The following is a 115,343-nucleotide window of genomic DNA, read 5'->3' on the forward strand; positions in this document are numbered from 1 at the left end:
CGGTTGAGCGGCGTGGGCAGGTTCGGCGCATCGGGCGGCACGTCGCTGCTGGCGGGATCGACGAGACGCACGCGCGACGGCAGCGGCTGGTCGGGCTCGCGCCTCACGTGATCGCGCACGGCATCGACCAGGAACACCGCTTCTTCGACGGCATAACGTGTCTGCAACTGGTTGCGCTCGAAACGCACCAGCAGATACCACGCGAAATGCGACAGCAGCAGCACGCAGACGACCAGCAGCGCCAGCCTTCCGAACAGCGAATCAATTGGACGACGCATGTTGCTCGCCATCGGGGACGAACACATATCCGCGCCCGCGCACGGTCTGGATGAAGCGCGGCACGGACGGATCGGTTTCGAGGATGCGGCGCAAACGCCACACCTGCACGTCGATGCCGCGGTCGGTGCCGTCGTATTCGGGACCGTGCAGCAGTTCGAGCAGGCGCTCGCGGGTGAGCGTGCGCATCGGGTGATTGACGAAGATCTTCAGCAGCGCGAACTCGCTGCCGGACAGCGTGAGCGGCTTGCCTTCCTGATGCAGCGTGCGCGACTGGAAATCGAGCGTGAAGCGGCCGAACGAAAAAGGCTCGCGCTGCTCGGGCGCGGCCGCCGACGGCTGCGTCTTGCGGCGTCGCAACACCGCCTGCACGCGAGCGAGCAGCTCGCGCGGATTGAACGGCTTGCCGAGGTAATCGTCCGCGCCGAGTTCCAGGCCGACGATACGGTCCACGTCGTCGGCGCGCGCCGTGAGCATGATGACGGGGATATCGTCGCCCGATGCGCGCAGCTTGCGCAGCGCCGTCAGCCCGTCGACGCCGGGCATCATCAGGTCGAGCACGATCAGGTCGGGACGTTCGCGCTCTATGCGGCGTTCCAGCGAACTGGCGTCGTGCAGCACCGAAACCTCGATGCCTTGCCGGGCCAGGTAATCGCGCAGCAGGTCGCGCAGTTCGACGTCGTCATCGACGACAAGAATTTGAGTAGCCATGGCTTGAAGTGTAACGCGCGCCCCGACGGCTATTCGACCCACCTGGCCCCCTAAAGGGTTACGGGGTGTTACCGCGAAAGGCACACGTAATGTCGCGTAACTTCCGCAAGGATACGCGTAACACGCCCCTCGTTCGATCCCTCTACGCTGTGCCTTACCGGATGCACGCCCGTCCATCTTCGAGACAGGCGGCATCGTCGGCTAGTCATCAAGGAGCACTGTAATGTCCAAAAAAACATCACGCTTTCTCGCCGTTGCCGCTGCATCGCTCGCACTGAGTCTCGGGTCCGCGTTCGCCGCGCAGCCCCACGATGGCCCCGGCGGTCCCGGCGGCATGGGTCCTGGCGGTCCCGGCTGGCATCACGGCCACTTCATGAAGGAGCTGAACCAGCTGCACGGGCAGCTCAAGCTGAACGCGGATCAGGAAAAGCAATGGCAAGCCGCGCTCGACACGATGAAGCAAAGCCATGAAGCGGAACGCGCGAACCACGAGCAGATGCGTCAGCAGTTCAAGCAGATGCAGCAACAGCCGATCCTCGACCTGAACGCAATGCACGCCGCGCATCAGCAGATCGAGCAGAAGGACGCGCAACTGCGCGAGCAGACGGCGACGGCGTGGCTCAACTTCTACAACGGCCTGAACGACCAGCAGAAGACCACCGTCAGCACCACGCTCAAGCAGCACTTCGCGAAGATGGAGCAGCGTCACGAGAAGATGCGCGAGCGTTGGGAAAAGCATCGCGGCGACGCGGCGGCTTCGGCGGTGAAGCCGTAAGCGTCGATCGTTCGTGACGCGTCGTGCAGGGCGGCGCGGTCGGTCGCTCTTGTCTTACGCGGAGCACCGAGCGCTACACGTAAAAGAAAAACGCCATGGGAACCACATCCCGTGGCGTTTCTCATGGATGGTCCGGCGAAAGCGCGAATGACAGCTTCGACTGCTATCGGCTTAACGCAACTGGCCCAGATCGAAGAGCAGCACCTCCGCGCCCTCGCCGTTCTCGAGCGTGATCGCGGACGCATCGGTGATCATCGCAGCGTCGCCGGCCTTCAGCGTTTCGCCGTTCACCGTCAGCGTGCCGCGCGCGATGTGCACATACGCCTGGCGCCCCGCCGCGAGCGCATGCTCGGCGCGCTCCACGCCGTCGAAAAGACCCGCGTGGATCGACGCGTCGGCGTGAATCGTCACCGAACCGTCGCGCCCATCCGGCGACACGACGACGCGCAGACGGCCGCGCTTGTCAAGATCGCTAAAGCGCTTTTCCTCGTAGCCCGGTTGATCGCCCGCGCGCTTCGGGATGATCCAGATCTGCAGCAGATGCAGCAGCTCTTCCCGCGACGCGTTGAACTCGCTGTGCATCACGCCCGTGCCGGCGCTCATGCGCTGCACGTCGCCGGGACGGATCGTCGAGCCGTTGCCCATGCTGTCGCGATGCGACAGCGCACCGTCCAGCACATACGTGACGATTTCCATATCGCGATGCCCATGCGTGCCGAAGCCCTGCCCGCCCGCGATGCGATCCTCGTTGATCACGCGCAGCGGGCCGAAGTGCATATGCTCGGGATCGTGGTAATCGGCAAACGAGAAGCTGTGCTTCGAATCCAGCCAGCCGTGGTTGGCGTGGCCCCGTTCGTCGGAGCGGCGAATCGTGATCATGTGACTCTCCCGTGAAAAATGGCGATGACGGGAATGTATGGGCCGCGCGCGCCCGGAACAATCGCCGCCACTGCACCGGATCGTTCCGCAAATGACGGCAATGGCAACGGCCGCGCAATGCTCGCCGCATCGGCCGCGACGACGTCCGCAGACGTGCCGCGATATCGCGCCGCGCACGCATGTCTCTGGCGGCAAAGGGCTTTTCCCGCACGGCTGCCGCACGATTGCTACTGGCACCACGCCCGGCTTCGGGTAAAATACCGCGCTTTTTGGAAAGGGTCGACGCGCGTGCCGCGTCCGGACGGATCGCCGCTCAAAGCGCGCGCCGCCGGACAGTAACGGGAGCACGCCTCGCGGCCGCCCAGGTGGGGAAAAGGCCGGCAGGCAGCGGGCCTCTTGGGCCAATGGACCGGCGGCAAAGCCGGTCAATTCGCCCCGAATCCGGGCAGCATAATTTTGTCCGCCTAGAATGGCGACGGCCGGCCACCAGCGGGCGGTCGCCGGCGCGGGACGGCACCGCGGCGATCGGGAAGTCAGGAGAAACATGAAGAAGCTCGCACTGTGCGTAGCGCTCGCAGTCATGGCCACGGGGGCCATGGCAAAAGAATGGAAAACCGTGCGCATCGGGGTCGACGCCAGTTATCCGCCGTTCGAATCAATGGCGCCGAACGGCCAGATGGTCGGTTTCGACGTCGATCTGACGAAGGCGCTGTGCGCGAAGATGAACGTCAAGTGCGTGTGGATTCCGCAGGATTTCGACGGCATCATCCCCGCGCTGAAGGGCAAGAAGTTCGACATCATCGTGTCGTCGCTGACCGTCACCGACAAGCGCCGCGAGCAGATCGACTTCTCCGACAAGCTGTTCGACGCGCCCGCGCGCATGATCGCGAAGGCGGGCTCGCCGCTTCTGCCGACGGCCGATTCGCTGAAGGGCAAGCACGTCGGCGTCGAGCAGGGCACGACACAGGAAGCGTACGCGAAGGCGTACTGGGAGCCCAAGGGCGTGACGATCGTGCCGTACCAGAACCAGGATCAGGTGTACGCCGATCTCACGACGGGGCGTCTTGATGCCTCGCTTCAGGATGAACTGCAAGCCGATGCCGGCTTTCTGAAGACGCCGCGCGGCAAGGGCTTCGCTTGGGCCGGCCCGGAAGTGAAGGACCCGAAGACGATCGGCGAAGGCACGGCAATCGGCGTGCGCAAGGAAGACGGCGAGCTGAAGGCGAAGCTCAACAAGGCGCTCGCCGACATCCATCAGGACGGCACGTTCAAGCGGCTCGAGAAGCAGTACTTCGACGTCGATATTTATCAGAGCCACTAGGCTTCGATGGGCGGCCGGCTGCGCCGGCGTCGCGCAGCAAAGGCTCGGGACAGGCCCGGATGGGCCCGTCGCCGGGCTTCGTAATACAGTCGCACGCAAAGCAGCAAACAAGCAGCAGCAAACAGGCAGTAGCACACAAGCTGGAAAACGCGCTGCCGGCCGGCAACGGCCAGGCAGTCATGATTCGCACAGCGGCATGCTGTGCGCCGCACGGGAGACATCGAAGGCGATACCGCATCGGCCTTCGCGCGACCCGCCGCAGCGCACGCGTTCCGCGTCTTTCGCGGCGCGCGGGAGCGTCGTCAAGGACTCACTATGCTCTTTCAAGGCTACGGCCCGCTCATCTTTGCCGGCACGGTGCAGACCGTCAAGCTGGCGATCCTGTCGCTTGCGCTGGCGTTCCTGCTCGGTCTGCTCGGCGCGGCAGCGAAGCTGTCGAAGAACCGTCTGTCGTACGGCGTCGGCACTATCTACACAACACTCGTGCGCGGCGTCCCCGATCTCGTGCTGATGCTGCTGCTCTTCTACAGCATCCAGATCTGGCTGAACAATCTCACCGACATGCTCGGCTGGGACCAGATCGACATCGATCCGTTCGTCGCCGGCGTCGCCGTGCTCGGCTTCATCTACGGCGCGTATTTCACGGAGACCTTCCGCGGCGCGTTCCTCGCGGTGCCGCGCGGCCAGCTCGAAGCGGGCGCCGCGTACGGCATGACGGCCTGGCAGGTGTTCGCACGGATCATGTTCCCGCAGATGATGCGCTTCGCGCTGCCCGGCATCGGCAACAACTGGCAGGTGATGGTCAAGGCGACGGCGCTCGTATCGATCATCGGCCTCGCCGATGTCGTCAAGGCATCGCAGGATGCCGGCAAAGGCACGCTGCGTTTCTTCTTCTTCACGCTGATGGCGGGCGCGATCTATCTGGTGATCACGACGGTGTCCAACTTCGTGCTGATGTACCTCGAAAAACGCTACTCGACTGGCGTGCGCAAGGCGGAACTATGATCGAGCTGATCCAGGAATACTGGCGCAACTATCTTTTCACCGACGGCTACCGCTTCACGGGCGTCGTCATCACGTTGTGGCTCCTCGTCGTGTCGATCGGCCTGGGCTTCTGTCTGTCGATACCGCTCGCCGTCGCGCGCGTGTCGAAGAAGAAATGGCTCGCGGGCGCGGTGTGGCTGTATACGTATATCTTCCGCGGCACGCCGTTGTACGTGCAACTGCTGCTCTGCTATACGGGCCTCTACAGCCTCGAAATCATTCGCTCGAACGCGCTGACCAACGCGTTCTTTCGCGACGGCATGCATTGCACGCTGCTCGCATTTACGCTGAACACCTGCGCGTACACGACGGAGATTTTCGCGGGCGCGATCAAGGCGACGCCTTACGGCGAAATCGAAGCCGCGCGCGCCTATGGCATGTCGCAGTTCACACTGTATCGCCGCGTGATCCTGCCGTCGGCGCTGCGCCGCGCGTTGCCGTACTACAGCAACGAAGTGATCCTGATGCTGCACGCGACAACCGTCGCCTTCACCGCGACCGTGCCCGATATCCTGAAGATCGCGCGCGACGTCAACTCGGCGACCTACCGCTCGTTCGACGCCTTCGGCATCGCCGCCCTGCTCTATCTGATCATCTCTTTTGCGCTCGTCTGGCTCTTCCGCCGCGCGGAGCGCCGCTGGCTCGCTTATCTGCGCCCGCAAGGCAAGTAAGTACGGCGAATAAGCAAGTCAAGGAACCCGATGAACACTCAAGCCACACAGCAAATGCTTTTCGTCGACAACCTGCACAAGCAGTACGGCGACAATGAAGTTCTCAAGGGCGTCACGCTGCGCGCGAATCGCGGCGACGTGATCAGCGTGATCGGTTCGTCCGGCTCGGGCAAGAGCACGATGCTCCGCTGCATCAACTTCCTGGAGCAGCCGAACGCCGGGCGCATCTTCGTCGACGGCCAGGAGATCCGCACGCAGAAGGACAAGCACGGCGCACTGCGCGTGTCGGACCAGAAGCAGTTGCAACGGATGCGCACGAAACTGTCGATGGTGTTCCAGCACTTCAACCTGTGGACGCACATGACGGTGCTCGAAAACATCATCGAAGCGCCGCTGCATGTGCTGGGCATGTCGCGCAAGGATGCCGAGGAACGCGCTCGCACGTATCTGGAGAAAGTGGGCCTCGCGCCGCGCGTCGAGAAGCAGTATCCGTCGCATCTGTCGGGCGGCCAGCAGCAACGCGTGGCGATCGCCCGCGCGCTGACGATGAACCCCGACGTGATGCTGTTCGACGAGCCCACTTCCGCGCTCGATCCCGAGCTGGTCGGCGAAGTGCTGAAGGTCATGCAGACGCTCGCCGAGGAAGGCCGTACGATGATCGTCGTCACGCACGAGATGGCATTCGCGCGCAACGTGTCGAATCACGTGATGTTCCTGCATCAGGGACGCGTCGAAGAGGAAGGCCATCCCGACGAAGTGTTCAGGAACACGAAGAGTGACCGCCTCAAGCAGTTCCTGTCGGGCAGTCTGAAATAGTTCTGCGATGTAGTTTATGTAGTATTACAGGGCGCTTACCGGGCGCCCTTTTTATTGCCCCTCGCGACGCCTCCCATCCCTCCTGCGTCGCATCAAAGCTTCGGCATCCCAACATCTGCGCCGCCAACGGTCCAGAACGCCTCTACTCCGGACGATTTAACGCGTCAATAGTGGCAATCCTTGACACACCTCATTAACGACCTTGCTTCCCTTGTCGGACAAGGCTTGCAGCCCCATTCGAAGCCCTCCGCGCGCCACTTGTCCCACAGTGGTATTGCAATTTAGAGACATCTTTACCGAGCATCGCTAATTTATTCGCCAACCGAGGGGTATTTTGCTAAATTAGTAACGAAAGTAGCAAAACAAAGTTCAAGAAAAGTAGTTTCACTTCAAAACGAACGTACAGGAGATACCGGTCGCGAGAAAGATCGGCGTGACGATCAGACAGCCTCGAAGCTGCATCGACAGAACAACCGATCACCCGCCCATCTCCCTGAAAGGGATTCCTGCTCGGCGCCGCTGGCGTCCGGGCACCACTCGCAGTACTGGCTTTACTTTTTGACAGGGTATGGAGGAGAAGATGAAGAAAGCTTTGGCTGCCGCAGCGCTGCTGACTTTCGGCGTTGCAGCACACGCACAGAGCAGCGTGACGCTGTACGGGCGTCTGGACGCTGGTCTGGAGTACATGTCGGGTGTGCCGACGAACCCGAACGCAGCGGGTGTCGCGCAGAGCAGCACGCACCGTTTCCGCGCAGAGAGCGGCGACTGGGGTACCAGCCTGTGGGGCTTGAAGGGCGCTGAAGATCTGGGCGGCGGCACCAAGGCCGTGTTCCAGTTGGAAGGCTCGTTCAACACGATGACGGGCGCAGGCCCCGGCGGCGGCGGTCTCTTCAATCGCTGGGCGACGGTCGGCTTCGCTAACAACCAGTACGGTACGTTCACGATGGGCCGCATGCTGTTCATCTCGAACGGCGTGTGGGACTTCGATCCGTTCGGTCAGTCGAACTGGTCGTCGGCATCGCTGGTGCGTGGCCGCAACTGGCCGCAATCGAGCAACAACGTTGCTTACCAGTCGCCGAAGATCGCAGGCTTTGACTTCTACGGTCAATACGCGCTGTCGAATGCGACGAACTGGAACGGTAACGGCACGACGCCGCAAGGCCGTGAAGCCGGTGCGCAGATCACCTACACCTCGTCGCTGTTCCAGGTTCGCGGTCTGTACGACGAAATCCGCAACCCGGGCAACGGTCTGTTGTACGGCCCGCAAACGGGTCTGATCAACACGGCTAACGTAGCAGGCGGCGTGTTCTCGGCATCGCGCGAATATTCGGCCCTCGTGAACGTGTTCCTCGGCCAGTTCAAGGTTCAGGCTGCCTACCAGGCTATCCGCACGTCGGGTGCAACGGGCGTTCTGCCGGGCCAGCCCACCACGCTCGATCACGAATGGGGTGGCGTGACGTGGCAGGCAACGCCGGCAGCGGCACTGATAGCAGCCGTCTACCACGTGAACGGCAACAACGGTGCTGGCAACGCGACGATCTACACGATTGGCGGCTCGTACAACCTGTCGAAGCGCACGCTGCTGGACATCCAGATTGCAACGGTCCAGAACAGCAAAGCGGCTAACTACGGCCTGAACGCGAACAACGCGGGTACGGCAGTCGCAACCGACAACCCGCTGCCGGGTCACAGCCAGTCGGGCGTGTATGCAGGTATCCAGCACTCGTTCTAATCGAACGGTGCACACAGAAAAGCTTTAAGGAAACAGTTTTCACGCTGCTGCGAGAGGCGCGTATCGGTGCGATGTCCGAAAGGGTGTCGCACCTTTTTTTATTTTTGTGCGGACGGCGCATTTCAAAGCCGAAGCTAAAGCACTTCGCTCGTGCATCCAGGCACCGGCGCAGTGCAACGCCGGCGCGTGTTCCAACGCGATACGCGACCACACCGAAGCGTGACGCGCAAGAGACGGCTTACACGGCCGCTTCGTTCTCCTCACCCGTGCGAATGCGGATCACGCGCTCGACATCCGCGACAAAGATCTTGCCGTCGCCGATCTTGCCCGTGCGCGCCGCGCCGATGATCGCATCGATCACCTGATCGGTCTGGTTGTTCGCGACCACGACTTCGATCTTCACTTTCGGCAGAAAATCGACTACGTATTCGGCACCGCGATAGAGCTCGGTGTGTCCTTTCTGACGGCCGAAGCCTTTGACCTCGGTGACGGTCAGCCCCGTCAGGCCGACTTCGGCAAGCGCTTCGCGGACTTCGTCGAGCTTGAACGGTTTGATGATAGCGGTGATGCGTTTCATGGCAGGCCTCGTCTCGGTTCGAAAAAGGAAGGTTCAGATGCCTAGATTCTACGCCGCGCTGCACACGTTGCCAGCATGGGTACGACGCCGCGCGCAGCGGCCCGCACGCGGCGGCAGATAAGGACGGATTTCAGGCGGCTTTATCCGGAACCGTTGCAAGATCATCGGTCCAGACAGTCGCCTCCGAATCGCTCGGCGCGCGCCAGTCGCCGCGCGGTGACAGCGATCCGCCCGAGCCCACCTTCGGCGCGTTCGGCACGCAGCTCCGCTTGAACTGGCTCGTCTTGAAGAAACGCCACAAAAAGATGCCGAGATTGCGCTTGATCGCGGCGAGGTCGTACTCGTTGCGCGCAACGTGCGCGCCTTCCGGCCAGCCGCCCTTCTCCTTGTCGCGCCATGCGTGCAGCGCGAGGTACGCGACCTTCGAAGGCGCGAAGCCGTAGCGCAGGATGTAGTAGAGGTTGAAGTCCTGCAACTCGTAGGGCCCGATGAACGACTCGGTCTTCTGCTCGATCGCCCCCGCCGCCTTGCCGGGCACGAGTTCCGGGCTGATCTCGGTGGCGAGGATGTTGAGTAGCGTACCCGAGCCGCTCTTGCCGATCGCGCCCGTCTCCGCGACCCAGCGCACGAGATGCGTGATCAGCGTCTTCGGCACGCTCGCGTTCACGCTGTAGTGCGACATGTGATCGCCGACGCCATACGTGCACCAGCCGAGTGCCAGCTCGCTCAGATCGCCCGTGCCGATCACGATGCCGTTGTGGAAATTGGCGAGGCGGAACAGATGGTTCGTGCGCTCGCCCGCCTGCACGTTCTCGAATGTGATGTCGTACTTCGCCTCGCCCGCCGAATACGGATGGCCGAGGTCCTTCAGCATCTGCTCGCAGCTCGGCCGGATGTCGATTTCCATCGACGTGCAGCCGACCACTTCCATCAGCTCGCGCGCCTGCTTCAGCGTGCGCTCGCTGGTCGCAAAGCCCGGCATCGTCACGCCGATGATGTTCGTGCGCGGCAGCTTCAGACGATCCATTGCCTTCGCGCAGACGAGCAGCGCATGCGTCGAGTCGAGTCCGCCCGACACGCCGATCACGACCTTCTGGATGCGCGACGCCGACAGCCGCTGCACGAGCGCCTGTACCTGGATGTTATAGACCTCGTTGCAGCGTTCGTCGCGGCGGCGCGTATCGGCGGGCACGTACGGGAACCGCTCGACCTTGCGCTCGATCGGCAATGCGCGCGACGTATCGTGATCGATCGCGAAGCGCACGATCCGGAACTTCGCCACTTCTTCCTTGTGACGCTGCACCGACATGCCGAAGGTCGTCTGCCGCATGCGTTCGTGCGAAAGCCGTTCAAGATCGACGTCCGCGAAGATCAGGTGCGAGTCGTCGAGAAAACGCTCGGACTCGGCGAGCATCTCGCCGTTTTCGCAGACCAACGCCTGGCCGTCCCACGCCATGTCCGTCGACGATTCGCCGCGCCCCGCCGACGTGTACAGATACGCCGCGAGACAGCGCGCCGACTGCTGGCCGACGAGCTGATGCCGGTAGCCCGACTTGCCGACCACGATGTTCGACGCCGACAGGTTCACGAGCACCGTCGCGCCCGCGAGCGCCGCGAACGACGACGGCGGAATGGGCACCCACACGTCCTCGCAGATTTCGACGTGAAAGCGGAAGTCGGGCACATCCGTCAGTTCGAACAGCAGCGACGCGCCGAACGGCACGCGCTCGCCGAGCAGCTCGATCTCGCGCGCGACGGCGCTGTCGGCGGGCGTGTACTGGCGCGCTTCGTAAAACTCACCGTAGTTCGGCAGATAGCTCTTCGGCACCGCACCCAATACAGCGCCGCGCGCGACGACCACCGCGCAGTTGAACAGGCTGTGGTCAACCTGCAGCGGCATGCCGACGATCAGCGCGGCGGACAGCTTCTTCGACGCATCGACGATCTTTGCCAGCGCTGTCTTGCATGCATCGAGCAGCGCGCCCTGATGAAAGAGATCGTCGCAGGTGTAGGCAGGCAGGCCGAGTTCCGGAAACGCGACGAGCGCCGCGCCTTTCGCTGCGGCTTCGCGCGCGAGCTTGAGCGTCTCGTCGGCGTTGAAGGCGGGGTCGGCCACCCGGCAGCGCGGCACGCCGACCGCGACGCGCGCAAAGCGATGCGAATACAGGTTAAAGAAATTGCCTTTCATGTCAGAGATTCCTTCGGGCGCGTGGGTCGGCCAATTGAACGGTTCGAATGGATAGAACGGATCGGACCGATCGGACGACAAAGCGGTCACGCGACGGCTGCTATCGAACAGCGTAGATGATAAGCGGTAAGCGCATTCCAGGTCTCGATCCTGTACACGCGCAGGCCTTCACACAATCGCCGCGCCCGCCGCAGACGCCACGCTGCGCACTCCGCGCACGCATTTGCATTAACATGGCCGTTCGTCGCGCCGCGCTGGAGTTAGCGCCTTGCCATCGAATCGTCGTTGCATCGAGGTTGCATCGAGGCGAACGGGTCCCGCGCGCGCAGCACCCGCATATCGGCGTCCCCGAGTCCTGTCGGGTCGCGAGCCCACGCGAGCACGCCAACACAGTATCGCCAACGGTCGAACAGATTGAACCAGGAACGTTTTGATTACCGCGCGGGCATTCTCGCTTCGCCGCTCGAAGTGGATGCCGCCGAGTGGAACGCGCTGCTCAGCCAGCAGGCGCAACCGACGCCTTTCTTGCGCCACGAATTCCTCAGCGCGCTGCACGCGACGCAATGCGCCGTCGCCGATACGGGCTGGGCGCCGCAGTTCGTCACGCTGACCGATCCGCGCACGGGCAAGCTGGCCGCGGCCACGCCCGTCTACGCAAAAGGCCACTCGTACGGAGAGTATGTGTTCGACTGGGCATGGGCGGACGCGTACAAGCGCAACGGCCTGCCCTACTATCCGAAACTGCTGTGCGCGGTGCCCTTCACGCCCGTGCAGGGCACGCGCCTGATCGCCGCCGACGAACACGCGCTGCGCCATCTCGCCGCCACGCTGATCGCGTTCGCCGAGCAGGCCGACGTATCGTCGCTGCACGTGCTCTTCCCGACCGAGACGGAAGCGCAGGTGCTGACGGACCTCGGCATGATGCAGCGCGAAGGCGTGCAGTTCCACTGGATCAACGAAGGCTACCGCGATTTCGACGAGTTCCTGTCGACGCTCGAACAGAAGAAGCGCAAGAACATCCGCGCCGAACGCCGCAAGGTGCGCGACGCGGGCATCACGTTTCGCCGCGTGCCGGGCGAAGACATCAGCGATGCCGAATGGCGCTTCTTCAGCAAGTGCTATCGGCAGACGTACCGCGAGCACTTTTCGAGTCCGTATCTGAATCTCGACTTCTTCCGGATGATCGGCGCGTCGATGCCCGAGAACCTGATGCTGGTGATCGCCGAATACGAAGGCAAGCCGATTGCGAGCTCGCTCGTCGTCTATCAGCGCGACGGCGCGAACGCGGGCGGCACGCTCTACGGGCGCTACTGGGGCGCGCTCGAACACGTGCCCTGCCTGCACTTCGAGACCGCGTACTATCAGCCGCTCGAATTCTGCATCGAGCAGAAGCTCGGCGTGTTCGAAGGTGGCGCACAGGGCGAACACAAGATGGCGCGCGGCTTCATGCCGACCGTCACGCGCTCGGCGCACTGGCTCGCGCATCCGGCGTTCTCGGATGCCGTCGCGCGGTTTCTCGACAGCGAAAAGAATCACATCCACGCGTACGTCGACGAACTGCGCGAACACAACCCGTTCAAGGACTAGGCGCGCGCCATGCCGTGGTTTCTGTATCTGATCGAATGCTCGGACGGCAGCGTCTACACGGGCATCGCCACCGACGTCGCGGCGCGCTTCGACAAGCACTGCAACGGCACGGGCGCGCGCTACACGCGCTCGCGCAAGCCCGTGCGCCTGCTCGCGTCGTTCGAACTCGCCGACCGGTCGAGCGCATTGCGGGCCGAGTACCGCGTCAAGCAGCTCGCGCCCGCGCAGAAGCGGGAGCTGGCGTCGGGGGCGCGGACGCTCGAATCCGTGCTGCCCGCGCTGAGCGAAGCAGAGGCGCCGGACGTCGAGGAAGCCTGATCCGTATTCATGACGCGCCGCGCCGTTGTCCGCGCAGCAACAGTGTTTTCAACAATCGCGCCTCGACGCGCCTCTGGCCCGAAAGCATACTACCCCACACCGAATCAATACCGACGCAGTGCCTCTACCTGGCAGAAACCTCAAGGGAAAAGCAAATGGACGAGCGTAAGCGTGACAGCATGATTGCGTATCTGCGCCGCCGGATGGCGCAAGTCGGCATCAGGATCACCGATCTCGCGGCTGCACTGGCCGAAGAGCGCACGCGCCAGAAATCGGCGCGTTTTCGCAGCGCTTCCGGTGATACGTGGGACGGCAAAGGGAATCTGCCGCAGTGGCTGAGCCAGGCCGTCAGCGCCGGTCAGTCGATGGAGCACTTCGCCGTCGAGAAGCGCGCCACGCGGTCCAAACCGGCGGCTCGCCCGACCGTCGACTGGCGCCAGGACCCGTTCGCCGGCACGCGGCTCGCGACAATGCGCCCGCAGTAAGCGCACGCAACGCGCCGCCCAAAAACAAAAACGCTCCCGAAGGAGCGTTTTGCCAGCAGACCTTCAGCGTACCGATTACTTCTTGTAGTTCGCCACGCCTTCGCTGATTTCCTTGTGGGCGGCATCGACGCCCGCCCAGCCTTCGACCTTCACCCACTTGCCCTTCTCCAGCGCCTTGTATTGCTCGAAGAAGTGCTTGATCTGATCCTTCAGGTATTGCGGCACGTCGTCGATCGACTTCAGGTCCGCCGTCATCGGGCAGATCTTGTCGTGCGGCACGGCGATCAGCTTCGCGTCGACGCCCGATTCGTCCGTCATCTGCAGCATGCCCAGCGCGCGTGCGCGCACCACGGAACCGGCCAGCAGCGGGAACGGCGTGATCACCAGCACGTCGACGGGGTCGCCGTCGCCCGACAGCGTCTGCGGAATGAAGCCGTAGTTCGCCGGATAACGCATGCCCGTGCCGATGAAGCGGTCGACGACGAGCATGCCCAGTTCCTTGTCCGCCTCGTACTTCACCGGATCGCTTTGCGCCGGAATTTCGATGATGACGTTGAAGTCTTGCGGGAGGTCTTTACCAGGGGGGACGTGATTGAAGCTCATGGCGCTCTCTGATCAGGATGAAATGTGAAAGATGGCGCGCGGCGCGCGCTGCGTTCGCGATACGGAACGCGGCGCCGCAACCCGGACACTGCGGAATGCGCCATTATAGCCAATCGGCCAATGACACCCTCGTGGCGATCGGCGCGATAATCGTCGTACGACTGGCGGCATCCGTTCGCCGAGGCGCACGTTATGTCGGCATCCTTTCGCCGGCATCCGTCCCTGGTCGCCGCGCATCGCGCGCTGCCAGTCCTTATGGACGGTTCCGTTGTGCCCGTCATACGCGCAAGGCCATCGTCGTCCGCTGTCCCGTTTTTTCGTGGGTCGTCCTCTGTCGCCTCAGGCAAGGAGCATGTGTGGAAGAAGCGAAACACTTCATCGGCGGTGAATGGGCCGCATCATCGGGCGGGGAGACGATCCCCGTCGTCGATCCCTCCGACGGCCAGCCGTTCACGACGCTCGCGCGCGGCACCGCCGCCGACATCGATACCGCCGTCCAGTCCGCGCGGCGCGCGTACGACGGCGCATGGGGCGCCGCCAGCGCAGCCGAGCGCGGCCGTCTGCTGTACCGGCTGTCGATGCTCGTCGCCGCCTGCCACGAAGAGCTGGCGCAGATCGAAGCGCGCGACACGGGCAAGCCGCTCAAGCAGGCACGCGGCGACGCGGCCGCGCTCGCGCGCTACTTCGAGTTCTATGCGGGCGCCGCCGACAAGCTGCACGGCGAGACGCTGCCCTACCAGAACGGCTACACCGTCTTCACGATCCGCGAGCCGCACGGTGTCACGGGCCACATCGTGCCGTGGAACTATCCGATGCAGATCTTCGGGCGCAGCGTGGGCGCGGCGCTCGCGGCGGGGAACGCGTGCGTCGTGAAGCCTGCCGAGGACGCGTGCCTTTCCGTGCTGCGCGTCGCCGAACTCGCGGCCGAAGCGGGTCTGCCGGCGGGCGCGCTCAACGTCGTCACCGGCTACGGACACGAAGCAGGCGCGGCGCTCGCGCGCCATCCCGGCATCGATCACATTTCGTTCACCGGCTCGCCCGAAACGGGCAAGCTCGTCACGCAGATGGCGGCCGACAACCACGTGCCCGTCACGCTCGAACTGGGCGGCAAGTCGCCGCAAATCGTGTTCGGGGATGCCGACCTCGACGCCGCGCTGCCCACGCTGGTCAGCGCGATCGTGCAGAACGCCGGGCAGACCTGCTCGGCGGGCAGCCGCGTGCTGATCGAGCGGAGCATCTACGAGCCGCTGCTCGACAGGCTCGCGAGCGCGTTCAGTGCGCTGCGTGTAGGTCCGGCGCACGCGGATCTCGACTGCGGACCGCTGATCAGCGCGAAGCAGCAGCGCCGCGTATGGGACTTCCTGTCGGACGCGCAGCACGACAGCATCCCGATGGCGGCGCACGGCGAAGTGATCGCGGAAGCGCCGGACGACGGCTTCTATCAGGCGCCGACCCTGCTGCGCGACGTGCCGCCCACACACCGGCTCGCGCGCGAAGAAGTGTTCGGCCCGGTGCTCGCCGCGCTGCCGTTCGCCGACGAAGGCGAAGCGCTCGCATTGGCCAACGGCACGCAGTACGGCCTTGTCGCGGGCATCTGGACGCGCGACGGCGCACGCCAGTTGCGCATCGCGAGACGCGTGCGCTCGGGGCAGGTGTTCATCAACAACTATGGCGCGGGCGGCGGCGTCGAGCTGCCGTTCGGCGGTGTCAAGCATTCGGGCCACGGCCGCGAGAAAGGCTTCGAAGCGCTGTACGGCTTCACAGTGCTGAAGACCGTCGCGATCAAACACGGCTGATGCAGAGCGGCAAACAACGCCAAACGATTCGCACAACAACAGCAACCATCTTTCATGGAACGGGAGCAAGGGCCGCGGCTCTGACTCCCATCGACAGAGGAGACATCATGCGGCTGACAGGCAAAACGGCCATCGTCACAGGCGGCGGCTCGGGCTTTGGCGAAGGCATCGCGAAGACCTATGCGCGCGAAGGCGCAAACGTCGTCGTCAACGATCTGAACGGCCCGGCCGCCGAGCGTGTCGCGAGCGAGATCGCGCTGGCGGGCGGCAAGGCGATTGCCGTCGCGGGCGACGTCACGCGCGCGGATGACTGGAGCGCGTTGCGCGCCGCTGCCATCGAAGATTTCGGCAGCGTGCAGATCGTCGTCAACAACGCGGGCACCACGCATCGGAACAAGCCGGTGCTCGAAGTCACGGAAGCCGAGTTCGACCGCGTGTACGCCGTCAACGTGAAGAGCATCTATTGGAGCGTGCGCGAATTCGTCCCGTACTTCCGCGAGCAAGGCGGGGGCGTGTTCGTCAATATCGCGTCGACGGCGGGCGTGCGGCCGCGCCCTGGCCTCGTCTGGTACAACGGCAGCAAGGGCGCCGTGATTGTCGCGAGCAAGGCGCTTGCCGTCGAGCTCGGGCCGGACCGCATTCGCGTGAACTGCGTAAACCCGGTGATCGGCGAGACGGGACTGCTGACGGAGTTCATGGGCGTCGAAGATACGCCGGAGAACCGGCAGAAGTTTCTGGCGGGCATTCCGCTCGGCCGCTTCTCGAGGCCGCAGGACATCGCGAATGCCGCGCTTTATCTCGCGTCGGACGAAGCGGAGTTCATCACGGGCGTGTGTCTCGAAGTGGACGGCGGACGCTGCGTGTAGCGGCATGTGAGGTGCGCTTTGGGCCGGGCGTTCCTGCCACGCGCGGGCGCGGGCGCGCGTGCGCCGCACTGCATGTGCGCGTTAGCGATTGAAAAGTCAGTGTATTCCCCGACGTCAAGCGGCTTTTCAGCGCGCGTTGAACGTTTAGAATCGCGAACGGCGGTACGTCATTTCCACAATAACGAGCTTTGCATAGGACCGGCGTAAGGCGCTAAAGCGCCAACGCTGGTCGATAGGAGACACGCGTGTCCAGTCCTGCGAATCCGCTTCACCATCCCGGCGCAGGCGCGCCGCCTTCCACTTTCGAAGAGGCGACCTACAGGAAAGTCGCCTGGCGTCTGACGCCGCTTCTGATGCTCAGCTATGTCGTCGCGTATCTGGATCGCGTGAACGTCGGCTTTGCGAAGCTCGGCATGAGCGCCGACCTGGGCCTCTCCGATGCCGTCTACGGTTTCGGCGCGGGCATCTTCTTCATCGGCTATTTCATCTTCGAAGTGCCGAGCAACATCATCCTGCATCGCGTCGGCGCGCGGGTGTGGATCGCGCGGATCATGGTGTCGTGGGGCATCATCTCGATGCTGACGATGTTCGTCACCACGCCCACGATGTTCTACGCGATGCGCTTTCTGCTCGGTCTCGCGGAAGCGGGCTTCTTCCCCGGCATCATCCTGTACCTGACCTACTGGTATCCGGCGCACCGGCGCGGCCGCATGACCACGTGGTTCATGACGGCCATCGCGATTTCGGGCGTCGTCGGCGGGCCGATCTCGGGCTACATCCTGAAAGCGTTCAATGGCGCGAACGGCTGGCATGGCTGGCAATGGCTGTTCCTGCTCGAAGGCATCCCGTCCGTGATCGTCGGTATCCTGGTGTTCGTCGTGCTCGACGATCGCATCTCGAAGGCGAAATGGCTGACGGATCAGGAGCGGGAACTGCTCGAGCGCAATATCGCCGCGGAAGAAGCGACCAAAGAGGATCACTCGATCGGCAAGGTGATGATGAGCCCGCGCGTGCTGCTGATGAGCCTGATCTACTTCTCGTTCGTGATGGGCCTGTACGGCGTGAGCTTCTGGCTGCCGACCATCATCAAGTCGACGGGCGTCACCGATGCGTTCATGATCGGCCTGCTTTCGGCGATTCCGTTCGCTGCTGCCGTGATCGCGATGGTGCTCGTCGCGCGCAGCGCCGACCGCACACGCGAGCGTCGCTGGCACGTCGCGCTGCCGGGATTCGCGGGCGCGCTCGGCCTCGTGTTGTCTGTGGTCTGGGCGCACGATACGACGCTCGCGATGGCCGCGCTCACGCTCGCGACGATGGGCATCATCACGACGCTGCCGCTCTTCTGGAGTTTGCCGACGTCCTTCCTCGCGGGCACGGGCGCAGCGGCGGGCATCGCGATGATCAATTCGATCGGCAATCTCGCGGGCTTCCTGAGCCCGTACGCGGTGGGCTGGCTCAAGCAGCTCACGTCGACCACCGACTCGGGCATGTACATGCTCGCCGCATTCATGATCCTCGGCGGACTGCTCGCGATCAGCGTACCGGCGCGGCTCGTGAACAAATAATCGCGTACCGCTGTTGTGCGGTTTCGAGCAAGAAAAAACCCTCGATGACCAGAGAGTCACCGAGGGTTTTTCATCTGCGTTATCCGCGTCATCTGCGCTATCTGCGGCCAGAGCCGTTCAGCCCATCAGACGATGTTCATCGCGAGCGCGCTCTCACGATAGTGCTCGCTCGCCTTCGACGCATCGCCCAGTTGTTCGTGCAGCCGCGCAAGCGCACGGTGTGAGCGGATCTTGAGCGTCTCGTTGTCGGCTTGCTTGAGCGCCTGTTCGAGGAACGATTGCGCCTTGCCCCACAACTGCTGATGCAGACACAGACGGCCCAGCGTGAACAGCAGATCGGCGTCGTCAGGGCGCTCCTTGCGCCAGCCTTCGGCCTTCTGGATCAACGGCAGCGCGTCGCCGCCCGTCGTATCCGGATAGCGGCGCAAGAGGCGCGCGTCCCAGTTCTGCGCGAGCGCTTCCTCGACGATTTTGCGCGCCTCCTGCGGACGGTTCAGCGCGACCAGCAATTCGGCCGCGAGATCGGCGAGGCGCGGCGAATGGCGCTCGGTCGGCGTCAGCGAATGCCACAGTTCGAGCAGCGCGTCGGCATTGTGCCGGCGATCGCGCAACAGGTTTTCCGCCGCCAGCTGCCGCAGACGCACGGCCACGGCGGGATGAATCGCCTCGCGCTTTTCGAGCGTCTTCACGAGCTTGAGCACTTCGCCCCAGTTCTTCAATTGCTGCTGCGCGCGCAACGCAATCTGCTGCGCATGAATGCGGCGGCCGCCCTGCGACTGCATTTCGGTGAGCGCGAGCAGCGCGCCATCGGCATCGCGGCCATCGGCGCGCATGTCGGCCGTCGCCATCAGACGCGCATCCTGCCAGTCGGTTGCATCGATCTGCGCGAGATATTCGTCGCGGCGCGCGTACTCGTGCATCCGGTGCGCGGCGTTCGCCGCGATCAGGCCCGCCGCGCCCTTGTTGTCGGGATTCGCGAGCGAATCGCGTGCGGCCTTTTCGGCGCGCGAAAAGCGCCCGGCATACAGATTCGCGATCGCATCACGCAACGCCGAATGCGCCTTCGCGACGCGCTGACGCGCGCGGTACGCGGCCACGCGCCGCGGCATGCCCCAGATGTTGCGCACGATGCGCAGCAGCACATACATCACGATGAACGTGACGATCAGGCCGACGACGAACAGGTTCAACGAAATATCGACGCGATACGGCGGATAGACGAGCAGCACCTGGCCGGTGTCGAAGCGCCCGACGAGTGCGAGCGCGACGGCGATCGCGAACAGGAATGCGAGCCAGAGAAGTCCACGCAGCGCCATGATTAACCCCGGTTCCGGTATTGATGCACGGCCTGCAGGCTCGTATTCAGGTTCGGCACTTCGACGGCCCCCGAGCCCTGATCGACCTCCTTCACGAGATCACGCGCGGTTTGCACTTTTTTCGACGACGCGTCGAAGTAACGCGCGAGCGCCTCGTCCGCAGCGTTGAGATCCGACTTGAGCGTGGTCTGGTTGCGCGCGAGCAGCGCCAGTCGCGCCGACAGCAGACGCAGCTTCAGGTTCTCGCGCAGGAAGTAGCCCTGATCGGGCGACACGAGCATCGTATCGGCGTGATCGAGGCGGCGCACCTGCACGAGACTGGTCAGCTGCTGGCCGACCCCCGTCACGAACTGGTTCCACCACACCCTCCACTTCGGCTCGCCCGTCGCGGCCGCGACGCGCTCGACGTCCTTCGGCTCGGCCGCTCGCGGCGTCGCGTGTGCGATGGGCGCCTCGCCGGAAAGCGGCAGCTGGTCGACCTGGTCGATCGCGTCGTCGAGCTTGATCGCGAGGCCCGTCAGATCCGTCGAAGGCGCGGACTTCAGCTTGTCGATGTCCTGCGCGATCGCCTTGCGCACGGCCAGCATCTGCGCACCATCCGAGGCGGCGAGCCGCGTGTCGGCGCTTTGCAGCGCGAAGAGCGCGAGCTGCGTGTTGCCCGTCAGTTGCAGCTGCTCGCTGGCGCTCGACAGCATCTGGCCGACTTCGGCCATCGTCCAGTCGTCGCGGTTGCGCGCGAGATCCGCGTATTGCTGCTGCAGCGCCTGTTGCGAATTCTGCGCATCGGCGAGCTTGCCTTCGAGCTGCGCGATCTGCGCGTTCGCGGCCTGCACGGTCGCGACGGCCTGCTCCGTTTTGACGCGCAGCTCGGCCGTCGATGCGTCGATGGCCTGCTGGCGATGCGACAGCTGCTGGTCGAGCTTGATCACCCTGCGGTTCAGCGCGAGGCCGCCCGCGACGGCCACGATGAGCACCAGCACGATGACGACCCAGAGCAGCCCCGTGCCCTTGTCGCGTTTCGGTTGCTGCATTTCGTAAGGCGTAAAGGGCTGATTCGGCGGCAGCGTGGTGGCGGGCCGCGGCGCGGAGTTGGGCGTGGGATTCGTGGATGCGTTGGTATCAGTCATGCGTTCTTGTGCCGGGTTGGACTGGACCGGTTGAACTTCGGAAGGAACAGCGAGGGAAATCAGCGTGCGCGCGATACGTTCGTCGCCCGCACCGGACACCGTAATGCTATCAAAACCCAATCCCCGCGCGGTTTCCGCGATGCGCGGATGGGGCGCGACGAACATCGCGCGTTTCAGTTGCGCCTGCTCGCTGACGGTCAGATGGTCGGCCGCGAGTTCGCCGAGATTGCGTACGCCTTCGGAGCTCGTGACGAGCCACGCGTGCGGCGTCTTCGATTCGTCCGACAGCAGCGCATGGATGCGCGACCATGCGCCGATCGACGGCTCCGGCACGAGCCGCCGGTAGGCTGCGACCGTCTCGACTTCAGCGCCCGCTTCGCGCAGACGGTCGGCGAGCCATTCACGGCCGCCGTCGCCGCGCACGATCAGCACCCGCTTGCCTTCGAACGCGTTCTCGCCGAGCGACGCTTCGAGCGCCGCGTACAGCGCTTCCGAGTCGAAGCGCGCGCCGTCGTTGTCGTCGGCGCCGGCGTTCGGGCTGATCACCGTATATGCGGGCGCTTCGACGCCGTGCTTCGCGAGCGCCGCGACGCTGCCCGGACCGACGACGCCGACGGGCAGCGCATACGGCCAGATCGCGTCGTGGCGCGCGAACGCGTAGTCGACGGCGTTCGGCGACACGAACACGACGAGCGCGTACCGGTCGAGCGATGCGAGCGCCGCGCGCAGCGGGCCTTCGTCGTCGGCGGGCGCGATCTCGATCAGCGGAAATTCGACGGTCGCGACACCCGCGTCGTGCAGCATTTTGGCGAGCGCGTCGGACTGCCCCGCCGGCCTCGTCAGTACGACGCTCAGGTGCGCACCGCGCGACGGCCCTGCGCCGTCCGTCGACGGGAAATCAGCGGATGTCGGGTTCGAGCCGGCCGCCATCACGGGGCATTCGCCGGACCAGCCGCCGGCCCGCTCGCCGTGCTGAGCGCGCGGACGATGTCCATCGCGCCTTGCGCTTCGAGCTGGCTCGCGACTTCGCGGCCGAGTTCGAGCGCGGCGCCCGTGGTCGGCGCGGGCGACGAGGCCTGTGCGGAGAGCACGCGCTGCCCGTCGGGCGTCGCGACGATGCCGCGCAGATGCAACGCGCCGTCATGCCAGACCGCGTAGGCCGCGAGCGGCACTTCGCAACTGCCGCCGAGCGCGCGCGACACCATGCGCTCTGCTTCGACGGCGGTGGCCGTGTGCTCGTGATGCAGCGGCGCGAGCCATGCGGCGAGGTCCGCGCGGTCCGCGCGAATTTCGATGCCGAGCGCGCCTTGACCCGCGGCGGGCAGGCTGTCGGCGGGATCGAGCAGCGAACGGATGCGCGCGGCGAGACCCAGACGCTTCAGCCCGGCGGCGGCAAGAATGATGGCCGCGTAGTCCCCGCGATCGAGCTTGGCGAGGCGCGTATCGAGATTGCCGCGCAGCGGCTTCACGATGAGTTGCGGATAGCGCGCGCGCAGCATCGCTTCGCGGCGCAGGCTCGACGTGCCGATCACGCTGCCGGGCGGCAACGCGGCAAGCGTGTCGTACTGGTTCGAGACGAACGCATCGCGCGGGTCCTCGCGCTCCATGATGGTGGACAACGCGAAGCCTTCGGGCAGTTCCATCGGCACGTCTTTCAGCGAATGAACGGCGAGATCGGCACGGCCATCGGCGAGCGCGTTCTCCAGCTCCTTCACGAACAGACCCTTGCCACCGACCTTCGACAACGTGCGATCGAGAATCTGATCGCCGCGTGTCGTCATTCCGAGGATTTTTACGTCACAAGATGGATATAATTTGTGCAGCGCACACCGCACGTGCTCGGCCTGCCACATTGCCAGGCGGCTTTCCCGCGACGCGATGACAAGCGTAGTGGGCGGCGTGAGCGCAAGCGTCTCGGAATTCATTGTTTGAGTCATTGAACGACGGGATGTAATAACAAACAATGTTAGCACGCGCTTCGGCAACCTCTCGCTGGCCGCACGGCCACGCCGAAGCAGTTCGATGGAGGAGACGGGTTCGCGCACGGTGTCGGCGCGGACTGCTCGATGAGCCGTATCGATTCGTGACTTGCGTGGCCGCCGAAGCCCGAGCACGGTCGTTCGCGCGTCGATGCGCCGCATGCGCGATCATCTAATGCGGCGCAGCACGCGCAACGGGCCCTTCCTCCATCGCGCGCCGCATCGTTGACAGGCTTTTAGCGCAGTTCCCCGCAGTAACTGAAGTTGCAGTCCACATTCTTTAGACCCTGGCTTTCCTGAGGAAACATCGTGACGTCTTCCGGATCGGCGCGCCCTGCCCGCCGCAACACTGCCTCGCCCGACGCTGCAAACGCCGCATCGGCCGCTTCCGCCGTCAAGGCTGTCAAGGCCGCGAAGGCCCTGAAAGCAACGCAAGCCCTCGAATCCGGCAAAACCGGCAAATCCACGAAGACCAAGGCGGCCAAAGCGGCCGCCAACAGCCTGTCGAAACGAACCAAAGGCAACGGCGCCGGCAAGGAAGCCGCGCCGCTGAAAGACAACGCCCGCACGCGCGAGGACAAGGACCAGCCGCTCTTCGAGGACATCCGCTATCTGGGGCGGCTGCTCGGCGACGTGGTGCGCGAGCAGGAAGGCGACGAAGTGTTCGACGTAGTCGAGACGATTCGCCAGCACGCGGTGCGGTTTCGCCGCGAGGACGACAGCGTCGCCGCGCAGACGCTCGAAAAGAAATTGCGCGCGTTGTCGCCCGAGCAGACGGTGAGCGTCGTGCGCGCGTTCAGCTACTTCTCGCATCTCGCGAACATCGCCGAAGACCGCCATCGCAACCGGCGGCACCGCATCCACGATCTGGCTGGCTCGACGTCGCAGCCGGGCACGGTCGCGCACGCGCTCGACCGTCTCGTCGAAGCGAACGCGGCCGCGACGCCCGTTTTGCAGCAGTTTTTCAACGACGCGCTGATCGTCCCCGTGCTGACGGCACACCCGACGGAAGTGCAGCGCAAGAGCATTCTCGATGCGCAGCACGACATCGCCCGGCTGCTCGCCGAACGCGACCAGCCGCTGACGGCGCGCGAGCGCCTGCAAAACGACTTGCTGCTGCGTGCGCGCGTAACGTCGCTGTGGCAGACGCGCATGCTGCGCGATTCGCGCCTGACCGTCGCAGATGAAATCGAGAACGCGCTGTCGTACTACCGCGCGACGTTCCTGGAAGAAATCCCCGCGCTGTACGCCGATATCGAAGAAGCGCTGGTCGAGCACGGCCTCGACGCGCGGCTGCCGTCCTTCTTCCAGATGGGCAGCTGGATCGGCGGCGATCGCGACGGCAATCCGAACGTCACGGGCGAAACGCTCGAAAACGCGATCACGCGCCAGGCTGCGGTGATCTTCGAGCACTATCTGGAGCAGGTGCACAAGCTCGGTGCGGAACTGTCGGTGTCGAATCTGCTGGCGGGCGCAAGCGACGCGGTGAAGGCGCTCGCGGACGCCTCGCCTGATCACTCGCCGCATCGCACCGACGAGCCGTACCGGCGCGCGCTGATCGGCATCTACACGCGCCTTGCCGCGAGCGCGCGCGTGCGCCTCGGCGAAGGCGTCGTGCCCGTGCGCAGCGCGGGCCCCGGCGTGCCGAAGATTCGCGCGATTCCGTATGGCGACGCTTCCGAGTTCGTGCACGATCTGCATGTGCTGATCGAGTCGCTCGCGGAGCATCACGGCGCGTCGCTCGCGACGCCGCGTCTGTCGCCGTTGACGCGCGCGGCCGAAGTGTTCGGCTTCCACCTCGCGAGCATCGATCTGCGCCAAAGCTCGGACATTCACGAAGCGGTGATCGCCGAGCTGCTGCGCCGCGCGGGCGTCGAAAGCGATTACGCGGCGCTGCCCGAAGCGGACAAGCTGCGCGTGCTGCTCGCTGAGCTGTCGCAGCCGCGCCTGTTGCGCTCGCCGTATATCGAGTATTCGGATCTCGTGAAGAGCGAACTCGGCGTGCTCGAACAGGCGCGCGTGACGCGCGAGAAGTTCGGCGCGCGCGCCGTGCGCAACTACATCATTTCGCACACGGAGACGGTGAGCGATCTCGTCGAAGTGATGCTGCTGCAAAAGGAAGCGGGACTGCTGCAAGGCTCGCTCGGCAACCCGGTCGATCCGGCGCGTGCCGGCCTGATGGTGATCCCGCTCTTCGAGACGATTCCGGACTTGCGCAACGCGCCGCACATCATGCGCGACCTGCTCGCGCTGCCGGGCATCGATGCCATCATCGAGCACCAGGGCAAAGAGCAGGAAGTGATGCTCGGCTATTCGGACAGCAACAAGGACGGCGGCTTCCTCACGTCGAACTGGGAGCTGTATCGCGCGGAGCTCGCGCTCGTGTCGCTCTTCAACGAGCGCAACATCACGATGCGTCTGTTCCATGGCCGCGGCGGCACGGTCGGACGCGGCGGCGGCCCGACGTATCAGGCGATCCTGTCGCAGCCGCCGGGCACCGTCGACGGCCAGATCCGCTTGACGGAACAGGGCGAAGTGATCGCGAGCAAGTTCGGCAACCCGGAGATCGGCCGGCGCAATCTGGAGACGGTCGTCGCCGCGACGCTCGAAGCCTCGCTGCTGCCGCACGGCAATGCGCCCGCGCAGCTGCCCGACTTCGAGGAGACGATGCAGACGCTCTCCGACGCCGCGATGGCGTCGTACCGCGCGCTCGTCTATGAAACGCCGGGCTTCACCGATTACTTCTTCTCGTCGACGCCGATCTCGGAGATCGCCGAGCTGAATATCGGCAGCCGGCCGGCGTCGCGCAAGCTGCAGGACCCGAAGCAACGCAAGATCGAAGACCTGCGCGCGATTCCGTGGGGCTTTTCATGGGGCCAGTGCCGGTTGCTGCTGACGGGTTGGTATGGCTTCGGCAGCGCGGTGGCGGGCTGGCTCGACGCGTCGGATTCGAATGTCGAGCGTGAGCGTCGGCTGAACCTGCTGCGCAAGATGCACAAGACGTGGCCGTTCTTCTCGACCCTGCTGTCCAACATGGACATGGTGCTTGCGAAGACGGACCTCGCGGTGGCGTCGCGCTATGCGGCGCTCGTCACGGACAAGAAGCTGCGCAAGCATGTGTTCGAGCGGATCGTTGCCGAGTGGGAGCGGACGTCGAATGCGCTCTCCGAGATCACGGGCAGGAAAGAACGTCTTTCCGATAATCCTTTGCTCGCGCGCTCGATCAAGAACCGCTTCCCTTATCTCGATCCGCTGAATCACTTGCAGGTGGAGCTGTTGAAGCGGCACCGCGGCGGGGATACGAACCTGCGCGTTCGGCGCGGGATTCATTTGACGATCAACGGGATCGCGGCGGGGTTAAGGAATACTGGTTAATTTTTGCCCTGCGGGCGGCGGGTTTTGTTTGATTCGCCGCTTTTTTCTTTTTCTGCTTTGTCTGCGACTGCTTTTGTTCTGGTTTTTTTGGCTTGCCGCTGGCATCCGCGATTGCGTTCGTTTGCTTCGCCCTTCGCTGGCATCCGCGATGCGCCTACCGGCGCGGGCGTTGCCCCTGTGCGGGGCGGCACTCACTTTCTTTGCCGCCGCAAAGAAAGTAAGCAAAGAAAGCGGGCTCACACCGCCAGTGCTTGACCTTTACCCACGGGCCCTCAACGTCCCCGTATTTCTTGCGGCAGCGTGCTGGCTTGTGTTCGTCGCCAATGTGCTCGCTAAACGCCTCACCCGCTTCATGCACGTGTGGCACAGCGAAGGATATCGAAAGTTTTAGCGCCGCATGTCGGTAGTGAACGAGATTTCAGTGTCGCACAGGGCAACGCTCGCACCTGTCGCCGCATCGCGTAGCGACGGTATCCTGTGCGGCGCGAATGCCTACACACAGTTTGCCGCAACGCGGCGCAGGCTATTCGATATCGCGGGCCGCAATGAGGGTGCATGAAGCAGGTGAGGCATCTAATCAACGCGTTGGCAACGCAGATGAGACAGCACATTACCGCGTGAGGGATGGGGACGTTGAGGGCCCGTGGGTAAACGTCAAGCACTGACGGTGTGAGCGGCTTTCTTCTGCCTACTCTTCTTTGCCGCGGCAAAGAAGAGTAGGTGCCGCCCCGCACAGGGGCAACGCCCGCGCCGCGAGGCGCATCGCGGATGCCGGCGGCAAGCCATAAAAACCAAAAAGCCGTCGCAGACGTAAAAACCTCAACACCCCTCGATCATCAACGCATCGAGCTTGAACGACCCATCGTCCTGCACATCGAAGTATTCGCGGACTTCATCCGGCGCCGAAGCCCAGACGGAACGGATCGCAGCGACACGCGCCTCTGGCGTCCTCATCCGCGCAACCCATGATGCGAACTCGATCGGCAGGCGCCACCGCTCGCGCACGACTGCGGAAAATCCGGTGGCGGCGAAAAACGCGAGCCACTCGTCAACGCGATAGTCGCGGATATGCGAAGCGTCGCGCAAAACCTCGACTGCCTGAAGATGCGTGTCGAGCAACGGATGATCGCTGCCGGCAATGTCGATGAACAGCGCACGCCCGCCTCGCCTCAACACCCGCCGCACTTCGGCGAGCGCCAGCGGCACGTCGTGCCAATGATGCGCGCTCATCCGGCTGATCACCCAGTCGAACGACGCATCGGCGAACGGCAGCTTCTCGGCTGCGCCCTGCGAGGTCCGGATGTTCGACAGCCCGCGCTCCTGCGCTGCGGCGTCGACGGTGGCCAGCATCTGCGGCGCGATGTCGTACGCGACGACGGACCCGGCATGCGGCGCAACCGCAAAACTCGCGTGCCCCGCCCCACACCCCATGTCGAGCACGGCCGCGCCCGGCGTCGCCGCGACAGCCGCCGCCAGCGCCTGCAAGTCCGCGCCCGTCGCGTGCACCTGGCTCGTCAGATACGCGGCCGCTGTCGAGCCGAACGCGTCGGCCACCTGTTCGTGATGCTTCATCGTGTGCCCCCGTCCCATACAACGTTGACGAAAAATTGTCGACCCAAGCTGACGCGTCAGCGCCCCACCCGTCTCATGCAAATGCTTGCCGCCCTTTCAGGGTTGTCTGCAAAGCCATAGTCGAGGACTGGAACAAGCCCGCGTATTCGCACGCTCCGTTCCAGTCGCTACAATAGAGCCCGTCCTGTACCGGTACAAGTCAAGCAATTATTCTGGTATCGAGATTACCAGCCACCGCAGTCGCAACATGACCACGCCGTCTTCCGCCGATTCCGCCCCGCCCCTCGATGCATCGCCAGCCCGCGCGCTCGGCGAGTTCATCCGCGCGCATCGCGAGCGCCTGTCGCCGCAAGCCGTCGGCCTGCCGCCCGGCCCGCGCCGCCGCACGCCTGGCCTGCGCCGCGAAGAAGTCGCCCAGCTGTGCGGCGTGAGCCCCACCTGGTACACATGGATCGAACAGGGACGGCCCGTCTCTGCGTCCGCCGATGCGCTCGCGCGCATCGCCGTCGCGTTGCAGCTGTCGCGGGCCGAGCGCGCGTATCTGTTCGAACTGGCCGCCCAGCGCGATCCCGCCGAGCCCGACCCCGCTGCCGCCGATGCCCCCACGATGCTGCTCAAGACCGTCCAGCTCGTGAACGCGCCGGCCTACGTGCTCGACCGCCAGTTCACGGCGCTCGCGTGGAACGCGCCAGCGGCCGATCTGTTCGTCGGCTGGCTCGACGGCGAGCATGACCGCAACCTGCTGCGCTACACGTTCCTGTCGCCGGATGCGCGCAACCTGATCGTAGACTGGGAAATCCGCGCGCGGCGCCTTGCCGCCGAGTATCGCGCCGATTCGATCCGCCATCAGAACGATGCGCCCACGCGCTCGCTGATCGATTCGCTGTCGGCGGGAAGCGACGCGTTCGCGCGCTTCTGGGCGTCTCAGGACGTCAACGAGCGCGAAGGCGGCCAGCGCCAGTTCAACCATCCGCGCGACGGCCATGTCGTCTACAACCAGATCACGTTCAAGCCCGCGCATCGCGAAGACCTGAAGCTCGTCGTGCTCGTGCGCGAAGAATGATCTCCGCGTCATCCGCGCTGTCCGCCTCATCCGCTCGTCGCGCCGCGCCGCAAGGTTCGCCGCGCGGCGAGTGTTAAAATCGATGTCTTCCCGAGGCGGCGCAGCGATGCCGCGCCGTCCGCGTCTTCACCTCGCACACTGCCCATCACCATGACGTCCCAACTGCATAAAAAAGGCGAAGCCTGGTCGGCTCGCTTCTCCGAGCCGATGTCGGAACTCGTCAAGCGCTATACGTCGTCGGTTTTCTTCGACAAGCGTCTCGCGTTCGTCGACATCGAAGGCTCGCTCGCGCACGCGTCGATGCTGGCCGCGCAAAAGATCATCAGCGCCGACGACCTCGCGGCGATCCAGCGCGGCATGGCGCAGATCAAGGGTGAAATCGAGCGCGGCGAGTTCGAATGGCAACTCGATCTCGAAGACGTGCACCTGAACATCGAAGCGCGCCTCACGGCCCTGATCGGCGATGCGGGCAAGCGTCTGCACACGGGCCGCTCGCGCAACGACCAGGTCGCGACCGATATCCGCCTGTGGCTGCGCGGCGAAATCGACCGCATCGGCGACCTGCTGAAGGACCTGCGCGTCGCGCTGCTGGACCTCGCGGACAAGAACGCGGCCACGATCATGCCGGGCTTCACGCACTTGCAGGTCGCGCAGCCCGTCACGTTCGGGCATCACCTGCTCGCTTACGTCGAGATGTTCTCGCGCGACGCCGAACGCATGCTCGACACCCGCAAGCGCGTGAACCGTCTGCCGCTCGGCGCGGCGGCGCTCGCGGGCACGAGCTATCCGATCGACCGTCATGCCGTCGCGAAGACGCTCGGCTTCGATGGCATTTGCGCGAATTCGCTCGACGCCGTATCCGACCGCGACTTCGCGATCGAATTCACGGCCGCGTCGGCGCTCGTGATGACGCACGTGTCGCGCTTCTCGGAAGAACTCGTGCTGTGGATGAGCCCGCGCGTCGGCTTCATCGATATCGCAGACCGCTTCTGCACCGGCTCGTCGATCATGCCGCAAAAGAAGAACCCGGATGTGCCCGAGCTCGCGCGCGGCAAGACGGGGCGCGTGAACGGTCATCTGATGGCGCTGCTCACGCTGATGAAGGGCCAGCCGCTCGCGTACAACAAGGACAACCAGGAAGACAAGGAACCGCTGTTCGATACCGTCGATACGGTGGCCGATACGCTGCGCATCTTCGCCGAGATGGTCGCGGGCATCACGGTCAAGCCCGACGCGATGCGCTCGGCCGCGCTGCAAGGCTTTTCGACGGCGACCGATCTCGCCGACTATCTCGTCAAGCGCGGCCTGCCATTCCGCGATGCGCACGAAGCGGTGGCGCACGCGGTACGCGTCTGCGATCAGCGCGGCTGCGATCTCGCCGATCTGTCGCTCGATGAGATGAAGGCCGAGTTGCCGAACGTCGCATCGCTGCTCGGCGACGATGTGTTCGGCTATCTGACGCTGGAAGGCTCGGTGGCGAGCCGCAATCATCCTGGCGGCACTGCGCCGGATCAGGTGCGTGCGGCGATCGCGGCTGCGCGGGCGGCGATGAACTGATCGCTTCTTTTCTGTTTGCTTTGCGCCAAAGGCGAATTCTCTGACGAGGATTCGCCTTTTTCGTTTCTCATGAGCGCGCGCCACGCACAGCAAAGGCCGGCACCATTCGATACCATCACGATGCAATTGCCCGCACAGGACGCCCATCGTCATGATCATCCGCCCGCAACTCCACTGGTTCCGCATGCTGCTCGCGTGGCGCGGCTCCGTCCTTCCCGAGCTGCTGCCGCGCCTCGCCCTCATTCTGCTGATCTCGATCGTCGCGCTCGCCGTGCACGTCCACGTGCTGCATATCAACGTGAACGTCAGCACTACGCCGTTCTCGCTGATCGGCATTGCGCTCGCGATCTTTCTCGGCTTTCGGAACAGCGCGAGCTATGACCGCTATTGGGAAGCGCGCAAGCTCTGGGGTCAGCTGCTCAACGAAACGCGCTCGCTCACGCGTCAGGTGCTGACGCTGCCATCTGCGCGGATCTCCGCGAACGACACGCATGAATTCGTGCAGGTGCTGGGCGCGTTTGCGCATGCGCTGCGTCATCAGCTGAGAGGCACCGATCCGTCGCAGGATCTGTCGAAAAGGCTCGACACAGCGCTCTTCGAACGCGTCATGATGTCGCGCTATCGGCCCGCGACGATCATGCTGTGGCTCGGCGAATGGGTGCAGCGTCAGGCGCGCGACGGCAAGCTCGACGCGTGGACGGTTCACGCGATCGACCGCAACCTCAACGGACTGTCGGATGTGATCGGCGGCTGCGAGCGGATCGTGTCGACGCCGTTGCCGTTCGCGTATTCGGTGATGATTCACCGCACCGTGTACTTCTTCTGCGCAGCGCTGCCGTTCGGCCTCGTGGAGAGCGTCGGCGCGTTCACGCCTGTCTTCTCAGTGTTCGTCGCGTACACGTTCATGGCGCTCGACGCGATCGCATCGCAGATCGAAGAGCCGTTCGGCACCGACGACAACGACCTGGCACTCGATGCGCTCTCCGCCACCATCGAAGACGCCGCTCGCGATCTGCTCGCACAGCCGTCGCTGCACAGCGCGGGGTTGAAGGACGACTATCTGCTCACGTAGCGCGTGGGCGTCACACGGCGCGGCTCAATCGTTGCCGGCCGTATCGCCCATGCGCTTCAACAGCGCAACGCGCGCGCCGATGATGTCGATTTGCGTGCGCGCGTCCATCAGCGGAACGGTCGCGTCGCGATACGCGGTCCACGCGCGTTGCGCGCGTGTCAATGTCGAGCGTGCATGCGCGGGCAGCTTCGCGTGCAGACGCCGGTAATAGCGGTTCAGATCGAACATCGCGTGCTCGCATTGCGCGTCGAACGAACACGCGCGCGGGCGCGTCTTCGGGTCCTGCTTGCCCGCGTTCGCCGCGACGGTGCGCAGCGCGAGCGCGCGGTCGCGCACGGGCTGCAACTGCATGTCCGCGCCGGCGATCTGGTACGACGTGCCCTGCGTCGTTGCGAGCACGGCCGCGAGCAGCTTGCCGTCGGCGTCGCGCCACGCCTGCCAGCGGCGCTGGCTCTCTTGCCACTTCTTGCGCTGCGCGTCGGGCACCTTCCCGAGCACCTGCTGGAACGACTGGTCCATCGACGCTTGCCACGCGAGCCGCGCCGTGTCCGTGCAATGCACCTGCCCCGCCGCCGACGACATGTCAGCGCGCGCGAGACACGCGCGCATCGACGCGTCGATGGGGTCGGCCGCCGCCGCTTCCGCGCGCGCCGCAGCGGGCGCAAACGTCAGCGCGGCGAGGGGCGCAAGCACGCCAAGCAGCGCCGCGCACGCAGCCGCGCGCGCACGCCGCTGAAATCCGAACCGCGGTGCCTGCTTCATGATCACGAGTCGCGCACGCAGTCGACGAAATACTCGATGCGCCCGTTGATCGTTTCGCCTACGAGGCCGTGGATATCCGTATGAAAGCCCGGGAAGCGCTCGTTGAACTCGCGTGCGAAACGCAGATAGCTGACGATGGTCTTGTTGAAGCGCTCGCCCGGAATCAGCAGCGGAATGCCCGGCGGATACGGCGTCAACAGGATCGACGTGACGCGGCCTTCGAGTTCGTCGATCGGCACGCGGTCGATCTCGCGGTGCGCGAGCTTGGCGAACGCATCGGATGGCTTCATCGCGGGCTCCATGCTCGACAGGTACATCTCGGTCGTCAGGCGCGCGATGTTGTTCGCGCGATAGACACTGTGGATCTGCTCGCACAGATCGCGCAGCCCGATGCGCTCGTACGCCGGATGCTGTGCGACGAACTCGGGCAACACGCGCCACAGCGGCTGGTTGTTGTCGTAGTCGTCCTTGAACTGCTGGAGCTCCGTGACCATCGAGTTCCAGCGGCCCTTCGTAATGCCGATCGTGAACATGATGAAGAACGAGTACAGGCCCGTCTTCTCGACGATGATGCCGTGCTCGGCCAGGTACTTCGTGACGATCGCGGCGGGAATGCCCGTCTCGCCGAATTCGCCGTCCACGTCGAGTCCCGGCGTGATGATCGTCGCCTTGATCGGGTCGAGCATGTTGAAGCCGTCCGCCAGCGCACCGAAGCCGTGCCAGCGGTCGTTCGGACGCAGCATCCAGTCGTCGCGCGAGCCGATGCCTTCTTCTGCGAGCTCTTCCGGCCCCCACACCTTGAAGAACCAGTCGTCGCCGTATTCGGCATCGACCTTGCGCATCGCGCGGCGGAAGTCGAGCGCTTCCGCAATCGATTCCTCGACCAGCGCCGTGCCGCCCGGCGGCTCCATCATCGCCGCGGCCACGTCGCACGACGCGATGATCGCGTACTGCGGGCTCGTCGACGTATGCATCAGATACGCCTCGTTGAAACGGTGGCGGTCGAACGTGCTGTTCTCGGAGTCCTGCACGAGGATCTGCGAGGCCTGCGAGATGCCCGCGAGCAGCTTGTGCGTCGAGTGCGTCGCGAACACGAGCGCGCCTGTGCGCGGACGGCCCGCGCCGATCGCATGCATGTCCTGATAGAACTCGTGGAACTCGGCGTGCGGCAGCCATGCCTCGTCGAAGTGCAGCGTGTCGAGCATGTCGCCGAGCAGGTCCTTGATCATCTCGACGTTGTAGATCACGCCGTCATACGTGCTCTGCGTGATCGTCAGGATGCGCGGCTTGAGGTTCGGGTTCTTCGCGAGCGCTTCGCGTGCGAACGGATTCGCTTCGATCTTCTTGCGGATGTTTTCCGGCTTGAACTCGTCGCGCGGAATCGGCCCGATGATGCCGAAGTGATTGCGCGTCGGCGTGAGGAACACGGGAATTGCACCCGTCATCGTGATCGCGTGCAGGATCGACTTGTGGCAGTTGCGGTCGACGAGCACGATGTCGCCGGGCGCGACGGTCGCGTGCCAGACGATCTTGTTCGACGTGGACGTGCCGTTGGTCACGAAGAACAGATGGTCTGCGCTGAAGATCCGCGCCGCGTTGCGCTCGGAAGCAGCAACGGGACCCGTGTGGTCGAGCAGCTGGCCGAGTTCGTCGACGGCATTGCAGACGTCCGCGCGCAGCATGTTCTCGCCGAAGAACTGATGGAACATCTGGCCAAGCGGATTCTTCAGGAACGCGACGCCGCCCGAATGGCCAGGACAGTGCCACGAGTACGAGCCTTCGTCCGCGTACTGCACCAGCTCCTTGAAGAATGGCGGCGCGAGCGAATCCAGATACACCTTCGCCTCGCGGATGATGTGGCGCGCGACGAACTCCGGCGTGTCCTCGAACATGTGGATGAAGCCGTGCAGCTCGCGCAGGATGTCGTTCGGCAGATGGCGCGACGTGCGCGTTTCGCCGTACAGGAAGATCGGGATGTCCGCGTTGCGGCGGCGGACGGCCGCGACGAACGCGCGCAGGTCGATGATCGCGGGCGCCAGCTCGGGCACCTGGCCGTCGCCGTTCTCGACGTACGGCAGCAGCTCGTCGTCGTCGATCGACAGGATGAAGCACGACGCGCGGCTCGACTGCTGCGCGAACGAGGTCAGATCGCCATAGCTCGTGAGACCCAGCACTTCCGCGCCTTCTTTCTCGATAGCCTCGGCAAGCGCCCGGATGCCGGAACCGGAGATGTTCTCGGAGCGGAAATCTTCGTCGATGATGACGACGGGAAAACGAAACTTCATGGGCGATTCTCCAAAAAGAACGACCGCTGCTTAGTGATGCGCAGCGGTCACCTGGATAGCGGGTGATTCAATGCGCGTTATCGTTACGTCTTAGGCAACGTCACGCCATGCTGACCTTGGTACTTGCCGCCGCGATCCGCGTAGGATACGTCGCAAATCTCGTCGCTTTCGAAGAACAGCACCTGCGCAACGCCTTCATTCGCGTAGATTTTCGCAGGCAATGGTGTCGTATTTGAGAATTCGAGCGTGACGTGCCCTTCCCATTCCGGTTCGAACGGCGTCACGTTGACGATGATGCCGCAACGCGCGTACGTCGACTTGCCGAGGCACACCGTCAGCACGCTGCGCGGAATGCGGAAATATTCGACCGTCCGGGCGAGCGCGAACGAGTTGGGCGGGATGATGCAGACGTCGCCCTTGAAATCGACAAACGACTTCTCGTCGAAGTTCTTCGGATCGACGATCGTCGAATTGATGTTCGTGAAGATCTTGAATTCGTCGGCACAGCGAATGTCGTAGCCGTAGCTCGATGTGCCATAGCTGACGATCTTGCGACCGTCTTCCGTCGCGCGCACCTGATTCGGCGCGAACGGCTCGATCATCTTGTGCTCTTCGGCCATGCGCCGGATCCACTTGTCGGATTTGATGCTCATAGGTGAACGCTGCTGACGGGTTGTATCGGGCCGGCAGACGCTTGCGCGCCGCTCACGGAGCGTGCGCCGCCGGACGAAAGGCGCTTATTTTACGCGATCACGGCATGTGTGCCCGATGCGGCGTATATCGCGTCTGCCGAGGCGCTTTGCTTCGTGCGTTCGCCGGAAAAACGGCCGCGACGGTTCCGGATGAATGAGCAGGGAACGACGGACGGAGGACGATGGATTCGCGCGCTGCACAAACGATTGGCCGATGCGGCGCAACGACGGGCGGTGCGCAACGCCATCGTGTGAACAACAGGAAGTTACGGGCGGATCAGCCCGCATGCGATCGCGGGGCCGGCGCTGTGCTGCGGATAAGCGTAAGGATCAGACGCGTCGCGATGCAGCAGCACGGCGCGCTGCATCACGGAACGCACGCCGTCGAGCGATACGTCCGGCGCGACGACGAAGCCTGCCGCCACGCCCGCTGCGTCCGCGTGAATATTGCCGAGATCGCCTTCGACGCGCGCGCCGATCTTCAGGCGCTCCGCCGCCGGCGCAAATATGGCGCCTGCGCCCGAGCCGTCGGCGGAATTGCAGTCGCCGCGTTCATGGACTTGCAGCGCGTGATCGCTGTTCGGCGGCAGCCCTGTCAGGTTGTAGGTCACTTGCACGCCGTCCGAGTGCTCGATGAACGTGACCATGCCGCGCGCGTTGTTGCCGAGCGTCGGCAGCAACTGCGCGTCTGCGCGTTTCTCCTGTGGCCTCAGGAAGCTGCACCCCAATAACAGGACACAGGTCGCAGCCAGGACGATGCCTGTCTTGATCGCCTCGCCGCCGATTCGTTTTCTCATGCGATCCTCTTGTCGAGCGCCGGCCGTCCCCGCGACCGCGTTGCCGGACCTGATGAAGCCGACATGATACCGCGAGCGGGCCCGCATTCAGACCCCTTTCAACCCGCCTCCTGTCTACCTGTTCGGCCGACTGGCCTAGTCGGCCAGCCGGGTTGTGCCGCGCGCCGCGCCGCGCGCCGCCGCTGCGCGACGTCCCGATCGCGCAACGGCCGGCACAGTGCCCCTTACGTGTTCTGCACGACGATGGTCGGGAACTTCGAGCTCATGTCGCGCGCACGTTCGGCGATGTGAATCGCAACCTTGCGGGCAATCGTCCGATAGATCTCGGCAACGCGGCCATCCGGGTCCGCGACCACCGTCGGATGACCCGAATCGGCCTGCTCGCGGATCGCGATGTCGAGCGGCAGACTGCCGAGCACGTCGACACCGTATTCCTTCGACATCCGCTCGGCGCCGCCCGAGCCGAAGATATGCTCTTCGTGGCCGCAGTTCGAGCAGATATGCAGCCCCATGTTCTCGACGATGCCGAGAATCGGAATGCCGACCTTCTCGAACATTTTCAGGCCCTTCTTCGCGTCGAGCAGCGCGATGTCCTGCGGCGTCGTGACGATCACGGCGCCCGTCACGGGCACGCGCTGCGACAGCGTCAGCTGAATGTCGCCCGTGCCCGGCGGCATGTCGACGATCAGATAATCGAGATCCTTCCAGTTGGTCTGCCGCAGCAGTTGCTCGAGCGCGGACGTGGCCATCGGGCCGCGCCATACCATCGGGTTGTCCTGCTCGATCAGAAAGCCGATCGAGTTCGCCTGCACGCCGTGGCCCGCCAGCGGGTTCATCGACTGGCCGTCAGGCGACTCGGGGCGGCCTTCGATGCCGAGCATCATCGGCAGCGAAGGGCCGTAGATATCCGCATCGAGAATGCCCACCGATGCGCCTTCGCTCGCGAGCGCGAGCGCCAGATTGACGGCCGTCGTGCTCTTGCCGACGCCGCCCTTGCCCGACGCGACGGCGACGATGTTCTTCACATTGGGCAACAGTTTCACGCCGCGCTGCACGGTATGCGCGGCGATGTCCTGCGATACCTGCACGCGCGCTTCGGCGACGCCCGGCACGCCGCGCAGCGCATCGGCGACGAGCGCGCGGATCGTGTCGAACTGGCGCCTGGCCGGATAGCCGAGTACCACGTCGACGCTGACCATGGCACCATCGACGGTGACGTTCTTGAAATTTTTAGCCGCGGCGAAAGGACGCTGCGTGTTGGGGTCGGTGATGGCTGCGAGGGCCGCGTCTATCAAAGCCCGATCGATGCTCATTGAGTCTCCGTGGGAACGCTCGGCGCGGCGCGCGATCGAAGGATGCGCGACACGCCGGAAATATTGAAAGAAATTGTTAGCCGGCATTGCCTAAAACCTGTCTCATTGGCACGCTTGCCGCGCAAGTTTGCTATAGGGCCGAATCGTCGCTGACTCAGTCGTCATTGTAGTGGCTGGCGCCGGGGCTTGCCGGAAGACCCTTTCCGGCTATCGGCGCGATCGCGAGCCCTGCATCTGTGTGTCGACTGTCTCACTCAAGTCTTACTCAAGAGGACTCAAAATGAATGCAAAAATCATGACGCGCCTGTCGGCGTTGGCTATCGTTGGCGCGCTGCTCGGCGGCTGTGCAACCGAGCAGGGCACCAACACGGCCGTCGGTACAGGGGTCGGTGCGGGCACGGGCGCCGCGCTTGGCGCGATCTTCGGCGGCGGCAAGGGCGCGGCGATCGGCGCGGGCGTCGGCGCGGCGGTCGGCGGCGTCACGGGCTACAACTGGCAGAACATCAAGAACAAGCTGTCAGGCGCGACGAAGGGCACGGGCACGCAGATCAGCGAGCAGCCCGACGGCTCGCTCAAGCTGAACATCCCGAGCTCGGTCACGTTCGATACGAACAGCTACGCGATCAAGCCGTCGTTCGCGCCTGTGCTTACGCAGGTCGCGCAAACGCTGAACCAGAACCCGGAAGTGGTTGCGCAAGTCGTGGGCCACACCGACAGCACAGGCCAACCGGCCTATAACCAGACGCTCTCCGTCAATCGCGCGCAAAGCGTGACGAACGCGCTGGCGCAGGACGGCGTCGCGTCGCAGCGCCTGTCGGCTTCGGGCATGGGCGCGAACCAGCCGATCGCTGACAACAACACGGAAGCGGGCCGTGCGCAAAACCGCCGCGTCGAAATCTATCTGCGCGCCATGGCGCAGCACGCGCAATAAGGACTGTGAGGAAAGGACGGGTTCTGCGTCGCGGAGTCCGTCCAGACAGGCTTGAGCGGGAACGGAAAGGCATCGCCCGCGGCCCCTGGCCGAAGCGACCCGAAGCGCCTCGAAGCAGGCCGCACAAGCGGTTCGAAAATTTTTTCGAACTCTTCTGAAATTCCGCTGTCTGTCTTTACGGTACGTGTGCGGCGATGCCGCCGCGTCACCATTCTCCTCTTGTCGTTGTTGCTCCGGGGCCATAGCCCCGGTTTTTTTGCCTGCTCTGCGTCCCCTTCCGCGTAACGCCGCGCACTGCAAATGGGTGCATCGCGACCTTATTCGCATGTGCTCGACCGCGCGATGCATTCAATGTGAACGCAACGCGACTTCGCTCTGCGCACTTCTGCGCACCCAAACGAGCGCGACACGCCTCACCGCTAAATTGCCGCTAAATGCCCGCGCTCATCTGCGCGCTGCCTCGCTTGATCCACGCTGGTAAAATCGGCGATTCGGGCCGGTTTTACGCGCGACGACAATCCGCGAAGCCGCGTTCGACAACCCGAGCTGCACGAGCGGACACCCCGCCCGTGTGGTCCTGGGCGCAGCGCCGTCCGCGTTGACGTTGTGACGGCCGCCCGTACCTTCCGCCAGTCCATAGAACCCACATGTCAGCAACCGACGCCACCGCGGTTCAGTCCGCGGACCTCACCGCCGCCGGCGCGCCCAAAAGCCGCCGCCAGATCCTCGTCACGTCTGCCCTGCCGTACGCGAACGGGCAAATCCATATCGGCCACCTGGTCGAATATATCCAGACGGACATCTGGGTCCGCGCGCTACGAATGCATGGGCACGAGGTCTACTACGTCGGCGCCGACGACACGCACGGCACCCCGATCATGCTGAAGGCGGAACAGGAAGGCATCACGCCGAAGCAGCTGATCGACCGCGTGTGGCAGGAGCACAAGCGCGACTTCGACAACTTCGGCATTTCGTTCGACAACTACTACTCGACCGATTCCGAAGAGAACCGCGTGCTGTCCGAGTCGATCTACACGGCGCTGCAGGCGGCCGGCCTGATCGAAGCGCGCGACATCGAGCAGGCATACGACCCCGTCAAGGAAATGTTCCTGCCGGACCGCTTCATCAAGGGCGAGTGCCCGAAGTGCCACGCGAAGGACCAGTACGGCGACAACTGCGAAGTGTGCGGCTCGACGTACCAGCCGACCGAGCTGATCAACCCGTACTCGGTCGTGTCGGGCGCGACGCCGATCAAGAAGACTTCGACGCACTACTTCTTCAAGCTGTCCGACCCGCGCTGCGAGTCGTTCCTGCGCGGCTGGGTCGGCGGCCTCGCGCAACAGGAAGCGACCAACAAGATGCGCGAATGGCTCGGCGACGCGGGCGAAGCCAAGCTCGCCGACTGGGACATCTCGCGCGATGCGCCCTACTTCGGCTTCGAGATTCCGGGCGCGCCGGGCAAGTACTTTTACGTGTGGCTGGACGCGCCCGTCGGCTACTACGCGAGCTTCCGCAATCTCGCGCAAAAGCGCGGCGTCGATTTCGACGCGTGGGTGAAGAAGGGCTCGAAGACCGAGCAGTATCACTTCATCGGCAAGGACATCCTGTACTTCCACACGCTGTTCTGGCCCGCGATGCTCGAATTCTCCGGCCATCGCACGCCGACCAACGTGTTCGCGCACGGCTTCCTGACCGTCGACGGCGCGAAGATGTCGAAGTCGCGCGGCACGTTCATCACGGCCAACAGCGTGATCGAAACGGGCATGAACCCCGAATGGCTGCGCTACTACTTCGCGGCCAAGCTGAACAGCACGATGGAAGACATCGACCTGAACCTCGAAGACTTCCAGGCGCGCGTGAACAGCGATCTCGTCGGCAAGTACGTGAATATCGCGAGCCGCGCCGCCGGCTTCCTGATCAAGCGCTTCGACGGCCGCGTGCAGGACAGCGCGATGCAGCATCCACTGCTGGCGTCGCTGCGCGCCGCGATTCCGCAGATCGCCGCTCACTACGAAGCGCGTGACTACGGCCGCGCGCTGCGCCTGACGATGGAACTTGCGGATTCCGTGAACGCGTACGTCGATACGGCCAAGCCGTGGGATCAGGCGAAGGACCCGGCGAACGCCATCGCGCTGCACGAGACGTGCAGCGTGTCGCTTGAAGCGTTCCGTCTGCTGTCGCTGGCGCTCAAGCCGGTGCTGCCGAAGGTCGTCGAAGCAGCCGAAGCGTTCCTCGGCGTCGAGCCGCTGACGTGGACGGACGCGGACAAGCCGTTGAGCTCCGCGCGCGCGATTAACGCATACAAGCACCTGATGACCCGCGTCGATCCGAAGCAGATCGAGGCGCTGCTCGCCGCGAACCGCGGCTCGCTGCAGCCGGCCGCTGGCGCGGCAGCCGAAGCCGACAAGACTCAGGCGCAGGCCAAAGCCAAGGCGCACGCGAAAGCGACGGCGGCCGCCCACGGCGACGCCCAGACAAAGCCCGACGACAGCGGCATCATCACGATCGACGATTTCGCGAAGATCGATCTGCGCATTGCGAAGATCGTCGATTGCCGCGCAGTCGAAGGGTCCGACAAGCTGCTGCAACTGACGCTCGACGTCGGCGAGGAAAAGACACGCAATGTGTTCTCGGGCATCAAGTCGGCGTATCAGCCCGAGCAGCTGGTCGGCAAGCTGACCGTGATGGTCGCGAACCTCGCGCCGCGCAAGATGAAGTTCGGCTTGTCCGAAGGCATGGTGCTCGCGGCATCGGCCGCCGACGAGAAGGCCGAGCCGGGCATCTACGTACTCGAGCCGGACAGCGGCGCGAAGCCCGGCATGCGCGTCAAGTAACGCGACAACAGCGCAAGCGCATCGCGCTTTTGGCGCGATCGGGTACCACGACGAAAGCACGTCTTCGGACGTGCTTTTTTTCGTCCAGGCTCCGGCATCGGTGACGGGCCACGCAAAACGAGACGGAACAGCTTCCGCAGCCGAATCCTTTCTCAAAATAAGAGTGTTCCTACATTCAGCTCAATCGAATTCTTCGAAAATCGCGATCGGTTTGTGAAACAGCCCAACTGCCGGCGTTTCCGCTGACGCGACTCGCGTTCCAGAGCGGGCATATCAACGCGACGACACACCCGCTCGCCATCCCGAATCGACCACCGACATGAGCACTGAATTCTCCCTCGACCAGTTCGAAGCCCTCGTTGCTTCCCGTGACTACGACGCCGCGCACGAAGCGCTGATCGTGTTGATCAACACGCTCATTTCGAACCGCAGCCGGCTGCCGGGCGTCGACCTGGCATTCGCCGATCCGATGCGCCCAGCGAGCAACGAAGCAGCCGCGACGCTGCAACGCATCGCGGACGCCCTCACGACGCTCCTCGCCGATCCGCAATTCCGGCTCAGCGACAAGCAGTTCAACCAGCTTTTCTCGAGCCGTCACTGGCTCAACATGCTGTTCGTCGCATCGGCGTACGGCAGCACGGATCACATCCTGCGCGCGCTGCTCGAACACGCGGCATCATCGGACGATGCCGACAGCGCGAAGGCGCTGGTCAGAAAGCAGATCGTCCTGTACACGGTCGAATCGCAGTACGAAATCGATCTCGCCGATCTGGCGAAGAGCGAGCCGGCGCTCGCGACGAGCCTCGGCATGTCGATCGTGGGCTCGGCCGTCGTGATCTCGCCAGCAGCGCACGCAAAGCGCGAGCGCCTGATCGAATGGCTGCCCGGCGCGCTCGAAACCATCGACGACCTCGACGATCTGCCGGGCGCAGCCGTCTGCGGCGCGTACATGCATTGCAGCTATTCCGATCTGACGAACCGCCATGCGATGAAGCGCGGCATCAGCCAGCTCGTGCGAAAAAAACTCGACTCGCTCGGCCTGCTCGCCTACGAGGCAGAAGTCGCCCCCGCTCCCGCGTCGGAAGAGCAGGCCGAGCGCAAGCCGCTGATGATCGTCGTGCTCGAATGGTTCAACGGCGGCCATTCGATCTATCGCACGCATTCGCGCACGATGCTCGCCGCGCGCGAGCGCTTCAAAGTCGTCGCATTCGGCGAGGCGCAGCATGTGGACGAAGCGGGCCGCGCCGTGTTCGACCGCTTCATCCCCTTCGAGCATCCGGAGTATGTCGGCGAGATCGTCCGGCAGGTGCAGAACTTCGCGCGCGGCAATCCGCCCGCCGTGCTGTACATGCCGAGCGTCGGCATGTTCCCACACACGATCTTCATGACGAACGTACGCGTCGCGCCGCTGCAGATCGCCGCGCTCGGCCATCCGGCGACGATGCACGCGTCGTGCATCGACTACGTGAGCGTCGAGGAAGATTTCATCGGCGATCCCGCGTGCTTCAGCGAAAAGCTGATGCGCCTGCCGAAGGACGGCCAGCCGTATGTGCCGTCGAAACTGCTCACAGACATCACGCCTGGCATTCCCGAGCGCGGCGAGTTCATCGACATCGCCGTCACCGCGAGCGCGATGAAGCTCAATCCGCGCTTTCTCGGCGCGTGCCGGCGGATCATCGAAACGGCGGGGATTCCCGTGCGCTTCCATTTCATGACGTCGTGGGCCGAGGGCCTCGATATCGCCTACGTGCGCCGGCTGATCCAGGCGGCGCTGCCGCGCGAAAACGTGCTGGTGTACGGCGCGATGAGCTACCCGGCCTATCTGAAGGTGATAAACGCAATGGACATGTTCGTGAGCCCGTTTCCGTTCGGCAATACGAACGGCATCGTCGATGCGCTGACGCTCGGTCTGCCCGGCGTCAATCTGTGCGGCGCCGAAGTCTTCGAGCATATCGACAGCGGGCTTTTCGGACGCGCGGGCATGCCCGCCTGGCTGACCACGCATTCGATCGACGAATACGTGCGCGCTGCCGTGCGGCTCGCCACGCAGCACGCCGAGCGCGAGATGCTGCGGCGCCGGTTGATCGAAGAAAAGGCCGTCGAGCGGATTTTCGAGGGACGGCCCGAGACGTTCGGCCGGATCGTGCAGGCGTTGGTGAATACGCAACGACAGGCAGAGCCGCGCTAACGCATCGCCGCCAATTCTCCGTTCTCGAACCAGCCAGGCCGGCCGCTCCAGCAGCGCGCCGGCCATTTTTGATCACCACCGCAGCCGGTCGAAGCGCCGCGTGTACTGCAAGTCCATCCCCTGGAACGTGCCGCCGTACGCGGCCACCGACCAGTAGCGCGTCAGGTTCACGGTTGCCTTGATCGCGTTGCTCGCCGACTGCAGGCCCTGTTCATAGCCGATCACGAGCCACTCGCTGATCGCCTTCGACACCATCACGACCTGCGGATCGGTCAGCCCCACCTCGCTTCGTCCGATCGAGAATTCGTCGAGTCCGAACTCCTGCGCGATGCGCTTGCCGCTTGCACTGCCGAGCAGCGCGAGCGCCGTCGTCATCGTGCTCTGCTGGCCGACGTTGTTGCCCTGGTCGGTGCCGTGTCCGAACAGCAGCCACGAGAGCTTTTCGTTGTCCGGCACGCTCGGCTCCGACACCAGCTTCGCGACGGGCGACTGGATCGTCCCCGTCACCTGCACGCCCGCCTCGACCTGCTGGTTGCGGCGCATCGCGAGAATGTTGATGCCGGGATTCGCGACCGGTCCGTTGAACGTGAAGAAGCCGTTTTCGATGCCGAGCTTGCGGCCGAACGCCGTATAGGTCGAACCTTCCGTGACGCGCACGTTGCCGACTGCGCGCAGCGGCATGTTCGGCGCGCTCAACGCGGTGATCGTGCCGCGCAGGCCGACGTCCGCGCCCTGGCCGCGGAAGCGGAATTTCTGCCCGAGATCGATATCGATGTTCGCGCGCGGCGCGAACGCACCGACCGGCTTGTTCGAATTGCCCGTTTCCTGCGGCTTGCCGCCTGCCACCGATCCATCCGCCCGCACCACCACGACATCGTCGCCGAGACGCGGCTCGCCCTTCTCGGGCATATCGAACAGCGCATGTTCGATGACGAACTTGCCGTTGATCGCGAGCCCGCCCTGCGCGCCGGCATTCGCCACGCTCGCGCTGCCCGACATCGTCAGTTGCCGGTCGGGAGCCGCGAACAGTTCGAGCTTGTCGGCGACGATATTCGCCGTCAGATCAGGCTCGGCGTTGTCGAGCCGCACGCGGCCCGTCGCGCGCAGCGTGCCCGATGCGCCGTGAAACTCGACCTGCTGGAAATCGACGAGATTTTCGGAGAGCGCAATGTGTATCACGCCGTCCTTCAGTTGCACACCCTGATCGACGAGTGTCGCCGACAGTCCGTCGCCGATCAGCGAGCCCGACAGGTTCGGCTTTGCGACGGTGCCGCCGAGCGCGAGCTTGAGCGCCAGATGGCCGTCGAGCAGATAGCTCGGCCCGAACAGGCCACCCGTCGTCTTCAGCGACGGCACGTTCGCGTTGATGCTGCCCGTGAGCGGCCCTTCCTGGTTGAGCGCCAACACGCCGTCCCGCAGCACGAGCGTCGAATGCGCCGACGCGTCGATCACACCGATGCGGCTTGCCTGCGCATGCACGGTCGCGTTCAGCTGATTGCCGTTGCTGAAGTCCGCGCGCGCGGCGATGTCGGTGATGCCGACGGGTGCATAGCCGCGTCCCACTTCGAGCGTAATGTCGCCGCCGCGCCGCTTCAGCTCGATATGGCCCGTCGCCGTGTCGGCGAGCGCGAAGTCCCAGTTGCCGTCGAAGACGAGATCGGTCTTGAGCGTCGACGGCACGCCCGTGAACTCCTGGCGCAATTCGAGCATCCGTGCGACCGATACGCCCGTCAGCGTGCCCGCCGACCGGATGCGCCCATGATCGAGCGCGAACGACTTCAGATCGAGCACCGCGCCTTCGAGCGTCAGCCGCGTCGCGCCGAGCGTCACGCGCTGGCCGCCCGCACTGACGGTGAGCGGCGATTCCATGTTCAGCGCGGGCGTGCCCTTGTTCGACAGGCGCGTGACGGTGCCGTCCCAGTGCGTACCGTCGCGCGCATCGGTGAGCTTGCCGTTCGCGGCGAGCGCCAGGTCGAGCGGCCGGCCTTGCAGCGTGCCCTTCGCGGCGGCATCGAGCGTATGTTTTGCGCGCGTGCCGTTCAGCCGCGCGGTGAGCGTGTTCAGCTCGACGCCCGCCGTGCTGACGTCGCGCGCGTCCGTCGTAAAGACCATCGCGCCGTTCGCGCCATCGCGCAATTCGACGTGCCCTTCCGCGTGCCCGAGCTTGTTCGACGCGAACACAACGTTTTCCGCCTTGTAGTCGAGCGCGACATTCGGATGCTCGAACGTGCCCGTCACGTCGCCCTGCGCCGCGATGAGACCGGCGAGCCCGAAGCCGAGCCGTTCGAGATCGGGCGCGTCGACGTGAAAGCGCAGCCGGTCGCCGCGCGCGCCGAAGCTGCCTTGCAGATCGACCTGGTTGCCCGCGACGGAAAGATTCGCGCGGCTCGGCAGGATGCGCGAGCCGGCCAGCTGCACGGTGCCGCTGCCCGTCATCGGCAGGCCATCGTAGACGCTTTCGCCGAGGCGGAATTCGGCTTTCGTCGTGAACACGGGGCCCAGCACGCCCGCGGCCGATAGCGTGCCATTCACGAGCGCTTCGATCTTGCGCGACCCGGGGGCTTTCGAAGGTGAATTCGACGCAGTTTTCGTGGACGCGTTCGTGGACGTTTCAGGCGCGCCCGTCGTGGCATTCCGGCTCTTTGCCACCTTACCCGCCTTGCCCTTTGCTGAACCACCCTTGCCCGCGGGCGCCGCGCGCGACGGCGTTTGCGTGGTCAGCGTCAGCGGATCGAAATCGGTCAGCGTCGCCTTGAGGTTGTACGTTGAGTGCTCGTCGCGCTTGATCGCGCCGTTCAGGTCGATGCGGCCTTTGCCGGACGTGATGCGCACGTCGTTGAAGCTCGTGCGCGCCGGGTCCAGCGTGATCTTGCCTTGCGCGCGCAATGCCGCCTTCTGATCGTTCAGATCGAGCGTGACGCTTTGAATGTCGTCGTTCAGGCGGATCGAGACGGGCCCGGTGAACTGCGTCGGGCGCACGCTCGCCTGCAACGCGTTCAGGTCCAGCTTCGCGACCTGCAGATCGAACTGCCCGCGCTTGCCCGTCAGCGTGCCGCCGCCCGTCACGGTCGCGTCCTTCACGAGCCGCACGTCGAGGTTGGAGAGGCGCTGCGCCTGCGCGTCGAGCCGCACGTCGACATGCGCGTCGATCAGCGGCAGCAGGTGCTGGTCGATCGAGCCGGGCTTCGCGTTCACGATCGACACCGCGCCCTGCACGGCGAAAGCACGTGCGCCGCCTGCTGGGCCGGGCTGCGATGCCGGCGTAGGGGCGCTCGCTGCGCTTGCCGGATGGGCGGAACGGGCGACGCTGGCGGGACTCGACGCCGTGGCCGAACTTGCGGTAGCAGCCTCGCTCGCCGCACCCACGCTACTCGTACCGCTCACCGCCTCATGCCCCCCCGCCGCGTCGCGCTGCACAGGCTGCAACTCGGCGCGCACGGCGAGATCGGCAAGCGGCGCGCCGGGCGCGAAAGCCTGCGGATTCACATGATCGAAAGTGAGCGTCGCGCGCTGCAACGGCACGTCGGCGAACGGCGTCGCCTCGACCCGCGCGTGGCCCGCCAGCTTCATTCCCGTCGCGTCGAGTTCGGCGATCAGCGTTTCGAGCGTGCCCGACAGATGCGCGTGCACCTGCACCGGCTCGTCGTTGACCTTGCCGGAATAACCGGCGTCACCCGTCAGCGGAAACGGCCGCACGCCGTCGAGCTTCGCCGCCGCCGTCACCGCGCCGAACGGCGTGTCGAGCCGATCGACGGACGCCTCGTGATGCCGGCCGTCGCTGCGCCCGTGGAATTGCAGCCGCGCGTATTCGGACGTCGATCCGCCTTCGTGCAGGATCAGCCTGTCGACGCTCAGGTCGCGCACCACCAGTTGCAGCGGCACGCGCAGGTCCTTGGGCAGGCGCATCGGCTCGGACTTCGACGTGGACGGCGCGATGCGCGCATCGACGGTGCCCACGTGCAGATAGTCGACGACGAAGCGCCAGGGCTTGTCGGACAGCGCCCATCGCCCGTCGATGCGGTCGATGCGGATATCGGTGCCGTGGCCGTCGAGACTGCGCCAGCGCACGTCGCGCAGGTGCAGGCCCGTCGCGATCGCGCCGCCGTCGAGCTTGCCTTCGAGCTGCCCGTGCAGCAGCTTCACGGCCGCCTGCCACGCATAAGCGGTGCCGCGCTCGGTGACGAACACGCCATACAGCGCGCCGCCGATCAGCGCGACGAGCACGACGGGCACGATGATCGCCCAGACGATCGCCTTCCACAGCCGCCTGCCGCGGCGCGGCTTTTTTTCGGGCGGCGGCGTGCCGGACCCATCCGGGCCGCGAGGCGGCTCGCCGCCCGGCGGGTTGCCGCCTTGCGGGTTCTCTGATGGATTCGCGGATGGGTCCGTCGTCATGCTTCGGAATGGCTATCGGGTTCGATATGGATTCAGTGGAAATCAGAAGGCGATGCCGAGCGTCAGATAAGGCCGCACGCTCTTGTTGCGAATGCCATAGGCGAGATCGACGTTCACGGGACCGACGGGGCTGCGCCAGCGCGCGCCCACGCCGACGCCCGGATAGAAGACCTTTTCGCCCCAGGTATCGGTGGCCGTGCCGATGTCGAAGAACACGGCCGCGCCCCAGTCGCGGTTGAACCAGTGCTGATACTCGGACGTGCCCGTCACCAGGTACTTGGTCGGCAGGATCGAGCCGCCGACGTTGTTACCGATACTCTGATATCCGTAGCCGCGCACCGAATTCGAGCCGCCCGCGCGGAACAGCAGCGAAGCCGGCACGCCGCTCGACGGTCCGCTCGTGAATACGCCGCCCAGTTCCGCACGGAACAGGATCAGGTCGCGCGTGCCGACGGGCACGTACTGCTGGCCGCGCGCATAGCCGCGAATGAAGGTCTGGTCCGTGAGGAAGCCCTTCACCGCGAAGCCCGCCTCGACGTGCAGCAGGTTGCCCGAGCGCGGGAACAGCACATCGTCGGTATTGCGGCGCGTCCACGACCAGGCGGGCACGAGCGCGCGGCTCGTCGTCGGCGCCTGGATGTTCTGGTCCAGCCGGTCCTGGTAGTACAGGATCGAGTACGCGTAGTCGATGAACTGCGATGTGCGCGTGCGCTGCACGCCCGCGCGCAAGCTGTAGATGCGCGTATCGGACACGTCCGTGCTCGTGTACGACGCGATCGCGCTATTGGTCCAGCCACGGCGTCCCGGCGGCATTGAAAGCTTCACCTCGCCGTACTGCTGGATTTGATCGAGCCGCCCGGCGACGGAAAACGGCCACGCCGCGCCGAACGTGTCGAGATACGAATACGAGCCCTGAATGTGCGCGCCCGTGTCCGTCGAATAGCCGACGCCGCCGCGCACGCCGTTGTACGGGTACTCGCTGACCTTCACATGCACGGGCGTTTCGAGCGGCTTTTCCGTATCGTTGCCGACGTCGATCGCGACGCTCGCGTAGTAAGGCGTGTTCTGCAACTGGCGCTGCAGTTCCGTCACGCGCTGCACGTCGTAGACTTCGCCCGGCGAAATCGGATTGACGTTCTCGACGATGCGCTCCGGATAGCGCCGCGGCCCCGACACGTCGAGCTTGCCCATCGTGAAGGTCGGGCCGCTATCGAAGGTGACGGACAGTTGCGCTTCGTGCGTGCGCGGGTCGACGCGCGCCTCGGAGCGCGTGATTTTCGCGCCCAGATAGCGGCGCGCCTGCAGCGCCTTCAGCGCCGCTTCCTTCGCGTCGTCCCAGTCTGATTGCGTGAACGGATCGCCTTCGTGCAGCGAGAACGCGAAGCGCGTCGCGTTTTCCTGCGTGGGGTCTTCCGTCAGCACCGGGCCGCGAAACGACAGCGAAATCGACGAGATCGTCGTGCGCGGGCCGGGATCGACGGAAACGTGCACTTCTTTTTTGTCGTCCAGCGTGCGCACATCGGTCCGCACGACGGGCGTGAAATAGCCTTGCGTCGACGCAAGATCGCGCACCTGCTGCGGCGTCGCCGTCACGAGGAAATCGAACTGCTCGGCGGAGATGTCGTCGCGCTTGGCGAAACGGGAAATGTCGAGATGCTCTTCGAGCAGCTTGCGCAGCGAGCGCGGCTCCGCCTCGACGTCGACCTTGTACGACGGCTTCGCGCGCGCGGCATGGGCGTGCGAAGCCGTCATCAGCAGCAGCGCGCAGAGCCCGCATGACACACACGCGCGCAACAGCGCCGCCGCATACGATGCGCGATGCATCGTGGCACGGTTGTTCACCAGGATTTCGTTGCGGCGTTTGCATGACCGCTCGATGGCCCACCCCGCCAAACACGACCTCCGGCTCTTATTGACGATTTGTTGAACAATGCCGACACCCGGCCAGTCAAGGCGCAGCGGAACCCCCGCTATTTGACCACATCGGCGCTGGCGCGCAATTTATCGAACGCGCTACGTCAGCCCGTGCAAATGCCCCCGACGCGTGCCCGACCATGTCAAGCGTGCCCGCCTTGGACGCCACGGGCCGCTCGCGGTTCCGCTGACTTTTCGCTTGGCCTGCCGGGCTTGCGGTAAAATCCTGTTCTGCACCGGCGGCCCCGCCTTTCAGGCCATCTTTCGGGCGCCGTCACCTTCATTCACGGACGTCGAGCCATGTATCAATCGGATATCACGCAGTTCCTGAACCAACTGAAGCAGCAAAAGCCCACTCTGGAGGAAGAGCAGCGTCGCGGCCGCGCGCTCCTGTGGGACAAGCAGCCGATCGACCTCGACGAACGCGCGTCCAATCAGGCTGCGCGCGTGAAGCAGACGCCGTACGTCTACTACCAGAACTTCTAAGTGACCACCGCCGACGAGGCCCGTGCCGCGACGGAAAAGTCCGACGCAGCGCTCGCCACGCCCGCTACCGATTCGACGCCCGACACCGTCGACGGCATCGCTTTCGCTCGCCTGTACGGCGAGCCGCTCTTCAAGCTGCCGCAGGACCTGTACATCCCGCCGGACGCCCTCGAAGTCTTTCTCGAGACCTTCGAAGGCCCGCTGGATCTGCTGCTGTACCTGATCCGCAAGCAGAACTTCAACGTGCTGGACATTCCGATGGCCGAAGTGACGGCCCAGTATCTCGGCTATGTCGAACAGCTGCGCAAGACCAATCTCGAACTCGCGTCCGAATATCTGCTGATGGCGGCGATGCTGATCGAGATCAAGTCGCGCATGCTGCTGCCCGTGAAGAAGGCCGACACGGGCGAGGAAGCGGAAGACCCGCGCGCCGAACTGGTGCGCCGCCTGCTCGAATACGAGCAGATGAAGCTCGCGGCGCAGCGCCTCGACCAGTTGCCGCAGCTCGGCCGCGACTTCCTGCGCGCCGAGGTGTACATCGAGCAGAGCATCACGCCGCGCTTCCCGGACGTGAACACGGACGACCTGCGCGCCGCGTGGGCCGACGTGATCAAGCGTGCCAAGCTCGTGCAGCATCACAAGATTTCGCGCGAGGAGCTGTCCGTGCGCGAGCACATGAGCGTGATCCTGCGCAAGCTGCAGAATGCGCGCTTCATGGAGTTTTCGGAATTGTTCGACACGACGCGCGGCGTACCCGTCGTCGTCGTGAACTTTATCGCGATGCTCGAGCTGTCGCGTGAATCGTTGATCGAGATCACGCAGGCCGAGCCGTTCGCGCCGATTTACGTGCGGCTGGCTTACCTGCCGGCCTGACAGACGGCGACGTCGGCGCGGAGAACGATCGTTGCGTCATACTCCCGTCGTAGCCGTCCGCGAACTCGCAGCAGGGCCTTCCGGGCGCTCCAACAGACGCGCTCCCGGCAGCGGCTGCGGCCCCAAAACCAGGGGCGAGATCAGGTGCCAGACCCGGCGCCAGGCCAGGCGTTTACCCCCCGCCCGGATCTGGTGCACCACAACAACAAATCCACTACAATCCCGCGCTTTGAAGGCTTCAAAGCCGGCCCAGCCGGCTCTGCGTGGATATCACGAAAGCGCGCGACATTTCGCGCAAACGAGACAACCGCGAGCCATCCAACCGCCGTTAGCGGCTCGAATGGCTCACAACACCGCCCGATCATGAAAGTCATCAGCTCGATCCAGGAATTGCGCGACCAGTTGCGCGGCCAGAACCGCACCGCCTTCGTGCCGACGATGGGCAACCTGCACGAAGGGCATCTGTCGCTGATGCGCCTCGCGCGCCAGCACGGCGACCCGGTCGTGGCGAGCATCTTCGTGAACCGCCTGCAATTCGGCCCGAACGAAGACTTCGACAAGTATCCGCGCACGCTCGAAGCGGACATCGAGAAGCTGCAGAAGGAAAACGTCTACGTGCTGTTCGCGCCGACGGAACGGGACATGTATCCGCAGCCGCAGGAATACCGCGTGCATCCGCCGCACGACCTGGGCGATATCCTCGAAGGCGAGTTCCGGCCCGGCTTCTTCACGGGCGTCTGCACGGTCGTGATGAAGCTGATGTCGTGCGTGCAGCCGCGCGTCGCCGTGTTTGGCAAGAAGGACTATCAGCAACTGATGATCGTGCGCGCGATGACCGAGCAGTTCGCGCTGCCCACCGACATCATCGCCGCCGAAACCGTGCGCGACACCGACGGCCTCGCGCTCAGCTCGCGCAACCGCTATCTGAGCGAAGCCGAACGCGTCGAAGCGCCGATGCTCGCGGCCACGCTCGGGCGCGTGCGCGAAGCCGTGCTGTCGGGCAGCCGCGATTTCGCCAGGCTGGAACAGGAGGCGATGGCGTCGCTCGCCGCGCGCGGCTGGAAGCCGGACTACATCGCGATCCGCAAGCGCTCGAACCTGATCGCGCCTGCCGCGCACGAACTGGACGCGCCGCTCGTCGTGCTCGCCGCCGCGAAGCTCGGCGTGACGCGACTGATCGATAACCTCGAAATCTGAACTCAACCGCGGCGCCGGCACGGCGCCAATTCGCGCCTGGACGAGGCCCAACGCGGGCCAAACGCGGCCCGACGCTGCCAAAGCAGTAGCAACGCCAAAGGATTAGCCATGCAACGCAACATGCTGAAGTCGAAGATTCACCGCGCGGTGGTCACGCACTGCGAGCTGCACTACGAAGGCTCGTGCGCGATCGACGAAAACCTGCTGGAAGCCGCGAACATCGTCGAGAACGAGCGCATCGACATCTGGAACATCAACAACGGCGAGCGCTTTTCGACGTATGCGATCAAGGGCGAGCGCGGCAGCGGGATGATTTCGCTGAACGGCTCGGCCGCGCGGCGCGCGCAACTGGGCGATCTCGTGATCATCGCGGCGTTCGCGAACGTCGACGAAGAAGAGCTGAAGGCGGGCTGGAAGCCCAATCTCGTGTTCGTCGACGAAAACAACGTGATCAAGGGCAGCCGCGATCACGTGCCGACGCAAAGCTGGACCTGATCTGATCGCCAGCGACGGTCGCTGGCAACAAAGGTGGCAACGAAGGCCGAAGCGGCTATCGGATCGAAAAGCCGCCTTCAGCCTTTCTTCCCGCTCCCCTTTCCGCCCGAGCCCTTGCCGTTGAGCCACGCGGTGATCGACTCCCACTGCTCCAGGTCCTTCTCGACGCGGCTTTTCGCGACATCCCACAGCGTCAGGCCGTGCGCCGCCAGTTGCACGTAGTTCTGTGTATCGCGCAGATAGCCGAGCACGGGCAGGTCCAGTCCCTCGACGAAGCGATGCAGCTGGTCCGCCGACTTCGTGCGCGCATCCACGCGCATGCCGACCACGCCGATTTCGATCGCGCCTTTGCGCACCGCCTTTTCCTTCGCGAGCCGCTCGAGAAATTCTTTGGTCGCGAGAATGTCGAAGATCGACGGCTGCAGCGGCACGATCACCTTGTCCGCGAGCGACAGCGCCACGTTCAGCCGGTTGCCGTGCAGCCCGGCGGGCGTATCGACGACGGCCTGCTCCAGACCCTTGGGCGGCTTGGCAGGCGAGTCCGGATCGACGTGCCACGTCTCGATGGCGGGCAGCGCTTCAGGGCGCAGATCGAGCCACGCATGCGCGGACTGCTGCCGGTCGAGATCCGCGAGCGCGACCCATTGGCCCTCAGCCGCGAAATAGCCAGCCAGATTGGTCGACAGTGTGCTCTTGCCCACACCGCCTTTTGGATTCGCCACCACGATCACCGTCATGAATTCTCCCGGGAAGATGGCTGGCGCTGCCAGCCGGTTTGCCGCTCGACTTCCGGCCCGCCCCCGCGCCACGGCCCTTTGATACGGCTTGGGCGTTTCGGCATGGCGTGGGCCGATTATTCCAGCCGTTGATAATATCGGCAAAATCCGTCGCGTCGAAGTCCCTACGCACCTGAGGGACGCTTCCCTCCCTTTTTTTCGAGAGTACCAGGATTATGAGCAAACTGCGCAGCGATTACACGATCGACGGGCTTCACGAACGCCAGAAAGGCTCGTTGCCTGGCTTGCTGGGCGTGCGCGTGATCGACCTCGCCGAAGGCACGTTGACGGCCGAGCTGACCGTGCACAGCGAGCTTCTCGCGCCGAACGGCTTCCTTCACGCGGCGACCGTGATCGGTCTCGCCGATACCGCGTGCGGCTACGCGTGCCTCGCGCATCTGCCCGACAATGCGCGCAATTTCACGACGATCGAACTAAAGAGCAACTTCCTCGGCACATCGACGGAGGGGACGATCCGCGCGGTCGCGAAAGGCGTGCATCTGGGACGCAGCACCCAGGTATGGGACGCGACGGTGACTGATCCGAACGGCAGGACAATGGCTCTGTTCCGGTGTACGCAAATGGTGCTCTACTGAGCGCCACCAGCCATCAACGACAAAAACGGCACGAGGCTCACGCCCGCGTGCCGTTTTTCGTTGGGAAGCCGGCAGCGCGCCGGCCCCGGATCACCGCATCAGGCGGGCTTGCGCGCCTGCCCGAGCGACTCCGCCTTCGCGCCGCCGACAGCAAAAAGACCATTGCCGAGCAGCGACTGCACGACGAGCGTGACGGCCCAGAACGCCGGATACTCCCAGCCGCCGTGCGGCGACGCGAAGCCCCAGCCGTTCGGCAGATGGACGGACAGCGCACCGAGCATGAACGGCAGCAGCACGAGCGCGACCCAGCGGACCTGCACGCCGAGCAGCAATGCGATCCCGCCGAACAGTTCGACGAACGTCGTCACGTAGGCGAGCCAGCCCGGAAAACCGATCGACACGAAGAATTGCGCCGCGCCCGGCAGCGTGAAAACAAAGATCTTCTGCAGGCTGTGCGCGAGATACAGCACGCCCAGCGCGACGCGCAGGATCGTGGCGGCGAGATCGGCTTTATTGCTCGCGGTCGGGTTCATATCGGTTCCTTGTGATGATGGTTTGACGGCGCAGGTTGCGCCGTCGCTGGAACGGACTTTATTCGAACCGATGCATCGGAAAAACCGTCTTTCCGGCTTAGATTAATTCGCGTCGAGAACGAATCAACCGACAGCCGCCCACAGACGTTTCAGGTCGAGGTGCGCAGCGAGCGTGTCGGCGAGCCGCTCCAGCGACGCCTCGCGCAACGCCGGATAGTCGATGGGTTCGGCGTTCGCAAGCCCCGCCCAGGCGAGCAGCGACGCGCACGCGGCGGGCGTGTCGAAGAGACCGTGCACGTAAGTCGCGAGAATCTGGCTGTCGGCGGAACGGGCGCCGTCGGGACGCGAGCGGCCGTCCACATCGTCGAGCAGCAGCGCGGGCGCGTCGAGCGCGGGGCCTTGCGTCTCGCCCATGTGAATCTCGTAGCCGGCGATGTCGGCGGCATCGGTGACATCGAACGCGGCGAGGCGTCCCGTCACGTTCCTGAGCGTCTTGTCGCGCGTGAGCGTCGTCGAAAAGTCGAGCCAGCCGAGTCCGGCGACCGTCGCGGGGGGCCCTTCGACGCCATGCGGGTCCGCGACTTCGCGCCCGAGCATCTGCATGCCGCCGCAAATGCCGATCACGCGCCCGCCGTAACGCAGATGGCGCTCCAACACGGCATCCCAGCCCTGCGCGCGCAGAAACCCCAGATCGCCCTGCACGTTCTTCGAGCCCGGCAAGATGATCAGATCGGCGGGCGGCGGCGCGCTGCCCGCGCGCACGTAGTGAAAGTCGATTTGCGGATGCGCGCGCAGCGCATCGAAATCGGTGTGATTGCTGATGTGCGGCAGCGCGGGCACGACGACGCGCAAGGTCTGCGCGGCGTCGCCTGTGTGCGTCGCGCGCAGCTCGCGCGGAAGCATGTCTTCGGCATCGAGCGTGAGGCCGTGCAGATACGGCACGACGCCGAGCACGGGCTTGCCCGTCTTCGCTTCGAGCCATTCGAGCCCCGGCTTCAGCAAGCCGACATCACCGCGAAAGCGGTTGATGACGAAGCCGCGCACGCGCGCCTGCTCACTGCCGGACAGGCAGGCGAGCGTGCCCGTCAGATGGGCGAACACGCCGCCGCGATCGATGTCGGCGACGAGCACGACGGGACAATCGACGGTTTCCGCAAAGCCCATGTTCGCGATGTCGCGCTCACGCAGATTGATTTCGGCGGGACTGCCCGCGCCTTCGACGAAGATCGTGTCATACGACGCCTTCAGCCGCGCATACGACTCCAGCACCGCTTCGAACGCGACGGGCTTGTAGTCGTGATATGCGCGCGCATCGAGATTCATGCGCGCCTTGCCGTGGATGATCACCTGCGCGCCGCGGTCGCTCGTCGGCTTGAGCAGCACCGGGTTCAGATCGGTGTGCGCGTCGATGCCCGCGGCCACGGCCTGCAACGCCTGCGCACGGCCGATCTCGCCGCCGTCGACGGTCACTGCGCTATTGAGCGCCATGTTCTGCGGCTTGAACGGCGCGACCCGCACGCCCGCGCGCCGCGCGAGACGACACAGGCCGGCGACGAGCGTGCTCTTGCCCGCGTCGGACGTCGTGCCCTGGATCATCAGCGTGCCACGCGGCACGCTCAATTGCTCATCGAGGTGCACATCGGACGCTTCAGTCGAAGCGGAAGAAAAAGCGGACACGGTGGCCATGTGCGCAGTCGGAAGAAGGAAAGCCCGCATTATCCCATCGTGCTTGCGAGCGCGGGCTTGCGTCACAGCACATGCGGGCACTGTCGGTACAATCACGCGATGATTTCCCGCGACCTCACCTTCGTCCTCGGCGGCGCGCGCTCGGGCAAGAGCCTGCACGCCGAACGGCTCGCGACCGCGAGCACGCTGCCCGTCACCTACGTCGCGACCGCGCGGATCGGCGACGACGAGTTCGCCGCGCGCGTCGCGCGCCATCGCGAGCGGCGGCCTGCGCACTGGGCGCTGCTCGAAGCGCCGCTCGACTTGCCGCAAGCGCTCGCGTCCGTCGATGAGCAGGGACAGTGCGTGCTGATCGACTGTCTGACGCTGTGGCTCGCGAACCTGCTGTGCCCCGCCGACGGCTCGCCGCCGCTCGACGATTACCTCGCGCGGTTCGCGATGCTCGAAGAAGCGCTCACGCAGGCGCGCGCGAAGGTCATCGTCGTCAGCAACGAGATCGGGCTCGGCGTCGTGCCGCTCGGCGCGGCGACGCGTCTTTACGTCGACGAGCTGGGACGGCTCAATCAGCGCGTCGCCGCGATCAGCACGCAGGTCACGATGATGGTCGCGGGCCTGCCTCTGCATCTGAAAACGGTGGACCGCTCATGATGCTGCTGTCATTGCCTCTCGTCGCGACGCTGGCGATGGCATCCGTGGCCATCGACCGATGGTTCGGCGAACCGCGCCGCGCGCATCCGCTCGTCGGCTTCGGCAAGCTCGCGGCGAAACTCGAAGCCGCGCTCAACACGGGGCGGCGCGGCCGGCTGCTCGGCATTCTCGCGTGGCTGCTGGCCGTCGTGCCGCCCGTTCTCGTCGCGACGTGGCTCGTGCTCGCGCTGCCATTTGCATTGGCGTGCGCGGTGCACGTCGCGCTGCTTTACTTCGCGCTCGGCGCGCGCAGCCTGCACGATCACATCGCGCCCATCGGCCGGGCACTCGCGCAACGCGATCTCGCGCAGGCGCGCGTGCTGACATCGCGCATCGTCTCTCGCGAAACGTCGCACGCGGACGAAGGCGCGCTGTCGCGCGCAGCCGTCGAATCGGCGCTGGAAAACGGCAACGACGCGATCTTCGGCGCGCTCTTCTGGTTCGCGATTTTCGGCGGACCGGGCGCGCTCGCGTTTCGTCTCGCGAACACGCTCGATGCGATGTGGGGTTATCGGACGCCGCGCTATCTGCGCTTCGGCTGGGCGGCCGCGCGTTTCGACGATGTGCTGAACTGGCTGCCCGCGCGCCTCACCGCATTCAGTTACGCGTTGCTCGGCGACACGCGCACCGCGCTGCAATGCTGGCGCGAACAGGCGCCGCGCTGGGACAGTCCGAACGCGGGGCCCGTGATGGCCTCCGGCGCCGGCAGCCTCAACGTGCTGCTGGGCGGCGCGGCCGTGTATCACGGCGTGATAGAACAGCGGCCCTTGCTCGGCGCGGGAGCTACGGCGAGCGCACGGCATGTCGAGGCGGCGCTGATGCTGGTCGAGCGGACCGTCATTCTCTGGCTCGCCGTCTTCATCGCGCTCGCGCTTTTGAGCGTGCCGTTTCAGGGCTAGACAATGACGCGATCCGTTCAGCACGGCGGCAACCTGCACGAAGCGGCACGCCGTTACGCAATCCCCTATGACGCCTGGCTCGATCTGTCGACGGGCATCAATCCGCATGGCTACCCGGTGCCGCCCGTTCCCGCCGATGCATGGCGGCGTCTGCCCGATAGCGGCGATGGCTTCGCCGAGCGCGCGGCGCATTACTACGGCGCGCCCGATGCATCGCATGTGCTGCCCGTCGCGGGAAGTCAGGCGGCGATCCGCATGCTGCCGCTCGTGCTCGAGCGCGGCACTGTCGGCATTGCGCCGTTGACGTACGGCGAATACGCGCCCGCGTTCGCGCGCGCGGGGCATCACGTGACGACGCTCGACATCGCGCGTTCGACGTTGCCCGATGACATCACGCATGCCGTCGTCGTGAATCCGAACAACCCGACAGCCGAGCATCTGAGCGCTTCGCTGCTGTTGCAATGGCATGAAGCGTTGCGTGCACGCGGCGGCACGCTGATCGTCGATGAAGCCTTTGCCGATTCGATGCCCGCGCAATCGCTTGCTGCTTGCACCGATCGCGAAGGACTTGTCGTGCTGCGCTCGCCGGGCAAGTTCTTCGGTCTTGCCGGCGTGCGCGCGGGTTTCGTGCTCGGCTGCCCTCACCTGCTCGAAGCGCTCGACGAAGCGTTGGGTGCATGGACCGTCAGCGGTCCTGCGCGACATGCCGTGAGCGCCGCATTCGCCGATACGGCATGGCAACACGCGATGCGCGAACGGCTCGCGCAAGACAGCGCGCGTCTCGTTGCGCTTCTCGACGCAAACGGGTTCGACGTGCATGCGACACTGCTCTTCGCATGGATCGCCGATCCGCGCGCCGCTCAATTGCATCATGCGCTCGCGCAACAAGGCGTATGGACGCGGTTCTTTGCTGATCCCGCGAGCGTGCGCTTTGGATTGCCCGCAACGGAAGCGCAATGGCAGCGCTTCGAAGCGAGCCTTCGGACGAGCATGGCAGCGCTATAAAAACGATCAAATCGATGCAACCAGCCCGACGATTCCGCGCCCTCAGCGCAGCATCCGCGCTCGCTTCAATGCTGCTATATGGGAACGCGAACGCAAGCACACCGGTCACCGTCACCGACGACACCGGCGCGCCCGTCACGCTTGTGCAACCCGCGCAACGCGTGATCAGCCTCGCGCCGCATGTGACCGAGATGATCTACGCAGCGGGCGGCGGCGCAAAGCTCGTCGGCGCGGTGAGCTATAGCGACTATCCGCCTGAAGCGAAGCAACTGCCCCGCGTCGGCGACAACAAGTCGCTCGATCTCGAACGCATCGTCGCATTGAAGCCGGATCTGATCGTCGTATGGCGGCATGGCAATGCGCAGCGTCAGATCGACCGCCTGCGCGAAATGCATATCCCCCTCTATTTCAGCGAGCCGCATCGTCTCGACGATATCGCCGTTACGTTGACGAAGCTCGGCCAGTTGCTCGGCACATCGCAAGCCGCCGATACGGCAGCGCGCACCTGGCGCGACGACATCGCCAGCCTGCGCGCACGCTATTCGACGCAGCCGGGTGTCAGCGTGTTCTATCAGGTATGGGACGAGCCGCTGATGACGCTCAACGGCGAGCACATGATCAGCGACGTGATCGCGCTATGCGGCGGCCGCAATGTATTCGCGAAGCTCGAACCGCTGGTGCCGACGGTCTCGACGGAAGCCGTGCTGGCCGCAAATCCGGAAGTCATCGTCACGGCCGCGCCGGGCGAGACGAAACCCGATCGGCCGCTGCCTTCGCTCGACAGATGGAAAGCGTGGCGGGGCATGACGGCCGTCGCGCGCAACAACCTCTTTGCAATCGACGGCGATCTGATCAACCGGCCTGCCCCGCGTCTCGCGCAAGGCGCGGCGCAACTGTGCAAAGACCTCGATATCGCGCGCTCGCGCCGGCCGAATCACTGAAGCAAAACCCAAAGCAGAACGTCAGGCGTTCCAGCGCACCATCGACCAGTCGTGTGTGACGTCGTCGCGACGCAGCCAGACGCAGCCTGACATGTCGAGCGACCATTTCAGGCAGCGCTCTACGGTCAGCCCGAGCACCGTCGCCGCGATCACGCGCATCACGCCCGCATGCGTGACGACATAGGCAGGCGACAGTTCGCGCGTCTGCTGGAGCGCGTCGAACCATGCGCGCACGCGGCTCACGAACTGATCGACGCTTTCGCCGCCGTGCGCACGCGCGCCTTCGAAGTCGTTCGCCCATGCGTCGATCAACGCGCGATCGATATCGTTCCAGCGCTGTAGCTCCCACGTGCCGAAGTCCATTTCCTTCAGGCTGTCGTCGCGGCTATACGTACAGCCGAAGTTCGCGGCGAGCGCGGCGGCTACCGATGCACAGCGCGTAAGCGGACTCGACAGCAGCACGCGCGGCGCGGGCACCTGCAAGGTCGCGAGACGCACGGCCAGCGCAGCGGCCGATGCTTCCGGCGCATCGGCGAGCGCCACGTCGCTATGGCCGTAGCAGACGCCTTCTTCGACGTCGACAGCCGGGTGACGGATCAGAACGATATCCATGCGAGCCCCACCAGGTAGATGGCCAGTTCGAAGACCTGCTGGGCGAAGCCCAGACAGTCACCCGTATATCCGCCGATGCGCCTGACAAAATAACGGCCCAATGCAAGACGCAACACGACCAGCACGAGCAGCGTGATGCAACCGGCCTGCCATTGCGGCCAGAAGAGCCACGGCATTCCTACTACGATAGCGCAGCAAAAAGCATTGCGGGACATGCGCTGCGCGACGGGTTTCGCCTTGCCTTCCGCGCGCACGTAATCGAGCGTGACAAGATAGCTGATCGCGCATGCGCGGCTTGCCGCATGCGCCGCGATCATCAGCCACGCTGCGCGCAGCGGCGGCAATGACGCGAGCGTTTGCCACTTCAGCGCGAGCGCGATCGTGAGCGCAATCGCGCCGAATGCGCCGATGCGCGAGTCGTGCATGATGCGCAGCGTATCTTCGCGCGTATAAGCGCCGCCGAACGCATCGACACAATCGGCCAGTCCGTCTTCGTGAAATGCACCTGTGACGAGCAGCGTCGTCGCCATTGAAAGCAGTACGGCCACGCCCGCCGGAAAGATGCGCAGCGCAGCCATGTACACGACCGCGCCCGCCGCGCCGACCAACGCGCCGACGAGCGGAAAGTATCGCGCCGCCGCGTTCAGATAATGCGGCTCGTAGCCGACCCAGCGCGGCACGGGGACGCGCGTGAAGTAGCCGAGCGCCGTGAAGAAATAGCGCAGTTCATTCATCGCTGGTCGTCGCTCGCGGTTCGCTCTTCACGGTTCATCCTTCGCGGTAACGGTTCATTCGGACGCCCTTGTGCATGAGCGCGCACGGCATCACGCATCACGCGTCGCGTTGCGCGACACCCGCCGATTCGAAGCTCGCCATTTCGTTGATGAACGCGACGGCCGCGCGCAGCAGCGGCATCGCCAGCGCCGCGCCCGTGCCTTCGCCAAGACGCAGATCGAGCGCGAGCAGCGGCGCGGCGCCGAAGTGATCGAGCATGCGCCGGTGCCCCGCCTCGTTCGACGCATGCGCGAACACGCAGTAGTCGCGCACGGCGGGCGCGAAGGCATCGGCGACCAGCAACGCCGACGACGCGATAAAGCCGTCGACGACGATCGTCATGCGCGCTTGCGCCGCCGCGAGATAGGCGCCCGCCATCATCGCGATCTCGAAGCCGCCGAACGTCGCGAGCACGTCGAGCGGATCGTTCGACGCCGCGTGATGCGCGAGCGCCGCCGCCAGCACGTTGCGCTTTTTCACGAGGCCGGCATCGTCGAGGCCCGTGCCACGTCCGACACATTCGTCGATGGCGATGCCGCACAACCGGCTCATCAAACACGCAGCCGACGACGTGTTCGCGATCCCCATCTCGCCGAAGCCGATCACGTTGGTGCCGAGCGCCGCATGATGACGCACGCGCTCCGCGCCCGCGTGCATCGCGGCGAGGGCTTCGTCGCGCGTCATCGCCGGTTCTTGCGCGAAGTTGCGCGTGCCCTTGCCGATGGGTATGTCGACGAGTCTTTCATGCGGCGCGAAGTCGTACGCGACGCCTGCGTTCACCACTTCGAGTTCGAGGCCCGCGACGCGGCTGAACGCGTTGATCGCCGCGCCGCCCGCGAGAAAGTTCAGCACCATCTGCGCCGTCACGGCTTGCGGGTAGGGACTCACGCCCGCGTTCGCGATGCCGTGGTCGGCGGCGAAGACGATCATCGCGGGACGCATGATCGCAGGCTGTGTCGTGCGCTGGATCATGCCCATCTTCAACGCGAGCGCTTCGAGCTGGCCGAGGCTGCCGGGCGGCTTGGTCTTCAGATCGATGATGCGTTGCAGTCCGGCGCGCAGCGTTTGATCAAGCGGCTCAATAACTGGCAGGTCGGACAAAGCGGGCAGTGAAGTGGTCATGTTCGTATCGGCGTGAAGTGTCTGCATGAGGTGTCTGCATGAGGTGTCTGCATAACGTATCAGCGTAAAAGCGCGGTTCATGCAGGGTCCGTGCGAGCCGATGGACGCGTTGCCGGTATCAGCGCTTCATCGTCGCCGTCGCGGATCAGCATGAGTGGATAGCCGAATGCGCGGCTCGCGAGCGATGGTGTCAGCACATCGCGCACGGGTCCCGCATGCGCGACGCCATTGCCTTCGAGCAGCAGCGCATGCGTCGCAAAACGCCGCGCGAGATTCAGATCGTGACACGAGAACATCACTGTACGCCCGGCGCCGTGCGTCCATGCATTCAATGCTTCGAGGCAATCGATCTGATGATGCAGGTCCAGATGCGCGAGCGGCTCGTCGAGCAGAAGCAACGGCGTGTCCTGGCACAGCACGGCCGCGAGTGCGACGCGCTGGCGCTCGCCGCCCGACAGCGACAGCACATCGCGCGAAGCGAAATCGGCGAGACCGAGTATATCGAGCGCCGCATGCGCAGCCGCGTGGTCTTCGTCGCGCTCCCAGCCCCAGCCGGCCAGATGCGGAAAGCGGTTCAGCAGCACGATATCGAGCACGCTCGCGCTGAACGCATCGTGCGACGCTTGCGGCATCAGCGCGCGGCGCTGCGCGAGCCGCGCAAGCGGCCATTCGTTCACGCGCATGCCGTCGAGTTCGACATGACCTTTGGCCGGATGCAGCAGGCCGGCGAGCGTCGAGATCAATGTGGTCTTGCCCGCGCCGTTCGGCCCGGCGATGCACCAGACCTCGCCGGGATGGAACGTATGCGTGAAATCGTCGAGCAGCGTGCGCGAGGCTGCGCGCAACGTCAGCCGGTCGGCGTACAACGTGAGTTCGATCGCGGCGCGTGCGTTCATGCGCGCCTCCGCCGCAGCAGCATCCACAGAAACACGGGCACGCCCGTCAATGCCGTAATCACGCCGACGGGCAACTGCGCGGGCGCGATCACGATGCGCGCGACCAGATCGGCGCCCATCACGGCGACGCCGCCGCCGAGCGCGGACGCGGGCAGCAGCATCCGCTGGTCGTTGCCGAACGCGAGACGCAGCATGTGCGGCACGACGAGCCCGACGAAGCCGATCGTGCCACCCGTCGTCACGGCCGCCGCGGCCGCCAGTGATGCGACGAGATACACGCGCAGCCGCGCGCGCATCACGGGCACGCCGAGCGCCTGCGCCGCTGCATCGCCGCGCAGCAGCACATTGAGTTGCGGCGCGGCGGGCACGATCGCGATCAACGCCACGCACAACGCGGCAAGTGCGAGCCACGGCATGCCGCCGCCGTTCAGGTCGCCGGTGAGCCAGAACAGCATGCCGCGCAAACGATTGTCGGGTGCAACGGTCAGCAGCAGCGTGATGATGGCGCCCCACCCCGCTGCGATCACGGCGCCCGTCAGCAGAAGACGCGGCGACGCGTCCTGCGGCTCGCCGCGCCACAATGCGCCGCGCGCGAGGCCGAGCACGAGCAGGATCGACGCGAACGCGCCGGCGAAAGCGGATACATCGACGATCCACCATGCGCAGCCCGCGATCATCGCGACGAGCGCGAAGCTCGCCGCGCCGCCCGACACGCCGAGCACATACGGCTCGGCGAGCGGATTGCGTAACAGCACCTGTAGCAACGCGCCCGCGAGCGCGAGCAGCGCGCCGCATCCAAAGCCCGCGAGCGCGCGCGGCAGGCGCAGCGTGCGAACGATCTCGATACCAAGATCGCCCGCTGCGTCGTGCGACGGCAGCAATGCAGCGAACACGCGCAACGGCGCGACGCTCACGCTGCCCAATGCGAGCGACGCCACGAACACGACGATCGCGGCAACGCCTAGCGCGGTCCAGATCGCGAGCGCGCGCTTCGCGCTCATGCTTCGCGCGACATGAATGCGCTGAGATTGCGCGGCGCCGTTCATCGCGCGTTACTGCTGCTGCCAGCCAAGCGTGATGTACGCGCCGCGCCGAGGCGTGTTGTACGTGTAGGCAAGTTCATAGTCCTTGTCGAAGAGATTCTGGATCTGCGCAGCCACATACCATGCCTTCGTGATCCGATAGCGCGCGGACAGATTCACGATGCCATAACCGCCGAGCGGCGTGCCGCCATCGACGCGCTCGCCGCTCAGAAGCCATTCCCCGCCCACGCGCCAGCTGCCGATATTGCGGTTCGCGGCGAACGATGCGAAGTGACGCGCGCGGCGGTTCAGGTCGGTGTGCGTGTCCTCGTCGACGGGATTCTGGAACGTCACGGCCGCGCGCACGTCGGTCCTGCCGACATGTCCCGCCCACGATCCTTCGATGCCCTGCACCTTCGCATGACCGACGTTCTCTGCAACGTAGATGCCCGGTGTCGTCTGCACATAGTCGATCAGGTTCGTGTAGCGCGTCTCGAACGCGGTGAGCTTCATCAGACCCAACGCATCCGATGCGTACTGCAAGGCCGCCTCGACGGAATGACTGCGCTCCGGCTGGATCAGCGGATTGCCGCTGAACGGGTAGTACAAGTCGTTGAAACTCGGCGCGCGAAACGCATCGGACCAGCTTGCAGTCGCCTTCCAGTGCTCGTCGAAGTCGTAGCCATAGCCGAGATAGTAACTGTTGGCCCCGCCGAAATCCGAGTACTGGTCGCGCCGCACATTCGCCTGTATCTGGTTGTTGCCCAGGCGCCCCGAGTAGCCCGCGAACACCGAGTTCACGTGACGGTCGGGCGCCGTGTACTGATTCGAATCGAGCGTCTGGTCCAGATGCTCATAGCCGATCTGCAGCTTGTGATCGCGCGCAAACGTCAAATCGTTCTGCCATGTGTACTGCCGGTTGTCCGAATCGTAGCGGTACAGATAGTCGCCGTTGAGCGCCGTGTTGCTGCGATCGTTGCCCGTCGCGGCGATGAAGTGCGTCGTCCACCACTCGGTGAGCTTGCCGTTCGCGAACGCGGACGCCGTCTGCACCTTGCTGTGCAGATTGTTCAGATCGGTGGGCAGGCCGAACGGATTGTCGAAGCTGTCGTTGCCGTTCGACTGGAAATAGCGCAGACCCACGTCCCATTGGTCGTTGAACCGGTGACGCAGCGACGCGCTCGCGCTCTCGTTGAAGTAGCCGTTCGCGTTCGGATTGACGGGCGCGAGCGTGGGATCGATCGACGAGAAGCCATCCGTCTTCGCGCGCGCGAGCGTGACGCTGAAGGTGGTCTTGCCGTCCTTGTCGAGCGCGCCGTCCACGCCTGCCGCTTGCCGCTGTGTGTGATAGCTGCCGTATTCGAGCTCGAAGTGAAAGCGCGGCGGATGATTGCCGCCGTCCTTCGTGAACACCTGCACGACGCCGCCGATCGCGCCCGAGCCATACAGCGCCGACACGTTGCCGTTAACCACTTCGACATGATCGATCTGGTCGAGCGGAATCTGTTCGAGCTGCGCGCTGCCCTGGCTCACCGAATCGACGCGCACGCCGTCGATCAGCACAAGCGATTGCGTCGCCGACGCGCCGCGCAGAAAGAGACTCGACGTCGAGCCGGGACCGCCGTTGCGCACGATCTGCGCGCCGGGCGCGAGCTGCAGCAGACCGGGCAGATCGCGTGCTGTCGTATCGGCGATGTCCTGCGCGTCGAACAGCGTGGTCTGCGGAATGGCATCGGCGAGGCGTTGCGCGCCGCGCTCCGCGGTGACCACGATGGGCGAGAGCGTCGGCGCATCGGCGCCAGCATCCGTCGAAATGGTCGAGGCAGAGGATTTTGCGGAGGGCTTCGACGAAGGCTTCCCGGCGCCGCTGTCCGGTTGATCCGTCGTCATGGCGGATGAGTCCGCATGATGATCTGGAGACTGCGTTTGAGACTGCGCGTCGGTCTGCGCGCAAGCGGCGAACGGCGCATATGAGAGTGCGTATGCAAGTACGGCAAGCGCAGCGTACGGCGCACGCGCAACGCGCGGGAACAGCGGGGTGAGCATCGAAAGAGTCCTGTGGGCCTATTGCGCGGCCCGCTCCTCGTGGGCCGTTGCCTGTCCAAGGGGCGACGCGCCTCTTGCCTCTGGCCGGTATCCGGGCTGACGACGTGCCGACCCGCCTTCCCGCGCACAACGCGCAGTGGCTTCTCGCACGGCGTTCGAACACACAGAGGGTTCGACGCGTGCATGGGTCGACCTGCAGGAACTGCGGTCGTTGTACCGTTGCGAGGACAGCGCAGGTTGGCTCGTCCGGGAGGACTTCGCTCCCTGCTTCCCGTTTAACTGCGCGCGGCGCGATACCGTGCGCGGGCACCAAAGTGCCGCAAGTGTAGAAGTGGTGAGCAAACGCGTCAAGAAACGCGGGACATCGTACGAATGTCCAAAGGGGGACCGTTAAAAAAGCCCTTTTTAAAGGGGTAAAAATGCGTTAAATGCGGATGGACACCTGGATAATGCGGCTTTAACGCGTTACTGTTACGTCTCGAAACGAGACAAATGTCCGAGCGTGCGACATTCCGCGCTAGAATGCCATGTCTTTAGAGGACGCAGCACATGCTCACCGAACTCGAAACACTGTCACAGAACATCGGCCGGCTGATCGAGATCAGCCAGCGCTATAACGAGGCGCGCATCGCGCTAGAAGAACAGCTCGCGCAAGCGCGTGCCGAATGCGAATCCACCCGCGCAGAACTCGAACAGGCCCGTGAAGAACGCAACGCGCTGCAGGCGGAGCGCGATGCGCTGTCCGCGAAGATCGACGACGCCCAGGTGCGTCTGAACGCGATCCTCGAGAAGCTGCCGCGCGCGCGTGGTCACAACGAGCCCGACAATCAACTCGATCTCCTCGCGCCCGAACAGCAGGCGCAGGCCAATCACGACGCGAACAACGACGCGACCCGCCACGGAGAAAATGCATGACCACGAAGCAGATCGAAGTGTCGATCCTCGGCCAGTCCTATCGTCTCGCCTGCTCGCCGGAAACGGAGTCGGCACTGCTCGAAGCGGTGGCGCGTGTCGACGCCGAGATGACGAAGATCCGTGCCAACAGCAATGTGCGCGGACAGGACCGTATCGCCGTGATGGCGGCGTTGTCGCTGGCATCGGAACTGCTTAGGCTGCAAGCCAGCGTGCGTCACGGAGAATCATTTCCCGCCGAGGAAATCCGGCGTACAATGCATCAGATGAACGAGCAGCTGGGCACTGTTATTCAACAGTACAGCGTGCAGTAAATGAATCGCGATGGGCTTGATTGATCGGCAATCAGGCCCATGTTGTAGAGCAAACGTTTTTCAGCTTCCCTGCCTGGTTCGCCAAGGTCATATATTCCTTGAACCAATGCTATGTGCACGGTTGCGGAAATTTGTAGCACGGGCGTGCGCGTCACTCAGTCTGATGTACCCGAAGTGCTGCTAACTGCGACCAATTCTGAACCTCAGGTTCAGGATGCCGGCCTAGCGGCTATGGCGGGGACCCAACAAACGGCATCGGACTTTGTCCGGTGCCGTTTTTCTTTGTGCGCGTGCCTGTGCGGGAACTGATCGGCAAACCCTTCCCTCTTCTTCACGTTCAATCGACTCATGCGCTACTGGCTGATGAAGTCCGAACCGGACGAAGCAAGCATCGACGATCTCGCTAAGGCGCCGCAGCGCACGCTGCCCTGGACGGGCGTCCGCAACTATCAGGCGCGCAATTTCATGCGCGACATCATGAAGATCGGCGACGGCGTGCTCTTCTATCATTCGAGCTGCCCGGAGCCCGGCATTGCGGGCATCGCCGAAGTGTCGTCGACGCCTTATCCCGATCCGACCCAGTTCGATCCGAAGAGCGATTATTACGACGCGAAATCGACGCAAGAGACGCCGCGCTGGACGCTCGTCGACGTCGTGTTCAAGAAGAAGATCCAGTTGATTCCGCTTGCCGAGTTGCGAGCGCATCCCGAACTCGCCGACATGCGCGTGCTCGCGAAGGGCAACCGTCTGTCGATCACGCCCGTCACCGAAGCCGAGTGGGCGTTCATTACGAAGCAGCTTGCGAAGCAAACCGCGTGAGGCTCGTCGGCACCGGACCCGGGTCTGTGTTTGAACGGCGCGGCATCGGGTGGCGCGCTCGCATTCGAAGCGATGCTCGAATGGACTCGGGGAACCAGATGGCCCTTTCAAACGCCTAATCGCCCGCAAGCGCCATGCCACGCGCGAGCGTCGAACGATCGACGTGAGCCGCGCCGTCGATGCATGCGCGCACAACCTGCTCAACGAAGGAGTCGAACAATGACGAAAAAATCCGCGCTCGTGTGGGCGCTCGCCGGCGCATGCGCGGCACCGTTTGCACTTGTGCTCGCGCCCGCCGCCGCAAACGCGCAAACCGCCGTGCAGCAATATCAGCCGGCGGGCGTCCTGTCACTGAACGCGCAATCAAGCGCCGAAGTGCCGCAGGACGTCGTCGATATCACGCTGTTTTACGAACAGGAAGCGAGCGATCCGTCGTCCTTGACGGGCACGCTGAACCAGCACGCCGACCAGGCGCTGCAAAAGGCGAAAGGCGTCGCGGGCGTAACGGCACGCACGGGGGCGTTCTCGATCTACCCGTCGACGGACCGCGATGGGCGCATCTCCGCATGGCGCGGCCGCACGGAGATCGTGCTGGAGTCGCACGACTTCGCGGCGGCGTCGAAGCTCGCGGGGCAACTGTCGTCGATCATGCAGGTCGGCAACGTGCAGTTCTCGCTGTCGCCGGAAGCGCAGCGCGCCGCCGAGCAAAAGTTGACAGGTCAGGCAATCGCATCGTTCAGGCAGCAGGCCACGGCTGCCGCGCAGGCGTTCGGCTACAGCGGCTATTCGATCCGCGAAGTGAACGTCGGCCACGGCGGCATGCCGCCGCGCCCGGTGATGATGATGAGCATGCGTGCGGATGGCGGCAGCGCGAAGGCCGCCGCGCCCGTGCCCGTCGAAGGCGGCACGTCGACGGTGACGGTCAACGTGTCGGGATCGGTGCAGATGAAGTAACGCGCACCGTGCGCACTTGCCATTTGATCCGCGCATATGAAAAACGCCACGGCATGCCGTGGCGTTTTTCATGTCCGCCTGAACGGACGCGAACGTGACGCGACGCTCAACTCGCGTTGACGGCTTGCGCAGCGTCGCGACGGTCGCGCCGATACGCCCACAGCAGCATCAGGATGCCGGCGATGATCATCGGCAGCGACAGCCATTGGCCCATCGACAGGCCGAGCGCTAGCAACCCGAGGAAGTCGTCCGGCTCACGCGCGAACTCGACCGTGAAGCGCGCGAGACCATAGCCGATCAGAAACACCGCCGACGCCGCGCCGACGGGACGCGGCTTGCGCGTGAAGAACCACAGCACGAGGAACAGCACGACGCCTTCGAGCGCGATCTCATACAGCTGCGACGGATGGCGCGGCAGCATGTGATATTGCGCGAACACATCGGCGAGTTGCCATTGCGTGGCCTGTGCCGGATGCGCGGCGATCCAGCCCGCGTCTTCGTTCGCCGCGCCCGGGAATAGCATCGCCCAAGGCGCATCCGGCGACGTCACGCGGCCCCACAACTCGCCGTTGATGAAATTGCCGAGGCGCCCTGCCGCCAGCCCCGTCGGCACCATCGGCGCGACGAAGTCCGTCACCTGAAGCCACGTGCGCTTGCGCTGCCACGCGAACAGCACCATCGCGAGCGTCACGCCGAGAAAGCCGCCATGAAACGACATGCCGCCTTCCCAGACCTTGAAGATGTCGAGGGGATGCGCGAAGTACCAGCTCGCCTTGTAGAACAGCACATAACCGAGACGTCCGCCGAGGATCGTGCCGAGCACGCCGTAGAACAGCATGTCGTCGATATCCTTCGGAGTCCAGCCTTGCGCGGCGACATGCGGCAGACGCAGCCGCAGGCGGCCCACGACGATCGCCATGACGAAGGCGACCAGATACATCAGGCCGTACCAGCGGACGGCCAGCGGCCCCAGATGGATGGCGATGGGGTCGAAATTCGGGTGGATGTGCATCGTATCGTTATAGGGGTTCGTCGTTATTCAAGCGCATTGGACGCGCGCGGGGATAAAGGGTTCGCAGCAGCTTCGCCGTGCTCTCCGGCGAGCGCATCGGCACATGCGAGCCGCTAGCCGGCGAGTACATCGGCATGCGCGCGCACGATGTCGATGAAACCGGCCAGCACGGGGCTCACTTCCGCCGTGCGCCACACGAGCCCCGTGACGACGGCAGGCACCGATTCGCGCAGCGGACGATACACCACGCCCGTGCGCCGCAGGTTACGCAACGATTGCGGCACCAGTGCGACGCCCATCCCCGCCGACACGAGGCTTACGATCGTCTGCATCTGGATCGCTTCCTGGCCGATGCGCGGCGTGAGACCGGCCGCGCCGTAGCAATCCATAATGATGTCATAAAAGCCTGGCGCAAGACGCCTTGGGAAAACGACGAGTGGCGCGTCGCCGGCTTGCGCGAGGCTCAAGGGCCTGTCGCGCCATTCAGCGGCACTTTGCGCATCGCCTTCGATGCGCGCCGCCATCTCCGTCGACATCGCGATCACCAGCGGCTCGCGCGCAAGCGGCAACCACGACAGTTGCGCCGCGTAGCGAGGCGGGAGCGGCCCGATCACGAGACCCGCGTCGATGCGCGCCGCCACCAGTTCATCGATCTGCACGTCGCTCGTCGCTTCGAGCAGTTCGAGCCGCACGCGCGGATGCCGCGCGCCGAACTCGCGCAACAGCGGCGGCAAGAGCCCGTAGTCGGCCGTCGACACGAACGCCAGCGACAGCACGCCCGCCTCGCCGCGCGCGAGACTCTGCGCGAGCGGCCGCAGCCCTTCGGCGGCCGCAAGGAGGCGCCTCACCTCGGGCAGCAGATCTGCGCCGACGGGCGTCAGCTCGACGGAGCGCTTCGTGCGCGCGAACAGCTCGACGCCCAGCGTGTCTTCGAGCGCGCGGATGGCCTGCGACAGCGGCGGCTGTGTCATCGACAGCCGCGCCGCCGCGCGCCCGAAGTGCTTTTCTTCGGCGACGGTCACGAAATAGCGCAACTGGCGGAGATCGGGAATCGCGGGCAGGCTCATCGATACATTTTACGACCTAATCGGCGCTGAATAATATATTGGACATTCGTTTGCAGAAACTGCATTCTTGCGCGACGCGCCCGAACTAGACTTAAGAACCCGCGCCAGCCCGCCCGCCATTGGGCCGCGAGCAAGCCAACGGGCGCACGGATCAAAACAACTGGATGGAGCTCCCCATGCCGTACAACCGTCGTTCGAAGAACATCACGCAAGGCGTCGCGCGTTCGCCGAACCGTTCGATGTATTACGCACTCGGCTATCAGAAAGATGACTTCGACAAGCCGATGATCGGCGTCGCCAACGGCCACTCGACGATCACGCCGTGCAACGCCGGCCTGCAACGCCTCACGGACGCCGCCGTCGAAGCCGTCAGGCGCTCCGACGCGAACCCGCAGACCTTCGGTACGCCGACCATTTCGGACGGCATGTCGATGGGCACGGAAGGCATGAAGTACTCGCTCGTGTCGCGGGAAGTGATCGCCGACTGTATCGAGACCTGCGTGCAGGGTCAGTGGATGGATGGCGTCGTCGTGATCGGCGGCTGCGACAAGAACATGCCGGGCGGCATGATCGGCCTCGCGCGCATGAACGTCCCCGGCATCTACGTGTATGGCGGGACGATCAAGCCGGGCAACTGGAAGGGCACCGATCTGACCATTGTGTCGTCGTTCGAGGCCGTCGGCGAATTCACGGCGGGCCGCATGTCGCAGGAAGATTTCGAAGGGGTCGAAAAGAACGCATGCCCGACCACGGGCTCGTGCGGCGGCATGTACACGGCGAACACGATGAGCTCGTCGTTCGAGGCGCTCGGCATGTCGCTGATGTACTCGTCGACGATGGCGAACCCGGATCAGGAGAAAGTGGATTCGGCGGCCGAATCGGCGCGAGTGCTGGTCGACGCCGTCAAGAAGGACCTCAAGCCGCGCGACATCATCACGAAGAAGTCGATCGAAAACGCCGTCGCGCTGATCATGGCGACGGGCGGCTCGACCAACGCCGTGCTGCACTATCTCGCGATCGCGCACGCTGCGGAAGTCGAGTGGACGATCGAGGACTTCGAGCGCATGCGCAAGAAAGTGCCCGTGATCTGCGACCTGAAGCCGTCGGGCAAGTACGTCGCGACCGATCTGCACAAGGCAGGCGGCATCCCGCAAGTGCTGAAGCTCCTGCTCGACGCGGGCCTCCTGCACGGCGACTGCATGACGATCACGGGCAAGACGATCGCAGAAGAACTGAAGGACGTGCCGGCCAAGCCGCGCGCGGATCAGAACGTGATCTATCCGATCGACAAGGCGCTCTACAGCGAAGGCCACCTCGCGATCCTGAAGGGCAACCTCGCGGAAGACGGCGCCGTCGCGAAGATCACCGGCCTGAAGAACCCCGTCATCACGGGCCCGGCGCGCGTGTTCGACGACGAGCAGAGCGCGATGGAAGCGATCCTCGCCGACAAGATCAAGGCCGGCGATGTCGTCGTGCTGCGCTACCTCGGCCCGCAAGGCGGTCCGGGCATGCCGGAAATGCTCGCGCCGACTTCGGCGATCATCGGCAAGGGGCTCGGCGAATCCGTCGGCCTCATCACTGACGGCCGCTTCTCGGGCGGCACGTGGGGCATGGTCGTCGGTCACGTCGCGCCGGAAGCGTTTGTCGGCGGCACGATCGCGCTCGTGCAGGAAGGCGACTCGATCACGATCGACGCGCACAAGCTGCTGCTGCAACTGAACGTCGACGACGCGGAACTCGCCCGCCGCCGCGCAGCATGGAAGCAGCCGGCACCGCGCTACACGCGTGGCGTGCTGGCCAAGTTCGCGGCGCTCGCGAAGCCGGCGAACAAGGGCGCCGTCACGGGCTGAGGCGCGAACGCCGATCGCGTCACTGGACGCCACTGACGCGACGCCACAGACGCCGCAAGCGCTGCCTTCGCTGACGCAACGCAGCAACGCGAGATCGCAGCGAACGAATGCAGCGCGAGGCTTCGACGAACGAAGGGGCACACGGATCGCCGTGTGCCCCTTTGCTTTTATAATGCGTCCACCACAGGCCGGGCCCAGGTCGCCGGCGGAGACCATAATGAAATCGAAGTCGTATGCGGCAGTCTTGCTGGCAGGCGCTTTGACGCTCGCCGGCGCGGCGCGCGCGGAATCGGCCCCAGGCCTCGCGCTCGCACAGAAGGAGAACTGCATGAGCTGCCATTCGGTGACGCGGCAGTTCATGGGACCGGCGCTGCACGATGTCGCCGCCCGGTACGCATCGCGCAGCGATGCCTCGCATTACCTCGCGCGCAAGATCATCGAAGGCAGCGCGGGTGTCTGGGGCACTGTGCCGATGCCCGCGAACACGCAGGTCACGCCCGACGAAGCAGCGTCGCTCGCAAGCTGGATCATGACGCTCAAATAACGCCAGCGCCGGGTACGGGCTTGCGGATCGCGCCCCGGCGCGTTGAAGGCGCGCGACGTAAAACGTCAAATGGCGCTTACTTGCCGTCCGCGCTGTTGCCGAGTTCTTCGCGGATCGCTTCGCGCACCCACCTCAGCATTTCCGTTTCGAGTGCGAGCGCGACTTCGCGCGTGATCTGGTTGACGAGCCACGTCGTGTGATCCTGAAACGCGTCGCGGCAGCGCGCCTCGATCAGGTTGCGCCCCTCGCCTTTCAGATAGGTCGCGAAGCGTGCGCGCAAGCGTTCGGCCAGCACGTCCGCATCATATTCGGGCGCGTCGGCGGGTGTAGGGATGTGCCCGGTCGGCGCCGGCGTTGCGCTGGGGCCAGGCGGCGCGACATAGCGTTCAGCCGCCGATCCCGATGTGAACTCCGCTTCGCCCGGCACGAACTGCGCGGGCTCGCGCGCGGGCACAAGCGCTTCTTCATGCGCGGCTTGCGGCGCATGCGCGTCCATTCCTTCGAGTTCGGGATGCATGGCTGGCTCGTCCGGCAGATCATCAAGCGCAGGCTCATACACCGAATCGAGCACGGGCACATCGTCTTCTTGCGTGGACGGCTCGCGAGGCGCTTCATGCGCCGCTTCATGCACCCCCTCATGTCCCTCTTCATGCGCTTCGTGATGATCCTCGTCATGCGCCGCTTCATGCCGCTGCGCATGCGAAGTATCGTGGCCATGCCCATGCCGCTTCGAACGCTTCGTCTTCGCATGGGGATCGTGGCCCGTGACCATCACATCGGTCAGAACGGGAATGTCTTGATCGGAAGAGTCAGAAGATTGGGACACGAAAGCCTCCCTTTAAAGATCGGACGATGCGGTTCCGCGCGAATCGGACAAGACCGCGCATCGAGCGGACATGAACCGTCAGGCGCCCTGCTTGTAGTTGTTTAGAGCATAGCCGCGATCGCGATAGAAGCGGTAGCGCTCCCGGCCCGCGGCCAGTTCGTCGGGCTCGTTGCCGACGATTTCCAGCAGGCGTTCGAAGCGCGCGAACTGCGGCGGCACTGTCGCGCTCAGATTCAACAGTATCTGATGATGGGGCACGTCGTCGAGCGACGACGTGAGCACGACGGGCGTTTGCGCCGCGAGCGGACTCGCCGCCATGCAGTGCGGCACGAAGTCGAGCGCAGAGAAGGTCCAGAGCTGCTCGTCGAATGCGCGCAGCCGTGGCGGCTCGGCCAGCACGATGAGCGGCTGGCCGGCCTGATACGCCTTGCGCACGAGACGGCACGCATAGAGCAGCGAATCGCCGACGTTCGAATGAAAGTCGATGCGGGTCATCGGCGAGCCTGCTTCACTGCTTGGTGCGTGCGGGAACTGCGATGCATCATTGTGCTGCGCGATCGATCAGGAACTGCGACAGCAACGGCACGGGACGGCCCGTTGCGCCCTTCGCCGCGCCGCTCTTCCATGCGGTGCCCGCGATGTCGAGGTGAGCCCACGGATACGCGTCCGTGAAGCGCGACAGAAAGCACGCCGCCGTCACGCTGCCCGCCGGACGTCCGCCGATGTTGGCGATATCCGCGAAATTCGACTTGAGCTGTTCCTGATACTCGTCGTCTAGGGGCAGACGCCATGCCGGGTCGCCCGCTTCCTTCGACGCGTCGAGCAGTTCGCCCGCCAGCACGTCGTCCTTCGAGAAGAGGCCGCTGTTGTGATGGCCGAGCGCGATGATGCACGCGCCCGTCAGCGTCGCGATGTCGATCACGGCGGCGGGCTTGAAACGCTCCGCGTAGGTGAGCGCGTCGCACAGAATGAGACGCCCTTCCGCGTCCGTGTTCAGCACTTCGATCGTCAGCCCCTTCATGCTGGTGACGATGTCGCCCGGCTTCGTCGCGTTGCCTGCGGGCATGTTCTCGCAGGTCGGAATGATGCCGACGACGTTCAGCTTCAGGCCCATTTCGGCGACGGCGCGCATCGTGCCGAGCACCGAGCCCGCGCCGCACATGTCGTATTTCATCTCGTCCATGCTGTCGCCAGGTTTCAGCGAGATGCCGCCCGTGTCGAACGTGATGCCCTTGCCGACCAGCACCACGGGCGCAGCCTTCGCCGAACCGCCCTGATGCTGGAGCACGATGAATTGCGGCGGCTCGATGGAGCCTTTCGTGACCGAGAGGAACGAGCCCATCTTCAACGCTTCGAGCTGCTTCTGGCCGAGCACCTCGACCTTCAGCTTCCAGTCTTTCGCGAGCTTCTTCGCGGTGTTCGCCAGATAGCTGGGCGTGCAGACGTTGCCCGGCAGGTTGCCGAGATCCTTCGTCAGGTCCATGCCGTTCGCGAGCGCGACGCCCTGCTTCGAGGCGACCTTCGCGAGCTTTTCATCGGCGGCGTCGACGCTGAACACGATGCGCTTCAACGCGCGCGCGCCGTTGTCCGGCTTGCTCTTCATCTGCGTGAACTTGTACGTCAGTTCGCGCAGCGCGAGGATCGCGGCGCGCACCGCCCAATCCGTCGAGCGCTCCTTGACGGGCGCCTGCGCCAGCGTGAACGTGACCTGCGCGACCTTCGTGCCGAGGATTGCGCGCCATGCCGCGCGCACGGCGTCGCCGTAGGCTTTCTGCGTGAAGGCATCCTGCTTGCCGAGGCCGACCAGCAGCACGCGCGACGCGCCGATGCCCTGCACTTCATGCAGGAACACCGTGCTGCCGATCTTGCCGTCCATGTCGCCGGCCTTGACGATGCGCGTGAGCAGCCCCTTGGTGGCCGCGTCGATTTCCAGCGCTGCGCCCGACAGCGTCTGCGACTCGAACACGCCAATCACGATGCAATCCGATTTCCCGGTAAGGAACCCGTTGGTCGAGCCTTTGCTCCAATCACAGGCTTTTATGCTAAAGTCCATCGCGCTTGTCCTCGGATAAAATCTGGGCTTAGGATGAAAGCCGCAATTATCCGCTATTTTTCCCGCGGCGGCTGCACGGAAGGCGTGATGGGGCCCAACCCCGCCGTCCACCGGGGCGCGCCCTCTCCTCATCAACCATGATTTTTGAACGCTCCCTCCAGCGCGAACTGGCGTACACGGCTGGCGCCGTGTTCATGGTCCTGCTCACGCTGGTTCTGACGACGATGATGATCCGCATCGTCGGCTTCGCGGCATCGGGTGAAATCGATCCGCGCGACGTGCTCGTACTGATCGGCCTCACGGTCATCGGCTATCTCGCGATCATGCTGGTCGCGACGCTGTTCGTGTCGATCCTGTTCGTGCTCACGCGCTGGTACAAGGATTCCGAAATGGTCGTGTGGCTCGCGTCAGGCGTGAGTCTCACGCGCTTCATCAAGCCGGTCGGGCTGTTCGCGACGCCCATCATCCTTCTGATCGCGTTCTTCGTGTTCGTCGGCTGGCCGTGGTCGAACCAGCAGAACAAGCTGATTCGCGCGCGCTTCCAGCAGCGCGACGAAGTATCGCTGCTCGCGCCTGGCCAGTTCCGCGAATCGGCCACGAGCCATCGCGTGTTCTTCATCGAGAAGATGTCGCCCGACCAGGGCCACGTCGAAAACGTGTTCGTCACGAGCACGGAGAACGGCAAGGTGAACGTGGTCGTATCGAAGAACGGCCACACGGAAACGCACAAGAACGGCGACCGCTTCGTCGTGCTCGAAAACGGCCGCCGCTATGACGGCGAGCCGGGTCATCCGGATTTCCGCATCATGGAGTTCGAGCGTTATGGCGTGAAGATCCAGAGCCAGCCCGTCGTCAATACGCCGACCACGACGGGCACGCCGACACTTGATCTGTTCCGCGACCCGACGCGCCAGAATCTCGCCGAATTCGCGTGGCGCGCGGGCTTGCCGCTGATCGCGATCAACCTGATGCTGCTCGCCATTCCGCTTGCACACCAGAATCCGCGCCGCAGCCGCACGATCAACCTTGTGATGGCCGTGCTGATCTATCTGACGTATTCGAATCTGCTGAACGTCGTGCAGTCGTGGATCGAGCAGGGCAAGATGTCGTTCGGCGTGGGGCTCGTGGGGCTGCATATCGTGGTGGCGCTGGTCGTCGCGTTCATCTTCTGGCTGCGGGTGCGCAACCGGCCGTTGTTCACGCGAGCGATGTTCAGCCGGGTTGCAAACACACCGGCGCAGGGAGCGTGACCGATGCGCATCTATGAAAAGTATTTCGCGCGGCAGGTCTACCTCACGTTCATCTTCATCCTGTTCGCATTCTCTGGTCTCTTCTTCTTCTTCGACCTGATCAACGAACTGAACTCGGTCGGCCACGGCAACTACAAGTTTCAGTACGCGGTGCTGCGCGTCGCGTTGCAGACGCCGTCGCGCTTCTACGAAATCATTCCCGTCGCCGCGCTGATCAGCGCGATCTATGTGTTCGCGCAGATGGCGGCGAATTCCGAATACACGATTTTCCGCGTGTCCGGTCTCGCGACGAACCAGGCGCTGCGCTCGCTGCTGAAGATCGGCATTCCGCTCGTGATCCTCACGTACATCATCGGCGAAGTGGTCGGCCCGTACACGGACCAGTTGTCGGAGCGCGTGCGTCTGGAGGCATTGGGCTCGTCGGTGTCGAGCAATTTCCAGTCGGGCGTCTGGGTGAAGGACACGCTGACGTCGCGCGCCGACGGCGAGCAGGTGACGCGCTTCGTGAACGTCGGCCAGTTGCAGCCCGATGCGACGATCACGAACGTGCGCATCTACGAGTTCGATTCGAAGTTCCGTCTGTCGAACGTGCGCATCGCGAAGTCGGGCAAGTATCAGCCGCCGGGACACTGGGCGCTGACGGACGTCACGGATACGCAACTGATCGATGTCGCGCCCGACGCGGGCAAGCCCGCCGATGCATTGAACCCCGTCTATCGCGCGAAGCAGGTGACGCTGCCCGAATACTCGTTGCGCTCGGAACTGACGCCGCAGATTCTGTCGGTGCTGCTGGTCGCACCGGAGCGGATGTCGATGTTCAATCTGTTCCGCTATATCCAGCATCTGACCGAGAATCATCAGGACACGCAGCGTTATGAGATCGCGTTGTGGCGCAAGCTGCTGTATCCGTTCGCTGTGTTCGTGATGCTCGTGCTGTCGTTGCCGTTCGCCTACTTGCACACGCGAGCAGGCGTCGTGGGCATGAAGGTGTTCGGTGGGATCATGCTGGGGATGAGCTTTCAGCTCTTCAACACGCTCTTCTCGCACATCGGTAATCTGAACACCTGGCCGGCGCCTTTGACGGCCGCGACGCCGGCGTTGTTGTATCTCGTGCTTGGGCTCGTGGGGCTCAAGTGGGTCGACCGGCACTAGCTGCCTTTTACGGACGCCCGGCTATGGGATCGCATGGCATTGTGCTGTTTGCGCATGGCGCGAGAGATGCCCGCTGGGCCGAGCCGTTCGAGCGTCTTGCCACCCGCTTGCGCGAGTTGCGCGGCGCCGATGCAGGGCCCGTTTCGCTCGCGTTTCTCGAATTGATGACGCCCGATCTGCCGTCCGCTGTCGCCGATCAGGTGTCTGCGGGGGCGTGCGTCGTGACCGTCGTGCCTGTGTTCTTCGGCCAGGGCGGGCATATCCGGCGCGACTTGCCTCTTATCCTCGATCAGTGCCGCGCGGCCAATCCGAGTGTCGAGATCCGCTGCTCCGTTGCCGTCGGCGAGGACGCCGATGTGATCGAGGCGATTGCCGGCTATTGCCTACGGCAGGCTTCTTCCTGACCGGCTTTACACGGCTTTACGCCGCGAACAGGAAGCACGCTTCACTTCATCGCATCGAACACGATCCGCGCAGCCTCATCGACGACCTCGTCCTGGGGCGGCGTTTCCTTGGGCGTTACGCCAGTGAAATAGACGGCAACAACGAACGCGGCCGCAGGCGAATACACAACGGCGACATCATTGGCCGTGCCGTAGTCGCCGCTTCCCGTCTTGTCGGCCACGGGCCAGCCGGAAGAACGGACGGCCGCCCTGATGCGTCTTTCTCCCGTCGCATTGCCCAGCAGCCACGCCTTCAGCTTTTCGCGCTGCGGCGGCTCCAGCACATCGTCCGACAGCAGGATCTTCTGCATATCGCGCATCATCGCGCGCGGCGTCGTGGTGTCGCGCATGTCGCCCGGCACGGCGTCGTTCAGTTCCGGCTCCCGTCGCACGAGATCGAACCACGTATCGCCGATCGAGCGCGCAAACTCGTTCAACACTTCTGATCCGCCCAGCGCGGTCAACAGCAGGTTGGCCGCCGTGTTGTCGCTGTACTGGAGCGCCGCTGCGCAGATCTCGCCCATCGACATGCCCTCGCTCACGTGCCGCTTCGTCACGGGCGAATTCGCGACGAGATCCATCTCGCCATAACGAATATGCGTGTCGAGCAAAGCACGCTCGGCGATGCTGCGCTTCAGGATCGCGGCGACGGCCAGCAGCTTGAACGTGCTGCACATCGGAAAGCGCTCCGACTCGCGATAACCGACATACGACCCATCGGCCGTGTTGAGCGCGGCGACACCGAGACGTCCACCGCTCCTCGCTTCGAGTTGCTCGAAGCGCTCATGCGCGGCCAGATTGATCGCCACAGACGAAGCCGGCTGCGCGCGCACGCCTATGACGGGACCAGCAGCAAGCGCAATCAGCAGTGCACGACGCAACGAAGAATGGGACATGAGGCATGTGGTGAATGCAGAGCGAAAGCGAATGTTATCGCAACGCATGTGCCTGCCTTTGCGTGTCTGCTCGACTGTCCGATAACAGCGAACCGACGCGACGAACCGAAAGCGACGAACCAAAGACAATCGGCCGCATTCACTCGCGCGAATGCGGCCGAAGAAAGAAACAGCAAAAGCTCTCGCGCTACGCGACCCGCAATGCAGGCTCGCCTGACTCGGCAGAAGACGAATCGTCCGAATGCGGCTCGCTCGTCAGCACGCGCTCGGCGAACGCATCGCCGATCATCAGCAGCGAAGGCTGCGCGGGATCGAGCCACAGTTGCGCATCGCCTGCCGCGAGTCCTTCGAGCGTCAGCGTCAACGTCCGCTCGCGCGGCGTCGAGCATGCCTCGACGATCGCCACGGGTGTCGAGCCTGCGCGGCCCGCGTCGATCAGCTGTTGCGCGATCTCGGGCGCGCTGTCGCGGCCCATGTAGAACACGAGCGAATCGGCGTTCACCTGCTCGCGAATCTCGGCGGAATCCGCCGCGCGGCTGTGCGTCGCCAGCGCGACGCTGCGCGATACGCCACGCAGCGTCAGCGAACGGCGCAGCGATGCCGCGCTCGCCAGTGCCGCCGTGATGCCCGGCACGACTTCATATTCGATTCCCGCTGCTTCGAGCGCGCGCATCTCTTCATCGGCGCGGCCGAACAGCATCGGATCGCCGCCCTTCAACCGCACGACGACGCCATGCTCGCGCGCCGCATCGACGATCTGCTTGTTGATGAAGTGCTGCGCGGTCGAGCGCTTGCCGCAGCGCTTGCCCACCGCGATCTTGCGTGCTTTCGGCGCGTAGTCGAGCATCGCCGGCTCGACGAGCGCATCGTGCAGCACGACATCGGCAACGGCCAGCAGCCGCGCGCCGCGAACCGTGATCAGGTCCGCTGCGCCAGGCCCCGCGCCGATCAGATAAACCTTGCCCATTTGCTGCTCCGTTCCGCTTCGTTACCTGCTCTCTTCCATTATGCAGAGACAGAACGAATCATGCCGGCCGCCACCGTGTGATGCGTCGCTTCGTCGATCAGCACGAACGCGCCCGTGCCCGGATGCGCATCGTACTCGTCGGCGACGATCGGCTTTTGCAGCGTCAGCGACACGCGGCCGATGTCGTTCATCGACAGCTCGTGGCGGTCCGTCGCGTGCGACAGCGTATGCACGTCCAGCACCTGCTTGATGCCGCCGACACGCGCGAACACCGTGTTCGTCGTCTGCTTCAGCAGATACTTGCGCGCCGTCGACAGCGGCGCGTCGTCGAACCAGCACAGGTCCGCTTCGAGCTTCTTCGCCGGCTGAACCGTCGCGGACGCATGCACGAACGTATCGCCGCGCGACACGTCGACGTCTTCCGTGAGACGGATCGTCACCGTCTGGCCCGCGAACGCGCGGTCCACTTGCGCGGTGCCGCCCGGCACGGGCGCGATGATTTCAGCGACCGTCGCCTGGCGGTTCACCGGCAATACGACGATCGCATCGCCGAGCTTCACTTCGCCCGATTCGACACGCCCCATATAGCCGCGGAAGTCGTCGGCCTGGCTGCCGTCCTGGCGCGCGACCCATTGCACCGGGAAACGCAGTGCGTCGTGCGTGGCCGTATCGACGGGCAGCGCTTCGAGCACGTCGAGCAGCGGCTCGCCCGCGTACCACGGCATGCGCTCGCTCGCCGTCACGATGTTGTCGCCTTTCAGCGCCGACACGGGCACGAAGCGCACATCGCTCAAGCCGAGCTGGCGCGCGAGCGCGACATACGCGTCGCGGATTTCGTTGAAACGCGTTTCGCTGTAGTCGACGAGGTCCATCTTGTTGATCGCGACGATCACATGCTGCAGGCCCAGCAGCTTGACGATCGCGCTGTGGCGCTTGGTCTGCGGCAGCAGTTGCGCGACGCCGTTCTCGAACGTGACGCGCGTCGCGTCGACGAGAATAATCGCGGCGTGCGCCGTCGATGCGCCCGTCACCATGTTGCGCGTGTACTGCTCGTGGCCCGGCGTGTCGGCGATGATGAATTTGCGCTTCGCGGTCGCGAAGTAGCGGTACGCGACGTCGATCGTGATGCCCTGCTCGCGCTCGGCTTCGAGGCCGTCCGTCAGCAGCGACAGATCGATTTCGTCGCCGACCGTGCGCTTGTTCTTCGCGCGCGACAACGCGGACAACTGGTCCGACAGCACAGCCTTGCTGTCGTACAGCAGGCGGCCGATCAGCGTGCTCTTGCCGTCGTCGACGCTGCCCGCCGTGATGAAACGAAGCACGCCGAGGTCTTCAGGTTGATGAATGCTCATGGTTGTGTCGCTCTCGTGTGCCTTAGAAATAACCTTGCTTCTTGCGCTGTTCCATCGCGGCTTCCGACGTCTGGTCGTCCATCCGCGTCGCGCCGCGTTCCGTGATTTCCGTCACGGCCGTTTCGGCGATGATCTTCTCGACATCGTCTGCATCGCTTTCGACGGGGCATGTGCAGCTGATGTCGCCCACCGTGCGGAAGCGCACCAGCGCTTCTTCGCTCGACTCGCCTTCGCGGATCGGCGTGAGCGGCGTCACGGGTACGAGCAGGCCGTTGCGGCGCACGATCTCGCGCTTGTGCGCGTAGTAGATCGACGGCAGTTCGAGGTTTTCGCGGGCGATGTATTGCCACACGTCGAGTTCCGTCCAGTTCGAGATCGGGAACACGCGCAGGTGCTCGCCCTGATGCAGGCGCGCGTTGTACAGGCTCCACAGCTCGGGGCGCTGCGCTTTCGGGTCCCATTGGCCGAACTCGTCACGGAACGAGAAGATGCGCTCTTTCGCGCGCGCCTTTTCTTCGTCGCGGCGCGCGCCGCCGATCATCGCCGTATAGCCGTATTGCTCGATGGTTTCGAGCAGCGTGACGGCTTGCGCGGCATTGCGCGAATCCGTTTCGCGGCGCAGGCGCACGGTGCCGCGCTTGATCGAGTCTTCGACGTGACCGACCACCAGTTCGGCGCCGATCTCTTGCGCACGCCGGTCGCGGAAGTCGATCACTTCGTCGTAGTTGTGACCCGTGTCGATGTGCACGAGCGGGAACGGCAGCTGCGTCTTGCGGTTCGCGCCGAGGCCGAACGCCTTCAACGCAAGCGCCAGCACGACGACGGAATCCTTGCCGCCCGAGAACAACAGCGCAGGCTTGCTGCACTCGGCGACCAGTTCGCGCAGGATGTGAATCGATTCGGCCTCGAGCCAGTCGAGGTGATCCATCCGGTTCGCCGTGACGGGCAGCGGTGCGTTGACAGTGGAATCGAGCGTCGTGCTCATTTTCTGGTCCTTCATTGGTTCGTGTCGCATGTTCGGGTGCTCACCTGATGCGTGCGGCACGTAAGGGATTCAATCGAAACCGGTAATCGGCGGCGCACGGCGTTTGGGTCATCTTACGCCGGCGCCCGCGCAGCTCACATCAGGCCGAGGCGTTCTCCGGGACAACCGTGACAGGGATCGTCGTGATGTGCAGCCCGCATTCCTTCGTATCGCGCGACTCCCACCACCAGCGCCCTGCCCGGCTGTCTTCGCCGGGACGCACGGCCCGCGTACACGGCTCGCAGCCGATGCTCGGATAGCCGCGCGCATGCAGCGGGTTCACGGGCACGTCGAAGGCCTTCAGGTAGGCCCATACATCGGATTCCGTCCAGTCAGCGAGCGGGTTGTACTTGGCGATGCCGCGTGCACCGTCGTGCTCTTCCTCGTGCAGCTCCGCGCGCGTGACAGACTGCTCGCGGCGCTGGCCCGTCACCCATGCGCCGACGTCGCCGAGCGCGCGATTGAGCGGCTCGACCTTGCGGATTTCGCAGCAACGCTTGCGCAGATCGATGCTTTCGTAAAACGCGTTCAGGCCGTGCTGCGCGACATACTCGTCGACGGCGGCCGCTTGCGGATGAAACTGCTCGATGTCGTAGCCATAGCGCTCGCGCACGCGGTCGATCATGCCGAGCGTTTCCGCATGCAGGCGGCCCGTGTTCAGCGAGAAGATGCCGATCTTCACGCCGCGCGACAGGATCGCGTGCGTGAGCAGCATGTCTTCCGCTGCGAGGCTGCTCGCGAGCTTCACCTTCTCGTGACGCTGCGCGATCGAATCGAGCAGCGCATCGAGACGTTCGATCTTCGCCTCAAGTTCGGGCGTGAGGTCCGTTGCGCTCGTCATACGGTGGCCTTTTGCGTTGCAGCCGCTTCGCGACGGCGAAAGAGCGGCGAAGGTTCGTCGAATGCGCCTTGGTACTGCACGGTGAATTCAGTGAACGCCTTCAGCGCATCGTCGATGTCCTTGTCCGCGCGCAGCGCATACGCGTTGAAGCCGCAGCGCTCGTAAAAGCGCAACTGGTCGCGCAGCACGTCGCCGATCGCGCGGATCTCGCCCTTGTAGCCATAGCGCTCGCGCAGCAGACGCGCAATGCTGTAGCCGCGGCCATCGCGGAACACCGGGAAGTCGACCGCGATCAGGCCGAGCTTGTCGAAGTCGCCAACGATGTCGGCGGGCTCGCTATCGGGCGCAAGCCACACGCCGATCTGGTCGGCGCTGCGCGAAGCCGTCAATTCATCACGCGATGCCTGCCACAACGCGAGGGGAACGATCACCTTGCCGGCGGGCAATGCGCTCACTGCGGGCAGCGTGCCGTCCTCGGCTGCGCGGATAACCGTGAAGTCGTCGTTGACGATCGTGCGGTCCTTGATAATCGATGCCATCTGCTAGTCCTTGTTACGCGTGAGCCGGTTGACGCGATGCATACACGCGTTCCTTGAACGGTGCGATCCCGATGCGGTTGTAGGTGTCGATGAAGCGTTCGCCGTCGATGCGGTTCTCGACGAACGTGTCGATGACCTTCGACACCACGTCCGGCATTTCTTCCGCGGAGAACGACGGGCCGATCACGCGGCCGAGCTTCGCGCCGTCCTGGCCCGAGCCCTGCTCGCCGCCGAGCGACACCTGGTACCACTCGGAGCCGTCCTTGTCGACGCCCAGCACGCCGATGTTGCCGACGTGATGGTGACCGCACGAGTTCATGCAGCCCGAGATGTTCAGCGACACGTCGCCGAGGTCGTACACGAAGTCGAGGTCGTCGAAGCGCTCCTGGATCGCTTGCGCAATCGGAATCGACTTCGCGTTCGCGAGCGAGCAGAAGTCGCCACCCGGGCACGCGATGATGTCGGTCAGGAGGCCGATGTTCGGCGTCGCGAAGCCTTGCGCCTTGGCCTTTTCCCACAGCGCGTACAGGTCGCGCTTCTTGACGTCGGCGAGAATCAGGTTCTGTTCGTGCGATACGCGGATCTTGCCGAACGAGTATTCATCGGCCCAGTCGGCGACGGCTTCCATCTGCTTGTCGGTGGCGTCGCCGGGCGCAACGCCCGTCTTCTTCAGCGATATCGTGACGGACGCATAGCCCGACACGCGGTGCGGACGCACGTTGCGCTCGACCCAGCGCGCAAACGCACGGCTTTCGAGCAGATGCTTTTCGAACGACGTGTCCGTGTCCGGCAGCTTCTCGTAGACGGGCGGCTGAAAGTATTGCGACACGCGGTCCAGCTCGGCTTGCGTGAGCGTCGACGGGCCGTCCTTCAGGTGCTGCCACTCTTCCTCCACCTGCTGCGAGAACTTCTCCGCCGACAGCGACTTCACGAGAATCTTGATGCGCGCCTTGAACAGGTTGTCGCGGCGACCGTAGCGGTTGTAGACGCGCAGCACGGCTTCGCAATACGTGAGCAGATGCTGCCAGGGCAGGTCTTTCCTGATGATCGCGCCGACGATCGGCGTGCGGCCCAGACCGCCGCCCGCGAGGATGCTCGCGACCACTTCGCCTGCTGCGTTCTTCGTCAGATAGACGCCCAGGTCGTGAATCTGCACGGCCGCGCGATCTTCCTTCGAGCCCGATACGGCGATCTTGAACTTGCGCGGCAGCCACGCGAATTCCGGGTGGAACGTCGACCACTGGCGCAGAATTTCGGCCCACGGACGCGGATCGATGATTTCATCGGACGCGACGCCCGCGAACTGATCGGCCGTGATATTGCGGATGCAGTTGCCCGACGTCTGGATCGCGTGCATCTGCACGGACGCGAGCTTGCGCAGGATTTCCGGCGTCTCTTCGAGCTTGATCCAGTTGTACTGGATGTTCGTGCGCGTCGAGAAGTGGCCGTAGCCGCGATCGTGCTCGCGCGCGATGGTCGCGAGCATGCGCAGCTGGTCGCTGCGCAAGTTGCCGTACGGAATCGCGATACGGTGCATGTACGCATGGCGCTGCATGTAGAGGCCGTTTTGCAGGCGCAGCGGGCGGAACTCTTCTTCGCTCAATTCGCCCGACAGACGGCGACGAACCTGATCGGCGTACTGCGCGACGCGTTCATCGACGATGGTCTGGTCGTACTGATCGTATTGGTACATTCGGGGACCCCAGGGTTTGTGTTCGTCTCGCACAACACGGCGTTCCGGTTACGCCGCGCCTCGTATTCGTCATTGCCAGTCAGCTTTGAGCGTCGCGGCCATGGGCCGTTTAGATGCATCGCTCATTTGCTAATGACAAATACAGATATCCATATTGGAAAAACTGGAGAAATCGTAATAAACTCGCCTTATATTTCAAACGACTAAAAAATTCTTTTGATATGCGGCGAGGTTATATATGAACCTGCATCAGTTCCGCTTCGTACGGGAGGCTGTCCGGCAGAACTTCAACCTGACGGAAGCCGCTAAGGCGCTGTATACGAGCCAGCCTGGCGTGTCGAAGGCGATCATCGAGCTGGAAGACGAACTGGGCGTCGAAATCTTCACACGGCACGGCAAGCGCGTGCGCTCGCTGACCGAGCCGGGGCGGATCATTCTGGCCTCCGTCGAGCGGATTTTGCAGGAGGTCGAGAGCCTGAAGCGCGTCGGTAAGGATTACGCGGCGCAGGACCAGGGCAATCTCGTGATCGCCGCGACGCACACCCAGGCGCGCTACTCGCTGCCCGCCGCGATCGCCGAATTCAAGAAGCGCTTCCCGAAGGTGCATCTGTCGATCCTGCAAGGCAGCCCGACGCAGGTCGCGGAAATGGTGATCCACGATCAGGCGGATCTCGCGATCGCGACGGAAGCCGTGTCCAGCTACAAGGAGCTGGTGTCGCTGCCCTGCTTTTCGTGGCATCACCTGGCCGTGATGCCCGCCGATCACCCGCTGCTCGAACGCAAGCAGCTTTCGCTCGACGACCTGACGCAGTTTCCGCTGATCACCTATGACAACGCGTTCGCGGGCCGCACGAAGATCAACGACGCGTTCCGCCTGCGCGGCCTGCACCCGGACATCGTGCTCGAGGCGATCGACGCGGACGTGATCAAGACTTATGTCGAGCTGGGGCTGGGCGTCGGCATCATGGCCGACATCGCGTTCAACGCCGAGCGCGACCGTCATCTGCGCGCGTTGCCCGTCGGCCATCTGTTCGGCAGCAACGTGACGCGCGTCGCGCTCAAGCAGGGCGCGTATCTGCGCAGCTATGTGTATACGCTCGTCGAGCTGCTGTCGCCGAACCTGAACCGCAAGCTGATCGAACAGGCGCTCAAGGGCGATCACGAGACGTACGAGCTTTGATTTTTGTTCCGCTATAACAACTGACGACTGCCACACCTATCGGAGACCTTTTCGCATGACGCTGCACAAGAACAAGCTGAAAAACACCTTGCGCCATCTGACACGCGCCGCCGCTCTAGGCGCGTTGCTCTTCGCCGCCGCCGCGCATGCGGACGTCAAGGTCGGCATCGATCTGTCGAGCACGGGACCTGCGGCTGCCATCGGCATCACGAGCAAGAACGCGATGCTGATGTGGCCGAAGACGATTGCCGGCCAGCCGGCGCAGTACATCGTGCTCGACGACGGCTCCGATCCGGGCGCGGCTGTGCGCAATATCCGCAAGCTGATCAACGAGGACCACGTCGATGTGATCGTCGGGCCGAACATCACGCCTGCCGCGATGGCCGCGCTCGATCCCGTCGCCGAAAGCCAGACGCCGATGATCACGCTGATCGGTTCGGCGAGCGTCGTCGAGCCGCAGGAGGGCAAGAAGGTCTGGGCGTTCAAGATGGCGCAGACGGACGGCGCGATGGCCGACGTGATGACGCGCTACATGTCGAATCACAACGTGAAGACGGTCGGCTTCATCGGCTTTGCGGACAGCTACGGCGACAGCTGGCTCAACGAGTTCACGAAATTCGCGGCGCTGCGCCATATCCAGGTCGTCGCGACCGAGCGCTTCAATCGCACCGACGCGAGCGTCACGGGCCAGGTGCTGAAGCTGATGGCCGCGAAGCCCGACGCGGTGCTGATCGCGGGCGCCGGCACGCCGACGGTGCTGCCGCAGCGCACGCTCGTCGAGCGCGGCTACAAGGGCGCGATCTATCAGACGCACGGCATCGCGACGCCGGAGTTCATCAAGCTCGGCGGCAAGGATGTCGACGGCACGCTCTTTCCGACGCAGCCTGTCGTCGTCGCGCGCACGCTGCCCGCCGATCATCCGGCGAAGAAGGCCGCGCTCGCGTTCGTCGGCGCGTACGAAGCGCAGTATGGTCCGAACACGGTTACGCAGTTCGCGGGCGATGCGGCGGGTGTCTATCCGCGCTTGCAGGATGCCGTCGCACGCGCGTTGAAAACGGCGCAGCCGGGCACGCCGGAGTTTCGCGTTGCGCTGCGCACGGAGCTTGAGCGCGCGCATGAACTGGTCGTGCCGAACGGCGTCGTGAATACGAGCGCGAAGGATCACGTCGGCCTCGATCAGCGCGCGAGCGTGATGGGGATCGTCAAGGGTGGGAAGTTTACGTACCTGAGCCAATGACGTGAGCCAGTGAGCTTTCTGAAGCCCCTGTGCTCGATGCAGCGGCCATCGCCCGACGCGACCCAGTCGCTGCCGCATAACTGCTAACCGCTACGCCAAAAACGCCACCGCCTCATCGATCACGCTGCGCCAGTCGCCCATCAACGTCTGGCGCAGCGGCTTCAGATTCGCCATCCACGGCGACGCATCGCCTTCCACGCCCCACCGCCATTCGCTCGCCAGATTGAGCGGCACGATGGTCGTCTTGCCGAGCATCGCGCTCAGATTCGCGACGCCCGAATCGACGGCGACGACGGCGTCCAGTTGCTCGATGCACGCGGCCGTCTGCGCGAACGTTGCGATGCCCGGCCCGTACACGCTGATGTTCGCCGACGGCATTCCCGCGAAGCTCTGTGCGGCGGGATGATGCAGACTCACGAAGTGCCGCTTCGCCGCGACGTGCGGATGCGTGACGAGAAGTTCGACTTCCGTCAGCGGCAGGCTGCGCCGGATCGCCGAGCAGCGCATCACCGCGCCGACTTCATGTGCGTGCCGCTGATTGCAGTCCCAGAAGATGCCGACCAGCGACTTGCCAGGATGCGCCGCGCGCATCTCGCGCGCCCATCCGGTGGCGGCGTCGCGCTCCGCATCGGGCGCGCGCAGATACCGGGGAAAGAACGGCGAAGGCGGCGGCGTCTGCTGCGCGGCCAGCAACGGCAGATGAAGCAGTGTCGCGTGGAGATCGGGCGCGAACTTGCGCACCTCGGCAGCCAGCGCTTCGGGCATGCCTTCCTGATGATGCAGCGGACGCGGCGCGCTCACGACGACGCACTCCGGCAACGAAGCCTGCAACAGCGCATGCAACGGCGGATCGCAGGTGATCATCAGGTGCGCGCCCGCAGCCTGCCACTGCGGCACGTTGGCGAACAGCAGGAACTGATCGCCGTAACCCATCTGATGCGTGATCAGCACACGCTTGCCGCGCAGATCCTGTTCGCCCGACCAAGAAGGCACATCGGCGGGCCGGTAATTGCCGGTGTCGCTATGATTGCGCGCGAGCCACGGCCCGAAGCCCGCCGGTCGCGCCGTGCGCAGCAGCGCCTCGCCGTACAGATGCTCCGCTTGCCGTGCGAACCACTCGCCTTCGGCGGCGGCCGTTCGCCACGCGCGCTCCAGCGTCGGAATGCCGCACTCGACGTCGCCCGACATCACGAGGCTCTGCCCCAGGCTCATCTCGTAGTACGCAGGTTTCCACGCGAGCGCCGCATGGTTGCGCCAGGTCGCGACGGCATCGAAATGCCGGCCCAGCAGCGTCAACGCATGGGCGCGCCAGTTGACGAAATGCACGTCGCGCGGCTCGATCGCGAGCGCGCGGTCGGCGTACGGCAGCAATTCGTCGTCGCGCTTGTCTTCGATCAACGCGATACAGACGGCGCGCAGCTTGTCGATATCGTCGGGGGCGTGGGCGAGCGCATCGAGCGCATCCTGAAGGTTCGACATGGCGTGGGTCGCGTCTTTCTTTGTTCGGCAGGACTGACGTATCGGCGGGACCGCCGACGGCGCGCGAGTATACGTCGTAGAATCGGGCTGCAATCTCAAAACTTCACTGCATCGTCCGATCATGCGCACGACCCGAGCCATCCATGCCGTCGAACGGCTGAAGACCCGCAGCGGCAACCCACGTTTCGCGGCCATCAGCCTGTCGGGGGGAGTGTTCTATCTCGTCGACAAATCGGGCGGCACGGAGCAGAAAATCTCCGATCCGCTGCCGCTCGACGAGTTCGTGAAGTTCGTCGACGCATACGGACCCAGGAAACCGCGCAAGGTCAGCAAGCTCGATCTCGCGTTCGAAGAGCAGATCAAGCGCAGCAAGAGCTGAACGTCAGCCGCCGTTCCGCACGTCGTGCCACTGCAACTTCGCGTGGCTGTCGAACACGGCGTCGATAAAGCGCAGGCCCGCGACGCCATCGTCGACGGTCGTCAGCAGTCGGCTTTCTTCGGGTAGCGGCAAGCCCGCGTCGATCGCTTCGATCTGTAACGCGGCATCCTTGTACAGTTGCGCGAACGCTTCCAGATAGCCTTCGGGATGGCCCGGCGGCACGCGCGTCGCATGCCGCGCGATCGCACTATCGACGCGTCCGCGTGTGAGCCGTTGCATCGCGCCGCCCAGCGGCGTGAACAGCAGTTCGTTCGGGTTCTCCTGATCGAACGCGATCTGAGCCTTCGTGCCGTACACACGCAAACGCAGCGCGTTTTCCGCGCCGCTCGCCACCTGACTTGCCCACAGCATGCCGCGCGCACCGTTCTCGTAGCGCAGCAGCGCCTCGATATGATCGTCGACCTGGCGGCCTTCGACGAACGTATGCAGCTCCGCGACGATCTGCTTCGGCAGCATGCCCGTCGCAAACGCCGCAAGGTGATACGCGTGCGTGCCGATATCGCCGAGACAGCCCGCGCGTCCCGCCTGCTTCGGGTTGGTGCGCCAGACGGCCTGGCGGTTCTCGCCCGTGAGCTCGACCGGCTTCGCGAGCCAGTCCTGCGCGTATTCGACCTGAACGACGCGCACCTCGCCGATCTCGTCCGCATCGACGAGTTCGCGCGCGTGGCGCACCATCGGATAGCCGGAGTACGTGTGCGTCAGCGCGAACAGACGGTTCTTCTCGCGCGCCAGTTTCGCGAGCGCTTCACCTTCGTCGAGCGTCATCGCGAGCGGCTTGTCGCAAATCACGTGGATGCCCGCATTCAGAAACGCCGTTGCCACGGGCGCATGCAGATGGTTCGGCGTGACGATCGCGACGGCATCGATGCCATCGTCGCGCGCTGCTTCGGCGCGCGCCATCTCTTGCCAGCTCGCGTAGCTGCGCACGATGCCGGCTTCGTCGGCGCTCGCCTGCGCGCGCTGCGGGTCCGACGACAGCGCGCCCGCCACCAGCTCGAAGCGGTCGTCGATGCGCGCGGCGATCCGATGCACCGCGCCGATGAACGCGCCCTGCCCGCCGCCGACCATGCCCAGTCTGAGTCTTCGTGCCATCGTCTTACGCTCCTCTTCGATGCGGTGCTGCCACGTGAACATCACGCGGGCCATCCCGGGTTTAAAGGCCCAGCACGCGCTTCAGTTGCGCGGCATCCGCGCCGCTGCCCGCGAAGTCGTCGAATGCATGCTCGGCCACGCGGATGATGTGCCGCTTGATGAACTCCGCGCCTTCGCGCGCGCCGTCTTCGGGATGCTTCAATGCGCATTCCCATTCGAGCACCGCCCAGCCGGGAAAATCGTATTGCGCCATCTTCGAGAAGATCGCGCCGAAGTCGATCTGTCCGTCGCCGAGCGAACGGAAACGTCCCGCGCGCTCGACCCAGCCGCTATAGCCGCCATACACGCCTTGCCGCCCGTTCGGACGAAACTCGGCGTCCTTCACGTGAAAGGCCTTGATGCGCTCGTGATAGATATCGATGAACGCGAGGTAGTCGAGCTGCTGCAGCACGAAGTGGCTCGGATCGAACAGGATGTTCGCGCGCCTGTGACCGTTCACGGCCGCGAGAAAGCGTTCGAACGTCACGCCATCGTGCAGATCCTCGCCCGGATGCAGTTCATAGCAGACGTCGACGCCCGCTTCTTCGAACGCATCGAGAATCGGCGTCCAGCGGCGCGCGAGTTCGTCGAACGCGGCTTCGACAAGACCAACGGGACGCTGCGGCCACGGGTAGAAATACGGCCACGCGAGCGCGCCCGAAAACGACACATGCGACGTGAGCCCGAGACGCTGCGAGGCCGTCGCGGCCCACTTCATCTGCTGAATCGCCCACTCGGTGCGCGCAGCCGGATTGCCACGAACATGCGGCGCGGCGAAGCCGTCGAACAGGACGTCATACGCCGGATGCACCGCGACGAGCTGGCCTTGCAGATGCGTCGACAGCTCCGTGATCTGGACGCCCGCATCGGTGACGATGCCTAGCAGGTCGTCGCAATACGCCTGGCTCGACGCCGCCTGCTCGAGATCGACGAGGCGCGGATCGGCGGGCACCTGGATGCCCTTGTAGCCGAGATTCGCGGCCCATTCGGCGAGATGCGCGAGATTGTCGAACGGTGCCCGAGTATCCAACTGCGCTCCCATGAACTGCGCGAGAAAGATCGCCGGCCCTTTGATCGTTTTCATCGTGCTGCTCCCCTCGATGGATTGAAATGGCGCTGCCCTTCGCATCGGATGACGAAGGGCAGCGCCCTGCTCACGCATGCTTGCGATCAGAACGGCGAATCCGGGAAATAGAAGTCCTTCGCGTTGTCCTTCGTGATGAGCACCGACGGAATGATCGTCGTCGGCGGCAGCTTGTCGCCTTTGAGGCGCGCTTCCGCCGTCAGCTTGATCGCGTCATAGATGAACTTCGGCGAATACGACACGTCGGCCTTGATGAGCGGCGCGCCGTCCATCACGTTCTTGACCATGCCCTTCGAGCCCGCGCCGCCGAACACGATCTTGATGTCGTTGCGCTTGGCCTGATCGATCGCCTTCAGCACGCCCACGGCCATGTCGTCGTCGGCGGCCCAGACGGCGTCGATATGCTTGAAGCGCGTCAGATAGTCCTGCATCACCTTGAACGCATCGTCGCGGTTCCAGTTCGCGTACTTCGCATCGAGAATCTTGATGTTCGGATAGTTCTTCAGCACGCCCGTGAAGGCCGTCCAGCGTTCGTTGTCGAGCGTCGTCGGAATGCCGCGCAGCGCGACGACGTCGCCCTTTCCATCGAGCGCCTTCGCCAGGTACTCGGCGGGGATCTTGCCGAACGCGGTGTTGTCGCCCGCGACGTACGCGTCCTGCGCGCTGGTGTCGGTGAGGCCGCGATCGACGACCGTCACGTAGACGCCTTTCTTCTTCACCTGCGCGACGGGCTGCGTGAGCGAAGCCGATTCATACGGGAAGATCACGAGCGCGTTGATCTTGTTCACGGTCACGAGGTCCTGCAACTGGTTCGCCTGCTCGGGCGCGTTCGCGGCCGTCTTCACGATCACCTTCAGATCGGGATGCGCTTTCTCCAGATCGGCCTTCGCCTTGTTCGCCCACCAGACGATGCCGCCCGTGAAGCCGTGATCGGCCGTTGGTATCGCGACGCCCAGTGTGACCTTGTCGTCAGCGCGCGCAGCGCTAGTGAGCCCCAATATCCCCAGTGCCAGCACCCCGGCGCCAACCGCTCGAATGATCTGCTTCATGGCTGTGTCTCCTTTGACTTTCCTTTGACTGGTTTCTTCGTCGATGAACCGCTTCTGTGCTGCTCTCCTTTGCCGCTTGCGTTGCTGCCTTTAACCTTCGATGCCCTTGGCGTCGACGCCCTTGACCTTCAATACCCTTGACCACACACGCGCTGCCCTGCTACCGCCGCCCTCGCTGAAGGAACGCGACGACGATGATCACGACGCCCTGCACGGCCGCGTTCAGATACACGCTGATGATGCTCGTGAGATTGAGGATGTTCGCGATGACCGACAACAGGATCGCGCCGATCACCGTACCCGCGACGCGCCCTTCGCCGCCTTTGAGCGCCGTCCCGCCGACCACCACGGCCGCGATCGCTTCGAGTTCCCACAGGAGGCCCGTCGTCGGCGTCGCCGAACCGAGGCGCGGCACGTACAGCACCGTCGCCACGCCGACGCAGATGCCGAGCAGCACATACGTGACGATCTTCACGGTATCGACGCGAATCGCCGCGTAGCGCGCGACCTGTTCGTTCGAGCCGATCGCCTGCACGTGGCGCCCGAACGCAGTGCGGTTGAGGATCAGCGCGCCGCCCGCCGCAACGACGAGAAACACCCAGATCGGCACGGGCACGCCGAAGAGGCTCGCATAATAGACGGGGCCGTACAGATCGGAGAGGTTGTTGTCGAGCGTGAGCGCGCCGCCGTCGGCGAGCCAGGTGAGCACCGCGCGAAAGATGCCGAGCGTGCCGAGCGTCACGATGAACGGCTCGATTCGCCCTTTCGTGATCAGCAGGCCGTGCGCACAGCCGAACACGCCGCCCAGCACGAACGCGCAGAGAATGCCGATGATCACGATGGTCAGCGGCGCGAACGCATGGCCGCCCGGCGACAAGGCGAGCGCGTTCATCAGCCAGATCATGCTGCCCGCGATCAGTGCGGCCATCGAGCCGACGGACAGATCGATGCCGCCCGAGATGATCACGAACGTCATGCCGACGGCAATGATGCCGATGAACGACGTGCGCGTGAGCACGTTCATCATGTTGTCAATGGTGGCGAAATCGCGATTGAGCAGCGTGCCCGCGATGCACAGCACGATCAGGCCCGCGAGCGGCCCAAGACCATGCAGACGATGCGCGATGCGCATCGCGCGCCCGGTCGGCGCGGTGTCAGTGTGTGCCGGTCGCATGAGCGATCAACTCCTCTTCGGTCAGATGGTCGAGACCGAGCGTCGCTTGCAGGCGGCCCACGCGCATCACGGCGACGCGATGGCACAGCCCGATCAGCTCGATCAGTTCGGATGAGATGACGATCACGGCGCGCCCTTCGGCGGCGAGCCGGTGAATCAGGAAATAGATGTCGCGTTTCGCGCCGATGTCGACGCCGCGCGTCGGCTCGTCGAGCACGATCACATCGGGATTGGGCTGCAGGAACTTGGCGAGCGCCAGCTTCTGCTGGTTGCCGCCCGAGAGCATGCGCGCGCGGCTCGACATATCGCCCGTGCGAATGCCGAACTCGCGCACGGCCCGCGTCAGCGCCTCGCGTCCCGCTTTCAGGTCGAGCAGCGGATGCGCGAAGTGTTCGAGCGTCATCAGCGTCACGTTGTCCTGCAGGCTGAGGTTCACATGCAGTCCCTTGCCCTTGCGGTCCTCGCTCAGATACGTGAGGCCGCGGCGCATCGCATCGCGCGGACTGTGCAGATCGGCTTTGCGTCCCGCGATTTCGATCGCGCCCGCCGTGCGTTTGCGCAAGCCGATGATCGCTTCGAATGCCTCCGTGCGGCCCGCGCCGACGAGTCCCGCAAAACCGAACACTTCGCCCGCGCGTACTTCGAAGCTCAGATCGTCGACCCAATCGGGCACGCTGAGCTTGTCGACTTTCAACGCGATGGGCGCATCGGCGGCGGGCGGCGACTTCGCGGGGAACATGTCGGACAGCTCACGCCCAACCATCAGGTTCGCCATCTGATGACGCCCGAGCAATGCCGTCTCGCTGCGCGCGACGAAGCGGCCGTCGCGCATCACGATCACTTCGTCGGTGATGTGCTCGACCTCGTCGAGCTTGTGCGAGATGTAGACGATCGTCACGCCATCGGCCTTCAGCTTCGTCATCAGCGCGAAGAGGCGCTCGGTCTCCGAAGGCGTCAGCGTCGCCGTGGGCTCGTCCATGATCAGAAGGCGCGCGCGCCGCGACAGCGCCTTCGCGATCTCCACCATCTGCTTTTCCGCGACGATCAGATCGCGCACCTTCGTATCCGGATGCTTGTGCAAACCGACCTGATCGAGATAGCGCCTGGCTTCGTTGCGCATCGCCGTATCGTCGACGAACAGGCCCTTGCGCTTCTCGTGCCCGAGGTACATGTTCTGCGCGATCGTCAGATGCTCGGCGAGATTGAACTCCTGGTGGATCAGCACGATGCCCGCCGCTTCCGCATCGCGCGAGCCCGCGAAGCGCTGCGCGTGGCCGTCGACCAGCACGGTGCCTTCCGTCGCCGTCTCGTAGCCTGCGAGTATCTTCATCAGCGTCGACTTGCCCGCGCCGTTCTCGCCGAGCAGTCCGTAGATGCGGCCCGGCGCGATGTCGAAGCTCACGCCGTGCAACACGCGCACGGGGCCGAAGTCCTTGCGGATGTCGTCGAAGCGGACGGCGAGACTCATCGCGGCGGCCCTCTCATGCACTCTTTCTGACGACGAGCCGATGCGGCAACAGCACGCCAGGCACGCTCTCCGTCGGATTCGCGAGCCTGCGCAGCAGCAGACGCGCGGCCGTTTCGCCCAGCTCACGCATCGGCTGCGCGATCGTCGTGAGGGGCGGCTCGATCTGCGCGGCAAGCGAGATATCGTCGAAGCCCACGACGGCCACATCGTCCGGCACGCGCTTGCCGACGCTGCGCAAACCGGCGATCACGCCGATCGCGAGCGTGTCCGATACGGCGAACACCGCCGTCGGCGCATCGGCGTGCGTCATCAGGCGCGCCGCTGCCTGCGCGCCCGCTTCGTAGTCGAGGCTGTTCACGTTCACGCGCCAGCGTTCGTCGGGCGCGATGCCCGCGTCGCGCAACGCGTCGAGATAGCCGCGCTGACGCTGCTGCGCGTACAGGTAGTGATCGTCGGAGTTGATCAGCGCGATGCGCCGGTGGCCGCACGCGAGCAGATGGCGCACGGCGTCGCCCGCCGCGCGGTAGTTGTCGATGCCGACATACGGCACGCCCACCGACGAGTCGAACTCGCAGCACGCGACCCATGGCAGCGCGTTCGATTCCTCGGCGAGCGCCTGTTGCACTGTCGCGGGATCGAGGCAGATCGCGCCGTCCGCGCGGCGGCGGCGCAGCAGATCGAAATAGCTGCGCTCGCGGCCCGGATCGGCGCCCGTGTCGCACAACAGCATGAAATAGCCGTGCTGGCGCGCGACGGAATCGATGCCGCGAATCACCTCCGCGTAGAACGGGTTGCCGACGTCGGGCACCATTGTCAGCAGCAGGCGGCTTTCCGCCGTGCGCAGGTTGCGCGCCAGTTCGTTCACGCGATAGCCGCTCGTCGCGACGGCGGCCAGCACCTTGTCGCGCGTGGCCGGGCGCACGTTCGCGTGGCCGTTGAGCACCCGCGAAACCGTCGCCACCGACACGCCCGCCTGCTCCGCGACGCCCGCGATCGACAGGCCCTCCGCCGTGCCACGCGAACCGCCGCGCGCATCGGGCTCGGCCGCGTCGGGCGGCGGCGATTGCGGGTCAGGCCGGGACGGCTTGTCCACGGGTCTGTCCACCACTGGCTCCGAAAATGTAATCGATTACATTCTTGGTCGACGTGGCGGCGAATCGCAAGCCCCTTCGCGTAGGGATTTACACGGAGGCCGGACGGCACGCGGGTCGGCTCCGGCCGACAGCGCCCATGCCCGTTACAGGGCGGCAACGGCGCGCGGTTTGGTACAATTTCGCAGTTAACGAACAGAACAGCGGAACAGCGGGAGGGGCTCTCCACTACATCCGCTGTCGTCCCGCTGCCCGCATCCAAACCCACACCGCCGAATTGATCATGAACATCGAACAAGCGCGTTTCAACATGATTGAACAGCAGATCCGTCCCTGGGAAGTGCTCGACCAGGACGTGCTGAATCTGCTGTCGATCGTCAAGCGTGAGAACTTCGTGCCCGCCGCCTATCGCGAGCTGGCGTTCGTCGATTTCGAAATTCCGCTGCCCGCCGGCCAGCACATGCTCGCGCCGCGCATCGAGGCACGCGTGTTGCAAGAACTGGCGGTGAAGAAGCATGAAACCGTGCTGGAAATCGGCGCGGGTTCCGGCTACATGGCCGCGCTCCTCGCGCACCGTGCACAGCATGTGCTGACGGTCGACATCGAGCCGGAACTGGCCGAGCTCGCGAAAGCGAACCTCGCCGCCAACGGCGTGCTGAACGCCGAAGTCGCGACGGGCGACGCCGCGCGCGGCTGGACGGCCGCCGCGCCGTACGACGTGATCTGCGTGTCGGGCGGCCTGCCCGTGCTGCCGCAGGAAATGCTGGAGCAGCTGAAGGTCGGCGGACGTCTGGCCGCCTTCGTCGGCACGGCTCCTGTGATGAAGGCGCAGATCATCACGCGCGTCGACGAAAAGCAGTTCCGTATCGCCGACGTGTTCGAAACCTATGTCGAGCCGCTGCAAAACGCGGTGCACGCACCGCGCTTCCGGTTCTGAGCATTGGCACGACACCGACACCGTAGCGAGATTTGAATCATGCAAAACCTGACCGCTCCCGCTCTCGCCGAATGGCTCGCCGACAAGTCGCGCCCGGCGCCCGTGCTGCTGGACGTGCGCGAGCCGTGGGAAATCGAAACGGCGAAAATCGCTGGCAGCGTGTCGATTCCGATGCGCGAAATCCCCGCGCGCAGCGAAGAACTGGACGACGATGTGCAGATCGTCTGCGTGTGCCATCACGGCGCGCGCAGCGCGCAGGTCGCGATGTTCCTCGAATCGCGCGGCTATAAGGACGTGTTCAATCTGCAAGGCGGCATCGACGCGTGGTCGCGCCAGGTCGATCCGTCCGTTCCCACGTATTGAACTGAGCCGTCTTGCCGTTGATGTAGTCGAAACGCGTCGAAATTCTCCGGCGCGTTTTTTATTTGTCGCCTCGGTCTTGCCGGCTCACGGTGAGGCCATTTCCCTTTGACGATTCGGAAGCTTCGTACGCCATCCTGATCATCGATCGATCAACATGCCTCGTTTCCTTCTCGAAAGCAGAGGCCTGAATGAACCTGATCAGGATCGTGTCGACGGCAACGTTGCTGTTGCCCGTCGTTTGTCATGCGACGCTCGGCGCTGCGCCATCGGCGGATGCGCATCAGGCGTCACGCAGCCTGCGCGCAGCACCGCTCGGCGCTCCGGCAGTCGCTTCGCCCTATTCCGTCCACGAATCGCAAACGGCCGACGGCGTCACGGTGCGCGAATACGCTTCGCCCGCGAACGTCGTCTTCGCGCTCACGTGGCAAGGGCCGACGCGGCCCGACATGCAGGCGCTGCTCGGCAGCTATTTTCCAAGCTTCGTTGCGGCAGCACATCGCACCGCGCGCGGCACCGGTCCGCTGATCGGGCGCGACGGCGATCTGCGGATCGAATCGGTCGGACATCAGGGCGCCTTCGCGGGCAAGGCATGGGTGCCGCGGCTCGTGCCTGCCAGCGTCGACGTGGAGGTCTTGCCATGAAGCGCGGCTTTCCACATCTCACCGTTCTCGCCGCGATGCTGGCGGCGAGTGTCGCGCTCTCGGCATGCGGTGGCGGCGGCGACGATGACAAGGGCAGCAGCCCGCCTGTCGCCAACGTTTCACCTGCCGCACCGACGACGACGCCCGCCGTTCCGGGCAGCGCAGCGGCAGCGGCGGCTCCGGCATCGGCTGCAAGCGCCGCGTCGGCACCCGTTCCTGCGAGCGGATCGACGCAGCCGGCCACGCCCGCGCAACCGCCAACGACGCCCGTCATACCGACACCACCTACGACACCTCCCACGCCACCCACCACGCCCGACAACGGCCAACCGCCGAAGGACAACACCAACGACACACCGCCGCCCTCGCCCGTCGCCATCAACAGCGTGCCCATCGTCGTCGACAATGCGATCGGCTCGGTCGTGAACATGCCTTACGTCAGCGTGACGCTCTGCGCGCCGGGCACGCACGGCGCAGCGCAGTGCGCGACCGTCGATCACATGCTGCTCGACACCGGCTCGTCGGGCGTGCGCGTGACGCAGGCCGCGCTCGGCGCCGCGCTTGCCGCGCAATTGCCCGCGCAGACGGGCGCCAGCAACGACACGACGGGCCACGCGCCTATTGCACAATGCGCGATCTTCGCATCGGGCTACACGTGGGGTTCGATACGCCGCGCCGACGTGATGATCGGCGGCGAAACGGCGAGCGGCATCCCTGTTCAGCTGATCGGCGACAGCGCGTATCCGTCCGCGCCATCCGACTGCCTCGCGCGCGGCGGCGCAAGCATGAACACGGCCGCGACGCTCGGCGCGAACGGGATCGTAGGCATCGGGCATCTCGCGCGCGACTTCCCGCAGGCGGCACAAACGGCGCTCGCGGCGACTTACTACTACTGCGCAACGCCTTCGTCCTGCATGCCTGCGCGCGTGCCGCTCGACAGGCAGACGGCCAACCCCGTCGCCGCCTTCGCAACCGACAACAACGGCACGATCGTCCGTCTGCCCGCGCTGCCGCCGACAGGCCAGGCGAGCGTCACAGGAGAACTCGTGTTCGGCATCGGCACGCGCGACAACAACGCGTTGCCCGCCACGCCGACGTTCGTCGCCGTGACCGATCGCGGCGCATTCACGACGACATACAAAGGCAGAACGATGACGAGCGTCGTCGACAGCGGATCGAACGGCCTGTTCTTTCCCGACGCGACACTGCCCGTGCAGCGCGGCTGGTTTGCGCCCGCCATCACGCAGAGCCTGAGTGGAACGATGCTGTCGAATACGGGCAATGCGCAATCGACGGTACCGTTCTCGATCGCCAATGCGCCGAATCTCTTCGATAACGCGTTGGCCGCATATGACGCGCTCGGCGCGCCCGCGTCGGGCATGTTCATCTGGGGCTTGCCGTTCTTCTTCGGGCGCAGCATGTACACGGCGTTGAGCGGAATGCAGGCCGGCACGCAGACGGGACCTTACGTGGCGTTCTGATCGGCAACTGGCTTCGCGCACAGACTCACCCGCAGCCACAGCAAAAGAAACGGCGGACAGTCAAGCCAACCCGTCCGCCGTTTCGCGCGCCGAGATCACACTCGAACCACGCTCAATCCACCTCCTTCAAGATCTCCGCGACGGTGCGGAACAACTCGTCGATCTGCGCTTCATCGATGATGAGCGGCGGCGAGAACGCCAGAATGTCGCCCGTATAGCGCGTCAACACGCCCTTCTGGAAGCAGCGCACGAACACGTCGTAAGCGCGCGCGCCCGGCGCGCCGTCTCGCGGCTGCAATTCGACGCCGCCGACGAGCCCCAGATTCCGCACGTCGATCACATGCCGCTCGCCCTTAAGCTTGTGAATCGCCGCTTCGAACACAGGCGCCATCTTTGCTGCTCGCTCGAACAGCCCTTCGCGCTCGTACAGATCGATCGTTGCGCACGCAGCGGCCGCCGCGATCGGATGCCCCGAGTACGTATAGCCATGGAAAAGCTCGATGCCCGCCGGCGCGCCGTTGACGATCGCATCGTGAATCCGCGCGCTCGCGGCGACGGCGCCCATCGGCGCGGCGGCGTTGTTCGTGCCCTTGGCCATCGTCAGCAGATCGGGCGTCACGTTGAAGTACTGCGCGGCGAACGGCGCACCGAGGCGTCCCCAGCCCGTAATCACTTCATCGAAGATCAGCAAGATGCCGTACTTGTCGCAGATCTCGCGCAGACGCTGCAAATAGCCTCGCGGCGGAATCAGCACGCCCGTCGATCCCGCCACCGGCTCGACGATCACAGCCGCGATCGTCGATGCGTCGTGCAGCGTGACGAGCCGCTCCAGTTCGTCGGCGAGATGCGCGCCCCACGCGGGCTGGCCTTTCGAGAACGCCGCTTCATTGATGTTGAGCGTATGCGGCAGATGATCGACGGCGGGCAGCAGCGCGCCTGAGTAAGCCTTGCGGTTCGGCGAAATGCCGCCTACGGAAATGCCGCCGAAGCCGACGCCGTGATAGCCGCGTTCGCGTCCGATCAGCCGCGTGCGCTGCCCTTCGCCACGCGCGCGGTGATACGCGAGCGCGATCTTCAGCGCGGTATCGACGGCCTCCGAACCCGAGTTCGTGAAGAAGATGTGCTTCAGGTCGCCGGGCGTGTGCTTCGCAATTCGGGTCGCCGCTTCGAATGCCTTCGGGTGGCCCATCTGGAACGTCGGCGCGAAGTCCATCTCGGCGGCCTGCGCCTGCACGGCAGCGACGATCTCGTCGCGGCAGTGTCCGGCGTTCACGCACCATAGCCCCGCCGTGCCATCGAGGATGCGCCGGCCATCGTACGACGTGTAATACATCCCCTTCGCGCTCGACAGCAGCCTCGGCGCGCTCTTGAATTGCCGGTTCGCGGTGAACGGCATCCAGAACGCCGACATGTCGGGCGCGTCGGTAGGCGTGGCGGCCGTGGCCGAAGGTGCAGCGCGTTCTTTCATCTGCTGTCTCCTCTCAAATGAGGTCAGTCGGGTTTTCAGTGTAGGCAGGCACACGGCCGTGCACAACCGGACAGCGCCGGTGCACCGGCGGCGCGCCCGCCGATATGACGAATCGCCGCCCGCGCTCCGTTGCAGCGCGGCGCGCACCTCGACGAGGCGAAGTGCCTTGCGTTGCACCGCTTTCGCGCCCAAAGCGCATAGCGCCATACGACGCCGCGCCGTCAGCGAGCCGCATTGCAGCACGCTCAGCGTCCGTTGAAGAGCGATGCCGCAAGTTGGCATATGCCTTGCAGTATCCGGCCCTGCACGACTCGGTACACATGACTCTGCACACATAACGCAAACAGGGATCGGACACGCACTACCCGTCCGCCACTCACCACCATTCATGGCAAGGGGAAGCATATGAAACGTCGCAGTCTGCTGAAGCTCGGCTCGATGTCGGGCGCGCTCGCGCTCGCGGGCAAGGTACCTTTCGCGCGCGCGCAGTCGTCGGGCAGCGGCCCGATCAAGGTCGGCATCCTGCACTCCCTGTCGGGCACGATGGCGATCTCGGAGACGTCGCTGAAAGATACCGCGCTGATGACGATCGCCGAGATCAACGCAAGCGGCGGCGTGATGGGCCGCAAGATCGAGCCCGTCGTCGTCGATCCCGCTTCGAACTGGCCGCTCTTTGCCGAAAAGGCCCGTCAACTGCTGACGCAGGACAAGGTCGCCTGCGTGTTCGGCTGCTGGACCTCCGTATCGCGCAAGTCTGTGCTGCCCGTGTTCGAGGAACTGAACGGCCTGCTGTTCTACCCCGTGCAGTACGAAGGCGAGGAGATGTCGCGCAACGTGTTCTATACGGGCGCGGCGCCGAATCAACAGGCGATCCCCGCCACCGAATACCTGATGAGCGCCGAAGGCGGCGGCGCCAAACGCTTCTTCCTGCTCGGCACCGACTATGTGTATCCACGCACGACGAACAAGATCCTGCGCGCCTTCCTCAAGTCGAAGGGCGTTCAGGAGGCCGACATCCAGGAGGTCTACACGCCCTTCGGTCACAGCGACTATCAGACGATCGTCGCGAGCATCAAGACGTTCGCGCAGGGCGGCAAGACATGCGTGATCTCGACCGTCAACGGCGACTCGAACGTGCCCTTCTACAAGGAGCTCGGCAACCAGGGGCTGAAGGCGACTGACGTGCCCGTCGTCGCGTTCTCGGTCGGCGAGGAGGAGCTGCGCGGCATCGATACGAAGCCGCTCGTCGGCAACCTCGCTGCATGGAACTACTTCATGTCGGTGAAAGGCCCGGGCAACTCGAAGTTCAAGGAGCAATGGGCCGGATGGGTCAAGTCGCAGAACCTGCCGGGCGGTTCGAAGCGCGTGACGAACGATCCGATGGAAGCGACCTATGTCGGCATCCACATGTGGAAGCAGGCCGTCGAAAAGGCGAAGAGCACCGATGTCGACAAGGTGCGCGTCGCGATGATCGGCCAGAAGTTCGCGGCGCCGTCGGGTTTCACGCTCGAAATGGACGGCAATCATCATCTGCACAAGCCGGTGATGATTGGCGAAGTGCGCGCGGACGGCCAGTTCAACGTCGTGTGGAAAACGAAGACGGCCATTCGCGCGCAACCGTGGAGCCCGTACATCGCGGGCAATCAGGGCAAGCCGGATATCGTCACGTCGATTCCCGCGTTCCTGCGCCGCCGTTCGCGCGTCGTGTGACGCGGCATGCCGGTGCGTTCAGCCTTCACGAACGCACCGGCGCGCGCAACGCCGTTTTTTGACGCACGTATCGAAGCAAATGCACGGCACAATCGCGCGATGTCTCGCTTGCCGCTTTTCGCATGCGATGGCATCGCGCGCCTGATTGCTGGGCTGATCGCTGGCCTGATTGCTGGGCTGATTGCTGGCTTCATTCTCAAGACCATCATGGCGCATTCACTTTCCTCGCTCGCCGCTCGCAGCGCTGATCGGCTGCGCAACGCGCGCAAGCGCATAAGCCTGCTTGGCGCGTCGTGCGCGCTGGGCGCAGCGCTCATCGCGTTCGCGCCGGCGAGCGCCCATGCATTGACGGCCGCCGACGTCGCGCCGCTGGCCGGCGACGATTTCGACGCGAAGTCCGCTGCCATCGACAAGCTGATCGCGAATCACGACGCGCCGTCGCTTGCGCTGCTCAAGGCGCTCGCCGAAGACGGCGTGCTCGCAACCGATTCCGGCGAAGTGCTGATTCAGGACGGCGATACCGCGCGCGACGCCGTCACCGGCAAAACCGTGGCCGCAGGCGACGCGCAATCGGTCACGTTGAACAATCTGTTGCGCTCGAAAGTATCGGGCGCGCTGTCGGGCCTACAACTCGATTCGACCGATCCCGCGAAGCGCGCCGCCGCGATAGCCGCGCTTCTGCAAAATCCCGATCCATCGATGAAGCCGCAAATCGACGCAGCCCGCGCAAAGGAAACGGACCCGAAGCTGAAGAAGCGCCTCGACACGCTCTGGGCAATGACGGCGCTGCACGACAGCGATGCCGCGAAGCGTCTCGAAGCGGTGAAGCTCGTCGCCGCGCGGCACGATCTGGACATGTACGAGCTGCTGCGCCCGCTCGTCGCGAAGAAGCCGGACGGCACCTTCGCCGAAAGCGACGCGCGCGTGCGCGAAGCGGCGCAGCAAGGCATCGATGCGCTCGATTCGATCCAGCGCCGCAACGAGATCGCAGGGACGCTGTTCGCGGGTCTGTCGCTCGGCAGCGTGTTGCTGCTCGCGGCGCTCGGGCTCGCGATCACATATGGCCTGATCGGCGTGATCAACATGGCGCACGGCGAGTTCCTGATGATCGGCGCGTATGCAACGTACGTCGTGCAAAATCTCGTGCAACGTTATGCGCCCGGCGCATTCGACTGGTATCCGCTGATCGCCGTGCCCGCTTCGTTCGTGGTCGCGGCGCTCATCGGCATCGTGCTCGAACGGCTCGTGCTGAAGCATCTGTACGGGCGTCCGCTCGAAACGCTGCTCACTACTTTTGGCATCAGCCTGATCCTGATTCAGGCGACACGCATGCTGTTCGGCGCGCAGAACGTGCAGGTGCAAAATCCGTCGTGGATGAGCGGCGGCGTCACGGTGATGCAGAGCCTGATCCTGCCGTACAACCGGCTCGCGATCCTCGCGTTCTCGCTGATCGTCGTCGCGATTGCATGGGCGGTGCTGACGAAGACGCGCCTCGGCCTCTTCGTGCGCGCCGTCACGCAGAACCGCCGGATGGCCGCGTGCGTCGGCGTGAAAACCGCGTATGTCGATTCGTGCGCGTTCGCGTTCGGCGCGGGCATTGCGGGACTCGGCGGCTGCGCGCTGTCGCAGATCGGCAATGTCGGCCCGGACCTTGGGCAAAGCTACATCATCGATTCGTTTATGGCCGTCGTGCTGGGCGGCGTGGGCCAGTTGGCGGGCACGGTGATCGGCGGCTTCGGGCTCGGACTCGTGAGCAAGGCGATCGAGCCGTTCTGGGGCGCGGTGCTCGCGAAGATCGCGGTGCTCGTGCTGATCGTGCTGTTCATCCAGAAGCGTCCGCAGGGCATGTTCGCCCTGAAGGGCCGCAGCGCGGAGGCGTGACATGACATCCGCGACTTCATCCGCTTCCACTTCCGTCGATTCGCGCAGCGGCGCTCACGCGAACGAACGCGGACGTCTGTCCGGCTTCGCGCTCGGCTTGCCGCCGCGCCCTGCTCTTCTGTCGCGGCGCGCGTGGCAACTGCTGATCGCGTTGATCGTCGCAGTCGGCTTCGGCGTGCCGTTCAGCGCGCTGGTGCTGCCCGAGGCGAGCGCGTTCCATCTGTCCGCGTATGCGATGACACTCGTCGGCAAGCTGATGTGCTATGCGATCGCCGCGCTCGCGCTCGATCTCGTGTGGGGCTACTGCGGCATCCTGAGCCTCGGACACGGGCTCTTCTTCGCGCTCGGCGGCTACGCGATGGGAATGTACCTGATGCGCGCGATCGGCCGCGACGGCAAGTACGGCAGCGATCTGCCCGACTTCATGGTGTTTCTCGACTGGCATCGGCTGCCGTGGTACTGGGAAGGCACGCAGCATCTCGGGTACGCGCTGCTGCTGGTCGTGCTGGTGCCCGCCGTGCTCGCGTGGGTGTTCGGCTTCTTCACGTTCCGCTCGCGCGTGAAGGGCGTGTATCTCTCCATCATCACGCAAGCGATGACCTTCGCCGCGATGCTGCTTTTCTACCGCAACGAAACGGGCTTCGGCGGCAACAACGGCTTCACCGATTTCAAGCGCATCGCAGGCTTTCCGATCACCCATCCCGGCACGCGCACGGTGCTCTTTCTGCTGACATTCGCGGTGCTCGTGCTGTCGTTCATCGGTGCGCGGGCGATCGTCACGTCGAAGCTCGGACGTGTCGTGACGGCCGTGCGCGACGGCGAAACGCGGCTGATGTTTCTCGGCTACAGCCCGCTCGCGTACAAGCTGTTCGTGTGGACGGTATCGGCCGTGCTGTGCGGCATCGCGGGCGCGCTGTACGTGCCGCAGGTCGGCATCATCAATCCCGGCGAGATGTCGCCGGGCAACTCGATCGAAATGGCGATCTGGGTCGCCGTCGGCGGACGCGGCACGCTGATCGGACCGATCGTCGGTGCGTTCGCGGTGAATGGTGCGAAGAGCTTTTTCACGGCTTATTTCGCGGAGTACTGGCTGTTCTTTCTCGGTCTGATTTTCGTGCTGGTGCCGCTGCTGCTGCCGAACGGGATCATGGGACTGATCGAACTCGCGACGCGCACGAGGACCCGCCGATGAGCGAAAACCCGATGGTGCCCGACCTGTCGCTACCCGAAGAGCACGGCGGCCGCGCGTTATCCGGCGTGGCGTCGATGAGCCGCGCGGTGACGCCCGATGCGATCGACGTATCGCACGGCGCGATTCTCTATCTGGAAGACGTGACTGTTTCGTTCGACGGCTTCCGGGCCTTGAATGAACTGTCGCTGTCGATCGACGTCGGCGAATTGCGCTGCATCATCGGCCCGAACGGCGCGGGCAAGACGACGATGATGGACGTCATCACGGGGAAGACTGCGCCCGATTCGGGCAAGGTGTTTCTCGGCCAGACGATCGACCTCACGCGTATGAACGAGCCGTCGATTGCGCGCGCGGGGATTGGGCGGAAGTTTCAGAAGCCGACTGTGTTCGAGCAGCATCCCGTGTGGGAGAACCTCGAACTGGCGATGAAGACCGACAAGCGCTGGCTCGCTTCGCTGCGCGCGCGTCTGGACGGGAGTGCGCAGGCGCGCATCGAGGAGACGTTGTCGCTGATTCGGCTCGAAGGCGAAGCGTTGCGGCCAGCGGGCGAACTATCGCATGGGCAGAAGCAGCGTCTGGAGATCGGCATGCTGTTGATGCAGCAACCGGCACTTCTTTTGCTCGATGAACCTGCGGCTGGCATGACCGATGATGAGACCATGGAGTTGGCTTCTTTGCTCAATCACTTGCGTGGGACTTGTTCGATGATGGTCGTCGAGCATGACATGGAATTTGTTGCCGCTTTGGCGGGTGAAACCGGCAAGGTTACGGTGATGGCCGAGGGACGTGTACTCTCGGATGGGACGCTTGATGAGGTCAAGCGGGATTCGAATGTGGTTGAGAGTTATCTCGGACGCTGATTGTCTGCGACGCTTTTTGTTTTGCTTTTTATGGCTTGCTGCCGGCATCCGCGATTGCGCCTCGCGGCGCGGGCGTTGCCCCTGTGCGGGGCGGCACCTGCTTTTCTTTGCCGCCGCAAAGAAAAGTAGGCAAAAGAAAGCGGGCTAACACCGCCCGCACTTGACCTTTACCCACGGGCTCTCAACGTCCCGATGTTTCTTGCAACTGCGTGCTGGCTTGTGTTCGTTGCCAACGTGCTGGCTAAACGCCTCACCCACTTCATGCACGTGTGGCACTACGAAGGATATCGAAAGTTTTAGCGCCGCATGTCGGTAGTGAATGCAGGTTGCAGTGTCGTACAGGGCGACGTTCTCACCAGCAGCAGCATTGCGTAGCGAGGGTGTCCTGTGCGGTGCGAAAGCCTACACACAGTTTGCCGCAAAGGGGCCGAGGAAATTCGACGTCGCGAGCCGCAACGCGGGTGCATGAAGCAGGTGAGACGTCCAGAAAGTGCGCTGGCAACGCGCATGAGATAGCACGCTGCCGCGCGAAAGATGGGGACGTTGAGAGCCCGTGGGTAATACAGAGCACTGGCGGTGTAAGCGGCTTTCTTTTGCCTACTTTTCTTTGCCGCTGCAAAGAAAAGTAGGTGCCGCCCCGCACAGGGGCAACGCCCGCGCCGCGAGGCGAAATCGCGGATGCCAGCGGCAGGCCATAAAAACCAAAAGCCGTCGCAGACGTAAACAAAAGCCGAAGGCAAAAAGGAAACCCCAAATGCTAGAAGTAGAAAACCTGAACCAGTACTACGGCGGCAGCCACATCCTGAGAGACATAAAGCTCACAGTCCCCGACGGCAAGCTCACCGTCCTGCTAGGCCGAAACGGCGTCGGCAAGACCACCCTGCTGCGATGCCTGATGGGCGTCGTCCCAACAAAAACAGGCGAAATCACATGGCGCGGCGCGCCAATCACGAAGCTCGCCCCGCACGCGCGCGTCGCGCAAGGACTCGCCTACGTCCCGCAAGGCAGAGACATCTTCCCGCGACTGACAGTCGAAGAAAACCTGCTGGTCGGCGCAGCCAGCAGAAAAGCCCCAAAGAAAATCCCGGACAGAATCTATAGCCTCTTCCCGGTGCTCAAAGACATGAGAGCACGACGAGGCGGCGACCTGTCCGGCGGCCAGCAACAACAACTCGCCATCGGCCGCGCGTTGATGAGCGAACCACAACTGCTGATCCTCGACGAACCAACAGAAGGCATTCAACCGTCGATCATCCAGGACATCGGAAGAACATTGCGGCAACTCGTCGAGGAAATGGGCCTCGCGGTACTGCTCGTCGAGCAGTACTACGACTTCGCCAAAGCAATCGCCGACCGCTACTGGGTCATGAGTCGAGGCGAAATCGTCGCGGGCGGCGAAGGCGTCGACATGGATCGCGACGGCGTGCGCAGCCTCATCGCGGTATAACGGCAAAGACCGCTTAGCTGCTATTCTCGCCGCATGTCGCTGCACGAACATCACGCCACGCTCGCCACCGTCGACCCTTCGCACGCCCAATGGCATGCGCGGCTCGAACTCGGCTTCGTCAAACACGGCAGCCGCACGACGCTCGCCCATCGTCGGCACGAAGGGCCGCTGCGGCTGCAACGTCCGCTCTATCCCGAAGGGCCGTCCGTCTGTCACGCGGTGATCGTGCATCCCCCTGGCGGCGTCGCGGGCGGCGATCGGCTCGATATCGACATACGACTCGACGCCGACGCGCACGCCGTGCTCGCGACGCCCGGCGCAACGAAGTGGTACAAGTCCAACGGACGCGCCGCGCAACAGCGCACCGCGATACACGTCGGCGCAAATGCAAAGCTCGACTGGCTGCCGCAGAACAACATCGTGTTTGACGATGCCAACGCTTCGCTCGACTTCTCGCTGACGCTCGACGAAAGCGCGACCGCGCTCGGCTGGGATGCGACGCAACTCGGCAGGCAGGCAGCGGGCGAAACGTGGTCGGCAGGCCATGTGCGTGCGGTGTCGCGCATCGTCGGGCCGGGTGGTGAACTGCTGTGGTTCGAACGCGCGAGGCTCGCCGCCGGCGATCCGTTGCGCGATGCGCCGCAAGGGCTCGCGCGTTTTCCAGCGTTCGGCACGCTGTGGGCGATCAGCCCGCAATGCGATGACGCGCTCGCCGAATCGCTCACGGCCCAACTGCCCTTCGACGACACGATCCGCGCAGCCGCTTCGTGCGTGCGCCCTGGCGTGATGATCGTGCGTGGCGTCGCGAGATCGATGGAAACGCTCCAGCACGCGTTGATTCAATGCTGGATGCAGTTGCGTCCCATCGTCCATCGCGTCGAAGCCGTACCGCTGCGTCTCTGGACGACCTGAGCGAATCTCTCCAGCGCACCAACTTCGAGCGTCGATGTGCTTTCTTGTGGTGCAGACCCATGTGCAAAGTGACGGCAAACCGTTGCGGCATCCATATGGCACCTGCCTTGCACTCGCATGGCATAGCCCTTGCTGCTATTGGCGCCGCGCGATGCCGCATATCCGCCGACACGCACGAGCACGCAAGCACGCCAAACGAGCCCGCCAAAACCACACGCAAAAGACCCTCGCCATCATGATCCAAACGACCGCCCATCGCCCGCGCCGCGCGTGGCTCGCCGCCCTGCTGCTTTCGCCGCTCCTCGCGCTCGCCGCGCCCGTCGCTCATGCCGATGCGCTCGACAACATCACGAAGGCCGGCGTGCTGAAGGTCGCGGTCCCCGAGGACTATCCGCCGTTCGGCTCTGTCGGCCCCGATCTGAAGCCGCAAGGCTATGACATCGACACGGCCGCGCTGCTCGCGAAGTCGATGAACGTGAAGCTCGAACTCGTGCCCGTCAACAGCGCGAACCGCATTCCGTATCTGCAGACCAACAAGGTCGATCTCGTGATCTCGTCGCTGGGCAAGACGCCCGAGCGCGAGAAAGTCATCGACTTTTCGACGGCCTACGCGCCTTACTATCAGGGCGTGTTCGGTCCCGCCGACATCAAGGCGAGCGGCCCCGCCGATCTGACGGGCAAGACGGTCGGCGCGACGCGCGGCGCGCTCGAAGAGATCGCGCTCACACAGATGGCGCCGAACGCGACGATCAAGCGCTTCGAAGACAACAATGCAACCATCTCCGCATTCCTGTCCGGCCAGGTCCAGCTGATCGCGGCAGGCAACATCGTCGCCGCGACGATTCTCGCGAAGAATCCGCCGCGCCGCCCGGAGCCGAAGTTCGTGATCAAGAACTCGCCGTGCTTCGTGGGCCTCAACAAAAACGAGCCGCGCCTGCAGCAAAAAGTCGATGCGGCCATCGCGCAGGCGAGGCACGACGGCACGCTCAATGCGATGTCGAAGAAGTGGTTCGGCACGGCGTTGCCCGCCGATCTGTAAGCGCGGCGTCGGTTGAAGCTGGTATCGTCAAGCGGCCCCAGCGGTATGAAGCGATACAACGAGACACAACGAATGCGATGAAGCTGACTCCACGCGAAAGAGACAAACTCCTGATCTTCACGGCCGCATTGCTCGCCGAGCGGCGACGCGCACGCGGCCTCAAGCTCAACTATCCGGAGACCGTCGCGTTCATCACGGCCGCGCTGATGGAAGCTGCGCGCGACGGCAAGACGGTCGCGGAAGTGATGCACTACGGCACCACGCTCCTCACGCGCGACGACGTGATGGAGGGCGTGCCCGAGATGATCCCCGACATCCAGGTCGAAGCCACCTTTCCCGACGGCACGAAGCTCGTGACCGTCCATCACCCGATCGCGTGACGAGGTGCGCTCATGATCCCAGGCGAACTGATTACCGACGACGGCGAACACGAACTCAACGCGGGCCGCGCAACCATTACGCTCACGGTGTCGAACACGGGCGACCGCCCCGTGCAAGTCGGCTCGCACTATCACTTCTACGAGGTGAACGCGGCGCTGTCGTTCGACCGGGAAGCCGCGCGCGGTTTTCGTCTGAACATCGCGGCGGGCACCGCCGTTCGCTTCGAGCCGGGCCAGGAGCGCACCGTCGAACTCGTCGCGCTGGCGGGCGATCGCATCGTCTATGGCTTCAACGGCAAGGTGATGGGCAAGCTTTGATCTCCTGTCCGTGTCCCGCTTTTGGGGGCACGGCGGGAACATTCCGGAACCTCATAACATGACACTACGCATTGGCCGCCGCGCATACGCGGAAATGTTCGGCCCCACGACGGGCGACCGCGTGCGTCTCGCGGATACGGACCTGTTGATCGAAGTCGAACGCGACTACACGATCTACGGCGAAGAAGTGAAGTTCGGCGGCGGCAAGGTGATTCGCGACGGCATGGGCCAGTCTCAGCGCGTCGCTGCCGACGTCGTCGATACCGTCGTCACGAATGCGCTGATTCTCGATCACTGGGGCATCGTGAAGGCCGATATCGGCATCAAGGGCGGCCGCATCGTTGCGATCGGCAAGGCGGGCAATCCCGACATTCAACCGGGCGTGACGATCGCGATCGGCGCGGCGACGGAAGTGATCGCGGGCGAAGGGATGATCGTGACGGCGGGCGGCATCGATACGCACATTCACTTCATCAGCCCGCAACAGATCGATGAAGCGCTCGCGAGCGGCGTAACGACGATGCTCGGCGGCGGCACGGGGCCGGCGACGGGCACCAACGCGACGACCTGCACGCCGGGACCGTGGCACATCGAGCGCATGCTGCAGGCCGCCGACGGCTATCCGATGAACCTCGGCTTTCTCGGCAAGGGCAACGTGAGCACGCCTGCGCCCGCGCTCGAACAGATCTCAGCGGGCGCGCTCGGCCTGAAGCTGCACGAGGACTGGGGCACGACGCCCGCCGCGATCGACAACTGCCTGTCGGTAGCCGACGACACCGACACGCAGGTTGCGATCCATACCGACACACTGAACGAAGCGGGCTTCGTCGAAGCGACGGTCGCCGCGTTCAAGGGCCGCACGATCCATACGTATCACACGGAAGGCGCGGGCGGCGGCCACGCGCCCGACATCATCAAGGTCTGCGGCGAGGCAAACGTGCTGCCGTCGTCGACGAATCCGACGCGCCCGTACACCATCAACACGCTCGACGAACATCTCGACATGCTGATGGTCTGCCACCACCTCGATCCGTCGATTGCGGAAGACATCGCGTTCGCCGAATCGCGCATCCGGCGCGAGACGATTGCAGCGGAGGACATCCTTCACGATCTCGGCGCGCTGTCGATGCTCTCTTCCGATTCGCAGGCGATGGGACGCGTCGGCGAAGTGATCATCCGCACGTGGCAGACCGCGCACAAGATGAAAGTGCAGCGCGGCGCGCTGCCCGAGGACAACGCGCGCAACGACAACTTTCGCGCGAAGCGCTATGTCGCGAAGTACACGATCAACCCGGCGCTCACGCATGGCATCGCGCATGAAGTCGGTTCGATCGAGCCGGGCAAATGGGCCGACATCGTCTTGTGGGAGCCCGCGTTCTTCGGCATCAAGCCCGCGCTGATCCTGAAGGGCGGCATGATCGCAATGGCGCAGATGGGCGACCCCAACGCGTCGATTCCGACGCCGCAGCCCGTGCATTATCGCGAGATGTTCGGCACGCGCGGCGGCGCATTGGCGCGCACGTCGCTGACGTTCGTATCGCAGATGGCGCTCGATGCGGACATCGCCGGGCGCTATGGCCTCAGCAAGCGTATTGTTGCAGTGAGGAACTGCCGCAACGTGACGAAGGCACACATGATTCACAACGCGTGGCAGCCGTCGATCAGCGTCGATCCCGAGACGTATCAGGTGATCGCAGACGGACAGTTGCTGACCTGCGAGCCCGCAAAAGTCCTGCCGATGGCGCAACGCTATTTCCTGTTCTGACCCGGTGCTCGGCACTTCAGGCCGAGACCAAACTATACTTCCCGCATGCAACGCCTCCAAGCCTTCAAATACGAAGTTATGCCAACCGGCGAACAGCAGCGCAACATGCGCCGCTTCGCAGGGTCGTGTCGCTTCGTGTACAACAAGGCGCTGGCGTTGCACAAGGAACGTCACGAACGGGGCGAGAAGAAGCTGGGTTATGCCGGTCTGTGCAGGTTGCTCACTGAATGGCGTAATTGCGCAGGGACGCCTTGGCTCAGGGATGCGCCAACGCACCCGCTTCAGCAGTCGCTCAAGGATCTGGAGCGCGCCTACACCAACTTCTTTGCCAGGCGGACCGACTTCCCGCGGTTCAAGAAGAAGGGCCAAGGCAACAGCTTCCGCTATCCCGATCCGAAACAGGTCAAGCTCGATCAGGATAACAGCCGCATCTTCCTACCCAAGCTTGGCTGGCTGCGCTATCGGAACAGCCGTGAAGTGCTCGGCGCGGTCAAGCAGGTCACGGTGTCCGCAAGCGGCGGCAAATGGTACGTGAGCATCCAGACCGAGCGCGATGTCGATCAGCCGTTTCCGTAAGTCACCAGCGCAGTCGGTATCGATATGGGCATTACCCGCTTTGCCACGATGAGCGACGGCAATTACCTCGCGCCGCTCAACAGCTTCAGGCGGCACGAGGCCCGACTGCGCCGCGCACAGCGGACCATGAGCCGCAAGACAAAGTTCAGCAGCAACTGGAAGAAGGCGAAAGCCCGCGTCCAGCGCATCCATTCCCGGATCGGCCACGCTCGCCGCGATTACCTGCACAAGGCCACGACAACGATCAGCAAAAACCACGCGATGGTGTATATCGAGAACTTGCAGGTGCGCAACATGTCCCGTTCGGCTGCAGGCAGTAACGACGCTCCGGGCAAGAACGTCCGGGCCAAGTCAGGCCTGAACAAAGCCATTCTTGATCAGGGCTGGTTCGAGTTCCGCCGCCAACTGGATTACAAGCTGGCGTGGAATGGTGGCTGGCTTATCGCCGTACCACCTGCGAACACGAGCCGGACGTGTCCGGTCTGCGGTTACGTGAGTGCGGAAA

General features: G+C 64.5%; 101 protein-coding genes, 1 other RNA gene, 1 pseudogene and 1 riboswitch (2 of these 104 only partly in view). Of the genes and pseudogenes, 56 read left to right on the forward strand and 47 right to left on the reverse strand.

The window, feature by feature from the left end:
* On the reverse strand, positions 1 to 278 hold the 5' end (the start) of the coding sequence (locus tag BMW76_RS07695) for an ATP-binding protein (protein WP_090864556.1). Its footprint begins 1,054 nt before the window's first position; 278 of the gene's 1,332 nt are visible here — the first part of the coding sequence; the start codon lies at positions 276 to 278; its stop codon lies off the left edge, out of view.
* On the reverse strand, positions 262 to 987 hold the full coding sequence (locus tag BMW76_RS07700) for a response regulator (RefSeq protein WP_087734452.1): 726 nt from the start codon (positions 985 to 987) through the stop codon (positions 262 to 264). Before BMW76_RS07700 ends, BMW76_RS07695 begins: the two co-directional genes overlap by 17 nt.
* Before the next feature lie 223 nt (positions 988 to 1,210).
* On the opposite strand from BMW76_RS07700, the gene BMW76_RS07705 reads away from it, so the two are divergent.
* Positions 1,211 to 1,762 (forward strand): periplasmic heavy metal sensor, encoded by a 552-nt coding sequence (locus BMW76_RS07705; RefSeq protein WP_090864557.1) that lies wholly within the window; start codon positions 1,211 to 1,213, stop codon positions 1,760 to 1,762.
* 171 nt (positions 1,763 to 1,933) lie between these two features.
* Here the strand turns inward: BMW76_RS07705 and BMW76_RS07710 are convergent, their stop codons facing one another.
* Positions 1,934 to 2,641, reverse strand: coding sequence for a pirin family protein (locus BMW76_RS07710; RefSeq protein WP_090864558.1), 708 nt, complete (start codon positions 2,639 to 2,641; stop codon positions 1,934 to 1,936).
* A 544-nt stretch (positions 2,642 to 3,185) separates the two neighbouring features.
* Here BMW76_RS07710 and BMW76_RS07720 point away from each other — a divergent pair.
* From BMW76_RS07720 to BMW76_RS07740, 5 genes are all read left to right on the forward strand, one after another.
* On the forward strand, positions 3,186 to 3,962 hold the full coding sequence (locus BMW76_RS07720) for an ABC transporter substrate-binding protein (protein ID WP_090864560.1): 777 nt from the start codon (positions 3,186 to 3,188) through the stop codon (positions 3,960 to 3,962).
* Positions 3,963 to 4,277: 315 nt separating this feature from the next.
* On the forward strand, positions 4,278 to 4,967 hold the full coding sequence (locus tag BMW76_RS07725) for an ABC transporter permease (protein WP_090864666.1): 690 nt from the start codon (positions 4,278 to 4,280) through the stop codon (positions 4,965 to 4,967).
* Positions 4,964 to 5,677, forward strand: coding sequence for an ABC transporter permease (locus BMW76_RS07730; RefSeq protein WP_090864561.1), 714 nt, complete (start codon positions 4,964 to 4,966; stop codon positions 5,675 to 5,677). Before BMW76_RS07725 ends, BMW76_RS07730 begins: the two co-directional genes overlap by 4 nt.
* Positions 5,678 to 5,707: 30 nt before the next feature.
* Positions 5,708 to 6,493: an ABC transporter ATP-binding protein gene (locus tag BMW76_RS07735; protein WP_090864562.1), complete on the forward strand. Its 786-nt coding sequence runs from the start codon at positions 5,708 to 5,710 to the stop codon at positions 6,491 to 6,493.
* A gap of 580 nt (positions 6,494 to 7,073) precedes the next feature.
* Positions 7,074 to 8,225: a porin gene (locus tag BMW76_RS07740; RefSeq protein WP_090864667.1), complete on the forward strand. Its 1,152-nt coding sequence runs from the start codon at positions 7,074 to 7,076 to the stop codon at positions 8,223 to 8,225.
* Between the two features lie 238 nt (positions 8,226 to 8,463).
* Here BMW76_RS07740 and BMW76_RS07745 read toward each other — a convergent pair whose 3' ends face one another.
* Both BMW76_RS07745 and BMW76_RS07750 read right to left on the reverse strand, forming a co-directional pair.
* A complete protein-coding gene (locus tag BMW76_RS07745; RefSeq protein ID WP_087734445.1) occupies positions 8,464 to 8,802 on the reverse strand; it encodes a P-II family nitrogen regulator in 339 nt (112 codons plus the stop codon).
* 130 nt (positions 8,803 to 8,932) lie between these two features.
* Positions 8,933 to 10,990: an NAD(+) synthase gene (locus tag BMW76_RS07750; RefSeq protein ID WP_090864668.1), complete on the reverse strand. Its 2,058-nt coding sequence runs from the start codon at positions 10,988 to 10,990 to the stop codon at positions 8,933 to 8,935.
* A 414-nt stretch (positions 10,991 to 11,404) separates the two neighbouring features.
* On the opposite strand from BMW76_RS07750, the gene BMW76_RS07755 reads away from it, so the two are divergent.
* The 3 genes from BMW76_RS07755 (at position 11,405) to BMW76_RS07765 (ending at position 13,380) form a co-directional block, all read left to right on the forward strand.
* Positions 11,405 to 12,577, forward strand: coding sequence for a GNAT family N-acetyltransferase (locus BMW76_RS07755; RefSeq protein ID WP_090864563.1), 1,173 nt, complete (start codon positions 11,405 to 11,407; stop codon positions 12,575 to 12,577).
* Positions 12,578 to 12,586: 9 nt separating this feature from the next.
* Complete coding sequence (locus BMW76_RS07760) at positions 12,587 to 12,895, forward strand: GIY-YIG nuclease family protein (RefSeq protein ID WP_090864564.1); 309 nt, start codon at positions 12,587 to 12,589, stop codon at positions 12,893 to 12,895.
* 155 nt (positions 12,896 to 13,050) lie between these two features.
* The gene (locus BMW76_RS07765) at positions 13,051 to 13,380 is read left to right on the forward strand and encodes an H-NS family nucleoid-associated regulatory protein (protein WP_090864565.1); all 330 of its coding nucleotides are present in this window, start codon (positions 13,051 to 13,053) and stop codon (positions 13,378 to 13,380) included.
* A 75-nt stretch (positions 13,381 to 13,455) separates the two neighbouring features.
* Here BMW76_RS07765 and ppa read toward each other — a convergent pair whose 3' ends face one another.
* Positions 13,456 to 13,983, reverse strand: a complete 528-nt coding sequence (ppa, locus tag BMW76_RS07770) for an inorganic diphosphatase (protein ID WP_087734441.1) — start codon at positions 13,981 to 13,983, stop codon at positions 13,456 to 13,458.
* 356 nt (positions 13,984 to 14,339) lie between these two features.
* Here ppa and BMW76_RS07775 point away from each other — a divergent pair, with 356 nt between their 5' ends.
* The 3 genes from BMW76_RS07775 (at position 14,340) to BMW76_RS07785 (ending at position 18,210) form a co-directional block, all read left to right on the forward strand.
* A complete protein-coding gene (locus tag BMW76_RS07775; RefSeq protein ID WP_090864566.1) occupies positions 14,340 to 15,779 on the forward strand; it encodes an aldehyde dehydrogenase family protein in 1,440 nt (479 codons plus the stop codon).
* Between the two features lie 107 nt (positions 15,780 to 15,886).
* On the forward strand, positions 15,887 to 16,645 hold the full coding sequence (locus BMW76_RS07780; RefSeq protein ID WP_090864567.1) for an SDR family oxidoreductase: 759 nt from the start codon (positions 15,887 to 15,889) through the stop codon (positions 16,643 to 16,645).
* Positions 16,646 to 16,890: 245 nt separating this feature from the next.
* Entirely contained in the window at positions 16,891 to 18,210 is a 1,320-nt protein-coding gene (locus BMW76_RS07785; protein WP_090864568.1) for an MFS transporter, read from the forward strand.
* Between the two features lie 125 nt (positions 18,211 to 18,335).
* Here the strand turns inward: BMW76_RS07785 and BMW76_RS07790 are convergent, their stop codons facing one another.
* The 3 genes from BMW76_RS07790 to hemC are packed head-to-tail and all read right to left on the reverse strand — an operon-like array spanning position 18,336 to position 22,578.
* Positions 18,336 to 19,526 (reverse strand): heme biosynthesis protein HemY, encoded by a 1,191-nt coding sequence (locus tag BMW76_RS07790; RefSeq protein WP_090864569.1) that lies wholly within the window; start codon positions 19,524 to 19,526, stop codon positions 18,336 to 18,338.
* Positions 19,527 to 19,528: 2 nt separating this feature from the next.
* The gene (hemDX, locus tag BMW76_RS07795) at positions 19,529 to 21,583 is read right to left on the reverse strand and encodes a fused uroporphyrinogen-III synthase HemD/membrane protein HemX (protein WP_090864570.1); all 2,055 of its coding nucleotides are present in this window, start codon (positions 21,581 to 21,583) and stop codon (positions 19,529 to 19,531) included.
* The gene (hemC, locus tag BMW76_RS07800; protein ID WP_090864571.1) at positions 21,583 to 22,578 is read right to left on the reverse strand and encodes a hydroxymethylbilane synthase; all 996 of its coding nucleotides are present in this window, start codon (positions 22,576 to 22,578) and stop codon (positions 21,583 to 21,585) included. The genes hemDX and hemC overlap by 1 nt, the downstream gene beginning before the upstream one ends.
* A 363-nt stretch (positions 22,579 to 22,941) precedes the next feature.
* Between hemC and ppc the strand changes: the two genes are divergently transcribed.
* Positions 22,942 to 26,007 (forward strand): phosphoenolpyruvate carboxylase, encoded by a 3,066-nt coding sequence (ppc, locus tag BMW76_RS07805; protein ID WP_090864572.1) that lies wholly within the window; start codon positions 22,942 to 22,944, stop codon positions 26,005 to 26,007.
* On the opposite strand, the gene BMW76_RS41035 is transcribed toward ppc, so the two are convergent.
* Both BMW76_RS41035 and BMW76_RS07815 read right to left on the reverse strand, forming a co-directional pair.
* A complete protein-coding gene (locus BMW76_RS41035; RefSeq protein WP_177200328.1) occupies positions 26,004 to 26,150 on the reverse strand; it encodes a hypothetical protein in 147 nt (48 codons plus the stop codon). The two genes, ppc and BMW76_RS41035, sit on opposite strands and share 4 nt — an antisense overlap.
* Before the next feature lie 676 nt (positions 26,151 to 26,826).
* Complete coding sequence (locus tag BMW76_RS07815; RefSeq protein WP_090864669.1) at positions 26,827 to 27,579, reverse strand: class I SAM-dependent methyltransferase; 753 nt, start codon at positions 27,577 to 27,579, stop codon at positions 26,827 to 26,829.
* Between the two features lie 247 nt (positions 27,580 to 27,826).
* Between BMW76_RS07815 and BMW76_RS07820 the strand changes: the two genes are divergently transcribed.
* From BMW76_RS07820 to BMW76_RS07830, 3 genes are all read left to right on the forward strand, one after another.
* Positions 27,827 to 28,642: a helix-turn-helix transcriptional regulator gene (locus BMW76_RS07820; protein WP_090864574.1), complete on the forward strand. Its 816-nt coding sequence runs from the start codon at positions 27,827 to 27,829 to the stop codon at positions 28,640 to 28,642.
* A gap of 150 nt (positions 28,643 to 28,792) precedes the next feature.
* Positions 28,793 to 30,199: an argininosuccinate lyase gene (argH, locus tag BMW76_RS07825; protein WP_090864575.1), complete on the forward strand. Its 1,407-nt coding sequence runs from the start codon at positions 28,793 to 28,795 to the stop codon at positions 30,197 to 30,199.
* Between the two features lie 151 nt (positions 30,200 to 30,350).
* Positions 30,351 to 31,271 (forward strand): bestrophin family protein, encoded by a 921-nt coding sequence (locus BMW76_RS07830; protein WP_090864576.1) that lies wholly within the window; start codon positions 30,351 to 30,353, stop codon positions 31,269 to 31,271.
* Positions 31,272 to 31,295: 24 nt separating this feature from the next.
* Here the strand turns inward: BMW76_RS07830 and BMW76_RS07835 are convergent, their stop codons facing one another.
* The 5 genes from BMW76_RS07835 to apbC form a co-directional block, all read right to left on the reverse strand.
* Positions 31,296 to 32,033 (reverse strand): lysozyme inhibitor LprI family protein, encoded by a 738-nt coding sequence (locus BMW76_RS07835; RefSeq protein ID WP_177200329.1) that lies wholly within the window; start codon positions 32,031 to 32,033, stop codon positions 31,296 to 31,298.
* A gap of 2 nt (positions 32,034 to 32,035) precedes the next feature.
* On the reverse strand, positions 32,036 to 34,318 hold the full coding sequence (locus BMW76_RS07840; RefSeq protein ID WP_090864577.1) for an arginine/lysine/ornithine decarboxylase: 2,283 nt from the start codon (positions 34,316 to 34,318) through the stop codon (positions 32,036 to 32,038).
* An 83-nt stretch (positions 34,319 to 34,401) separates the two neighbouring features.
* Positions 34,402 to 34,971 (reverse strand): dCTP deaminase, encoded by a 570-nt coding sequence (gene dcd / locus BMW76_RS07845; protein ID WP_087734426.1) that lies wholly within the window; start codon positions 34,969 to 34,971, stop codon positions 34,402 to 34,404.
* 305 nt (positions 34,972 to 35,276) lie between these two features.
* A complete protein-coding gene (locus tag BMW76_RS07855; RefSeq protein WP_090864671.1) occupies positions 35,277 to 35,807 on the reverse strand; it encodes a superoxide dismutase family protein in 531 nt (176 codons plus the stop codon).
* A 224-nt stretch (positions 35,808 to 36,031) separates the two neighbouring features.
* A complete protein-coding gene (gene apbC, locus BMW76_RS07860) occupies positions 36,032 to 37,120 on the reverse strand; it encodes an iron-sulfur cluster carrier protein ApbC (RefSeq protein WP_090864579.1) in 1,089 nt (362 codons plus the stop codon).
* A gap of 280 nt (positions 37,121 to 37,400) precedes the next feature.
* On the opposite strand from apbC, the gene BMW76_RS07865 reads away from it, so the two are divergent.
* From BMW76_RS07865 to BMW76_RS07875, 3 genes are all read left to right on the forward strand, one after another.
* Positions 37,401 to 38,051 carry an OmpA family protein gene (locus BMW76_RS07865; RefSeq protein WP_090864580.1) on the forward strand — a complete coding sequence of 217 codons (651 nt, stop codon included), beginning with the start codon at positions 37,401 to 37,403 and terminating at the stop codon, positions 38,049 to 38,051.
* 647 nt (positions 38,052 to 38,698) lie between these two features.
* Positions 38,699 to 40,885 carry a methionine--tRNA ligase gene (metG, locus tag BMW76_RS07870; protein ID WP_090864581.1) on the forward strand — a complete coding sequence of 729 codons (2,187 nt, stop codon included), beginning with the start codon at positions 38,699 to 38,701 and terminating at the stop codon, positions 40,883 to 40,885.
* A gap of 319 nt (positions 40,886 to 41,204) precedes the next feature.
* Positions 41,205 to 43,073 (forward strand): adhesin, encoded by a 1,869-nt coding sequence (locus BMW76_RS07875; RefSeq protein WP_090864582.1) that lies wholly within the window; start codon positions 41,205 to 41,207, stop codon positions 43,071 to 43,073.
* Positions 43,074 to 43,145: 72 nt separating this feature from the next.
* Here the strand turns inward: BMW76_RS07875 and BMW76_RS07880 are convergent, their stop codons facing one another.
* Positions 43,146 to 47,468 (reverse strand): translocation/assembly module TamB domain-containing protein, encoded by a 4,323-nt coding sequence (locus tag BMW76_RS07880; RefSeq protein WP_090864583.1) that lies wholly within the window; start codon positions 47,466 to 47,468, stop codon positions 43,146 to 43,148.
* A gap of 42 nt (positions 47,469 to 47,510) precedes the next feature.
* Entirely contained in the window at positions 47,511 to 49,361 is a 1,851-nt protein-coding gene (locus BMW76_RS07885) for an autotransporter assembly complex protein TamA (protein WP_090864584.1), read from the reverse strand.
* 321 nt (positions 49,362 to 49,682) lie between these two features.
* Between BMW76_RS07885 and BMW76_RS07890 the strand changes: the two genes are divergently transcribed.
* The 4 genes from BMW76_RS07890 to panD all read left to right on the forward strand — a co-directional run bounded on the left by BMW76_RS07890 (position 49,683) and on the right by panD (position 52,433).
* Complete coding sequence (locus tag BMW76_RS07890) at positions 49,683 to 49,868, forward strand: DUF3460 family protein (protein ID WP_090864585.1); 186 nt, start codon at positions 49,683 to 49,685, stop codon at positions 49,866 to 49,868.
* Positions 49,869 to 50,741: a segregation and condensation protein A gene (locus BMW76_RS07895; protein WP_090864586.1), complete on the forward strand. Its 873-nt coding sequence runs from the start codon at positions 49,869 to 49,871 to the stop codon at positions 50,739 to 50,741.
* 363 nt (positions 50,742 to 51,104) lie between these two features.
* Entirely contained in the window at positions 51,105 to 51,938 is an 834-nt protein-coding gene (gene panC, locus BMW76_RS07900; RefSeq protein WP_090864587.1) for a pantoate--beta-alanine ligase, read from the forward strand.
* 108 nt (positions 51,939 to 52,046) lie between these two features.
* Complete coding sequence (panD, locus tag BMW76_RS07905) at positions 52,047 to 52,433, forward strand: aspartate 1-decarboxylase (protein WP_087734416.1); 387 nt, start codon at positions 52,047 to 52,049, stop codon at positions 52,431 to 52,433.
* A 77-nt stretch (positions 52,434 to 52,510) separates the two neighbouring features.
* On the opposite strand, the gene BMW76_RS07910 is transcribed toward panD, so the two are convergent.
* A complete protein-coding gene (locus BMW76_RS07910; RefSeq protein WP_090864588.1) occupies positions 52,511 to 53,170 on the reverse strand; it encodes a ParA family protein in 660 nt (219 codons plus the stop codon).
* A gap of 215 nt (positions 53,171 to 53,385) precedes the next feature.
* On the opposite strand from BMW76_RS07910, the gene BMW76_RS07915 reads away from it, so the two are divergent.
* Positions 53,386 to 53,805 carry a PaaI family thioesterase gene (locus BMW76_RS07915; protein ID WP_090864589.1) on the forward strand — a complete coding sequence of 140 codons (420 nt, stop codon included), beginning with the start codon at positions 53,386 to 53,388 and terminating at the stop codon, positions 53,803 to 53,805.
* Between the two features lie 98 nt (positions 53,806 to 53,903).
* On the opposite strand, the gene BMW76_RS07920 is transcribed toward BMW76_RS07915, so the two are convergent.
* On the reverse strand, positions 53,904 to 54,338 hold the full coding sequence (locus BMW76_RS07920) for a DoxX family protein (protein WP_090864590.1): 435 nt from the start codon (positions 54,336 to 54,338) through the stop codon (positions 53,904 to 53,906).
* 123 nt (positions 54,339 to 54,461) lie between these two features.
* A complete protein-coding gene (locus tag BMW76_RS07925) occupies positions 54,462 to 55,934 on the reverse strand; it encodes a cobyric acid synthase (RefSeq protein ID WP_090864672.1) in 1,473 nt (490 codons plus the stop codon).
* A 189-nt stretch (positions 55,935 to 56,123) separates the two neighbouring features.
* Between BMW76_RS07925 and cobU the strand changes: the two genes are divergently transcribed.
* The 4 genes from cobU to BMW76_RS07945 are packed head-to-tail and all read left to right on the forward strand — an operon-like array spanning position 56,124 to position 59,556.
* Entirely contained in the window at positions 56,124 to 56,672 is a 549-nt protein-coding gene (gene cobU / locus BMW76_RS07930; RefSeq protein ID WP_090864673.1) for a bifunctional adenosylcobinamide kinase/adenosylcobinamide-phosphate guanylyltransferase, read from the forward strand.
* Positions 56,669 to 57,610, forward strand: coding sequence for an adenosylcobinamide-phosphate synthase CbiB (cbiB, locus tag BMW76_RS07935; RefSeq protein ID WP_090864591.1), 942 nt, complete (start codon positions 56,669 to 56,671; stop codon positions 57,608 to 57,610). Before cobU ends, cbiB begins: the two co-directional genes overlap by 4 nt.
* 3 nt (positions 57,611 to 57,613) lie before the next feature.
* Entirely contained in the window at positions 57,614 to 58,615 is a 1,002-nt protein-coding gene (gene cobD, locus BMW76_RS07940; RefSeq protein ID WP_090864592.1) for a threonine-phosphate decarboxylase CobD, read from the forward strand.
* Between the two features lie 14 nt (positions 58,616 to 58,629).
* Entirely contained in the window at positions 58,630 to 59,556 is a 927-nt protein-coding gene (locus BMW76_RS07945) for a cobalamin-binding protein (RefSeq protein WP_090864593.1), read from the forward strand.
* Positions 59,557 to 59,577: 21 nt separating this feature from the next.
* Here the strand turns inward: BMW76_RS07945 and cobC are convergent, their stop codons facing one another.
* From cobC to BMW76_RS07975, 6 genes are all read right to left on the reverse strand, one after another.
* Positions 59,578 to 60,168, reverse strand: a complete 591-nt coding sequence (cobC, locus tag BMW76_RS07950) for an alpha-ribazole phosphatase (RefSeq protein WP_090864594.1) — start codon at positions 60,166 to 60,168, stop codon at positions 59,578 to 59,580.
* Entirely contained in the window at positions 60,153 to 60,902 is a 750-nt protein-coding gene (locus BMW76_RS07955; protein ID WP_090864595.1) for an adenosylcobinamide-GDP ribazoletransferase, read from the reverse strand. Before BMW76_RS07955 ends, cobC begins: the two co-directional genes overlap by 16 nt.
* Before the next feature lie 97 nt (positions 60,903 to 60,999).
* Positions 61,000 to 62,064 (reverse strand): nicotinate-nucleotide--dimethylbenzimidazole phosphoribosyltransferase, encoded by a 1,065-nt coding sequence (cobT, locus tag BMW76_RS07960; RefSeq protein WP_090864674.1) that lies wholly within the window; start codon positions 62,062 to 62,064, stop codon positions 61,000 to 61,002.
* A 77-nt stretch (positions 62,065 to 62,141) separates the two neighbouring features.
* Complete coding sequence (locus BMW76_RS07965; protein WP_090864675.1) at positions 62,142 to 62,960, reverse strand: ABC transporter ATP-binding protein; 819 nt, start codon at positions 62,958 to 62,960, stop codon at positions 62,142 to 62,144.
* Positions 62,957 to 63,961 carry a FecCD family ABC transporter permease gene (locus BMW76_RS07970; RefSeq protein ID WP_407668907.1) on the reverse strand — a complete coding sequence of 335 codons (1,005 nt, stop codon included), beginning with the start codon at positions 63,959 to 63,961 and terminating at the stop codon, positions 62,957 to 62,959. The genes BMW76_RS07965 and BMW76_RS07970 overlap by 4 nt, the downstream gene beginning before the upstream one ends.
* A gap of 51 nt (positions 63,962 to 64,012) precedes the next feature.
* Positions 64,013 to 66,028: a TonB-dependent receptor domain-containing protein gene (locus tag BMW76_RS07975; protein WP_090864597.1), complete on the reverse strand. Its 2,016-nt coding sequence runs from the start codon at positions 66,026 to 66,028 to the stop codon at positions 64,013 to 64,015.
* Positions 66,029 to 66,093: 65 nt separating this feature from the next.
* Positions 66,094 to 66,357, reverse strand: a riboswitch (cobalamin riboswitch).
* Positions 66,358 to 66,577: 220 nt separating this feature from the next.
* Between BMW76_RS07975 and BMW76_RS07980 the strand changes: the two genes are divergently transcribed.
* From BMW76_RS07980 to BMW76_RS08000, 5 genes are all read left to right on the forward strand, one after another.
* Positions 66,578 to 66,943, forward strand: coding sequence for an ATPase (locus tag BMW76_RS07980; protein WP_090864598.1), 366 nt, complete (start codon positions 66,578 to 66,580; stop codon positions 66,941 to 66,943).
* Complete coding sequence (locus tag BMW76_RS07985) at positions 66,940 to 67,254, forward strand: cell division protein ZapA (RefSeq protein WP_090864599.1); 315 nt, start codon at positions 66,940 to 66,942, stop codon at positions 67,252 to 67,254. Before BMW76_RS07980 ends, BMW76_RS07985 begins: the two co-directional genes overlap by 4 nt.
* Positions 67,255 to 67,317: 63 nt before the next feature.
* Positions 67,318 to 67,499, forward strand: a non-coding RNA gene (ssrS, locus tag BMW76_RS07990) — 6S RNA.
* A 103-nt stretch (positions 67,500 to 67,602) separates the two neighbouring features.
* Positions 67,603 to 68,073: an EVE domain-containing protein gene (locus BMW76_RS07995; protein WP_090864600.1), complete on the forward strand. Its 471-nt coding sequence runs from the start codon at positions 67,603 to 67,605 to the stop codon at positions 68,071 to 68,073.
* A gap of 219 nt (positions 68,074 to 68,292) precedes the next feature.
* Entirely contained in the window at positions 68,293 to 69,027 is a 735-nt protein-coding gene (locus BMW76_RS08000; RefSeq protein WP_090864601.1) for an SIMPL domain-containing protein, read from the forward strand.
* 106 nt (positions 69,028 to 69,133) lie between these two features.
* Here the strand turns inward: BMW76_RS08000 and lgt are convergent, their stop codons facing one another.
* Together lgt and BMW76_RS08010 are read right to left on the reverse strand one after the other, a co-directional pair.
* Entirely contained in the window at positions 69,134 to 70,039 is a 906-nt protein-coding gene (lgt, locus tag BMW76_RS08005) for a prolipoprotein diacylglyceryl transferase (RefSeq protein ID WP_090864602.1), read from the reverse strand.
* Between the two features lie 113 nt (positions 70,040 to 70,152).
* Entirely contained in the window at positions 70,153 to 71,106 is a 954-nt protein-coding gene (locus BMW76_RS08010) for a LysR family transcriptional regulator (RefSeq protein WP_090864603.1), read from the reverse strand.
* A 176-nt stretch (positions 71,107 to 71,282) separates the two neighbouring features.
* Between BMW76_RS08010 and ilvD the strand changes: the two genes are divergently transcribed.
* Positions 71,283 to 72,956 carry a dihydroxy-acid dehydratase gene (gene ilvD, locus BMW76_RS08015; protein WP_090864604.1) on the forward strand — a complete coding sequence of 558 codons (1,674 nt, stop codon included), beginning with the start codon at positions 71,283 to 71,285 and terminating at the stop codon, positions 72,954 to 72,956.
* 217 nt (positions 72,957 to 73,173) lie between these two features.
* Positions 73,174 to 73,500 (forward strand): c-type cytochrome, encoded by a 327-nt coding sequence (locus BMW76_RS08020; protein WP_090864605.1) that lies wholly within the window; start codon positions 73,174 to 73,176, stop codon positions 73,498 to 73,500.
* Positions 73,501 to 73,576: 76 nt separating this feature from the next.
* Here the strand turns inward: BMW76_RS08020 and BMW76_RS08025 are convergent, their stop codons facing one another.
* The 3 genes from BMW76_RS08025 to BMW76_RS08035 form a co-directional block, all read right to left on the reverse strand.
* The gene (locus BMW76_RS08025) at positions 73,577 to 74,326 is read right to left on the reverse strand and encodes a DUF2486 family protein (RefSeq protein ID WP_090864606.1); all 750 of its coding nucleotides are present in this window, start codon (positions 74,324 to 74,326) and stop codon (positions 73,577 to 73,579) included.
* A 78-nt stretch (positions 74,327 to 74,404) separates the two neighbouring features.
* Positions 74,405 to 74,821, reverse strand: coding sequence for a DNA polymerase III subunit chi (locus BMW76_RS08030; RefSeq protein ID WP_090864607.1), 417 nt, complete (start codon positions 74,819 to 74,821; stop codon positions 74,405 to 74,407).
* A 46-nt stretch (positions 74,822 to 74,867) separates the two neighbouring features.
* A complete protein-coding gene (locus BMW76_RS08035; RefSeq protein ID WP_090864608.1) occupies positions 74,868 to 76,379 on the reverse strand; it encodes a leucyl aminopeptidase in 1,512 nt (503 codons plus the stop codon).
* A 137-nt stretch (positions 76,380 to 76,516) separates the two neighbouring features.
* Between BMW76_RS08035 and lptF the strand changes: the two genes are divergently transcribed.
* From lptF to BMW76_RS08050, 3 genes are read left to right on the forward strand one after another with little or no spacing between them, the layout of a single operon-like run.
* The gene (gene lptF / locus BMW76_RS08040) at positions 76,517 to 77,629 is read left to right on the forward strand and encodes an LPS export ABC transporter permease LptF (protein WP_090864609.1); all 1,113 of its coding nucleotides are present in this window, start codon (positions 76,517 to 76,519) and stop codon (positions 77,627 to 77,629) included.
* A 3-nt stretch (positions 77,630 to 77,632) separates the two neighbouring features.
* A complete protein-coding gene (gene lptG / locus BMW76_RS08045) occupies positions 77,633 to 78,781 on the forward strand; it encodes an LPS export ABC transporter permease LptG (protein WP_090864610.1) in 1,149 nt (382 codons plus the stop codon).
* 23 nt (positions 78,782 to 78,804) lie between these two features.
* Positions 78,805 to 79,185, forward strand: coding sequence for a sirohydrochlorin chelatase (locus BMW76_RS08050; protein ID WP_090864611.1), 381 nt, complete (start codon positions 78,805 to 78,807; stop codon positions 79,183 to 79,185).
* Between the two features lie 41 nt (positions 79,186 to 79,226).
* Here the strand turns inward: BMW76_RS08050 and bla are convergent, their stop codons facing one another.
* The 7 genes from bla to BMW76_RS08085 form a co-directional block, all read right to left on the reverse strand.
* On the reverse strand, positions 79,227 to 80,120 hold the full coding sequence (gene bla, locus BMW76_RS08055; protein ID WP_090864676.1) for a class A beta-lactamase: 894 nt from the start codon (positions 80,118 to 80,120) through the stop codon (positions 79,227 to 79,229).
* Positions 80,121 to 80,307: 187 nt separating this feature from the next.
* Positions 80,308 to 81,087: a uroporphyrinogen-III C-methyltransferase gene (gene cobA, locus BMW76_RS08060; RefSeq protein WP_090864612.1), complete on the reverse strand. Its 780-nt coding sequence runs from the start codon at positions 81,085 to 81,087 to the stop codon at positions 80,308 to 80,310.
* Between the two features lie 38 nt (positions 81,088 to 81,125).
* Complete coding sequence (locus tag BMW76_RS08065; RefSeq protein ID WP_090864613.1) at positions 81,126 to 82,439, reverse strand: sulfate adenylyltransferase subunit 1; 1,314 nt, start codon at positions 82,437 to 82,439, stop codon at positions 81,126 to 81,128.
* A gap of 22 nt (positions 82,440 to 82,461) precedes the next feature.
* Positions 82,462 to 83,424 (reverse strand): sulfate adenylyltransferase subunit CysD, encoded by a 963-nt coding sequence (cysD, locus tag BMW76_RS08070; protein WP_090864677.1) that lies wholly within the window; start codon positions 83,422 to 83,424, stop codon positions 82,462 to 82,464.
* A gap of 139 nt (positions 83,425 to 83,563) precedes the next feature.
* Positions 83,564 to 84,304 carry a phosphoadenylyl-sulfate reductase gene (locus BMW76_RS08075; protein WP_090864614.1) on the reverse strand — a complete coding sequence of 247 codons (741 nt, stop codon included), beginning with the start codon at positions 84,302 to 84,304 and terminating at the stop codon, positions 83,564 to 83,566.
* Entirely contained in the window at positions 84,301 to 84,843 is a 543-nt protein-coding gene (locus BMW76_RS08080; RefSeq protein WP_090864615.1) for a DUF934 domain-containing protein, read from the reverse strand. The genes BMW76_RS08075 and BMW76_RS08080 overlap by 4 nt, the downstream gene beginning before the upstream one ends.
* 13 nt (positions 84,844 to 84,856) lie before the next feature.
* On the reverse strand, positions 84,857 to 86,536 hold the full coding sequence (locus BMW76_RS08085) for a nitrite/sulfite reductase (RefSeq protein WP_090864616.1): 1,680 nt from the start codon (positions 86,534 to 86,536) through the stop codon (positions 84,857 to 84,859).
* Positions 86,537 to 86,774: 238 nt separating this feature from the next.
* Here BMW76_RS08085 and BMW76_RS08090 point away from each other — a divergent pair, with 238 nt between their 5' ends.
* A complete protein-coding gene (locus BMW76_RS08090) occupies positions 86,775 to 87,716 on the forward strand; it encodes a CysB family HTH-type transcriptional regulator (RefSeq protein WP_090864617.1) in 942 nt (313 codons plus the stop codon).
* 55 nt (positions 87,717 to 87,771) lie between these two features.
* The gene (locus BMW76_RS08095; RefSeq protein ID WP_090864618.1) at positions 87,772 to 88,953 is read left to right on the forward strand and encodes an ABC transporter substrate-binding protein; all 1,182 of its coding nucleotides are present in this window, start codon (positions 87,772 to 87,774) and stop codon (positions 88,951 to 88,953) included.
* Between the two features lie 90 nt (positions 88,954 to 89,043).
* Here the strand turns inward: BMW76_RS08095 and BMW76_RS08100 are convergent, their stop codons facing one another.
* Positions 89,044 to 90,432: a tetratricopeptide repeat protein gene (locus BMW76_RS08100; RefSeq protein WP_090864619.1), complete on the reverse strand. Its 1,389-nt coding sequence runs from the start codon at positions 90,430 to 90,432 to the stop codon at positions 89,044 to 89,046.
* Between the two features lie 121 nt (positions 90,433 to 90,553).
* On the opposite strand from BMW76_RS08100, the gene BMW76_RS08105 reads away from it, so the two are divergent.
* Complete coding sequence (locus tag BMW76_RS08105; protein WP_090864620.1) at positions 90,554 to 90,811, forward strand: hypothetical protein; 258 nt, start codon at positions 90,554 to 90,556, stop codon at positions 90,809 to 90,811.
* Positions 90,812 to 90,814: 3 nt separating this feature from the next.
* Here BMW76_RS08105 and BMW76_RS08110 read toward each other — a convergent pair whose 3' ends face one another.
* From BMW76_RS08110 to BMW76_RS08135, 6 genes are all read right to left on the reverse strand, one after another.
* Complete coding sequence (locus tag BMW76_RS08110; RefSeq protein WP_090864678.1) at positions 90,815 to 91,963, reverse strand: Gfo/Idh/MocA family protein; 1,149 nt, start codon at positions 91,961 to 91,963, stop codon at positions 90,815 to 90,817.
* Positions 91,964 to 92,024: 61 nt separating this feature from the next.
* Complete coding sequence (locus tag BMW76_RS08115; RefSeq protein WP_090864621.1) at positions 92,025 to 93,086, reverse strand: sugar phosphate isomerase/epimerase family protein; 1,062 nt, start codon at positions 93,084 to 93,086, stop codon at positions 92,025 to 92,027.
* An 86-nt stretch (positions 93,087 to 93,172) separates the two neighbouring features.
* Positions 93,173 to 94,135, reverse strand: a complete 963-nt coding sequence (locus tag BMW76_RS08120; protein WP_090864622.1) for a substrate-binding domain-containing protein — start codon at positions 94,133 to 94,135, stop codon at positions 93,173 to 93,175.
* A gap of 160 nt (positions 94,136 to 94,295) precedes the next feature.
* Complete coding sequence (locus BMW76_RS08125; protein ID WP_090864623.1) at positions 94,296 to 95,309, reverse strand: ABC transporter permease; 1,014 nt, start codon at positions 95,307 to 95,309, stop codon at positions 94,296 to 94,298.
* Positions 95,290 to 96,777: a sugar ABC transporter ATP-binding protein gene (locus BMW76_RS08130; RefSeq protein ID WP_090864624.1), complete on the reverse strand. Its 1,488-nt coding sequence runs from the start codon at positions 96,775 to 96,777 to the stop codon at positions 95,290 to 95,292. The genes BMW76_RS08125 and BMW76_RS08130 overlap by 20 nt, the downstream gene beginning before the upstream one ends.
* Positions 96,778 to 96,790: 13 nt before the next feature.
* Positions 96,791 to 97,777 (reverse strand): LacI family DNA-binding transcriptional regulator, encoded by a 987-nt coding sequence (locus BMW76_RS08135; protein WP_245763149.1) that lies wholly within the window; start codon positions 97,775 to 97,777, stop codon positions 96,791 to 96,793.
* 374 nt (positions 97,778 to 98,151) lie between these two features.
* Here BMW76_RS08135 and BMW76_RS08140 point away from each other — a divergent pair, with 374 nt between their 5' ends.
* From BMW76_RS08140 to BMW76_RS08155, 4 genes are all read left to right on the forward strand, one after another.
* A complete protein-coding gene (locus BMW76_RS08140) occupies positions 98,152 to 98,805 on the forward strand; it encodes a protein-L-isoaspartate O-methyltransferase family protein (protein ID WP_090864626.1) in 654 nt (217 codons plus the stop codon).
* A 39-nt stretch (positions 98,806 to 98,844) separates the two neighbouring features.
* Positions 98,845 to 99,168 (forward strand): rhodanese-like domain-containing protein, encoded by a 324-nt coding sequence (locus BMW76_RS08145; protein ID WP_090864627.1) that lies wholly within the window; start codon positions 98,845 to 98,847, stop codon positions 99,166 to 99,168.
* Positions 99,169 to 99,356: 188 nt separating this feature from the next.
* Positions 99,357 to 99,809 carry a DUF2844 domain-containing protein gene (locus BMW76_RS08150; RefSeq protein ID WP_090864628.1) on the forward strand — a complete coding sequence of 151 codons (453 nt, stop codon included), beginning with the start codon at positions 99,357 to 99,359 and terminating at the stop codon, positions 99,807 to 99,809.
* On the forward strand, positions 99,806 to 101,290 hold the full coding sequence (locus BMW76_RS08155) for a DUF3443 domain-containing protein (RefSeq protein ID WP_177200330.1): 1,485 nt from the start codon (positions 99,806 to 99,808) through the stop codon (positions 101,288 to 101,290). The genes BMW76_RS08150 and BMW76_RS08155 overlap by 4 nt, the downstream gene beginning before the upstream one ends.
* 112 nt (positions 101,291 to 101,402) lie before the next feature.
* On the opposite strand, the gene BMW76_RS08160 is transcribed toward BMW76_RS08155, so the two are convergent.
* A complete protein-coding gene (locus BMW76_RS08160) occupies positions 101,403 to 102,758 on the reverse strand; it encodes an aspartate aminotransferase family protein (protein ID WP_090864629.1) in 1,356 nt (451 codons plus the stop codon).
* Positions 102,759 to 103,163: 405 nt separating this feature from the next.
* On the opposite strand from BMW76_RS08160, the gene urtA reads away from it, so the two are divergent.
* From urtA to BMW76_RS08215, 11 genes and pseudogenes are all read left to right on the forward strand, one after another.
* Positions 103,164 to 104,468 (forward strand): urea ABC transporter substrate-binding protein, encoded by a 1,305-nt coding sequence (urtA, locus tag BMW76_RS08165; protein ID WP_090864630.1) that lies wholly within the window; start codon positions 103,164 to 103,166, stop codon positions 104,466 to 104,468.
* 207 nt (positions 104,469 to 104,675) lie between these two features.
* Positions 104,676 to 106,349 (forward strand): urea ABC transporter permease subunit UrtB, encoded by a 1,674-nt coding sequence (gene urtB / locus BMW76_RS08170; RefSeq protein ID WP_090864680.1) that lies wholly within the window; start codon positions 104,676 to 104,678, stop codon positions 106,347 to 106,349.
* 1 nt (position 106,350) lies between these two features.
* Positions 106,351 to 107,541, forward strand: a complete 1,191-nt coding sequence (urtC, locus tag BMW76_RS08175; protein WP_090864631.1) for an urea ABC transporter permease subunit UrtC — start codon at positions 106,351 to 106,353, stop codon at positions 107,539 to 107,541.
* Entirely contained in the window at positions 107,538 to 108,401 is an 864-nt protein-coding gene (urtD, locus tag BMW76_RS08180; protein ID WP_090864632.1) for an urea ABC transporter ATP-binding protein UrtD, read from the forward strand. Before urtC ends, urtD begins: the two co-directional genes overlap by 4 nt.
* Before the next feature lie 754 nt (positions 108,402 to 109,155).
* Entirely contained in the window at positions 109,156 to 109,848 is a 693-nt protein-coding gene (gene urtE, locus BMW76_RS08185) for an urea ABC transporter ATP-binding subunit UrtE (protein ID WP_090864633.1), read from the forward strand.
* 33 nt (positions 109,849 to 109,881) lie between these two features.
* Positions 109,882 to 110,760, forward strand: a complete 879-nt coding sequence (locus tag BMW76_RS08190; protein ID WP_090864634.1) for an urease accessory protein UreD — start codon at positions 109,882 to 109,884, stop codon at positions 110,758 to 110,760.
* A 235-nt stretch (positions 110,761 to 110,995) separates the two neighbouring features.
* Positions 110,996 to 111,799, forward strand: a complete 804-nt coding sequence (locus tag BMW76_RS08195) for a transporter substrate-binding domain-containing protein (RefSeq protein ID WP_090864635.1) — start codon at positions 110,996 to 110,998, stop codon at positions 111,797 to 111,799.
* 77 nt (positions 111,800 to 111,876) lie between these two features.
* On the forward strand, positions 111,877 to 112,179 hold the full coding sequence (gene ureA / locus BMW76_RS08200) for an urease subunit gamma (protein ID WP_090864636.1): 303 nt from the start codon (positions 111,877 to 111,879) through the stop codon (positions 112,177 to 112,179).
* 12 nt (positions 112,180 to 112,191) lie between these two features.
* Positions 112,192 to 112,497 carry an urease subunit beta gene (locus BMW76_RS08205; protein WP_090864637.1) on the forward strand — a complete coding sequence of 102 codons (306 nt, stop codon included), beginning with the start codon at positions 112,192 to 112,194 and terminating at the stop codon, positions 112,495 to 112,497.
* Positions 112,498 to 112,555: 58 nt separating this feature from the next.
* Positions 112,556 to 114,262, forward strand: a complete 1,707-nt coding sequence (gene ureC / locus BMW76_RS08210; RefSeq protein ID WP_090864638.1) for an urease subunit alpha — start codon at positions 112,556 to 112,558, stop codon at positions 114,260 to 114,262.
* Between the two features lie 45 nt (positions 114,263 to 114,307).
* Positions 114,308 to 115,343, forward strand: a pseudogene (locus BMW76_RS08215) (RNA-guided endonuclease InsQ/TnpB family protein); it runs 167 nt beyond the window's last position.

The organism is Paraburkholderia diazotrophica (genome assembly GCF_900108945.1).
GTDB lineage: Bacteria > Pseudomonadota > Gammaproteobacteria > Burkholderiales > Burkholderiaceae > Paraburkholderia > Paraburkholderia diazotrophica.

Coding starts and splice junctions, on each gene's coding strand:
- BMW76_RS07700 (WP_087734452.1), bottom strand. CDS start 987: ATGGCTACTCAAATTCTTGTCGTCGATGACGACGTCGAACTGCGCGAC.
- BMW76_RS07705 (WP_090864557.1), top strand. CDS start 1,211: ATGTCCAAAAAAACATCACGCTTTCTCGCCGTTGCCGCTGCATCGCTC.
- BMW76_RS07710 (WP_090864558.1), bottom strand. CDS start 2,641: ATGATCACGATTCGCCGCTCCGACGAACGGGGCCACGCCAACCACGGC.
- BMW76_RS07720 (WP_090864560.1), top strand. CDS start 3,186: ATGAAGAAGCTCGCACTGTGCGTAGCGCTCGCAGTCATGGCCACGGGG.
- BMW76_RS07725 (WP_090864666.1), top strand. CDS start 4,278: ATGCTCTTTCAAGGCTACGGCCCGCTCATCTTTGCCGGCACGGTGCAG.
- BMW76_RS07730 (WP_090864561.1), top strand. CDS start 4,964: ATGATCGAGCTGATCCAGGAATACTGGCGCAACTATCTTTTCACCGAC.
- BMW76_RS07735 (WP_090864562.1), top strand. CDS start 5,708: ATGAACACTCAAGCCACACAGCAAATGCTTTTCGTCGACAACCTGCAC.
- BMW76_RS07740 (WP_090864667.1), top strand. CDS start 7,074: ATGAAGAAAGCTTTGGCTGCCGCAGCGCTGCTGACTTTCGGCGTTGCA.
- BMW76_RS07745 (WP_087734445.1), bottom strand. CDS start 8,802: ATGAAACGCATCACCGCTATCATCAAACCGTTCAAGCTCGACGAAGTC.
- BMW76_RS07750 (WP_090864668.1), bottom strand. CDS start 10,990: ATGAAAGGCAATTTCTTTAACCTGTATTCGCATCGCTTTGCGCGCGTC.
- BMW76_RS07760 (WP_090864564.1), top strand. CDS start 12,587: ATGCCGTGGTTTCTGTATCTGATCGAATGCTCGGACGGCAGCGTCTAC.
- BMW76_RS07765 (WP_090864565.1), top strand. CDS start 13,051: ATGGACGAGCGTAAGCGTGACAGCATGATTGCGTATCTGCGCCGCCGG.
- ppa (WP_087734441.1), bottom strand. CDS start 13,983: ATGAGCTTCAATCACGTCCCCCCTGGTAAAGACCTCCCGCAAGACTTC.
- BMW76_RS07780 (WP_090864567.1), top strand. CDS start 15,887: ATGCGGCTGACAGGCAAAACGGCCATCGTCACAGGCGGCGGCTCGGGC.
- BMW76_RS07790 (WP_090864569.1), bottom strand. CDS start 19,526: ATGGCGCTGCGTGGACTTCTCTGGCTCGCATTCCTGTTCGCGATCGCC.
- hemDX (WP_090864570.1), bottom strand. CDS start 21,583: ATGGCGGCCGGCTCGAACCCGACATCCGCTGATTTCCCGTCGACGGAC.
- hemC (WP_090864571.1), bottom strand. CDS start 22,578: ATGAATTCCGAGACGCTTGCGCTCACGCCGCCCACTACGCTTGTCATC.
- BMW76_RS41035 (WP_177200328.1), bottom strand. CDS start 26,150: ATGCCAGCGAAGGGCGAAGCAAACGAACGCAATCGCGGATGCCAGCGG.
- BMW76_RS07815 (WP_090864669.1), bottom strand. CDS start 27,579: ATGAAGCATCACGAACAGGTGGCCGACGCGTTCGGCTCGACAGCGGCC.
- BMW76_RS07820 (WP_090864574.1), top strand. CDS start 27,827: ATGACCACGCCGTCTTCCGCCGATTCCGCCCCGCCCCTCGATGCATCG.
- argH (WP_090864575.1), top strand. CDS start 28,793: ATGACGTCCCAACTGCATAAAAAAGGCGAAGCCTGGTCGGCTCGCTTC.
- BMW76_RS07830 (WP_090864576.1), top strand. CDS start 30,351: ATGATCATCCGCCCGCAACTCCACTGGTTCCGCATGCTGCTCGCGTGG.
- BMW76_RS07835 (WP_177200329.1), bottom strand. CDS start 32,033: ATGAAGCAGGCACCGCGGTTCGGATTTCAGCGGCGTGCGCGCGCGGCT.
- BMW76_RS07840 (WP_090864577.1), bottom strand. CDS start 34,318: ATGAAGTTTCGTTTTCCCGTCGTCATCATCGACGAAGATTTCCGCTCC.
- dcd (WP_087734426.1), bottom strand. CDS start 34,971: ATGAGCATCAAATCCGACAAGTGGATCCGGCGCATGGCCGAAGAGCAC.
- BMW76_RS07855 (WP_090864671.1), bottom strand. CDS start 35,807: ATGAGAAAACGAATCGGCGGCGAGGCGATCAAGACAGGCATCGTCCTG.
- apbC (WP_090864579.1), bottom strand. CDS start 37,120: ATGAGCATCGATCGGGCTTTGATAGACGCGGCCCTCGCAGCCATCACC.
- BMW76_RS07865 (WP_090864580.1), top strand. CDS start 37,401: ATGAATGCAAAAATCATGACGCGCCTGTCGGCGTTGGCTATCGTTGGC.
- metG (WP_090864581.1), top strand. CDS start 38,699: ATGTCAGCAACCGACGCCACCGCGGTTCAGTCCGCGGACCTCACCGCC.
- BMW76_RS07875 (WP_090864582.1), top strand. CDS start 41,205: ATGAGCACTGAATTCTCCCTCGACCAGTTCGAAGCCCTCGTTGCTTCC.
- BMW76_RS07880 (WP_090864583.1), bottom strand. CDS start 47,468: ATGACGACGGACCCATCCGCGAATCCATCAGAGAACCCGCAAGGCGGC.
- BMW76_RS07890 (WP_090864585.1), top strand. CDS start 49,683: ATGTATCAATCGGATATCACGCAGTTCCTGAACCAACTGAAGCAGCAA.
- panC (WP_090864587.1), top strand. CDS start 51,105: ATGAAAGTCATCAGCTCGATCCAGGAATTGCGCGACCAGTTGCGCGGC.
- panD (WP_087734416.1), top strand. CDS start 52,047: ATGCAACGCAACATGCTGAAGTCGAAGATTCACCGCGCGGTGGTCACG.
- BMW76_RS07910 (WP_090864588.1), bottom strand. CDS start 53,170: ATGACGGTGATCGTGGTGGCGAATCCAAAAGGCGGTGTGGGCAAGAGC.
- BMW76_RS07915 (WP_090864589.1), top strand. CDS start 53,386: ATGAGCAAACTGCGCAGCGATTACACGATCGACGGGCTTCACGAACGC.
- BMW76_RS07920 (WP_090864590.1), bottom strand. CDS start 54,338: ATGAACCCGACCGCGAGCAATAAAGCCGATCTCGCCGCCACGATCCTG.
- BMW76_RS07925 (WP_090864672.1), bottom strand. CDS start 55,934: ATGATCCAGGGCACGACGTCCGACGCGGGCAAGAGCACGCTCGTCGCC.
- cobU (WP_090864673.1), top strand. CDS start 56,124: ATGATTTCCCGCGACCTCACCTTCGTCCTCGGCGGCGCGCGCTCGGGC.
- cbiB (WP_090864591.1), top strand. CDS start 56,669: ATGATGCTGCTGTCATTGCCTCTCGTCGCGACGCTGGCGATGGCATCC.
- cobD (WP_090864592.1), top strand. CDS start 57,614: ATGACGCGATCCGTTCAGCACGGCGGCAACCTGCACGAAGCGGCACGC.
- BMW76_RS07945 (WP_090864593.1), top strand. CDS start 58,630: ATGCAACCAGCCCGACGATTCCGCGCCCTCAGCGCAGCATCCGCGCTC.
- cobC (WP_090864594.1), bottom strand. CDS start 60,168: ATGGATATCGTTCTGATCCGTCACCCGGCTGTCGACGTCGAAGAAGGC.
- BMW76_RS07955 (WP_090864595.1), bottom strand. CDS start 60,902: ATGAATGAACTGCGCTATTTCTTCACGGCGCTCGGCTACTTCACGCGC.
- cobT (WP_090864674.1), bottom strand. CDS start 62,064: ATGACCACTTCACTGCCCGCTTTGTCCGACCTGCCAGTTATTGAGCCG.
- BMW76_RS07965 (WP_090864675.1), bottom strand. CDS start 62,960: ATGAACGCACGCGCCGCGATCGAACTCACGTTGTACGCCGACCGGCTG.
- BMW76_RS07970 (WP_407668907.1), bottom strand. CDS start 63,961: ATGAGCGCGAAGCGCGCGCTCGCGATCTGGACCGCGCTAGGCGTTGCC.
- BMW76_RS07975 (WP_090864597.1), bottom strand. CDS start 66,028: ATGCTCACCCCGCTGTTCCCGCGCGTTGCGCGTGCGCCGTACGCTGCG.
- BMW76_RS07980 (WP_090864598.1), top strand. CDS start 66,578: ATGCTCACCGAACTCGAAACACTGTCACAGAACATCGGCCGGCTGATC.
- BMW76_RS07985 (WP_090864599.1), top strand. CDS start 66,940: ATGACCACGAAGCAGATCGAAGTGTCGATCCTCGGCCAGTCCTATCGT.
- BMW76_RS07995 (WP_090864600.1), top strand. CDS start 67,603: ATGCGCTACTGGCTGATGAAGTCCGAACCGGACGAAGCAAGCATCGAC.
- BMW76_RS08000 (WP_090864601.1), top strand. CDS start 68,293: ATGACGAAAAAATCCGCGCTCGTGTGGGCGCTCGCCGGCGCATGCGCG.
- lgt (WP_090864602.1), bottom strand. CDS start 70,039: ATGCACATCCACCCGAATTTCGACCCCATCGCCATCCATCTGGGGCCG.
- BMW76_RS08010 (WP_090864603.1), bottom strand. CDS start 71,106: ATGAGCCTGCCCGCGATTCCCGATCTCCGCCAGTTGCGCTATTTCGTG.
- ilvD (WP_090864604.1), top strand. CDS start 71,283: ATGCCGTACAACCGTCGTTCGAAGAACATCACGCAAGGCGTCGCGCGT.
- BMW76_RS08020 (WP_090864605.1), top strand. CDS start 73,174: ATGAAATCGAAGTCGTATGCGGCAGTCTTGCTGGCAGGCGCTTTGACG.
- BMW76_RS08030 (WP_090864607.1), bottom strand. CDS start 74,821: ATGACCCGCATCGACTTTCATTCGAACGTCGGCGATTCGCTGCTCTAT.
- BMW76_RS08035 (WP_090864608.1), bottom strand. CDS start 76,379: ATGGACTTTAGCATAAAAGCCTGTGATTGGAGCAAAGGCTCGACCAAC.
- lptF (WP_090864609.1), top strand. CDS start 76,517: ATGATTTTTGAACGCTCCCTCCAGCGCGAACTGGCGTACACGGCTGGC.
- lptG (WP_090864610.1), top strand. CDS start 77,633: ATGCGCATCTATGAAAAGTATTTCGCGCGGCAGGTCTACCTCACGTTC.
- BMW76_RS08050 (WP_090864611.1), top strand. CDS start 78,805: ATGGGATCGCATGGCATTGTGCTGTTTGCGCATGGCGCGAGAGATGCC.
- bla (WP_090864676.1), bottom strand. CDS start 80,120: ATGTCCCATTCTTCGTTGCGTCGTGCACTGCTGATTGCGCTTGCTGCT.
- cobA (WP_090864612.1), bottom strand. CDS start 81,087: ATGGGCAAGGTTTATCTGATCGGCGCGGGGCCTGGCGCAGCGGACCTG.
- BMW76_RS08065 (WP_090864613.1), bottom strand. CDS start 82,439: ATGAGCATTCATCAACCTGAAGACCTCGGCGTGCTTCGTTTCATCACG.
- cysD (WP_090864677.1), bottom strand. CDS start 83,424: ATGAGCACGACGCTCGATTCCACTGTCAACGCACCGCTGCCCGTCACG.
- BMW76_RS08075 (WP_090864614.1), bottom strand. CDS start 84,304: ATGACGAGCGCAACGGACCTCACGCCCGAACTTGAGGCGAAGATCGAA.
- BMW76_RS08080 (WP_090864615.1), bottom strand. CDS start 84,843: ATGGCATCGATTATCAAGGACCGCACGATCGTCAACGACGACTTCACG.
- BMW76_RS08085 (WP_090864616.1), bottom strand. CDS start 86,536: ATGTACCAATACGATCAGTACGACCAGACCATCGTCGATGAACGCGTC.
- BMW76_RS08090 (WP_090864617.1), top strand. CDS start 86,775: ATGAACCTGCATCAGTTCCGCTTCGTACGGGAGGCTGTCCGGCAGAAC.
- BMW76_RS08095 (WP_090864618.1), top strand. CDS start 87,772: ATGACGCTGCACAAGAACAAGCTGAAAAACACCTTGCGCCATCTGACA.
- BMW76_RS08100 (WP_090864619.1), bottom strand. CDS start 90,432: ATGTCGAACCTTCAGGATGCGCTCGATGCGCTCGCCCACGCCCCCGAC.
- BMW76_RS08105 (WP_090864620.1), top strand. CDS start 90,554: ATGCGCACGACCCGAGCCATCCATGCCGTCGAACGGCTGAAGACCCGC.
- BMW76_RS08110 (WP_090864678.1), bottom strand. CDS start 91,963: ATGGCACGAAGACTCAGACTGGGCATGGTCGGCGGCGGGCAGGGCGCG.
- BMW76_RS08115 (WP_090864621.1), bottom strand. CDS start 93,086: ATGAAAACGATCAAAGGGCCGGCGATCTTTCTCGCGCAGTTCATGGGA.
- BMW76_RS08120 (WP_090864622.1), bottom strand. CDS start 94,135: ATGAAGCAGATCATTCGAGCGGTTGGCGCCGGGGTGCTGGCACTGGGG.
- BMW76_RS08125 (WP_090864623.1), bottom strand. CDS start 95,309: ATGCGACCGGCACACACTGACACCGCGCCGACCGGGCGCGCGATGCGC.
- BMW76_RS08130 (WP_090864624.1), bottom strand. CDS start 96,777: ATGAGTCTCGCCGTCCGCTTCGACGACATCCGCAAGGACTTCGGCCCC.
- BMW76_RS08140 (WP_090864626.1), top strand. CDS start 98,152: ATGAACATCGAACAAGCGCGTTTCAACATGATTGAACAGCAGATCCGT.
- BMW76_RS08145 (WP_090864627.1), top strand. CDS start 98,845: ATGCAAAACCTGACCGCTCCCGCTCTCGCCGAATGGCTCGCCGACAAG.
- BMW76_RS08150 (WP_090864628.1), top strand. CDS start 99,357: ATGAACCTGATCAGGATCGTGTCGACGGCAACGTTGCTGTTGCCCGTC.
- BMW76_RS08155 (WP_177200330.1), top strand. CDS start 99,806: ATGAAGCGCGGCTTTCCACATCTCACCGTTCTCGCCGCGATGCTGGCG.
- BMW76_RS08160 (WP_090864629.1), bottom strand. CDS start 102,758: ATGAAAGAACGCGCTGCACCTTCGGCCACGGCCGCCACGCCTACCGAC.
- urtA (WP_090864630.1), top strand. CDS start 103,164: ATGAAACGTCGCAGTCTGCTGAAGCTCGGCTCGATGTCGGGCGCGCTC.
- urtB (WP_090864680.1), top strand. CDS start 104,676: ATGGCGCATTCACTTTCCTCGCTCGCCGCTCGCAGCGCTGATCGGCTG.
- urtC (WP_090864631.1), top strand. CDS start 106,351: ATGACATCCGCGACTTCATCCGCTTCCACTTCCGTCGATTCGCGCAGC.
- urtD (WP_090864632.1), top strand. CDS start 107,538: ATGAGCGAAAACCCGATGGTGCCCGACCTGTCGCTACCCGAAGAGCAC.
- urtE (WP_090864633.1), top strand. CDS start 109,156: ATGCTAGAAGTAGAAAACCTGAACCAGTACTACGGCGGCAGCCACATC.
- BMW76_RS08190 (WP_090864634.1), top strand. CDS start 109,882: ATGTCGCTGCACGAACATCACGCCACGCTCGCCACCGTCGACCCTTCG.
- BMW76_RS08195 (WP_090864635.1), top strand. CDS start 110,996: ATGATCCAAACGACCGCCCATCGCCCGCGCCGCGCGTGGCTCGCCGCC.
- ureA (WP_090864636.1), top strand. CDS start 111,877: ATGAAGCTGACTCCACGCGAAAGAGACAAACTCCTGATCTTCACGGCC.
- BMW76_RS08205 (WP_090864637.1), top strand. CDS start 112,192: ATGATCCCAGGCGAACTGATTACCGACGACGGCGAACACGAACTCAAC.
- ureC (WP_090864638.1), top strand. CDS start 112,556: ATGACACTACGCATTGGCCGCCGCGCATACGCGGAAATGTTCGGCCCC.